We start from the raw sequence: 113,964 nt of genomic DNA, 5'->3' as shown, positions 1-113,964 counted from the left end.
CTGATTTTCGACCGGGAGCTGACCCCTACCCAGATTCGCAACCTTGAGCAGGCGGTCGGTGTGCGCGTGGTGGATCGAACCATGCTGATTTTGGACATTTTTGCGGCGAATGCCCGGTCTAAAGAGGGAAAGCTGCAGGTGGAGCTGGCGCAGCTGCAATACCTGCTGCCTCGGCTTTCCGGACGCGGAACGGCGCTTTCGCGGTTGGGCGGCGGCATTGGCACACGAGGGCCGGGCGAAACCAAGTTGGAAACCGACCGCCGGCACATCCGCACGCGCATTCAAAGCCTGCAGGCGCAGCTTGACGAAGTGGAAAAACACCGGGCACAGATTGACCGCCGCCGCAAAAAAGATGGCGTGGTGACTGTGGCACTGGTCGGCTACACCAATGCGGGGAAAAGCACGCTGATGAACCGGCTGACGGATGCGGGCGTGCTGGCGGAAAACCGGCTGTTTGCCACACTGGACCCGACGGCGCGCGCCCTGAAACTGCCGAACGGTTTTTCGGTGATGCTGATTGACACCGTTGGTTTGGTTCGGCGGCTGCCACATCACCTGGTGCAGGCGTTTCGCTCTACATTGGAACAGGCAGCCAACGCGGATATTCTGCTGAATATCTGCGACGCTTCCAGTAAGGAAGCGCAGGTGCACTTGGACGTTACCCGCAAGCTGCTGGAGTCACTCGGCTGCACCGGAACGGTACTCTCGGTGCTGAACAAGTGCGACGAAGTGCCGGGGCTTGCGGATTTGCCGCTGATTGGCGGCGGCGTGCGCATCAGCGCAAAAACCGGGCAGGGGATTGACCGCCTGCTGACAGCGATTGAAGAGGCGCTGCCGGTATGCGTGCGGCGGGTGAAGCTGCTGCTGCCGTTTACCCAGACGGGGCTTACGGCGCGCATCCGGCGGGAGGGTACCGTGCTGAGCGAGGAGTACACCCTGAGCGGTGTGCAACTGGAAGCTTTTATCGGGCCGTCGCTGTTTGCCGTGTGCGCACCCTATCTGGAGGAACCGGAAACTCCGGCGGGCGGGGATTAAAAAAGGACTGCTGTGTGCAAAAAGCCACAGCGGTCCTTTTTTGTATTTAGGCTTCGTAAGCCTTGCATACTTCGCCGACAAACAGAATGTGGTAGTCGTGTTCCGCATAAAACTGGCTGTCCAGAGAAGCATCCGCAAAGCCCTTTGGGTCCAGCGGCTGGTGGTACAGCTTTCTGCACACCAGTGTTAGGGAAGCCTCCTGAAAAATCGGAACGTTCTGGTCGGGCACCAGCGTCAAACCGGCGGCGGCAATTTTTGCGTTTTCACCGCCGGAGTGACTGCCGCAATAATTCAGCGCGCCACGGTGCGCCTCGTCAAAAAAGCTAAGGGTGTAAGTGTCGTTCTGCTCCAGAAAACGCAAGGTATGGCGCTGTGGGCGAATGACGACTGCGGAAACAGGCTTTGCCCACATAATGCCCAGTCCGCCCCAGGAGGCGGTCATGGTGCTGCACTTTTCGGGGGAGCCGGCGCTGATGAGCATCCAGTCCTTCCCAATTTTTTCAAACGGTGCAAACGGCAGGGATTCTACTGTAAGTTCTTTCATAGCGTACCTCCATGAATAAAGATTCTGTTTTTTCTAGTATAGCACACAGCCACAAGAAAAAACAGGGCGTTTGCGCACCTGATACCGCGCAGGAAACGAACATAATGCCGCCTATTTCCGCTTTTGAATAAATAATTTTATGAAGTTCTCATAAATATGAATAAATATGCAAAATCGCTTGATTTTCTTCGTATATGCAGTATAATAAAAGCATCAACAATAAACGGAGGCTGTACAGATATGGATAAAAAGAATATTAAAAAAGTCGTGCTGGCTTATTCCGGCGGACTGGATACGTCCATCATTATCCCGTGGCTTAAGGAAAATTACAACAACTGTGAAGTCATTGCTGTGGCGGCCGACGTGGGTCAGGGCAGCGGTGAGCTGGAAGGCTTGGAGGAAAAGGCAAAGAAGACCGGCGCCAGCAAGCTTTACATTGCAGACCTCAAAAAGCAGTTTGTGGAGGACTACATCTGGGAAACGCTCAAAGCGGATGCGGTGTATGAAAACAAATACTTGCTCGGCACCAGCTTTGCGCGTCCGCTGATTGCCAAGCGCTTAGTCGAAATTGCACAGGCAGAGGGCGCGGATGCCATCTGTCACGGCTGCACCGGCAAGGGCAACGACCAGGTTCGTTTTGAACTGAGCATTAAAGCGTTTGCGCCGAATATGCCGATTATTGCCCCGTGGCGCGAGTGGAACATCCAGTCCCGCGATGAGGAAATTGACTATGCGGAAGCACACAACATTCCGCTGAAAATCACCCGTGAAACCAACTATAGCAAGGACAAAAACCTGTGGCATCTTTCCCATGAGGGTCTGGATTTGGAAGATCCGGCAAATGAGCCGCAGTACAACAAGCCCGGCTTTCTGGAACTCGGTGTTTCGCCGGAGCAAGCGCCCGACAAGCCGACTTACGTTACCATTCATTTTGAAAAGGGCGTGCCGGTATCTCTGGATGGGCAAAAGCTCTGTGCGGTTGACCTGCTCAGCCAGCTGAACAAGCTCGGCGGTGAAAATGGTGTCGGCCTTGCGGATATTGTGGAAAACCGTCTGGTCGGCATGAAGAGCCGCGGCGTGTATGAAACCCCCGGCGGCACCATTCTGTACCATGCGCACAATAAGCTTGAGGAAATCTGCTTGGATAAGGACACCTACCACTACAAGCAGGGAATTGGCGAAAAATTTGCGGAGTTGGTTTATGACGGCAAGTGGTTTACCCCCCTGCGCGAGGCGCTTTCCGCGTTTGTGGACAGCACACAGGGAACCGTGACCGGCGATGTAAAGTTGAAGCTTTATAAAGGCAATATTATTGATGCAGGCGTGACCAGCCCGTACAGCCTGTATGACGAGGAAATCGCCACGTTCAGCGCAGACGATGTATATGACCAGAGCGATGCGGACGGATTCATCAATCTGTTTGGTCTGCCACTGAAGGTACAGGCGCTCAAAAAGTTGAAGCTCGGTAAATAATTCGAAAACGGCGGACGGGAGTCCGCCTTTTTGAAATTTCAGGAAGGAAGGAAAAAACATGATCGTCAACGCAGGCGTTATCGGCGCAACCGGCTATGCCGGTGCGGAGCTGGTGCGAGTTCTTGCGGGGCATCCGCAGGCGCGGCTTGCAGCTGTCAGTTCTGTCAGCTTTGCGGGCAAACCGCTGAGCAGTGTGTACCCGGCGTATTACGGTCTTTGCGATTTGTGCTGCGGTACGGAAGAGGAAGTGCTGCAGAAAAGCGACGTGGTGTTTGCTGCGTTGCCACACGGTTTGTCGCAGGAGATTGCCAAAAAGTGTCATGACGCAGGCAAAGTCCTGATTGACCTTGGCGCGGATTTTCGGCTCAAGCGTCTGGATGAGTATGAGAAGTGGTATCAGGTTAAAGCCGTATATCCGGAACTGCATGAGGAGGCCGTTTACGGTTTGCCGGAGCTGTTCCGTGACGAAATCCGCGGCAAAAAGCTGATTGCCAACCCCGGCTGTTATACCACGGCGGTTCCACTGGCTTTGGTGCCGGCGCTGCAGGCAGGGCTGATTGAGAAGGACGGCATCATCGCCGACTGCAAGTCCGGCGTGACCGGCGCGGGGCGAAAGTCAACGCAGGATACGCATTATCCGGAGCTGAACGAGGGAATGCACGCCTACAAGGTGGGCGGCCACCGCCATACGCCGGAAATTGAGCAGACGCTGCGCCGCTTCTGCGGAGAAGAAGTGACGGTTGTGTTTACGCCGCACTTGCTGCCGGTGAACCGCGGGATTTTGGCAACCTGCTACGCACACTTGAAATCGGGCACCACCCTGGAGCAGCTGCAGCAAACCTATGAGGACTTTTATCGCAGAGAATACTTTGTGCGTGTTCTGCCGCAGGGGATGCGGGCGGATATTCACCACGTGCGGTACAGCAATTTCTGTGAAATCGAACTGCATATTGACCCGCGCACGCAAATGCTGATTGCGGTTTCCGCGATTGATAATATGGGAAAGGGCGCCGCGGGGCAGGCGGTGCAGAACATGAATTTGGCGCTCGGTTTGGAAGAAACCGCGGGCTTGACGGCATTACCGCCCGCGTTTTAAGCGGACGTAAGACAGTGTTTACAGGATACAGGAGGAATCTGCATGAAATGGATTGACGGCGGCGTTACGGCGCCGAAAGGATTTCGGGCCGCAGGCATCTATGCCGGTGTCAAAGCCTGTGCACACATGACCGCGGCGGAGGCGGCGAATTATGCGCAGGATATGCGCACCGGAAAAAAGCCGGTTGGAAGCAAGAATGACCTGGCACTCATTTGTGCGGACGCTCCCTGTACGGCGGCGGGTGTTTTTACCAGCAATCTGGTGAAGGGCGCGCCCATTGCAGTCTGTCAAAAGCACCTGCAGGACGGCAGGGCGCAGGCGGTGATTGCCAACAGCGGCAATGCCAATACCTGCAACGCGGACGGCAGACAAAAGGCAGAAGCCATGGCCGCCGCCGTTGCGGAAGAGCTCAATCTCCGCGACGAGGATGTTCTGGTGGGCAGCACCGGCGTCATCGGGCAGCCACTGCCGCTGGAGCCGATTCTTTCCGCAGTGCCTAAGCTGACCCAAAAACTTTCTACGCACGGCAGCTTGGATGCTGCCACGGCCATTATGACCACGGATACGGTGCCGAAAAACGTTGCCGTGGAAGTGGAACTGGACGGCAGGCCGGTGCGAATCGGTGGTATTTCCAAAGGCTCCGGCATGATTCATCCCAATATGTGCACCATGCTCTGCTTTTTGACCACCGATGCCGCCATCAGTGCAAAAGCACTGGACAGCGCCCTGCGCTTTGCCGTGCGCGACAGCTTCAATATGCTGAGTGTGGATGAGGATATGAGCACCAATGACACCTGTGTGATTCTGGCGGACGGCAAAGCAGGCAATGCGGAAATCACCGAAGACAGCCCCGCTTTTTCCATTTTCGCGCAGGCGCTCAAGGCGCTTTGTGTGAAGCTGGCGCGTGCCATGGCGAAAGACGGCGAGGGCGCGAAGAAACTGCTGGTTTGTCAGGTGAGCGGTGCGGCAAGCGATGCGGATGCGCGGAAAATTGCCAAGGCGGTGATTTGCTCATCCCTGGTGAAAACCGCAATTTTCGGAGCGGATGCAAACTGGGGGCGCGTGCTGTGCGCCATCGGTTACGCCGGTGCAAAAGTGGATGTGCAGAAAGTGGACGTCGATTTCGTTTCTGCCGTGGGAACTCTGCCGGTGTGTCGCGGCGGCGCGGGCATTCCATTTGATGAGGAACTGGGCAAGCGGATTTTGCAGGAGGATGAAATTACCGTGCGGACGGTTCTGCACGACGGCAATGCCGCCGCGGAAGCTTATGGTTGCGATTTAACGTACGACTATGTTAAAATAAACGGAGATTACCGCACTTGATACGGAATCAAGAATGTATGAAGTTGGGATGAAAATGGAGATTGCAAACGAAGACCGGGCGCGGGTCCTGGTACAGGCGCTGCCGTATATTCAGAAATATGCCGGAAAAACCATCGTGGTCAAGTATGGCGGCAACGCCATGATTGACGAAAAACTCAAGGATGCCGTCATGAGCGACATTGTGCTGATGCAACTGGTGGGCATTCATGTGGTGTTGGTGCACGGCGGAGGGCCGGAAATTTCAGCGATGCTGAAAAAAATCGGCAAAGAGAGCCGCTTTGTGCACGGGATGCGCGTGACGGATGCGGAAACGGTGGATATTGTGCAGATGGTGCTTGCCGGAAAGGTCAACAAGGCGCTGGTGCAGCTTTTAGAGGCGCACAGCGGGCACGCCATCGGGCTGTGCGGACTGGACGGCAGTATGCTGCGCGCGGAAAAGCTGGTTTCTGCGGACGATTTGGGTTTTGTGGGGCAGATTACCGAGGTTCACCCCGAAATCATTCAGGATGCGGAAAACAACGGTTACGTGCCGGTGATTTCCACCGTTGCGGGCGGTTACGACGGCGAGGTGTACAACATCAACGCGGACGTTGCGGCGGCGCGGATTGCGGCCTGCCTGCACGCGGAAAAGCTGATTTTGATGACGGATGTGCGCGGCCTGCTGCGTGACAAGGAAGATGAACGCACGATTATTCCGGTGGTGCAGGTATCGGCGGTGCCGAAGCTAAAAAAGGAAGGCATTATTTCCGGCGGAATGCTGCCGAAAATCGACTGCTGTGTGGAGGCGGTACGGCGCGGTGTCAAACGAGCGCACATCATTGACGGCCGGATTTCCCATTCGATTTTGGTTGAGCTTTTCTCGGATGAGGGCATTGGCACCATGTTCTACTGAAGGCTGAGCCTGCACGCACTTGCTGAAGCTCACGCGGGGAGCCCCTGCAGGCAGTGTGCTGAAGCTCACGGGACGTTAAGTTTCCGTCTTTTACAGTCTGCGTTAGGGTGAAGTCAGCGCTTCGAGCAGGTTGCTTTCCGTCGCTTTCTTAGAAAGCGACTGGGGGTGTGGGGGCGAAGCCCGCCACGACCTGAGAATGTAAAGCAGGTTCGGGCTGCAAGCCCGAGTGAAACGTATGGTATCCTTCACCACGCCAATGCTCCGCCGGAGCGTTGGCGGCACAGAAGTTCTTTGACGGTCTGCGTTAAAATGAATATTATCAAATAAAGGAAAAGGGAGGCTGCTTTCCATGCAGTTTGCGGAAATACAGGAAGGCGACAGCAGGTATATCATGCACGCGTACGGCCGGTTTCCCGCGGCATTGGTCAAGGGGAAAAATGCCACAGCCTGGGACACCAAGGGAAAAAAATACATTGACTTTACTTCCGGCATTGGCGTAAACTGCTTGGGTTACAGTGACCCGCAGTGGGCAGCGGCGGTGGCGGCGCAGGCCGCACAGATTCAGCATCTTTCCAATCTGTACTACAGTCCGGTTACCGTCAAGGCGGCGAAAGCACTGTGCGAGGCTGCCGGAATGCAGCGCGTCTTTTTCGGGAACAGCGGTGCCGAAGCAAATGAGTGCGCGATTAAAATTGCCCGTAAGTACAGCGCAGACAAATACGGCGAGGGTCGCAGCCAAGTGGTTACCCTGCAGAATTCTTTTCACGGCCGTACCGTAACCACACTGGCGGCAACCGGACAGCGTGTGTTCCACGAAAAGTTTCTGCCGCTGACAGAGGGCTTTGCCTATGCGGAGCCGAAAATGGAAAGCGTGCGTGGCGCGGTGAATGCACATACCTGCGCGGTTTTAATTGAATTGATTCAGGGCGAGGGTGGCGTGCACCCTATGGAAAAACAGTTCGTGCAGGATTTGGCGGCTTTTTGTGCGCAAAAAGATCTCTTGCTGCTTATTGACGAGGTGCAGACCGGCATCGGCCGCACCGGCAGCTTTTTCTGCTATCAGCAGTACGGTATTACACCGGACGTTGTCAGTGCGGCAAAGGCGCTGGGCGGCGGACTGCCGATCGGCGCGTGTTTGGTTGGCTCCAAATGCGCGCAGGTGTTTGCGCCCGGCGACCACGGCAGCACGTTTGGCGGCAATCCGGTGGTTTGCGCCGGCGCGCTGGAAGTCCTTTCGCGGGTGGCACAGCCTGCGTTTTTGGAGGATGTGCGCAAAAAGGGCGCATACCTGCGCAGCGAACTGGAAAAGCTTCCGAATGTGGAAAGTGTGCGCGGATTGGGCATGATGCTGGGCGCCAAGCCCGCAGCCGGCGAACCGGGCAAAATCGCCGCTGCCTGCGTGGATGCCGGGCTGCTGGTGCTGACCGCCAAAGATGTGCTGCGCTTCCTGCCGCCGCTGACGATTTCCAAAGCGGAAATGGACGAGGGGCTGGCAATTCTGCGGCAGGTTCTGCAGGGATTTGCTGGCTGACGGCAGAACTGCTTCAAGCGGAAATGATGCGTGAAAACGGAAACTGTAAATAAGGAAAAGAGGTATCCCGATTTATGAAACACTTACTCAAAATGCTGGACCTTTCCACACAGGAAATTACGGAAACTTTGGATCTTGCCGATCAGCTCAAGTACGAGCTGAAACACAATATTCCCCACCCGCGCCTTGCGGGAAAGACCCTGGGGCTGATTTTTGAAAAGGCGAGCACCCGCACCCGCGTTTCTTTTGAAGTGGGTATGTACCAGCTGGGCGGACTGCCGATTTTTCTGTCTGCGCATGATATGCAGATTGGCCGCGGCGAGCCGGTGCAGGACACCGCGCGCGTGCTTTCGCGGTACCTCAACGGCATTATGATCCGTACCTTTAAGCAGAGCGAAGTGGAGGCCCTTGCGAAAAACGGCACCATTCCAATCATCAATGGACTGACGGACTTTTCTCATCCGTGCCAGATTCTTGCCGACCTCATGACCATCCGCGAGAAGCGCGGCGCGCTGGATGGGCTGAAAATGTGCTTTATTGGCGACGGCAACAACATGATGAACTCCTTAATCGTCGGCGGCCTGAAGATGAAGATGGAAGTTGCCGTGGCCTGCCCGGCGGACTACCGCCCGGCGGCAGAGGTGCTGGACTTCGCGCAGGCATATCCGGCATTCAGCATGACGACCGACCCGCTGGAGGCGGCAGTCGGTGCGGATGTGGTTATTACCGATGTCTGGGCGTCCATGGGGCAGGAAGAGGAAGCCGCGAAGCGCCGCAAAGCGTTTGCGGGCTACCAGATTAACGACAAAGTTATGGCGGCGGCAAAGCCGGATGCCATGGTGCTGCACTGCCTGCCCGCGCACCGCGGCGAGGAAATTACGGCGGAAGTGTTTGAAAAGCATTCCGAAGAAATTTTTGAAGAAGCAGAAAACCGTTTGCACGCACAGAAGGCAGTTTTGGTGAAGCTTCTGGGCTGAGTCTTTCTGTTTGCAAAGAAAAAACAAAAGCATCCCTTTTCGGCGTTTCTGCCTTTAAAGGGATGCTTTTTGTGCTTTTGGGATTTATTTCACCAGCGTGCCGGTGTCAGACGGCTGTACAATCATAATCTGCTGCTCCATGCCGGTTTGGCAGTTGATATAAACCAGAACCCGGTCGTTGCCGCTGCCGGTGCAGTTAAACTCCCAGCACAGCACTTCGTTGAGGCCCTCGGTTGGGATGAGCGCCAGCCGGCCGGAGTTGACCTTCAGGCGGGTGCTGACGTTTGCCTGTGCCTGCGCCTTGTCGTACTTCGGGGTGTCAAAATTGCGGGTGGTGTGATTCATTACATAGCCGTTGGCACCAAGGGATACGATTTCGCCGGTGTCCAGAGCAACGCCGACTTTGATGAGGTCGGGGTAGCAGCGCACATCGCCGTCCTGATAAGCAAAGTTAAAAAGGATGCGCCCATCGGTCTTAATCCAGTAAGAGGGCAGCATATTTTTGTAGCCCTGCTTGGCAAGATACGCTTCCGCTTTCTGTTGCGCGGCTTTTGCGTCGATTTTTTCGGAGGTAATTTCCCGGCTGTTTTCCATGGAAACCACCATGCCGCCTTTTTTCGTCACGGAAATGCGAATGGTGCCTGTGCTAAAGTTGTAGGTGGGCAGACCGCCGGCGGTGTCGGCAATATGCGTCAGTTTGTCTGTGGGAATTCCCAGACACTTTGCCGCGATGACCTTGGCATTGCCCTGTTCAATATCCTTTTTGTTCTGTAGGCAGCGGGGGCTTTTGCGCCCGATGTGGTCGGAAAACGGCCCGTCATAAATGAGGGACGGGAAGTCGGTAAAATCTTCCGCAGTCTGCTTAAATTGCTTGGCGACGTTGGGTGAGCTGTAATCCGGCTTCACAGAGGTCAGGCTTTGGGAAAGCTTTGTCGCGTAGGTGTGCAGCTGCTCGATGGTTTTGTATTCGGCATCAGTGATTTTTCCGCCCGCACTGACACGGCTGCTGAGCGTCATGGAAAAGTCGCCGACCTGGGTAATGTATTTGGATACGTTCGACATGGTGTCATCGGTAATCGGCAGGGTGGAAAGCGCCTCTTTGGCAAGGCTGGTTTCGCGCATCAGGCGCGCGGCCAGACCATTCTGCTGGGTGGCGGTATTTGCGTAAATGCTTTTGTCCAGTGTGGTGGAAATGTTGTCCACACAGTCACGCAGGTCACTGTAAGCGCGGTTGTAGGTGTACTGCAGGTCCCGCTTGGCGGCTTTTTCCGCAGCCATGCTGCGCACGGTGAAAGCCCCGGCGGTTATCACCGCGGCCACAGCGATGACGGCCATGACAATTTGCTTTTTTTTCATAAGATCACCTTGCCCGCAGTTGTATTTTTGCATGGAAACTTCCTGCAAATGAAAGCGAAGCGGGACGCTTCTATTTTTCGTCAGCAGGGGCAGAATATACACGCGATTTTTCCAACCGCAAAACAACCTTTGAATTGCACAAAATATGATGTATAATGATACAGCGGCTGCCCACTCTGCGCTTCGGTGCAGGCAGAGCGGCGCAGGAAACATACAAATAGAAATATTATTATAAATAATACAAATCGTATATATTTTTTTACGGGAGGAAAACAGGATGCCGATAGCAGATTTTTATAAAGCCATGCGGGAAAAGCAGGTCGCATTCTGCGGGCTGGGCGGCAGCAACCTGCCGCTTGTGCGCCGCTTTGCGAAGGAGGGCGCCCATGTCACCGCGCGGGACCGCCGCACCCGCGCACAGCTGGGCGTACTTGCCGAAGAACTGGAGGCACTTGGCGTGCAGTTGGTGCTGGGGGAGGGCTATCTGGAAAATCTGACGGAGGATGTGATTTTTCGCACACCCGGTATGCCGTATCACCTGCCGCAGCTGGACGCCGCGCGCGCGCGCGGCAGCGCTGTGACCAGCGAAATGGAGGTTTTTCTGGACTACTGTCCCTGCAGGGTGTTTGGCGTGACCGGTTCGGATGGCAAAACCACCACCACGACCATTTTGGCAAAAATTTTGCGCCATGCGGGCAAAACCGTGCACGTTGGCGGCAATATCGGTACGCCGCTGCTGCCGATTCTGGAGGAGATTCAGCCGGAAGATGTGGTGGTGGCGGAGCTTTCCAGCTTCCAGCTGATTTCTGTCGGGCACAGTCCGCAGGTTGCCGTTGTGACCAATATGAGCCCGAACCACCTGGATATTCACAAGGATATGCAGGAGTATGTGGACGCGAAAAAGAATATTTTCCTGCATCAAAACGCTTTCGGGCGCGCGGTGCTGAATTTAGATAACCCGATTACCGCAGGTTTCGTGCCACAGGTGCGGGGCGAGTGCCTGCTGTTCAGTCGGAAACAGCCAGTGCAGAACGGCTGCTGTCTGGACGAAAGCGGAACCCTCCTGTTTATGAAGAACGGTGCCGCAACACCAATTCTAAAGGAAACTGAAATTAAAATTCCGGGTGCGCACAATGTGGAGAATTACATGGCCGCCATCTGCGCGGTCTGGGGGTATGCTTCGCCGGCGGATATCCGTGCGGTGGCAACGACCTTTACCGGCGTGAAGCACCGCGCCGAGCTGGTGCGCGAGCTGGATGGCGTGCGCTGGTATAACGACAGCATTGCCACCACCCCAAGCCGGACGATGAAAGGAATGCTTTCGCTGTTCCCACAAAAGCTGATTTTGATTGCAGGCGGCTATGACAAAAAAATTCCGTTCGAGCCGATGGGCGTGCCGGTGTGCGAGCACGTCAAAACACTGGTGCTGCTGGGTGCGACCGCGCCGAAGATTGAAGCGGCGGTCACCGCGGCAGAAAATTACCGCCCCGGTGCGCCGAAAATTCTGCACGTCAGCAGTCTGGAGGAGGCGGTGCAGGTGTGCCGCAGAGAAGCGGTCAAGGGCGACATTGTCGCGATGAGCCCCGCCTGCGCCAGCTTCGATATGTTCCCGAATTATGAAACCCGCGGCGACTTGTTCCGCCAGATGGTGAATCAACTGTAAGGAGAGTTAGAACATGAAAGTAGAGAGGATTCTCAAAACACTTTGTGCCGCAGTCGGTACCAGCGGTGACGAAGCGGCACCAGTTCGCGAGGCACTGGGGCTGACCGGTCTGCCGGACGGCCAGGTGGACGCACTCGGAAACGGTAGTGTGACGCTGGGCGCGGCAGACGCGCGGCTGCATCTTTTACTGGAAGCACATATGGACCAGGTGGGCATGGTGGTCACTTCCGTAGAGGAACACGGGTTCCTGCACTTTGCAAACTGTGGCGGCGCGGACGCGCGCGTGATGCCGGGCTGCCCGGTGCGCGTGTTTGCATCCGAAGCGGCGCAGCCGCTGTTGGGTGTGGTGGGCAGTGTTCCGCCGCATCTGAACAAAGATGGTACGGACAAGGTGCCCAAGACAGAGGATATGACCATCGACCTGGGGCTGCCCGCCGCAAAGGTAAATGTTCAGGTGCGCCCCGGCGACCGCGTGGTGCCGGTGTATACGCCGAAAATGCTGCTGGGTACACGCATGGCATCTGCGGCGCTGGATGACCGCGCTGGTGCGGCTGCCTTGGTGCGCTGCGCGCAAATGCTGCAGAAGGTTGCCCTGCCCGGTGTGAAAGTGACGTTCCTGTTCAGTACGCGCGAGGAAGTCGGCGGGCAGGGTGCGCGCACAGCCGCTTATACAGCGGACGCGGAGCAGGCGATTTGCGTGGATGTCAGCTTTGCCGCGCAGCCCGGCGTTAAGCCGGAAGTCAGCTGGAAGCTGGGCGGCGGCGTGATGATTGGCGCCGCGCCAATTTTAAACCGCGCCATGGGCAGAAAACTGGCGGCGCTGGCACAACGGGAGTCGATTCCTTACAAGTGGGATGTTATGGGCGGTTCTACCGGAACCAACTGTGACGAAGTGGCGGTTGCGCGCGGCGGCGTACAGACAGCGCTGCTCAGCATTCCCGAGCGCTCCATGCACACTCCGGCGGAAGTGGTTGACCTGCAGGATGTGGAAGACACCGCCCGCCTGATGGCGGTGTATGTGTGCGATCTGTGCGGGGCAAAGCTGCCGGAGGAGCCGGAAGAAAAACCGGCGATGCAGGAAATCTTCAGCAGTACCGGCGCTGTATCAACGGATACCGACGCGCAGATCTGGAGCGGCTGCCTGCCCAAGCTGTGCACCGCACGCGGAATTTCCGGCGCGGAAGACGCCGTGCGGGAGCTAATCCTTTCATACATTCGTCCGTATGCGGAAAAAATTGAAATTACGCCGCTGGGCAGCGTTCTGGCTTACAAGAAAGGGCGCAGCCGGGCGCGTACGCGCCTGCTGCTGAATGCCCACATGGATGAAGTCGGTCTGATTGTGACACACATTACAGACGAGGGTTTGCTCAAATTTGCCGCAGTCGGCGGCATTGACCCGCGCATCCTGCCCGGCCGGAGCGTGACCGTCGGTTACGGCAGCGAAACCGTGCCCGGCGTGATTGGCTTAAAGCCGATTCACCTGACAGAAAAGGGCGAGCGCCAGAAGAGTATTCCGATGGACGATTTATATATTGACATCGGGGCAAAAGACAAAGCAGAAGCCGCCGCCGTGGTCACGCCGGGTGACATGGTCACCTTTGACAGTGTTTATGAGGAAAACGGCTGTTCTGTGAAAAGCCGCGCGCTGGACGACCGTGCCGGCTGTGCCTTGCTGATTCACCTGATGCAGCAGGAAGACTGGGCATACGATACCGTCTTTGAATTTGCCGTACAGGAGGAAGTGGGCCTGAACGGTTCGCGCACCGGTGCATTTTTGGCAGAGCCGCAGGCTGCCATTGTGGTGGAAAGTACGACCGCCGCGGATGTGCCCGGCACAGAAAAGGAGCGCCAGATGTGCCGCCTAGGCGAAGGCCCGGTCATCTCCTTTATGGATCGCCGTACAATTTATGATAAGGAATATACCCAGTGGGCGTTTGAAGAAGCGCAGAAGGCCGGCGTGCCCTGCCAGTGGAAAGAGGGCGTTGCAGGCGGAAACGACGCGGGTGCCATTCACGGCAGCCGCGGCGGCGTGCGCACAGTGGCAGTGTCTTTGGCATGCCGCTATCTGCACGCGCCGATGGGCGTGATCAGCAAGGAGGATTATGACGCGGCGGCGGTGCTGCTGCAGCGCCTTGCAGAGCGCATCGCGGGTTCCGAATGATTCGGCAGGCGGAACACCTTGCGCAGCTTCTGCCGTATGACGATGATGCGTTTGGATGTCTGGTCGTTTCCGGCGCACAGGCGTATGGGCTGAAAACCGCTGCCGTACGGTTTTGGGCAGGGGAGGGCTTTGCGGTGCGCCTGCAGGACGGCACCGTCACGCTGTGCGGCAAAGTGCTGCCGCAGGCTGCGGAAGAACTCCGTGCGTTTTTGCCCTGTGTTGGGATGCACACGTTGGTTTGCAGTGCGTCAAACGCGCGCTGTCTTGCCCTGCAAACGGCGGGAACCGGCGTGGAAATGCGGCTGACCGGAAAGATTCCTGCGCCGCAAATACCGCTGCGCTTTGCGGAACAGGTGCCGTGTGAAACGGCACTGCCCCTGTCGGGAATGCACCGCCTGCTTGCCGCTTGTGAAACACCGGGCTTTGTGCCTCCGCCGTTTGAGCCGTTTTACCTAGACTTAAGCCATCGGATTCGGCACGGTGCGGCGCTCGCTGCTGGCGCGTATAAAGGGGAAACGTTGTGTGCCTGCGCGGCGGCGGCGCTCTCCCCAAGGCAGCTGCTTCTCTTTTCCGGCGCGGCACTGCCGCAGGTGCGCGGAACCGGCATCTTTGCGGCGGTGCTGGCAGGACTTGTGGAACGGGCGGCGCAGGGGCGCACGGTTTCTCTGCTGTGCGGGGAAGCACTTTGCGCGCATTATGAAAAACTGGGATTTACAATTTGGAAGCGCGGAAATGGGGAGAACGATAATGGCGAAAATTGAATTTTTTGAGGAAATCGGGGACAAGCCGATTCGTTACGCCGTGATTGCCGCGCAGGAGCAGGGGAAGTGGCTGCTGGTGCGCCACCGCCTGCGCAAAACATGGGAGATTCCCGGTGGGCACGTGGAGCCGGGTGAAACACCGGCGCAGGCGGCGCGCCGCGAACTCTGGGAGGAAACCGGCAGTACGCAGTCAGAAATGCGGCAGGTGTGCGTATACTCCGCCAGCGGAAAAGATATCATCAAGGATGGGCTGACGCAATCGTACGGCGTTTTGTATTTTGCGCAGGTCACCGCGCGCGGCGCGCTGCCCGAAAGCGAGATCGGTCAGGTGACGTTGGCAGACACCCTGCCGCCGGATGCCGAACTGACCTATCCTCTGATTCAGCCTGCGCTGTTTTCGCGGGTGCAAAAATTCTTGGTACAGCAGCACAATGAAACCATAAAGGAGATTTCGGATTTGCAGATTTATCCGTATTTTAAAATTGACGAAAAAATTCAGTCGGCAGCAGAACAGGCACTGCAAAAAGCGCAGCCCGCGCTGGCACGAATCGATGAAGTAACCGATTATAATCAGCAGAAAATGCTTGCCGCATTTATCGAGTGCGGCGTCAGCGAGAGCCATTTTGTTGCCAGTACCGGTTACGGATATGGCGACCGCGGCCGCGAAACACTGGATGCCGTTTATGCAAAAGCGTTCGGCGCCGAAGATGCGCTGGTGCGCCATAATTTCGTTTCCGGCACCCATGCCCTGACGGTTGCGCTGTTCGGTGTGCTGCGTCCCGGTGATACCATGCTGTCTGTGACCGGTGTTCCGTATGATACCCTGCAAAGCGTGGTTGGCCTGACCGGCGACGGCAACGGTTCCCTGAAGGAGTACGATATCCATTACCAACAGGTTGACCTGAAAAAAGACGGTACGCCGGATTACGCGGCTATCGAGCAGGCGGTGCGTCCGGGGCTGAAAATGGTGTACGTCCAGCGCAGCCGCGGGTACAGCCTGCGTCCGTCGCTGTTTGTAGAGGATATTGAGAAAATCGCGGAGATTGCAAAGCGCAAAGCGCCCGACTGCGTGGTCATGGTAGATAACTGCTACGGCGAGTTTGTGCAGCGGGAGGAGCCGGTTGCGCACGGCGCAGACCTCATGGCGGGTTCGCTGATTAAGAACCCCGGCGGCGGTGTGGCGCCAACCGGCGGTTATATCGCCGGCCGTAAGGATTTGGTGGAAAGCTGCGCTTACCGCCTGACCACCCCCGGCACCGGTCGAGAAATTGGCTGTACGCTTGGCAACAACCGGGAGCTGTTTATGGGCGCTTTCCACGCACCGCACGTTACCGGAGAAGCGCTCAAGACCGCCGTGTTTACCGCGGCACTCTTTGAGGAACTTGGCTATGGCGTAACGCCGCGGTGGAATGAGCCGCGCGCTGATATCATTCAGGCAGTTTTGCTGCGGGAAAAGGAAGCGCTGATTGCATTTTGCCAGGGCGTGCAGAAAGGCGCACCGGTAGATTCTTTTGTGGTGCCGGAACCTTGGGATATGCCCGGCTATGACTGTCCGGTCATTATGGCTGCAGGTGCGTTTACGCTGGGCGCTTCCATTGAACTGTCTGCGGATGCGCCGCTGCGTGCGCCTTGGGCCGCGTGGATGCAGGGCGGATTGAACTTTCATAGCGGGCGTTTAGGTGCGATGCTTGCCGCACAGTCGATGCTGGAAAAGGGAATTTTATAAGAGTAATTTTTAAACTTTGTGAAAACAAATCTTATTTTCAATTGCTTTTTTTCGAAAGTTGACTTAAAATGTAGGAAAAGCCGAAAGGAAGCGGAAAGATGTATCAGTGGACAAAAGATTTGGAAACTGGAAACGCAACCATTGATTCCGAGCATAAAGAGCTGATTCAGGCGGTCAATACGCTTCTGGAAGCGTGCGCGAAGGGCAAAGGCCGTGCCGAAATTCAGGACACCCTGCGCTTTTTAAAAGATTACGTCAGCCGCCATTTCAGCCACGAAGAAAAGCTGCAGCTGGAGTCACAGTACCCGGACTATGCGAATCACAAGCGGTATCACGAAGGGTTTAAGAAGACGGTGCAGGAGATTGCCACAGAGTATGAGCAGGGCGGCGCAACGATCCCTCTGGTGGCGAAGGTAAACCAAAGCATCGCCGGATGGCTGCTCAATCATATCAAGCGAGAAGATGTCAAGGTGGCGGCACATATTCGCGCGCAGCAGAAGTAAAGCTTGCGTTTCTCTAAAAAGTTTCGTATAATAAAGCAGGCGCCTTTTGGGCGTTTTGTCATGCGGATGTGGTGGAATTGGCAGACACGCCAGATTTAGGTTCTGGTGCGCAAGCGTGCAGGTTCAAGTCCTGTCATCCGCACCAAGTCATTTGCCCAAAATAGATACATGGCCGAAAAAGCCAGTGTTTATGCGGGCTTCGGGGGTTTTGAATGGACAAATTCAAAACCCCCGATTTTCATAGATGCAGCCCTCTTTTTGAGGCTGCTAATGAAAAAGCGAATCAGAAGCCGCGCCTTAAAAAAGGTACGGCTTCTTTTTCATAGATTCAAAATTAAATAAAGACCCCATGCCGGGTAACATTCTGAGCGGTTGTGTTCTTCGTAACGGAAAACACAACCGCTTTTTTTGTTACCCATTTTTAAGTTGAAACGAAATGGAGGAACGCATATGAAACAGGATGATTTAAAAACGCTTCGCTTATTCAGTCCCCTCTACCCTCATATTTACAGGCAGGACGAATACGGCGATCTGGGAAATATGCCGGAGGACCTCACTGCGGAAGAAGCCTGCGATTACGAGGGAGAAATTCTCGCGCTCATCAACCGGGAGCGCCTTCCCGCTGAAGGCGACCGTGGGCTTGCCGTTTATCTGGGCGATGATGCGTTGAAACGCAAAGTTTACAGCATGAAGCCTACGGTCGAGGAATGGGATGGCAAACTGTGGGGTGTGCTGGAAGTGCAGACGCACGGAGAGCTATCCCCATCCGAATTGGAGGCGCTAAAATCCGAATGGTGTGGACAGGAGTCCGATGGGTGGGGTGAAGGCGCGGAGCAGAGGCCGATCCGCACATCGGAGGGCGAGCTGTATGTCAGCTTTTGGAGCAGCAACAGCGATTTCTTTATTAAGACCGAGGAAGAATTGAAAAGCGCCCCGGAACAGCGTTGGGGCCTGCGGATGGGAGGAATGTGAGATGCCGAATCATGTTGCCAACATTCTCATTGCTCACGGCGATGAGAAACAGGTCAGGGCCATGTTTGAAGCGGTCAAAAATGATAAGATCGGGATCGGCAGCTTGGACTTCAATAAGATCATCCCCATGCCGGAAAATATCTTCCGAGGAAATCTCGGCACGGAGGAATTCGCCCGGTACGGGAAAAACAACTGGTATGATTGGAGCGTCGCCCATTGGGGAACGAAATGGAACAGCTACGGCTACAGCGAGAATACGCCCAAGGGATTTGACGGCAGCCGGATCAAGTTCGACACCGCGTGGAGCAGCGCGGCTCCCGTTATTGAAAAGCTCTCTTCCTTGTATCCGGAACTTTCCTTCGAGTATCAATGGGCAGACGAAAACCTCGGGTACAATACCGGAAAAAAAGAATACGAACACGGAAAGGAAACCTTCTCCTTTGATCCGCAGGGCGGCTCTTCCGAAGCCTTGGAGCTTGCTGCGGAAACTCACGGGATCGATTTGCAGGACGAAGGGTATCTCTACAATGAAAAAACAGGCGAATACGAATATCAGGAGCCGCCCTCCATGCAACTGACATGACGCGCGGCCCCTGTTTTTCACAAAGGGGGTGATGATTTATCAACAGCTTCATCAGTTGGATCGGCGGCAAAAAAGCGCTGCGTAAAATTATCTACCGGTTTTTCCCCAAGGATTACGGCAGATACATTGAGGTGTTCGGCGGTGGCGGCTGGGTTTTGTTCGGCAGGAAACCGAAGCGCGGAACGATGGAAGTCTACAACGACTTCAATTCCAACCTGACCAATCTTTTCTGCTGCGTGAAAAACCGCACATGGGAATTTCTCCGATACCTTGGCTTCCTTCCCCTCAATTCAAGGGACGAGTTCCGCGTCCTGCGCAAATTCATCGAAAAGGAAGAATTCACGCAGGAGTATCTTTCGGAAGAATTGGAGCTGGCTCAGCATAATCTGTCCCCACCGGAGTTTGAGGATATGAGGGAGCTGATGCTGGAAAACGCGAAGAAAAGCGACGTGCGCCGCGCCGCCGCCTTTTACAAGCTCATCCGGTACAGCTACGGCAGCGGCTGCACATCCTACAGCTGTCAGCCGTGCGATGTCAGGAAAACCTTCTTTCTCATATGGGAGGCATCCCGCAGGCTTACGGACACGGTGGTGGAAAATAAAGACTTTGAGGCATTGATCCGGCAGTACGACCGGGACAATGCCTTTTTTTATTGCGATCCGCCCTATTACGAAACCGAGGGGCATTACGCGGTAGTGTTCCGCAAGTCCGACCATGTGCGGCTCCGGGATACGCTGAAAAGCTGCCGGGGCAAGTGGATGGTGTCCTACAACGACTGTGAGTACATCCGGAATCTCTACGCGGGATTCTATATTCTGTCCGTCACCCGCCTGAACAACCTTGCGCAGCGGTACGACGGCGGCTGCGAATATCCGGAAGTGATCATCACCAATTATGATCCCAAGGAGCGCCGGAATTCCGAGCCGATGCAGCTCAATCTTTTCAATTACGAGAATGGAGATGATGAGGACGAATGGTATCGAGCGGATGAGATGGGCCAAAGACCTGATCTTTGAAAAAACAAGCGGCCTGCAGGAATTGGCCGTCGGCAGTCTGCACGGCGAGCCGTATATCCGTACCTCGGACAAGGCAACGGTCGGGCTGTATCTTTCCGTACCGCCCAACCGCGAAACCGGGCGGTACGACTGCCTGTTCAAAGGCTACCTTCGCACCTGCGGCGGCTACAACACAGCCGAACAAATGCAGGCGCTTGCCGACGAGATGCAAAATATCGCCGATCTGTTGAAACAGCTTGAATCAGCAAAGATTTTGCTGACAGAGGATGAGCTGAACGTTTTCGTCGGAGAGCTGAAATCGATAGAAGAACAACAAATACCCGCCCCGCAAACGGAGCAAAAGGAGGATAAATCCATATGAAAATGAATGGTGCAAGTCCCTGTGAGCTTGACGATCTCGTTCTTCCGCGCTGCCTTTTGGAAGCGTCGGAGCTGAACGGAACCTGCGATCTGGAAATTCAGTGTGTTCCCGGCGCAATCATCATTGCCGCAGGCGATATGCCGGACGGCGTTCCCGAACCGCTGGCGGCTCTGTTCCGCGAGTTGGGAATCAGCGGCGCTGCCGTCCGGAGCGTTCTGACGGAGGGAGGGCTGCAAAATGAGTAACGGCAAACCCGTGTACAAGCTGATCGACGGAAAAGGCCGCGTCCTGATACCCAAAGAGCTGCGCTCCGCCGCAGGCATGGATTACGGCGACATCGTGCGCCTTGGCGTTACGAACGGCAGAGTCAGTATCCGAAAAATAGACATAATCGAAGTGGGAGATCAGTCTCCGGATGCGGTGAAAGCCTATGTCAGGGCGGCGTTTAAAACTATGCCGGACGATACCCGTCTCAGCCTGATTGCCGAACTTACGGAACTGTTGAAGCAGAAAAAGGAGGTGTGAGCTTTGGAAGAAAAAGAGCGGTATAACGAAAACGACTGTGTGGAAGCCGGTCTTTCCTGCTCGATCAAAGGTAAAGTCGTAATTTTGAACCGTGAGTCGCTGCCGCCGTGCAGCCAAAATCAACTGTATTACTGCCTCTGCGGAAACGGAGCCGGGGTCAATCCCACAGGCCGCGCTGTGTTTCTGGTATCTCTGCGTACCGGCGAGTTTTCCCTGAAAAACCGCAATGAGGTCGTTGGCGTGCTGAAGCCGGAGCTGCTGCCGGATCAGGCAAAACTTCAGCTTTCCCAAATCAGGCCGGTGGGAGCGCTGGATTTGCAGAACCACGAGCCGAAATACAGCGGCTACAGCTTTCTCCCAGATGGCCGGTACGCGGCGGGCGTCTGGCTGTGCAGCGAACAGGAAGTGCTAAGCTATGTGGAAATGCAGAAGTCCTATCAGCACCGCATCATGATCTGCGACCGGGAGGATTTCTGTGTGCTGGAAATGGAAAGCGGCAAGCTTCTGCACCCTTCTCAAAAAGAGCTGGACGCCTTCCGCTGCCCGCAGGACGGAGGGATAGAAATGATATAAGAAAGGGGGATTTTCCATGCGCGGGATTCGAATGGAGAAGGACACGATTCTGTATTATGGGAATGCCGCAGGATACATTTCAAATGACAAAGCCGTGGTCGATCCATTGTTTCAATCGAAAGAACTGCAAGATTTTCTCGACCGTCAGAAGGACGTGACCGAGGTGAAATGGGTAAACGGTACCTTCGACCGCCTCATGAACGGGCAGCGGGATAACCGGGAAATCACTCCGCTGAAAAATGTTCGCATTTGGCAGCTCAAACCGGATGTGGATATCCGGATGAAATTCATCGGCTACGACGAACTGTTGGAACGCTTCGGCGAGCCGATTCCCGAACATTATCAGGCGGCGTATGACGGGACTCTGGGCACCAATGATCTGGAAGAAATCTACGCCAAATTCAATGTTGAGCACCCGGAAGGCTTCACTGGGCATTCCCTCTCCATGTCGGATGTGGTGGAGCTTTATGACGAGGCCGGAAGCGAGTTTCACTATGTCGACCGCTTCGGCTTCAAACAGATCGGCTTCCAGCCTCCCTCCCAAACGCAGACCATGCAGCTATAACCTAAGGTTCACCGACAGCGCAGGCTGTCTTTTTTTGTACCCATTAAACAAAATTAACGGAGGTTAAACGAATATGAAAAAGAGATTTCAGAAGGCTCAAAAGGCCCTTGTTGTCAAAATAATGACTGCCAAAGCCGCCCTTGCGGACCGGTGCGGCGAAGGCTTCATTGATACGGCCATTAAAATTTTGATGGCCGTGGTTATCGGCGCGCTCATTCTCGCTGGCCTGTATGCCCTGTTCGGCGATACGATTCTGCCCACCCTGACGCAGCGCATCAAGGAAATGTTCAACTATGCTGGCTAATTGCATTCGCTTTGGTAATTTTCCGGTGCCGCCAGTCCATGTGCCGATTCTGCCGCCCGAAACCGTATTGCAAACGCTGCCGTATGTACAGGCGGCGCTTTTTATTGCCTTTCTCGCCGCAGCATCGGCAGAAGATATCAAAACCCGGCTGATTCCCGACTGGCTGTCCCTTTGCGTCGCCCTGACGTCACTGTTGGATTTTCATTTGATAAACCTGTGGGGCGTCCTTGTCGGCCTGCTGTTCCTCCTTGTCAGCGTGCTGCTCGGAGGAATCGGCGGCGGGGACGTAAAGCTGATGCTGGCCGTCGGTCTGGTGCTTGGACTGCCCGGTGCCGCCGCAGCCGCCGTCATGGGGCTTGCGGCGATGGTGCTGTACTATCTCGGCAGCAAAATGGCTGCCCGTCTACGCGGGAGGGAGGCTTCCAAGCGCCTTCCTCTCGCGCCTTTTTTGTCGGTCGGCTGCATCGCCGCCTATTTCATGATTAAGGGAGGACTGATTATATGAACTTTTTCAAAAACAGAACCGTCGTCGGTGTGATCTGCATTGTGCTTTCTCTGCTGATCTGCTTCGCGGTCACGCCGCTTTTTAACGCGGGAATATCGCAGAAAACCAGCATTGTACGCGTCACAAAGGACATCAAGGCCGGAGATCAAATTACCAAGGACATGGTGCAGAGCGTTGAGGTGGGTGGCTATAACCTGCCGGAAAACGTGCTGAAAAACAAAGACAGCGTCATTGGAAAATATGCCGCCGCAGACCTGTCCGTCGGGGACTATCTCCTTCCCTCCAAGCTGTCCGATACGACATCTGCCGAGAACGCCTATCTCTACAGTCTGACCGGGGAAAAACAGGCCATCTCCATCTCGGTAAAGACCTTTGCGGACGGGCTTTCCGGCAAACTGATGGCCGGGGATATCGTCTCGGTGATCGCCCCGGATTACAAAAAGCAGGGCGCGGCCGTCATCCCTCCGGAGCTGCAATATGTGGAGGTTATCGCCGTTACCGCCAGCACTGGCTATGACACGGATACGGAAAGCAACGATGAAAAATCGTCCGGGCAATCGTCGGATGAGGAAAAGAGTTTGCCAAGCACGGTCACTCTTCTGGCCACTCCGGAGCAGAGCAAAATTCTCGCCATGCTGGAAGCGGATGGCACGATGCACCTGTCCCTCGTTTATCGCGGCGATAAGGAAAATGCCGACGAGTTCCTCAAGGCGCAGGACGACGCGCTGGCCAAGCTGTACCCGGAAGAATCAACAGGAGAAAAAACGGAAAGCGAGGCTTCTTCGGATACCGGCTCTTCCACTGCGGGACAGGGGGCCGATTAAATGCTGAATTTCATCAAAACCGGCATTTTCAGCCGCCAGACTGAAGAACTCGCGCCGGAGCCGGAAAGTAAAAATCAGGTGCTGGCCGTGTGGGGCAGTCCCGGTTCCGGCAAAACAACCGTGTCGGTCAAGCTGGCAAAGCATCTGGCCGACCAAAAAAAGAATGTGGCGCTGTTGCTGTGCGACATGACCGCGCCCATGCTGCCCTGCATCTGCCCGCCCTCGGATCTGGAGTGTGAAAAATCTCTCGGCAGCATTCTGGCGGCAACCCATGTGACCGACTCTCTTATCCAAAACAACTGCGTCGTTCACAAAAAAATCAGCCATCTCACCCTCATCGGAATGCGGAAAGGCGAAAACGAGTATACCTACCCGCCGTACAGCGCGGCGCAGGCGTCGGAGCTGATCGACCATCTGCGGGACATTGCCCCGTATGTCGTCATCGACTGCGGCAGTTACATCGCAAACGATATTCTCTCGGCGGTATCCCTCATGGCAGCGGATTCCGTGCTGCGGCTGGTCAACTGCGATCTAAAATCCGTCAGCTACCTTTCCAGCCAGCTTCCCCTCCTGAAAGACAAGAAATGGGACGCGGACAAGCAGTACAAAGCGGCGAGCAATGTCAAAAGCAGCGAAGCCAGCGAGCATGTGGAACAGGTTCTGGGCAGCGTCGCGTTTCAGATTCCCCATTCCGACGAGCTTTTCAATCAGGCCCTCGCCGGGGATCTGTTTCAGGAGCTGTGCCTGAAGGACAGCCGGGGTTTCCGCAAAGAAATCAAGAAAATATCCATGGAGGTGTTTGGCGTATGACGCTGTTAGAACGCGGGCCGATAAGCCCGGATACGCTCATGGAAACTAAGGCTCTGCGCACCCATGACCTGTTTTTTTCACCGCAGGAGGACGCGCAGAATTTCGACTCTGTCCTGCGTCAGGTGCAGGAGTACATCTCCGGCAAATATTCCACGCTCATCGTGGAAGGCGGCACCGGCGAGGTGAAGGCGCAGGTGAAACGGTACATCGCCAAATATGTGCAGGATAACCGCATCGCGGTCAAGGGTATGACCGGGGAGCAGCTTGTGGATGCCCTGTATACGGAAATGGCCGAGTTTTCCTTCCTTACCAAATACATCTTCGGCACCGGAATTGAGGAAATTGACATCAACAGCTGGAGGGATATTGAAATCCAGTACAGCGGCGGCAGGGACGAAAAGCTCGCGGAACATTTCGACTCGCCGGAACACGCCATCAACGTAGTACGCCGGATGCTCCACGTGTCGGGCATGGTGCTGGACAACGCCAGTCCCGCTGTCCTCGGCCACCTCAGTAAAAATATCCGGATCGCCGCCATGAAGACCCCGCTGGTGGATGAGGACGTGGGCGTGGCGGCAAGCATTCGGATTGTCAATCCCCAAAACATGCGAAAAGAGGACTTCATCAAGGAAGGCACGGCGACGGCTGAAATGCTGGATTTTCTCACCGAATGCGTGCGCTACGGGATTTCCGTCTGCGTGGCCGGGGCCACCGGTTCCGGAAAAACCACCGTGGCGGGCTGGCTTCTGACCACCGTTCCGGATACGAAACGGATCTTCACCATTGAAAGCGGCAGCCGGGAGCTTTCCCTCGTCCGGGAGAAGAACGGCAAGGTCCAGAACCGCGTTATTCACACCATTACCCGTGACAGTGAAAACGAGCGCCAGAACATCGATCAGGATTCGCTCCTCGACATGGCGCTCCGCTTTAATCCGGAGGTCATCTGCGTTGGGGAGATGAGAAGCTCCGAAGCCTACGCCGCGCAGGAGGCCGCCCGCACCGGGCATACGGTGCTGACCACCATCCATTCCAATAGTTGCGAAGCCACCTACCGCCGCATGGCTACCCTTTGCAAGCGGAAGTACGACATGGCCGACAGCACTCTCATGGATTTGGTGACCGAGGCATTCCCCATTGTGGTGTTCACCAAGCAGCTTGAGAACAAGCAGAGAAAAATGATGGAGATCATGGAATGTGAAATTCTGCCGGACGGTACCCGCAGCTTTCATACTCTGTTTCATTACAATATCACGGAGAACCGGCTGGACGGGGATGAGTTTATCATCAACGGGTACCATGAGCCGGTCAGCCAGATTTCCGACAGTCTGTGCAGGCGGTTTCTGGAAAACGGTATGCCACAGGAAACTATCAATCAATTCAGGAAAGGAGGCGTTGCTTCATGACATGGATACAACTGATTGCCTGCGTCGGAATGATTACCGGCTTTTTTCTTTTATTGCGCATTTCCCCGATGGAGTTTACAAACGGGCTGTTCGGGTTTCTTCAGAACCGCCCCAAAAGCATCCGGGAGGAAATCAACGAGGCGGCCCATCGGAAAAAGCCGTCCCTTTTTCGCAGGGAACTGATTGAGGCGAAGGACATTCTCGCCATGACCGGCAGGAGCAACCGATTTCCAACTGCCTGCGCCTGTTCGCTGCTGCTGTTTGCCATTGGAGCGTCCATCGCCATTGTGATGGGCAACTTTTTTCTGGCTCCGGTGATGGCCGTGGGCTTTCTGTTTTTTCCCTTCTGGTACATCCGGCTGACGGCAAGCCATTTTAAAAAGGATGTCGCCGCCGAGTTGGAAACGGCGCTATCCGTCATCACCACAGCATACCTGAGAAACGAGGACATCCTGACAGCGGTGGAGGAAAACCTCCACTACCTGAATCCGCCCGTTCAAAACGTGTTTCGGGATTTTCTGCTGCAGGTCAAAATGGTGAACCCCGATGTGGATGCGGCGCTGAAAAAGCTCCGTACCAGAATCGACAACGATGTGTTCCGGGAATGGTGCGACGCTGTGGCGGACTGCCAGTACGACCGGAGTCTGAAAAGCACGCTCACGCCTATTGTTTCCAAGCTCAGCGACGTGAGGATTGTCAACGGTGAGCTGGACGCTCTCGCAGCGGAGCCGAGGAAGGAATTCATCGTCATGGTGGTGTTCGTGATCAGTAATATTCCGCTGATGTACGCTCTGAATAAGGACTGGTACGCCATCCTGATGCACACGGTGCCGGGGCAGATCATTCTGGCGGTGAGCGCCGCTCTGATCTTCCTGTCGACGGCTCGCGTGATCCGGCTGACCAAACCTATCGAGTACCGGAGGTGACGTTGAATGAAGGGATTGCTCTTTTTATTTGGCGCTTTTCTGGCAGCGGGCCTGTTCCTGATTCTTTCCGATGTTTTAAAACTGCCCTATCTGCGCACGGCGAAGGCCATGCTGAATACCGGCAGGCGGGAGAAAAAGGCGGCGAAAACGCTGGAGGCGTATCTGCTTTCCGTCTCGGTGAAGCTCGCCCGGTACGTCCGCATGGACGAGTACCGGAGAAACCGGATGCAAAGCGTCCTCAAGGCCGCCGGAATGAACCTGTCGCCGGAGGTGTACCAGACGTATGCCCTTGTCAAGGCCGGAGCGGTGCTTTTATTTGCGATCCCCTGCCTGTTTTTCTTCCCGCTGCTGGTTCCCGTGGTGCTGTTTTTATCCATTATGGTCTATTTCAAGGAAAGCAGGCGGGCCGAGGAAAAGCTCGCGGCGAAACGGGAGAGCATCGAAAGCGACCTTCCGAGATTCGTGGCCACCATCGAGCAGGAGCTGAAGAACAGCCGTGACGTGCTTTCCATTATTGAAAACTACAAGAAAAACGCAGGTGCGGAATTTGCCGATGAACTGGACGTTTTGGCTGCGGACATGCGCTCCTCCAGTTATGAGGCGGCGCTCACCCGTTTCGAGGCAAGGCTTAATTCTCCCATGCTGTCAGACGTGGTGCGCGGGCTGATCGGCGTCCTTCGCGGGGATGACAGCGCTATGTATTTTCAGATGCTCTCCCATGATTTCAAGCAGATGGAGTTGCAGCGGCTCAAAAAAGAGGCGCAGAAAATCCCGCCGAAAATCCGTGCGCTTTCGTTTGTGATGCTACTGTGTTTTCTGTTTACGTATCTCACTGTCATTGCCCTGCAGATCATGGATTCGCTTGGCAATCTGTTTTAATGAAGAAGGAGGTCGTCCGTCATGACGGAAAAAGAAATTCAAAAACAGCTCCAAGACTTCTATGCCTTGGAGGAAGAAACACAGGGCGGCGGCGAAGAGGAGGTACGGATGTGCTGAAGGTATGGAGAAGCAGGCGGGGCGAGGGTTATGTGGATATCTGCGTTTTCGTGCTGTGCGCCATGTTGGTGCTGGCTCTGGCGGTCAAGGTATTTCCGGTATTCATTGCCAAAAATCAGCTCGACACCTTTGCGACGGAGCTGTGCCGGGAAGCGGAAATCACGGGCTGCGTCGGCAGCGAAACCAGCCGCCGCGCCTCCGTTCTCCGGGAGCAGACCGGCCTTGATCCGAATATTTCATGGTCAAAGACCGGAAATATCCAGCTCAACGAGGAAATTACGGTCACCGTCACGCTGCGGGAAAACCTTGGTCTGTTTGACAGCTTCGGCTCCTTTCCCATCACCCTGCGGGCGCAGGCCAGCGGCAAAAGCGAGGTGTATCACAAATGAAGAACAGCGTGACGCTGTATCGAATTTGCACAAGGTTCCGTCAAGTTGTAAGGGATCGGCGCGGCACCGCCTTTCCTCTGGTGATTGCCCTTACGATGGCGCTGATGCTCATCCTGTGCGGCGTTACCGAGTATATGAGGCTGAACATTATCGCCTCCGGTGTTCGGGACGCGCTGGAATCCGGGATTATTACAACGGTCAACGACAACTACGCCAACGTCTATCACGGTGTCCGGGAAGGCTACGGCGGTGGGTATCAGCCGGACGGCTCCGGCTTTGAGGAAGCGCTCGACTACGGCGACATCTACCGCGATCTTGATAAAACACTCGGCACGGAAAGCAGCGGAGGCAAGCATGTGAAATATACCGGGGATGTTGTTGAGTACACACTCAGCGGCCTGTCCGTCAGCATTCGGAACGCGCCCCTCGCCCCGTCCAGTCCGGAAAACGCGCAGAAATTTGTCGCCGATGCCACAATTCGGCTGGAAGTGCCGGTTCGGTTCGGGGGCAAGGTTTTGCCGCCGATGTCCATTGATTTGAAAGTACAGGCGGGATATACGGAGGTATTCTGAGATTGTCTCAAATATCTCTGGACTTGTAAAAAAATGTAGAGTATGTTGAAAATCAGAAGGAATAAAACCTATCGGACAAGGAGGTTTTTACGATGAAAGACAAAAAGAAAAGACTGCTGATTGTGGCGGGCGGCGGCATCCTCGCACTGGCGCTAATTCTTGCTATCGCGGGGCAGTTTCATACAGATACCCCGGCAGAGGACGTCCTGTCCTCCTCCGGCGCGACCAATTCGGGGATTTCCTCGGCACCGGAAGTGAATGTGCCGGAACAGAACGAAAGCGCCGCTTCCGTCAAGTCAGAGGATACGGACTCCGAAGCGTCGGCGGACTCAATGCCGCCGCAGACGGATCAGTCGGAACAGAGCATCCAGCCGGATGTGTCCAAGCCCGCAGCGCCGGAAAAACCGAAAGTGGATAACGATGCCGATATAACGAATCCGAAGCAGCCGCCGACCTACAGTCCGGAAAATACGGAAAAGGAAACGGAGACGGAATCTTCGAAAAGCACTCCGCAGGGCGGCCTTCCCGGATTTAGCAGTGTCCCGGATGGCGGCGCAAATCAAGTGACAACCGCCGACGACATGTATGAAAACGGCAATAAAATCGGGGAAATGAATTAAACCCGTAATATTTCAGGGGACGCACGGTAAAAACACCGTGCGTTTTCTTTTGCAAAGGAGGCGACCCAATGAAACGGTTATTCAGTGTTCTGCTGGCGCTTATCCTGCTGTGCTGCCCACTGTCGGCGATTCCGGCCTACGCCATCGGCGACGGAAATGTAGATGGAGGTGGCGGCGGCATGGGAGATGGAACAAGCACCAACTCATGGACTCCCGGCAACGAGGGTGTGCGGGTCACGGTGATTCGGGCCTCCGATCACGCGGTGGTCACCACGCCGATTGATTTGACAAACAAAGCACCCTCTTCTTCCATCTATAATTTCGGGAAAGTCAGCAAGTTACAATACAATAATGGTCAAGCATTATCACCTGTTAAAGGCGGATATTCATGCGTGAAACCAGTTGAATCCCTGCCAAAAATCATCAGTACCAACGGCACCAACAACATTGCTGCAATCAAAAGCTATTTTACCGACGAACAGGTGATCCGCAGCATTGCGAACCTCACCGGCATGGATTTTGATGTATTGACAGACGGAGACTACCGATTGCTGCTCGAACCCATCGCCTATTACAAATTTGAGGGCGTGATGATCGCCACCACCGCCACGGAAGCCGCGCTGTATGATAAGCAGGTCGGTGGCCTGCTCAGAAGCAGGATGGTGTCCCTGTCTCATAAGAACCTGCCGCTGGCCATGTTTTTGGAGGTGGCGGATCTCGGCTACCCCGCATGGTCGGGCAGCACAAGCACGGCGGCTTCCGACGCGGACATTATTTCTTCTCTCGGTCTCGGCATCGTCCGGTTTAAGGACGCGGCGACGGAACCGCCAAACGTTTCCGCTTACAATTATGAGTACCGGGTCAACACCGAGGTCATCACATCGGTCATGGTCAGCGGCGGTCAAAGCGATCCGGATCATCCGGTAACGGTCACGTTCAACGTCGGCGGCAAAAGCATGCGGGTCAGCAACGTGTATTATCCGGAAGGCGACAGTCAGATTGCGTGGATACGCTGGACAACGCCTTCCACGCCGCAGACCATGACCATCCCCGTGACCGTTTCAGGAGGCGGCAGTACCAGAAGCGCAACCATTACCGCCAAAATAGTGGATCTGTCCGGCAACGATCCGCCGAATCCCATAGCCGACGACCGAAACGATTCCTACTCCACACCGTCTGTTCCGAGTAAGGCGCAGAAAACCTCCGCTTCATGGAGTGTATGGCGGCCTTGGTGGAAGGCGTATTGGGTTTGGCACAGCGACTGGAACTGGTACGGCGACGGCAATGGCGGCGGTCATTGGGAGGATGACGGCGAATGGGTCGATGAGGGCTGGTGGGAATTTGACCTCGATCAGTACCGCGCAAGCCTTTCCGCTTCTATGAAAATACAGCCGGACGAAAAATCCCCGACCGCTTCGGGGAAAACCATGAAGTCCGGCTACGGAATCAACCAGACCGTGAACACAAATGTCAGCACCAATCAGTCCTCGGCGGTGACCGGCGCGCAAAATGCTGTGACCTATTTTCCGGAATTCGGGTATCAGACTTACTGGCGGCTGCTGGAGCGTATGGGTTCCAGTTACAATTCCCAATTCGAGTTTCAAAAGAATCCGTACAGCACTTATGACCGCAGGACACATTTCACGCCGCTGTGGTTTCCTGATGGGAGCTACACGCCGTATACATGGTTGATCGATTGCTGGACACCGGACGGGATGCTCTCCATGAATCTCACCGATTCGGTAACCATCCGGGGAAATCTATGGTCGGACTGGCACATCGCGGTGCAGAATCCGGATTAACAACAGAAACGAATAAGGGCCGCATACTTCAAAAAGCAAGAAGCATGCGGCCTTTTCTTCTCTAAACATTTAAAAGGAAAGGTGGAAAAAATGATGAAAATGAAGCGAATCCTAACCGCGCTTTGCGTCGTTATACTGCTGGTCTGTATGTTCAGCGTCACCGCTTATGCCGCTGGCAGCGGTGATGTCGCCGGAGCTGTGGAAAGCACATGGAAAACGGCATCGCAGCAGATTAAGACTGTTGTTAACAGCGTTGTCTTCCCCGCAATTGACCTGATCCTTGCCGTGTTTTTCTTCGCCAAACTCGGTACGGCTTATTTCGACTATAGAAAGCACGGGCAATTTGAGTGGGCCGCGCCAGCTATTCTTTTCGCTTGTTTAGTGTTCACGTTAACGGCTCCGCTTTATATCTGGAGCGTCGTAGGAATATAGCAAAGCAGCACAGAGCAGATATAGGGCTGCCCTGTGCTTGATATGCAGTTACAGGAAAATTGATAGAAAAGCGCCAATTATTTTTCCAGTTTCCAAATGTTTTGGTCTGCCCGAAACGGCAGACAGGATAACAATCCAAAGATTCCAATGGCAAAAAACAGCAGTGCTGCCCCGGAGCCTTTTCCCGCTCCGAATAACGTAACCCATAGGCTGTCCGTCGGCTGCGCCGCCATAAAAGGCTCGAAAACCCTGTCTACCAAAATGCCGCCGCATAAATATCCCAAAGGGATGGTAAAAAACTGTAAGGTATTTCTTGCCGAATAGACGCGTCCCTGCATCTCAATGGGGATTTTGGTACGGAAAAGGACATCCATGTTAGCGCTCATCACCGGGATGAATATCCATCCAAGTACTGCGCCAAAGCACCATACCGGTGTGCTTCTGCCAAAGGCCAAAATAAAATTCTCTGTACTCATGGAAAACAGCAGGGAGTTAAGAATCACTCGGACTCGGCTCTTTGGCGCGGGAAATCCCGTTACCAGAATACTTCCTAACATGGTTGCTATTCCTGTAACCGTATTAATCATGCCCAAAGCCATCTCTCCTGCGCCGGTCCGTGACAGCATCATAGCGGGCAGGGCGGCATTGAAAATGGATGCGGTAAAATTAATGACAGCTAAAAGCAGAATCAGGTCTAGAATACCCCGGTTGCTTTTTAGGTACTGCAGGCCGCTTCTGGCGGACTGCAGTACCGATTCACTTTCCGTGTCGCTCTTGTTTATGGCCTGCGGGATTCTGATAAAAAACAGCAGCGCTACAAAGGCAGTGGCAAAAGTCAGTAGATCAAACAGGATGACGACCTGAAGACTGGTAAAGGAAAGCAGTGCTGTGGCAAGTACAGGCGTCAGTATGGTAACCAACGAATTGGAGAACGACCGCAGCCCACCGACCTTCTGATAATGCTTTTGTGGAGCCAGCAGGCTAATGGCCACATCGGATGCCGGTTGCTGGACGGTGTTCATTAGTCCGTTCAGGGTATTGATCACATATAGATGCCAAATCTGAAGATGACCCGTTGTCAGCAGTACCAGCACCGAAACAGAGCAGAGCGCCGCAAAACTGTCGCTGACCAGCATGGTGAGTTTTTTATTCCAACGGTCACTCAAGGCACCCGCAAAGATGCTCAAAAGGACATACGGCGCATAGGAACAAATGGCTAAAAGCGAGGTGGTGAGCGCAGAACCCTGCTGTTGATAAGACCAGATAACCAAGGCAAAATTGGTCATAGCGCTGCCCAGCTCCGAAAATGACTGGGTAATCCATAAAATCAGGAAGGTACGAAGTTCCCTGATAGATGCTTTAATATTTTTGAACATGACTTTGCTCCTCTTTCAATAAAATCTTAAGATTTGATGAAAGTGCAAAGTCGAACGGACGAATTCAATCCGCTCCGTGCAGTCTCGTCCGGTTCAGACCTTGCACGGAGCATTATCAATGCAGAGTTGCATGTTTATTCTCCTTATTAATCTTGGCGCGTCACGCGTCATTTATAATAATTATTTTACCATAACTGAAACTGAAAAGCCAATACACATATGTTCCTCATCAGAAAGGGGTGATGACTTTCAATGTTCATATGGGACTTCGTCGCCGACACGGTCCTCGGTCAGATTGTGGATTGGATCTACAGCCAGATCGTGGGCTTTCTCGGCGATTTCTTCATGCAGATGGGTGACATGGGAGCCGATCTGTTCGAACTGCCGTGGGTGCAATCCATCGTGCTGTTTTTCTCTTATCTCGCGTGGGCGCTGTACGGCGTCGGCCTTGTGGTGGCCTGCTTTGAATGCGCCATCGAATATCAGTCCGGCAGAGGCAGCATCCGGGACACGGCGCTCAACGCCATCAAGGGCTTTATGGCCGTGGGCCTGTTCACGACAGTGCCGGTGGAGCTGTACAAGCTGTCCGTGTCCCTGCAGGGAAGTTTTACGGCTGGCATTACCGGGCTTGGCACCGACTTCGGGACGGTTGCCGCCAATATCATTGATACGCTGAAAAACGCGGGCGACGTGAATCAGGCCATGAGCAGCAACGTGTTCGGCGGCCTTACCGCTATCACGAGTCCGATTATGATGATCTTTATTCTGATCCTCATGGGTTATGCGGTCATTAAAGTTTTCTTTGCCAACCTGAAACGCGGCGGCATCCTGCTCATTCAGATTGCCGTGGGGAGCCTGTATATGTTCTCTGTTCCGAGAGGATATATCGACGGTTTCGTGGGCTGGTGCAAGCAAGTCATCGGACTGTGCCTTACGGCCTTTTTGCAATCAACCATCCTCATCGCGGGCCTTATGGTGGTCAAAGATCACGCCCTGCTCGGCCTGGGACTGATGCTGGCAGCGGGCGAAATTCCCCGGATCGCCGGACAGTTTGGGCTGGACACCAGCACCAAGTCAAACCTCATGGGAACCGTTTATGCGGCTCAGACCGCTGTGAACATGACGCGCACCATTGTACAGGCGGTGGCGAAATGAGTGAAAACAAGCTGGTCTATATCTGTTCGCCATACGCCGGTGACGTGGCGAACAATGTCAAATTTGCAAAGGCGGCCTGCCGGTATGCGATTCGGCAAAATTGCACGCCGGTGGCTGTTCACCTGTTATATCCACAGATTCTGGATGATGCTGTCCCTGCTGAGAGGGAAACCGGCATCCGGATGGGACTTCGGATCTTAGAGGCCGCCGACGAGCTGTGGCTGTGTTCCAGCCGAATCTCCGAAGGCATGCGCGCGGAACTTGCCGCCGCCAAGCGGCTCGGAATCCCTGTAAAAGAGATATCGGAAGCAGAAATTAAAGGAGGACTTTCTATGAATCAATATGGCGTATGGGCGGTTCGCAGCGCAAATTCCGTGTGCGGCGCGGCGCAAAGTTGGTGCAAGCACAATGGCGAGCCAGTCAAATTCGATACCTATGAGCAGGCGGCGGCACACGCGAAATCGTTGAACGATAACGCCTACAGTCCGAATGTTCATTATTACCCGAAAGAGATCGAACCGGAGCTGCGGCAATACCCCGGCATGAGCCTGAAACTCTGAAGGAGGCCGAAACATGTATATTTATCCTGACAACCTGAAGGCGAAGGCTACTCTGTGGCTGTGGCAGCTTCGGGATATCGGCGTGATCGGTGTGGGAGCGCTGCTTTCCATTCTCGCCCTGACGCAGATAAGATTTATACCGCCCATCGTCCTGACCGCCGTATACGCCTTCCTGACCATCCGTTTTGAGGACACAAGCATTCTGGATTTTCTCCGGTATGCTTGTGCTTTTTTTATCGGCAAGCAGCAAATCTATGAATGGGCAGGCTGATCCTGAACGCTAATCACGCAATCATTTATTGCGGAAGTCGCGGCGCAATCCCCGCGCCCCGGATTTCGCGGAAAGGAGAGCTATGAGCAGAAAGAAAAAAGAGGCCAAGCGGAAAGCCTCCACAAGGCAGCTTATGAATACCAAAGCGATCACCGACTACAGTTTGCAGACCTATGGTCACGGAGAACTGGTGTATTTTCAGATCAAGCCGAGCAACATTTCCGTTTTGTCGGAGGAAAGCATCAGCGCCCGGATTTATGCCCTGATGACCGTGCTGAAAGGGATCGCTGAAATTGAGATGCTGTGCCTCAACAGCCGGGAAAATTTTGAGGACAACAAGCACTTTCTTCGCAGCCGGATGGAGCAGGAGCAGAATCCCGTGATGCGGAAACTGCTGGAAAAGGACCTGTCCTTCCTTGACCGGATACAGGTGCAGATGGCCACAGCCCGTGAGTTCCTCATCATCATCCGTCTGCGCGACGAGAAGCAAAGCGAAGTATTCCCCTATCTGTCCCGGATCGAAAAATCCCTCAAGGAACAGGGCTTCATCGCAAGCCGCGCCGGGAATGAGGACATCAAGCGGCTGCTGGCCGTTTATTTTGAGCAGAACATGACCACGGAAAAGTTTGAGGATTTCGACGGGGAAAGGTGGGTCATATTGAATGAGTAAGAATGGGCCTACATTCTCGGCTTCCGATTTTGCTCATAATATGCCCAAAGTAATTGGGACGTTCTAATAAATCGTATCTGCATCGGGTGGTAATGCTCTGATATGTTTAAGATACCCTTTGCTATTATCAGCTTCGATTAAGTCATATGAAAAGTTTAATTTTTTACTCACTTGAATAGCAATTTCCTCAAATAAATCACACATGGTAAAAACAGCATCCCAGATGGCGTCTACTTGAGCTGCTGAATATGTTTGGAGATACCTCTGATAAATCTTTTTTGAAACATACTTGTTCATATATTTTGCGGATTTCCCCACGCTTACAGAAAATTTGTTTTCCATACCGATTTTCCATTTCAACAGTCGGCCAAGCATGGGCCTTATCTGAAAATCTATCATATCCATAACATACGGAATCTCTTCACGCCATAATCCTTTAGCAACATTATTTAAGCACCACCAGAATTCGTTACATGTACAGTGAAATTGTTCCGATGTTGGTTTTTTAACCCAATATCTTTCATCTGATAGCATCTGCTTCTCTGGCATGATGCTATCCTTATCCACCAAAGTTGTATATAATTCAAGATTACTTAACGCATTTTTCAATGTGCGCACATGTAAATCCAGTCTATTACCATCTAAAAACTGAATTAACCACCCATAACAATTATTAACATCGGACTGGTAATATACACTTTTTTCCGGATATTGCATATATAAGCGTGCGCCAAAACGGTTAATCCAATTTTTATCTTCTCTGAATGATTTTGTTTCCGTTACAACATACACTACATCATAATCTTGAAAAATATCCTGCGGTACATTTGGATTAGAACGTGAGCCTTCCAGATATGCCGCGCGAATACGGGAATCAGCGGTTGCAGTATCTATTATTAAATCAAGCATTTCTTCTCTCGAACGCATAGCAATACCTCTTTTCAGTTATCCACTTTATCTACGTGTTATATAAACAATGCGAATTTATATACGACCATTATACCATGTTTTTCCTCAGATTTGTCCAAAGCCGTCACAGAAATGTGGCGGCTTTTCTATGTTCAGAAAAATCAGAAAGGAAGTATGCCTCATGGCAAAACAGCCGAAAACCAAAGCTTCTCCGCAGGAGGATATTCATGTACAGGAATTTCTCGATATGATCGCGCCTTCCATCATCAAATTCAATACCGACCATTTCATCTGCGGCAATACATTCCGGTGTGTGTGGGCGCTTCGGGAATATCCGACATCCACCGATGAGCAGGCAATCCTCCGGCACCTCGGTGAAAAAGACGGCATCACGCTGCGGATCTATACCCGCCATGTCACGCCTGTTGAGGAAAAAAAGATCATCAGCAATGCCGCAAATAAAAACCGCATGAACAAGAGCAACACCAACGATCTGCAGCAGACCGTGCTTGCCGAAAGCAATCTGCAGGATGTGGCGACCATTGTGGCGCAGATGCACCGTAACCGTGAGCCGCTGCTCCACGCCGCCGTATATATTGAGCTGTCCGCTCACGATATGGATCAGCTCAAGTTGCTGCAGACCGAGGTGCTGACGGAGCTGATCCGCAGTAAGCTCAATGTCGACCGGCTGATGCTCCGCCAGCAGCAGGGATTTCTCTGCGTCATGCCGAGCGGCTGGAACGTGTTCGGCGACCAGTTTGAACGCGTTCTTCCCGCGTCGTCGGTTGCCAATCTCTATCCCTTTAACTACTCCGGCAAGACCGATCCCCACGGTTTCTACATTGGGCGGGACAAATTCGGCAGTAACGTGCTGGTGGATTTCAACCGCAGGGCCGATGATAAAACCAACGCCAACATCCTTATTCTCGGCAATTCCGGTCAGGGCAAGAGCTATCTGCTCAAGCTCATCCTGTGCAATCTGAGGGAATCCGGCATGAATGTAATCTGCCTCGATCCCGAAATGGAGTACGAGGATCTCACCAACAATCTCGGCGGCTGCTTTATCGATCTGATGTCCGGGGAACATATCATCAATGTTCTGGAACCAAAAACATGGGACGAGCAGGATTGCGCGGATGCCTGCGAGGACGGCGAGTATGTGCCGGAAGCCTTCCGGAAAACCAGCAAGCTCAGTCAGCATATCAGCTTCCTCAAGGATTTTTTCCGGACATACAAGGATTTCACCGACCGGCAGATCGACGTGATCGAAATCATGCTCCAGAAGCTCTATGAGAAATGGGGTCTTACCGATCACAGTAACTTCGACCGGCTGAAACCTGCGGATTATCCGATTCTGTCCGACCTTTACGCGCTGATTGAGGACGAGTATAAAAATTATGATACGGGCAGCCGCCAGCTCTACACCGCCGAGCTTCTGCAGGAAATCCTCCTTGGCCTCCACTCCCTGTGCAAAGGGTCGGAGGCCAAATTCTTTGACGGGCATACCAATATCACGGACGGCAGTTTCATTACTTTCGGAGTGAAAGGTTTGCTGCAGGCCAGCAAAAGCATCCGTAACGCCATGCTGTTTAATGTTCTTTCCTACATGAGCAACGAACTGCTGACCACCGGAAACACCGCCGCCAGTATTGATGAGTTCTATTTGTTCCTGACCAATCTCACCGCCGTGGAGTATGTCCGCAACTTCATGAAACGTGTCCGCAAAAAGGACAGCGCAGTGATCCTTGCCAGCCAAAACCTTGAGGACTTCAACATCGAGGGTATCCGGGAATACACCAAGCCTCTGTTTTCCATACCGACACATCAGTTTCTGTTTAACGCCGGGAATATCGACGCGAAGTTCTACATCGATACGCTCCAGCTTGAACAGAGCGAATACAATCTGATCCGCTACCCGCAGCGGGGCGTGTGCCTTTATAAATGCGGAAACGAGCGGTACAACCTGATGGTGAACGCGCCGGAGCATAAAGCGGCTCTGTTCGGAAAAGCGGGCGGGCGCTGATGGGAGGAAGTGAAAAAATTGTATGGACATGAAGCAGCAGCGATTCGGCATTGAAATCGAGCTGACCGGAATTACCCGCAAGGCCGCCGCTGAAATTGCCGCCGAGCATTTTGGCACTGCCGCCAATTTTGACGGCACCTATTACAACACCTACAGCGCACTGGACGATCAGGGACGCAAGTGGAATTTCATGAGCGATTCCAGCATTTCGGCGCAGAAAAAGTCCGGCGGGCAGGTCATATCAGCCTCCGACGAGTACAAAACCGAGATGGTCAGCCCCATCTGCCGGTGGGAGGACATCGAAACCGTACAAGAGCTGGTACGTAAACTCCGGAAGGCAGGGGCCATCGCCAACGAGAGCTGCGGCATTCATGTTCACGTGGATGCCTCTCCTTTTAATGCCAACACCCTTCGGAATATCACCAATATCATGGCCAGCAAAGAGGATCTGATTTACAAGGCGCTGCAGGTTACCGTGGCAAGGCAGCACCGCTGGTGCAAGCCGGTAGATGCCCGTTTCTTGGAGGAACTGAACCGAAAAAAGCCGAAAACGCTGAACGAGGTCAGCCGGATCTGGTACAACGGCGGCGACCGCAGCAATATCCACTACGATGACAGCCGCTATCACTGCCTCAATCTGCACAGCGTATTCCAAAAAGGCACGGTGGAATTCAGGTCGTTCAACTCCACCACTCATGCCGGAAAAATCAAGGCGTATATCCAATTCTGCCTCGCTATTTCCGCACAGGCGCTGAACCAGCGGTGCGCCAGCCGACAGAAAACGCTGACCACCAACGAGAAATACACCTTCCGCACCTGGCTTCTGCGGCTTGGTCTGATCGGCGATGAATTCAAAACCGCCCGCACTCATCTTTTGGAGCATCTGGACGGCTGCATTGCGTGGCGCGATCCGGCGCAGGCCGAGAAGCAGAAGGAACGGATGCGGCAGAAAAAAGAACAGGAGCAGACGCAATCCGCGCCCGCAGAAACAATCGAAAGCGGACAGGAACAGGCCGGGGATCAGGAAGAATCCCCGGCCTTTGTCATGCGCATGTGAGAAAAAGGAGACGGATCATGAGTACGAAAAACACGTTGTATATCGCCTACGGCAGCAACCTCAGTTTGCCGCAGATGGCGTTCCGCTGCCCGACTGCCAAGGTGGTCGGCGCAAGCGAAATCAAGGGATACGAGCTGCTGTTCCGGGGAGGCCGGAAAGGAGCCGTGGCAACTGTAGAACCTTTTGAGGGCGGCTCGGTGCCTGTGCTTTTGTGGAAGATCAGGTCCGGTGACGAGCAGGCCCTTGACCGTTACGAAGGGTATCCTCACTTTTACCGCAAAGAAATGATGGAGGTGGAGCTGAAAGGAAAAGCTGTTCCGGGCATGGTCTATGTGATGAACGGAGGCCATGAGTTTGGCGCTCCCTCTGATTTTTACCTCAACACTATTATGGAAGGATACAAAACAGCCGGGTTTGACACGGATTTTTTGGATCAGGCTGTTGAAAAATCCATCCGTTTGGCAGCGGAACAGCAGGAAGCGGAAGCTGTGCAGGGCAGCCTGTTCGGCCCGAAATGGTGGTGATGCCCCATGGCTGATCCGGCAACCATTGCCCTTGCGGTAAAAACAGCCATTGCCGCCGCGTCGGACAAGCGGACGTGGAAAGCCGTCGGTGTGCTGATTGCCGCCGTTCTGACTCCCTTCATTTTAATCATCGTAATGATCATGAGTTTGTTGTCCGGAACGGCGCAGCACAACGACTCCGCTGTGGATCTGGTTTTCAACGGCGGCTCCATCTCGGCACAGGTACCCGCTGAATACAGGCAGTACATCGAAGATATGCGGAGCAGCTTCTCTGTCTTGGACGGGGCTGTGTCGGAGATCACGCCTCAGATTGAAAGCGGTGGCATTGACGCCACCCGTGTGAAATCTATTTTTTATTCTCTGTATTTCGGCGCTGAAAATCTCCGAATGGACAAAAATGACTACCGAAAATTTACCGATGCTTTCATCCGGTACGAAAAGCGAACTCGTACTGTTACCGACAAGGACGGCAATAAGACGCAGGAAGCCTACACCGTGGCTGTTCCGATTTCCGACCTGAATGAAATTTACGCCAACCTTGAAAGCGCGCTTGGCAGAACGATCACCAACGAAAACAAAGTCAACGCCGCTCAGATTTACAGCCGTGTGCTTTATGGCCACAGTCTGCCGGAGAATGAAAACATCGGCGAGGATGAATGGAAAAAAGGTGTTGGAACAGATGGACCCTACACGGGCGGCGGTAATTTTGCCAGTCCTCTCGGGGCGAACTGGCGCGGCATGGTCACTTCGGAATTCGGCTGGAGGCCAAATCCGTTCGGCGGCAGCGGCGGCGAAGGACACTCCGGTCTTGACCTCGGTGCACCAAAAGGTACACCAATTCATGCCGCCCGCGACGGTGTGGTGAGCAGCGTAATAGACTCCGGCAGCAGCGGCTACGGATATCATGTGGTCATCGATCACGGAGACGGAATGGTTACGCTGTACGGTCACTGCTCCAAGGTATATGTCCGTTCCGGCCAAGCTGTGAAGCAGGGCGACGTTATCGCAGCGGTGGGCAGCACGGGGCGCAGTACCGGAAACCATCTTCATTTTGAAATTCGCATTAATGGAAAAGCGGTCAATCCGAGAAATTACTTACCTTAAGGGAGGAACGAATCATGTTAAAGACCAAGGCTGTATTTGAAAGAAAGCTGGATTGCTTCCAGCCGCAGGAATGTGTGATCGAGGCAATCGAAGAACTGTCGGCAACGGAATTCAAAGACTTTTGTGAAAATATGCTGGCCGACAGGGACTTTATTGCCGACCGTATCGGTGATATGTATGTGGACGGGAATGGAGTGCAGCACGGGCTGCTGGTACTCGGTGAAGATACGGACGATGCTGTTCTGGTGGACAGTTCCGGCTATTCCTACGGCAGGTATACCGCTTTTCTTCCAAACTTCAGGCCCTATGTGAACCGCCAGATTTCACTGCTGGCTGATGAGATCATCAGGGACGGCACTCAAAAAACCGAAAATGGCGATTGGGAGATTTCCTTTGATGAGATCGAGGAACGGTACGGTGTTCACGTTACACCGAACAACGGCATCGGTACCATGCTGCTGAATGCGTTGTCCGCCAGTGATGAGGTAACGGAAATTGAACCGATGGAGGACAATTTTGACATCACCTATTATCTTGATTACTGCCCCAAGTGCGACGGGCAGCAGGAAAAAGGTTCCGAAAAAGCAACAGAGCAAATTGCCCCGGCTGCCAAGCTCCATGATCTGCTTCACACCAAATGGGAGGACATCCATCTCATCCACCACGAGATTGAAAACGAGCCGTCCACCATTGTGGAGCTGGATGAATCTACGCTGACCGAAGCCGGAAAGGAAGCGTGGGCCGATGTTCTGAACGCGGATGTCCTGCGTGTTTATACCGGCTATTACGGTTTGCAGATGGAGCTTGCCGGTGTGAAGGCCAGCCGACTGGATGCGTTCTCTTCCATGCTGGCTGGCTTCTGCTCCGTTCAGGACTATGAAAAATGGGTGAACGAACCGGAGGATCAGCCGTCGCATACCCCGGAAATGAAATTATGAAATGGAGGAAACCAACATGAAAAACACAAATTTAACCGTTTCTTTTGATACGGAAAAGCTAGACGCCCTGACCTATCACATGGACAAAAAGGACGCGGATCTGCAGACGGAACTGCAGGATACCGTTCAGAAGCTCTATGAAAAGTACGTTCCGCAGGCTACCCGAGAGTACATTGACGACAAGCTTTCCCGCGAATCTGCTGAAAAACAGAAGCCAAAACATCCGGTACACCCTGCTGCATCAAACAGCACTGTGGACAGTCTGGCGTAATGATCAAAAGCGTTGACGCGTGTTGGCGGCTGTGTTGCCCCGTGTGGCTTTTTATGAGGCCGAGTAGCATCCGTATACCTGTTGGCAGCAACTGCCCCACGTTGCGCCCATTTGACGGAAATGTGAGAAATGTCCTGATTGCCTTGGAATGGCTGCATCCCTGAGGCAGACTGGCAGGGTCGAAAGTGGTGCTGGTTAAAGGCTTTATGCTGCTTTCGCAGCCTAAAGCCGGAAAACACCGACCGGCAAAGCCGTTCGGGGATTGCGAAGTGGCATAACTTTCTGCCCGATAGCTCAATTTGTTATGCTGGATTTGGCAAAAGGCAAACTGTTCCGGGCATTCAGGGCGTTTTCTTTGCATACCAACCTTATCGTCAGAAGGAAAGGAGAAATCATGGCAAACGAACTGGAAAAAGTACGCACCGGCTTTTATATTGAAAAGGAAATGCTGGATCAATGTGATGAACTGCTACCTGTGGCAAACGTGAAATCCAGAAATGAGTTTGTCACCGAGGCGCTCAAATTTTACTGCGGCTACCTGACTTCTCAGAAGGCAGAAAACTATTTGCTGCAGACTTTGTCCTCCGTGCTGACTGCTACCGTTCATGACAGTGAAAACCGCATCGCACGAATGGATTTCAAAATGGCCGTGGAGCTTTCCGAGCTGGCGCATGTGATTGCCTGCTCGCACAACATCGACGAAACGGCTCTGCACAAGCTACATCTGAAATGCCTGGACGAGGTGAAACGAATCAACGGTGCGGTGGATTTTGAAAGCGCGTATAAATATCAGAAACGGGAAATCTAAAAAAGAAAACTCGATCTGTTGATTTTGGGTATGGACTTCGCCCCGAAGTCTGTTTATGTTGTAGTCAAAAAGGAGTGATTTCAGAATGGACAAACAGGAAATCGCGGAAATGGCAATCCGTGAGCTGACGGAGCATGCGTTGTCGCAGCGGAGAGAAAATCTATGTGAGGAAGAACAGAAACTCCATAACGAGGTACGAAATTTAAGTACGCAGGCCCACGACATTGTCGCGGAGCTGTCGCCGGAGCAATGCAAAATCCTCACCGACTACTTTGAGAAAACCAATCTCATCGCGGATCACGAGTGCTCGTTCCTTTATGTGCAGGGCGCGAAGGACTGCGTGGAGCTTCTCAAGAAGTTAGGTGCGCTATAAGGAAACATATGGTAGACGGCCTCTGCGAAAGCAGAGGCTGTTTTACATAGTTCGGTGAAGCTTTTTGAAAAATGTGATATAATTAATGCTTAAATAGGTGTATTCAAATTCGATTACAAGAGAGGCTACACTGATAGAGTACAATAAAGTTCGCAATTTCGTGAAGGTTATAGAAAAGCCATTGGGACTCCGGTAAAATGAATGGTGTCTAGACATTCAAAGAAGGAGTTGGCCCCAATGGCTCAAAGAAAGAATAACACAGATCTTACGGAATTGCTACTGAAATGTATGGCGGAGCCCGACCCAATGCTCAGCATGCTGGAATGGCTCTGCGCTCAACTCATGGAGGCGGAGGTTTCTGGAATCGTAGGCGCGGAAAAGAATGCACACAGTTCGTCCCGCAGTGACTACCGCTGCGGATACCGGCCCCGGCGGCTGGACACTCGCGTAGGAACAATGTATCTCATGGTGCCAAAGCTGCGCAGTCATGGATACATCCCGTTCTTTGTCACGGAACGCAAGCGCGGCGAGGCGGCGCTGATACAGGTGATTCAGGAGGCGTTCGTGCAGGGTGTGTCTACCCGGAAGATGGAAAAGCTGGCTCACAGTCTGGGAATAGAGAACCTTTCCCGCAGTCAGGTCAGCGAGATGACAAAGGGTTTGAACGAGCAGGTACAGGAATTTCGCGGCCGTTCTCTCGCGGATTCCCATTATCCGGTGCTCTGGACGGACGCCCTGTACGAAAAAGTCCGTATGGATGGCCGTGTCGTCAGCATGGCGGTAATGGTTGTCTGCGGCGTCAACGAGCAAGGGCACAGGGACATTCTCGCCGTGGAACCGATGTTGGATGAATCCAAAGAGAGCTATTCCCAGTTGTTTCAAAACCTTTTGGATCGCGGCCTGAAAACGCCGCTTCTGGTGGTTTCCGATGCGAACAAAGGGTTGATTGCCGCCATCCGACAAAGTTTTCCCGGCGCTTCCTGGCAGCGCTGCAAAGTGCATTTCATGCGAAATATCCTGGCGCACGTACCGCAGAAGGAAAAGGAAGCCTTCGCGGCCCAGCTGAAAGAAATCTGGCTGGCGCCTTCCGTCCAATTAGCGCGGCAGCGCGCAAAACAGTTGTCGGAGCAATACGGGAAGAGATTTCCCGGAGCGATTGAGCTTCTGGAAAATGGGTTGGAAGATTCGTTGGCTTTTTATGCATTCTCCGATCTTGACGCACGTAAAATCTCATCCACCAATATGCTCGAACGGCTGAACAAGGAAATCCGGCGCAGAACCAGCGTCGTCGGAATATTCCCAAACAACGATTCCTATCTGCGGCTGGTAACGACATATCTCATGGAATATGCCGAGGACTGGTCTGTTTCCAGAGCATATTTGAATCCCAAATCCATTCAGACACTTTTGCTAAACGCAGCTTAATTCATTTTCCGGAATCCCTAAATTGCGAACTTCTCTTGACACTAGCGCTACACTGAAATGTTATCAGCAATAAAAAGCAGAAGAAGCATACGAAAATATAAAAACATAGATGTGCCAAAACAAATGATAAAAGAAATTCTGCAATCAGGGATACTGGCACCATCTTCGAAAAATCGTCAGCCTTGGAAATTCATTGTGGTGACGGGCAATGCAAAGAATGACATGATCGCGGTCATGCGTAAAGGGTTAATAAGAGAGAAAACAAAACCACTTCTTTCAGAAAGTGTGCAATATCTCAGTGGCGCGGAATATACTCTGAAAATCATGGAACAGGCGTCCGTTGTTATTTTTATTGCTAATTCACTTGGAATGGATCTTCATACTTCTTTGAATCCCGAAGAACGCATTTACGAAATTTGTAATGCTCAGTCGATAGGGGCAGCTATTGAAAATATGACGCTCACAGCCACGGAACTTGGGTTAGGTAGCTTATGGATTTGCGATACATTTTTCGCATATAAGGAATTGTGTGATTGGTTAAACGTTGATGGAGAACTATTTGCGGCAATGACAGTTGGATATGCCGACGAAAATCCTTCTGCTAGACCCAGAAAAAATCTGGATGATGTTGTTGAGTGGCGTGATTAAATTTCAGCTTGTCGATTAACCAGCTTTATACTTAGGGCGATCCACAGAGGTCGCTCTTTTTCTTTGCCCAAAACACAGAAAGGAGGCCGCCATGCCCAAAATTATTTTTACCTCCCGTTATATGCGGGATGCCCCACCGGAGCAGCTACAAAACTACGTCAAATACATTGGCACCCGTGAAGGTGTAGAAAAAATTGACGAAAGCAAACCGCAACTCCCGGCGACGGAAAATCAGCAAAAGCTGATCCGCCAGCTTCTTCGGGACATTCCATCCGCAAAAGATATGCTGGAATACAGCGATTACCTTCTGTGCCCCACAAGGGAGAACGCTTCCGAGTTGATCTCCTGCGCTTTGGAACAGAACCTCGATCTGGTCGGCAAGCGCGAAAATTATGTGGATTATATTGCAAACCGCCCCCGCGTGGAACGTATCGGTGAGCACGGCTTGTTCACCGATGCCGGAACCCCGGTGATCCTGTCTCAGGTGCAGGATGATGTGGTCAATCACAAAGGGCCGGTCTGGACACATGTGATTTCCCTCCGGCGTGAGGACGCTGCCCGTCTCGGATATGACAGCGGCAAACAGTGGCGGGAACTGATCCGCAGCAAACGGGCCATGCTGTGCAAGCACATGAAGATCGACAGCGAAAACCTTCGCTGGTACTGTGCGTTTCATAATGAAGGCCATCATCCGCATGTGCATCTCATGATCTATTCTGCGAAGGACAATGACGGTTTTCTCACTGAGCCTGCCATCGAAGCCATGCGCTCCGAATTGGCGCACGATATCTTCCGTCAGGACTTCGCTCAGATTTATGATCAGCAGAATCAGGCGCGGAGCGACCTCAAGCAAGGTACTGCGGATATAATAGACGAACTGCTGCGGCAGATTTCCTCCGGTGTCTGCGAAAACAAGGCAATCGAAGAAAACGTTTTGCTGCTCTCCGAACGTCTTCAAAATACAGGAGGAAAAAAGATATACGGGTATCTCAAGGCCGATGTAAAGGCTATCGTCGACCGGATCGTGGATGAGTTGGCCAAAGACGAACGCGTTGCAAAGCTCTATGCCGCATGGGGCGGCTGGCAAGATGAAATCTATCGAACGTATACCAATCAGCCTCCACCCATGCCGCCGTTATCCCAACAAAAGCAATTCAAAAGTATCAAAAACATGGTGATCGCCGAAGCAATGAAAATCGGCGGTTGCCATTTTTCGTTTGAGGATGAGTCCATGCCGGAGCCGGTGATGCCGCCGGAAGGTCTTCCCGATACTTCCGGGCCGGAAAACGAGCTGCCCGATGAGCCTGTCGAAATCGCATTCCATGCCGCATGGAGTGAGCGATACAAACAGGCCCGCGCGTATCTCTACAGCAGCGATACAGTAAAACAGAACTTTGACGAAGCATTTCGATTGTTCCTGCTAGAAGCGGAATCCGGCAATGCCCTCGCCATGCACGATCTCGGCAGAATGTTCGCAGATGGCCTCGGCAGGGAAACTGATCCGGCAGCCGCTCATGCGTGGTATGAAAAGGCGCTCTCCGCTTTTCTCAATGTGGAAGCGGAAAAGCATAAGCCTTATCTGCAATACCGTATCGGGAAAATGTACGCTGCAGTATTGGGTACTCCACAGGATTATGAGCAGGCCGCCTTATGGTTTCAGAAAGCGGTTTATAAAAATCACAAGTACGCTCAATATTCTCTGGCCGGTCTGTATCATCGCGGTCAGGGTGTTGCGCAGGATTATGAAACAGCCTTCGAGTTATACCGACGATCTGCTGATCAAGGCAACCCCTATGCGGATTATGAGATTGCAAAAATGTTCCGGGACGGAATCGGAACACAAGAGAATACGGACAAAGCCGGTGAACACTTCAAACGTGCCTTCACCGGCTTTTCTTCTTTGGAGGCTGAAAGCCATGACGATAAACTCCAATACCGTCTCGGCCAGATGCTCTATACCGGAACCGGCACGCAGAAAGACATTCTTGCGTCATTATTCTATTTTGAGAAGGCCGCCAAGGTTGGAAACGGTAACGCGCAGTACATGCTCGGAAAGCTGCGGCTTGAAACCGATACCGGTGATCCGGAGCAGGCAATCGAATGGCTAACCAAGGCTGCTGACAGTGGAAACGCGGCGGCACAATATGTGCTTGCCAAGTGCTACCGTGATGGTACCCATGTGCAGAAGGATATACAAAAAGCCGTGGAGCTTTTCACTTTATCGGCAGAACAGAAAAACGAGTACGCCGCCTATCAGCTCGGCAGGCTTTATCTCTCCGGCGAGGACATCCCAAAAGACGCAGTGGCTGCGGTCAAGTGGCTCACGCTTTCTTCCGACCTCGGCAATCAGTATGCTCAATACACCTTGGCGAAGCTGTATCTTGTCGGAGAAGATGTTCCAAACGCAATCCGGCTATTCACTCTATCGGCAGAACAAAAAAATGAGTACGCGGCATATCAGTTCGGTAAGCTCTACTTCGCCGGTGAAGATGTTCCGAAGAATGTGGAGGCCGCTATCCGCTGGCTGACCGCATCCGCCGAACAAGGAAATCAGTATGCCCAATATGCTCTCGGAAAGCTGTATTTCTATGATGGCGATGTTCCCCGCGATAAGGAGAAAAGCCTGTACTGGCTTTCGCTGTCTGCACAGCAGGGAAACGTTTATGCGCAATTTCTTATTGACCGTATCAACGAATACCGCAATCCGTCTGTACTGCTGGCGGCGACGAGACTGATGCACCGGCTGGAGAATCTGTTCCGTGAGGATTATCACAAGGCAACTGGCAGCGCTGCTTTCCGTATCGACCGGAAACGCCTTCGCAAGCTGAAGGAGAAAAAGCAGGCACAGGGCCATGCCCGTGACGATCACGAGCAGCAACATCAAATCACGTTATGATTGGAGGTTTTGCCATGTCAGGCTATGTGCATTTTACAGAAGGAGAAAAACAAAGGGCCAATTCGGTGGATCTGGTTGACTTTCTGCAGCGGCAGGGAGAGAAGCTCCTGCCCTCCGGTCGGGACAAACGGCTGGCGTCGGATCACAGCATCACAATCCGGGGCAATCAGTGGTTCGACCATGCTTCGGAGGAAGGCAGCCATGCCATTGATTTGGTGCGCAGACTTTATCACCTGTCCTTTCCGAAAGCTGTTACGCTTCTTCTCGGCGGTGAACAAAAAATTGAATACCGGCAGAGCGGCGGGAATAGAGAGCCGGAGCCAAAAAAGCCGTTCAGCTTACCGCCGCCCAATCCCAATATGCGCCGCGTGTTTGCTTATCTCATAAAGCAGCGGTTTATTGACCGGAATGTGGTAGCCTGTTTTGCAAAAGCAAAGCTGCTTTATGAGGACAAGGAATATCACAATGCCGTGTTTGTCGGGGTGGATGGAAATGGTATTCCCCGCCATGCCCATAAACGCGGTACCTACACCGGAGGCAAAAGCTACAAGGGCAATGTGGAGGGCTGTGATCCCCGGTTCAGCTTTCATTACACCGGAACCGGCGACAGTATCTATGTGTTTGAAGCGCCCATTGATCTGCTTTCTTTTCTTACGCTCTATCCGCAGGACTGGAAGCGGCAGAGTTATGTTTCTCTCTGCGGCGTCGCGGAACACGCTCTTCTGGAGCAGCTGCAAGAAAATTTGAATATCCGGAGGGTGTTCCTTTGCCTGGATCACGACGAGGCGGGGATCAAGGCGACGGAGCGCCTCGAAGAGATTTTACAGGAACACAGATATTCCGATGTATCCGTGCTGCAATCGCAATACAAGGATTGGAACGAGGATCTTAAGGCGCGGCATGGTGTGAATCCGCTTCCCGCCGAGGAACTGGAGGCCGAAAAACAGCACTGCGGAATGAAAATGACGATGTAAAAATGGAGGTGGAAATTATGCAGTCATCGCAAATTATTACATTGCTTGTGGTTGGGATTGGGATGTTCGCCGTCATTGGGTTCATCTCTCTACTGGCGCACTACTATACCCTCAACGGAATCAAATCCAAAACGGTTGGCGACGGTCAGCACGGAACGGCGCGGTTCGCCACCGAAAAGGAAATCCGGCAGACCTATACCCGCGTCCCATTTGAGCCGGAAAAATGGCGGCAGCATGATGCTGGACCCAATTCGTCTGCGGAGCAGCTTCCGCAGGGACTGATTGTCGGTTACAAAAAGAAAGGCGGCTCCGTCACCGCGCTGGTGGATATCGGGGACATCCACTGCTTGATGATCGGGGCCGCCGGTGTCGGTAAAACCGCGCATTTTCTCTATCCGAATATCGAATACGCCTGCGCGTCCGGGATGAGTTTTCTCTGCACCGATACCAAGGGCGACCTGTTTCGGAACTATGGGGGCATCGCCAAAGAATGCTACGGTTACAATATTTCCGTATTGGATCTCCGCAATCCGACACGCTCGGACGGTGACAACATTCTGCATCTTGTCAACAAATATATGGATGCTTACAAAGAGAATCCGGAAAATCTGTCCTTTAAGGCCAAGGCTGAAAAATACGCCAAGATCACAGCCAAGACCATCATCACCAGCAGCGGCGAGGACTCGGCGAACTACGGGCAGAACGCCTTCTTTTACGATGCCGCCGAGGGCCTTCTGACTTCGGTGATTTTATTGATCGCGGAATACTGCTCCCCGGAAAAGCGCCATATCATTTCGGTGTTCAAGCTGATACAGGATCTGCTGGCACCCTCGCCGGTGAAGAACAAAAGCCTGTTTCAATTGCTGATGGATAAGCTGCCGCCCGACCACAAGGCTAAATGGTTCGCGGGGGCTGCGCTGAACACGGCAGACCAAGCGATGGCCTCTGTGCTTTCCACCGCCATGTCACGGCTCAACGCCTTTCTGGATTCCGAAATGGAGCAAATTCTGTGTTTTGACAGCACATTGGACACGGAAACCTTTTGCCGGGAGAAGTCGGCAATCTTCATCGTCCTTCCGGAGGAAGATAACACAAAATATTTTATGGTGTCGCTATTTTTACAGCAGCTTTACCGCGAGATGCTGACCGTTGCCGATGAATGCGGCGGTAAGCTGCCGAATCGCGTGATGATTTTCGCCGACGAGATCGGCACCATCCCCAAAATCCAGTCAATGGAAATGATGTTCTCCGCAGGCCGTTCCCGCCGTATCAGCATGGTACCGATTATCCAGTCCTTCGCGCAACTTGAAAAGAATTACGGCAGAGAAGGTTCCGCCATCATTTCTGATAACTGTCAGGATATTCTGTTCGGCGGCTTTGCGCCCAACTCCGAAAGCGCGGAGATACTCTCCAAGGCCCTCGGCAACCAGACTGTCATGTCTGGCTCCATCAGCCGGGGGAAAAACGATCCGAGCCAGAGTTTGCAGATGATCCAAAGGCCGCTCATGACACCGGACGAACTGAAAACGCTTCCCAAGGGAAACTTTATTCTTGCAAAGACTGGCTGCTGCCCCATGCGCACCAAACTGCCGCTGTTTCTCAAATGGGGCATTACATTTGACAAAACATATGAAGTAGATGAACGGGCCACCCGCAAGGTGTCCTACGCCGACCGCTTCGAGCTGGAGCAGGAAATCCTAAGGCAGAATTGTGCCTACGAAGACGACTATGACGAATCCCCCGAACCTCCTGACGCCGCGACCGGAGGAATTGCTCATACGCCCGCGCCGGAACCGCCAGAGCAGATGCCTGCGCTGCGGACGGATTAGGGGGCGGCGCTGTGGGTTATTTTACATCTATCTATGCGGAAGATCTGCCGCACCGGGCCAAAACCGTTTATATGTACCTTCGGGATCGGGCAGACCGGGATGGGAGATGCTACCCGGCCATCGGCACCATCGCCAAAGAACTGAAGCTCTCACGCAGTACCGTCAAACGCGCTATCGCCGACCTTGAAAAGACCGGCCATCTTTTCAAGGAGCAGCGGTGGCGTGAAAACGGCGGCAAAAGCAGCCTGCTCTACACGCTGAAGCTGTGAAAAAAGAAATCGGGCCGCCAAGGGGCAAGTGTGTGTTTCCCTTGGTCTATGGCATGGCTCATGATGAACCATGCAGGGAAGGACTCACTCTATCAGAAATTTATCAACAGAGAAAAAACAAGCTGATACTTTCAGAAAAAAAGCCAACCTCCGAAAAAAAAAGTATCTCCCAGTTATCTGGAATCCAGCAGCGCGCGGATGGTCGCGGTTGCTACATTGGTTTCCCGTTCGTCGCACAACTGGATCATGTGGATAAGGTGTTCTTTTTTCTTGTCTGTATGTTGGATTTCCGGATAAAAGATTGTATCCGCAGAAATTTTTAAAGCCCGGATCAGTTTAAACAGCACCTTCATGCTCGGCTGTCTGTTTTCGTTTTCAATGGCCATGATGTACCGGGTTGTAATTCCCGACTGTTCCGCAAGCTCGTCCTGTGTCAGTCCTGCGGATTGCCGCGCGTCTTTGACGATCTGGCCTAATATGTTCATTGATTTCTCCACTGTCAGTTCACCTCCACCGATTATTGTACAGGATGGATATAGGAGTGAGAACGTACTGACAGTGGCTGTTGCAGCGAACAAAATTTTTGCTAGAGCTATTTTGCTGAGTGAGGATAAGGTATCCTTATATTCTTTTAAACAAGGTCAGACCATCGGTTAAAACTGCACTTTTTGCTTAATTGCTTCGTTGCTTAACTGAATAAATTTATGTGCTTTGTGATTTTCAGGATTCTTATGCAAACATCTTCTTACATATAGCCGACCCACTTTTAGTCCGAAAAATGTGATTTAAGGCCGACTCGCACGCAGCCTTTGACTCATTGCCTTCGAAAAGGTTGACCAAAAAATCCGACTCAACAAGGATTTGGTAATCCATGCTGTCAATATTGGAATAAGTGTGATGATGCCCAACCAAATAGCATACCCGCTCGATTACTGCAGCGTCATAGCCAAGGCGTTCGAGCATATCTTTCGCAATTGCAGGACCCTCAGTTTCCTGCAGCTTACCATTACAGTCGCCGTATTTCTCCTCACACAGCTTAATGCCGATGTCGTGGACAATAGCGGCGGTTTCAAGAATAAATAAGGTGTTTTCATCCAGCTTTTCAAGCGTACCGATAAGTTTTGCAAAGCTGTGGACTTTGATGAAATGCTGGATGCGTTTTGGATCGCCGGTATAGTAATCGATCATATCCATAATTAGTCTATTCGTTTCTTTCATAACCATTCTCCTTATAGCAATTTAAATTGATTTTTGCGGAATGACAACATTCCATCATCCCGAAGCTTGCAAAGCTCGTTCGACATAGCGCTGCGATCAACGCAGAGATAATCGGCCAACTCCTGCCGGTTAAATGGAATCGCAAATGCACTGCTCTTTGCCGCGATCGCCTGAGCAGACAAATAGGACAGCAGCTTTTCCCGCGTTGTACGGTTTGCTGTATACTCCATCTTTTGTGTGAGCAAGATATTTCTGTTTGCCAATATCCGCATCATATTATTGATCAATGCAGTATGAAAAACGCAGGCCGATGTGCAGGTGGTTATAATACGCTTGTAATCAATAAATAAAACCTCCGTCTTCTCGGAAGTCACGACACTTACAGGCAGCTTATCCGTATCAGAGCATGAAAATGATTCGGCAAACAACTCGCCGCCGGATATCTTTGAAATGATTGTCCGGTTGCCCCAATAATCCTCATTGATAATATTTACACTACCGCTCAAAACGATGCCTACTTCTGTCGGAACGTCTCCTGCCGACAGAATAAAGGCGTCTTTTTTGTATTCAGCCTCCCGCGCGGATAGGCACTTCAGCATGGATTCTATATTCTTTTCTTCAATTCCGCAAAAGAGTGCGGATCGTTTTAGAATTTCAAATTTATTTTCCATGTGCCCTCCATTCGTTGTAAATACAACGGACTTATTGTCTTCATCATAGTACAATGGCATCACAAAGTCAAGGAGGCGTCTAAAATGGTAAGAAAAATCATTCACATAGATTCGGAAAAATGTAACGGCTGCGGTATGTGTGCCGCCGCTTGCCATGAGGGAGCCATCGGTATGGTCGAAGGCAAGGCAAAGTTGTTACGTGAAGATTACTGCGACGGGCTTGGAGACTGCCTTCCCGTCTGTCCCACTGGGGCTATTTCTTTTGAAGAGCGCGAGGCGAATGCGTTTAACGAAAAAGAGGTGCAATTACAAATGAACGAGAATAGAACCCCTGTCTTCAGCGGCTGTCCGGGAAGCATGGCAAAAGCGATCCAACGTCCTGAAGCTTCTCACGTGGAAGAACAGAAAACACAACCGTCTGAAAGTGAACTGACGCAGTGGCCGGTACAGATCAAGCTTGTGCCGGTAAACGCCCCCTATTTCGACGGCGCCAATCTTTTGGTGGCAGCGGACTGCACGGCGTTTGCCTATGGAGGTTTTCACCGGGAATTTATCAAAAACCATATTACCTTGATCGGCTGCCCCAAGCTGGACGAGGGTGATTATTCGCAGAAGCTTACCGAAATCATCAACAGCAATAATATTAAGAGCGTCAAAGTAGTCCGGATGGAAGTCCCATGCTGCGGTGGAATTGAAAATGCTGTGAAGCAGGCACTTGTGAACAGCGGAAAAATGATTCCGTGGCAGGTTGTTATTATTTCAACAGACGGCAAAATAATTGAAGAATAGGAGATGGATTTATGTCGGAAATATTTATCAAAAACATGGAACACGAAACCGTACTGAATCTGGCGGAACAGGTAAAAACATTGCCGGGGCAGGTGGTCAGCAAGACGCTGGCGCAGAATGACGCGATCAGCATCACGCTTTTCGCGTTTGACAAAGGGGAGGAAATCAGCACCCATGACTCTGACGGCGACGCCATGGTGACGGTGTTGGAAGGAACAGGCCGTTTTACCGTCGACGGCAAAGAGCATATCGTGAGCGCCGGTGAAGTGCTCATTATGCCGGCAAAAAAGCCGCACGCGGTCTATGCACAGGAAGCCTTCAAAATGCTTCTTGTGGTCGTATTCCCCAATGACCGGCAGAAAGGATGACGAATATGAAAGTAACAATCGACCGTTCTGGCTGCATAGGCTGCGGGCTTTGTGCCGAAACCTGCCCGGAGGTTTTCAGAATGAACGAAGACGGCAAGGCCGAGGTCTATGCCCAGCCGGATAAAGACTGCGAAAATACTGCTGCGGAGGCCGCTGAGAATTGTCCGGTTGCCGTAATAAAGGCGAAAGAATAAATTTAAAGGAGAATACGATTATGGAGAATATGTTTTGTTTCCAGTGTGAACAGACGGCAGGCGGCAAAGGCTGCGCCGCCGCTCAAGGAGTATGTGGAAAGAAACAGGATACTGCGCTTTTGCAGGATAAGCTGACCGGCGCATTAATCGGGCTTGCCCGCACCGCGAACAACAATGTTCCGGACGCAGCGGCAACCCGTGCAATCATTGAAGGGCTTTTTGCCACGGTCACCAACGTCAGTTTTGACAGTACGGCCATACGGCGTCAGATCGACGAAGTGCACGCGGAAAAGGCAAAGCTTCCTGGGTGCGCCTGCTGTTCGTCGGGCTGCGGCAATGATTACGATATGAAGGAATTATGGAACGACAATGAAGACATCCGATCGCTCAAATCTCTGATTTTATTCGGAATGCGCGGCATGGCCGCCTATGCGTTCCATGCGCTGATGCTCGGCTACACCGACGATAAGGTAAACAGCTTTTTCTATAAAGGCCTTTTGGCTGTCGGCTCCAATTTGGACATGAATGATTTACTGCCGCTGGTCATGGAAACAGGCAAGGCCAATCTGAAATGTATGGAGCTGCTCGACCGCGCCAACACCGAAACCTATGGTACGCCTGTGCCCACAACGGTTCCGCTAACAATAGAAAAGGGCCCGTTCATCGTGATTTCCGGACATGATCTGCACGACCTGTACCTGCTGCTCGAGCAAACAAAAGGCAAAGGCGTCAATATTTATACCCATGGGGAAATGCTTCCTACCCACGCTTATCCTAAGCTGAAGGCATACCCGCAGCTGAAGGGCAACTTCGGCACCGCCTGGCAGAACCAACAGAAGGAATTTGCGGATATTCCGGCCCCGGTGCTGTTCACCACAAACTGCCTGATGCCCGTCAAAGACAGCTACCGTGACCGCATCTTTACCACCGAAGTTGTTGCCTACCCAGACATGGTACATATCGGAGACGACAAAGATTTTGCTCCGGTGATCAACAAGGCTCTGGAGCTCGGTGGCTATCCGGAGGATAAAATCATGACCGGCATCAACGGCGGAACTCAGGTGACAACCGGGTTCAGCCATGGAACGGTGCTCTCCGTGGCTGACAAAGTGGTCAACGCGGTTAAATCCGGAGCAATCAAACACTTTTTCCTCGTTGGCGGCTGCGACGGTGCAAAACCGGGCCGCAATTACTACACCGAGTTTGTAAAGAAATCGCCGAAAGATAGTATTATTCTTACGCTCGGCTGCGGCAAATACCGCTTTAACGATATTGATCTCGGTACCATCGGCGGGCTGCCCCGCATCATGGATATGGGGCAGTGCAACGACGCTTACAGCGCCATCCGCGTCGCTCTCGCCATGGCGGAAGCTTTCCAGTGTGGCGTCAACGAGCTGCCGCTGACAATAGTGCTTTCCTGGTACGAGCAAAAAGCCGTGGCGGTCCTGCTTACGCTGCTTTCTCTCGGCATCAAAAACATTTATCTGGGCCCAACGCTTCCCGCTTTCGTCTCGCCGAACGTTCTGAATTATCTGGTTGAGAACTTCCAGATCACGCCTACAAGCGACCCGGAAACCGATCTCAAAAAGATATTGAACCAATAAAAACGCAGGGCGAGGCAAGCCGATTTTCTTCAACTTGCCTCGTCCTTTCAGTAGAGAGGAAGCATATACATGAATATATCGGACTTAAAAAGACAGCACACAGAAATTTTGTCGCTGATCGCGAGTATTGAAACTTTAAGCGCCGAAAACATTGATTCGGCGGCAAAAGATATTGTTTACAACATAAACACATTATCCGGAAAAATGAAGATGCACCTGCTGTCGGAAGATCAATTCTTGTATCCGAGCCTGATGAACAGCAGTGATAAACGGATAAAAGAAACGGCCTGCAAATTTTCTGAGGAAATGGGAGGTCTTGCGGGCGCTTTTCAGCCTTTTGTCAAGCAATATAACGTGCCGTCCGGAATAACACAGCAGAAGGACAACTTTTCAGCGGAAAGCAAAAAAGTTTTCGGACTAATCAAAGAGAGAATTGAAAACGAAGATAGAAAGTTGTACCCGCTGATTGAAAAATTGTGAGTTGATATGAATTCAGGGACTACTGTTTACCGACAGTCATTTGCTACAGCACGATATTGATTGGTTGATCCAGCCATATTTCATCCGGGGAAGCACAGCAATCGAAAGCCAGCAGGGTTACGCCGTATTTCCGGGCATCCTCCATGGCCGTTCCGAATGCCGGATGGGTCCGCCGCTTTTGGGACAGATACCGGACATTTTTCATCTGGATTACAAAAACAAGAAAAGCAAGATAGCTGTCCTCTGTGGCACGGCAAAGCCCGTGAATGTGTTTGACGCCCCGTTTCGTAGGCGCGTCTGGAAAGAGCACCGCGCCATTTTCCTCAAGCGTGACGCCTTTCACTTCGGCAAACGCCTTTTGCAAACCGTTTTTCATGTAAAAATCGAACCATTAATCGCTGTAGCGCGTTTCCGGTTTTAAAACTTGTGCAAGGCCCGACAGTTCAATTTGTCCTTGTTCTATCGCTTCGTGAAAAGCCTTATTTGGGGCAATAGAATCGATATTAACGATACTGCCAAACTTTTTAACACTGATAAGAGTATAGTTGGTTTTACGGGCAGAGTTTAGATTTTCTTCAAGGTAAGCGGTACAGCCCGGTACCAGCAGTTCCAGGCACCGGCCCGTATTGTGAACATGAGCCTTTACTTGTTCGCCCTCAAGTTCACATTTGGCAATAAACCGGTTTGGCCGGAGTCTGAATACCGCTTTATGTATGTTTCCGTATTTCATAACACCTGTTTTCACTCGTTTCACGTATTTATTTGCATCAGGAGTCTATATGCAGTTTGTTCAGCAAATCGACATCCATGATTGTGATCTGTTTTGGATCATAGGTGATAAGGCCGTCTTTTCTCATTTTATTCAGCTCTCTTGACAGAGATGGCCTTTGGACCCCTATTTTTTCAGCCAGTTCTTTTTTGGTCATATTCAATTTAATAGTAGTTGATTTTTGTATGTGGCATTCATAAAGCAAAAACTCAATGATACATTGTCTGATTGTCTTTAACGTTAATATTTTAATCTTGCCTGTTAAAATAAGCGTTTTATCGGATACAGACTGGAGAAAGCCCTTCAGAAATTTACTGTTATCTTGGCACAGCTTCAAAATCAATTCTTTCTTGATCTGGAGAATTTTCGCATCACACTTTGCGGTGATTGTCATGGGATAAAAGTTTCTGTGTGAAAACAGGAGATTTTCTCCCATAACCTCACCGGCCGAAAAACTGCAAATCGTGAGCATATCCCCATTCGAATCAATTTTTTGTACCGAAACAGTCCCACTCAAAATGATGTCGAGGTTTTCACATTTTTCGTTCTGAAGATGTACCACGGAATCTTTGGTATAAGTTCTGATATGGTAAAGATTATTTTGAAACAATTTATCTAACTCATCAGAAGAGAAGCAGTTAAATAGATCAACCGTTTCAAGTATCGAAAATAAATTATCCAAAATAGCACACCTTTCTTGAAAGGAGTAACCATGGTTACTCCTTTCACTTTTTTTTTTGATTATAATACAAAAGTATCAAAGATGAAAGGGGCCCTAAATGTTTTGGATAAAAAATATGAGGATCAAATCCTGAAATCGATGGATGCCGTGCGCGAAAAAGCACCAGATATCCCTCTTGATTATTTTTTCGATATCTGGAAGGGATTCTGGTTTGGTGAACAAAAGACAGAAATGCCGTCCATAGCGGTATTGGGGACTGGTATTCCCGAATTATATATCCGGGCTACCGGCGCGAAACCGTTATTTTTGCTTGGCGGTAATTACTTTACGGATCAATACGCAGAACAGGTGTTTCCGCAGATTTCGGACCCTGTGTTGAAATCTGCAAGCAGCATTCTCTTTTCCGAACAGCTTGCCTGCATGAGGGATATTACCGCGATGGTTGTTCCGGTGAGCAACGCAGATACGCGTAAAGTTCTGCCTTATTTCAAGGATCTGGGGCATCCGGTAATCGTGATGGAGGAGGAGCCGTTTCTGGATTCAAAAGCCACATCACGGTTTCGGTCGTCACAGATGGATTTAGTTATGGAGCTGCAAAAGCTCACACACCGACCGATCACCGCCAAGAGCATCCGAACTGCCGCGAAGCAAATCACCAGCGCACATGATGCCATCCGGCGCCTTAAGACTATGGATATTCCGCAAATCGCAAAGGATTTTATCAAGCAGACCTATTATCTTGCTCCTGACATTCAGGAATGGACCGACCGCGTGAATGGATTCGCCGAGGAAAACCTGAAGCCGATGCCCGAAAACCGGTCCCATCTGCTGCTGATCGGGTCACCGATCTTTTTCCCGAATGTCAAAATCCCGACTGTATTACATAATGTCGGCATCCGAAATTATGAGAATCACTGTGGAGTCCCTGATCCGGAGGATTACACAGAGCTTATGGAGCATGATCCTTCCTCGCTAAATTCCATGTTCAGGGATCTGAATGAACTTCATTACAGATCGGCACAAAACGATATTGCTCGCGCACTGTGTTCTGATACTTCTTTCCTGCAAAACGCCAGCGGCGTCATCTACCATCTGCTCAAGGGGCAACTCATGTATGCTTATGAAGCGAATCGGATTGAAAAGGCCGCCATCAGGGCGGGGATTCCGTTCGTCTGCATTGAAACGGATTATACGAATGCCGATATCGAACAGATCAGAATTCGCCTGGAAGCTTTTTCTGAACTGCTGATGCAGACCGGAAGACTGTCCGCAGCAATATGAAAATGAATACTCACCAGTTTATAAACTCAAAGCGATTAAGGAGGAACTTATGTCATTCAGCTTTCTTTTACAAGAACTGCATCGAAAAGTTATGGAAAAAACAAAAGCGGCAAAAGCACACCGCGGAATAATAACCATCGTGATTGCCGCCATTCTTGTTACAATCGTTTTTTTCGCTGTCAAAGCAAATCTTGCGCAGAATCCAGCAGGCCGGACATTAACTCCCGTTAGCAGCACTACTCAAAGCGACGAAAGCACGACAATTCCAAACGGCGGTAATCAAAACGAAACCGCTATGCAGGCTAAGACGCTCAAGCGTATCGAAAATGTTGCCTCTATTTTGGGTATTGCCGTGTTGACATCGGGAGGCATGACAGTCTATTACAGAAAAAAGAAAAACCGCGTTAAACCGCTTCCGGTACTGCGGAGTGAGGAGGAAACACATTGAAGCAGCGTAAAATTACAGCTTTTCGTATCACATGTCTTCTGATTGCCGCTGCCGTGCTCGCTTTCCTTGGAAGCAGATACCGGATTATTATTTTATTGCTCAGCATCTTCAGTGCTCTAGTTTTTGGGCGTCTCTGGTGCGGCTATGTTTGTCCGCTGGGATTTTATCAGGAACTACTTTCAATGCTTCGGAAAAAACTGCATATTCCGACGTTCCACGTGTCATTAAAGGTGAAATCCTATTTGCGTCCGCTGAAATGGATCATACTTGTATATTTTCTGGCCAGCGTTTTGTTTTTTGGGCTGCGCCCAGTTATGTATATACGGCCCGACCTTTCCTTCAGCAGCGCAGATATGAGTATCTATAAAATCATTATTGTCGGTATTGTAACGGGAATTTGTTTTCTGAAAGAAAGGGCGTTCTGTAAATACTGCCCGCTAGGGACACTCCGGGGCTTTGTCAATAAAATCAGCTTCGGAAAAATTAAAAAGGACGGCACCGCGTGTACACACTGCCGCGCTTGTCTTGAATGCTGCCCAATGGATATCCGTTCTATTTATGAGGAGCGCAACAAATCCGATATCACTCACTCGGATTGTATCTACTGTATGAAATGCATTGAGGCATGCCCGGAGCAGGATGTGCTTTCCTTTACCCTGTTTGGGAAAAAGGTATTGTCCTCCAAACGTAATAGTAAGCAGGTGAAATAATGGAAGAGCGTACATTAGAACGTTATAAGCGAAATATTTCGCGTGTTTCGGCTGGTTCACTGAAACAGTTGACGTCCGCGCGGGATATTCCCGATGGGCTTGAATATTTTACGGATGTTCTTAATAGAACATTTGTCGATTTTAAGAAGGATGACAACGAGTACATAGGCAGCTACTGCGTGATGGTGCCAGATGAAATGATATACGCATTCGGCTACAGGCCACTTCGTTTATGCGCTGGGCACAGCGTTGCGGCAATGATCGGAGACGAGATCGTCCCGCGCGACGCTTGCCCGGTCTTGAAAGCAACCGCGGGATTTCATGCGATGCGCGTCATGCCAATCTATCAGCAGTGCAGGCTGGCGGTGCTGCCGATGACCTGCGACGGCAAACGGAAGAGCGCGGCGCTTTTGTCGCAGTATCTTCCGGTTATTCCCTTGCCGATTGAAATGGATAAGTCGGAGGAACGCTTTGCGCAGAACCTGCAAAACATGCATGCTCTCATGAAAAGTATTTCCAAAGAAACGGGCCGCAGGTTCTCCAACCGGAAACTGATTGAATCCTGCAAAAGCATTAATGCGGCACAGCAGGAAGCATATAAACTATACGGCTTGCTCTCATCCGACAATCCGCCTGTCACGGGTTCACAGGTTATGGCTGTGCTGAACAGCTATTGCTATGATACGCCGGAAAGCTGGGCGCAGCACGCGAAAATACTAAATGCCGGACTTTCCCAAAAAGCAGCTGCCATGCAGCCTTTGAAAAGGAAAAAGCCGCGTATCTTTATCGCAGGCTCTCCCATTACATTTCCAAACTATAAACTGCCGTTTTTGATGGAAGGTCTGGGGGCACAGATTGTCGGAGACGAGACGTGTATGGCGGGGAGGCTTTTATATGACCCCGTTGTTCCTGATGAGTACAGTACAGACGGCATCTTACGTGCGCTTACGGCGCGATATGTCTGCGCATGTACGTGTCCGGTATTCGAGCAGACGGACGATCGCCTCAGCAGTCTCACAGAAAAACTGCGTCAGACGAAAGCGGAGGGCGTTATTTATCATATCCTGCGCGGCTGCACGCCTTACGACTTCGAATTGTCCATGGTGGAACAGCTGGCAGATAAGCTTGATATTCCGGTTCTGCGTGTGGAAACAGATTTCTCCGCCGAGGATGCAGAACAGGTAAAAATCCGTCTGGAAGCGTTTGTTGAATTGATAGAACAAAGGAGATAAATACATGGGAAACTATTATGTGGGGCTGGATGCCGGTTCGACATACCTGAAAGCGGCATTGATAAAGGATAACTGTGTTTTAGGCGCTGAACTTCTTCCAACAGGCATCGACTGTGAGGAAACTGCGGGCAAATTGCTGGAAAAGATCTATGCAAGCCAAAGTATCACACGCAATGATATCGCCGTGATCACCGCAACCGGATACAGCAGGCGCAGTATCGGCCTCGCAGATGCCACAATTTCAGAAATCACCGCTCATGCCTGCGGTGTACAATTGACAGCCCCTGAAAACGTGCATCCGCGCTTGATCATTGATATCGGAGGCCAAGACAGCAAGATCATCAGCCTTGGCCCCGATGGACATATCGTTAATTTTACAATGAACGATAAATGCGCCGCTGGAACAGGAAAGTTCTTGGAGGTCGTGGCTGATCTTCTGGAAACTACCATTGATCAGATTGCTTCGCTTGCGAAAGAGAGTACAGACCCCTGTCAAATCAACAGCACCTGCGCCGTTTTCGCCCAGACGGAAGTGATCTCTCTTCTTGCTCAAAAGAAAAGCCGAAGTGATATCCTTGCAGGTATGCATATAGCCATGGCAAACCGTATCGCCAAAATGGCGCGTAAATATAAGTCGGATGGCGATGTGATGATGACCGGAGGCGGCGCAAAAAATGATGCGCTGCGCCTGGCACTGGAGGATGAGTTGATGTGTGATATTTATAAAGCCAATTATCCGCAGTACAACGGTGCAATTGGAGCTGCTTTAATTGGTATGCGGAATGCTGAAAAAGAATTTAAAAAGTCATGAAAGTCATGAGGGAACTGAAAACCACAAGGCACTATCCGGTAGTTCACTGGAAGGTAATGTGAAGATGGTGTTCCCTATACTTTAGGTGGCTTACAGTTGCAAATCGAACGTATCGGCCCCAGTCGGTGGTATTCAGTAACAAAATAATGCTAAGGGCAAACTTGCTGAAAGGCAAGGACGCAAAGCCGAGGGTCTAAAGTGCAACCGCATGATGACAGCCTGGCCACCGTGAAGTGCGTATTAGACCTGCCCTTTTTGCGGCAGGTCTTTTCATAAATGGGTATAAAAGGAAACCGTTACCCGCCCAACAAAAAAAACGTAAGTTTGGCGGGTCAGTTTTTATGCCTGAATAAACCATTTTCTTTTTCCCTCCAAGCTTACGGGTTTGGAGGGCTTTTCTATGCGTGTTCGATATGTTATGAGTTTCAGGCGACCGCTGTTTATCAGCGGTCGGGCGTGATGAAGCGGACATCTATCTGCTACATAGTTTCTTAATCGGTAACTCGTCAAAAAAAGTCTATGCTGCGCATGGGCGCAGAGCGGTTACAAACACGAACTGACAGAACGTGTTCAATACGAACATATCTACAAGAGTGTATCAACGGACGACTATGTCCGCTGGTGCGCTCTTTTTGCGTTTTTAAGGGATATTCCCCGCTGCAGATTGCCGCCTTCTTGTCCTTCGTTTTCAACCAAATTTTGAAAATCAGGAGGACAAGCATATGTCGGAAGATAAAAAATATACGATCCTTGTAAAACACCAGCGCGTCGAAGTCAGCAAAGCGGTCTATCACGCTTACCATAAAGCGCGGGAAGCGGAACGGTATCAGGATAAAGTTGCCCGTCAATTTGAGCTTTCTCTGGAACGCTTTCAGGAGGACGGCGTTCAAGTGGAGCTTCAACTTTCCATATATGAGCCTACCGTTGAGGACAGGCTCACCCAGCAAGAACAGTTGAAGAAATTGGGGCAAGCCCTTGCTGCCTTGAATTCTGAAGAAAAGCTGTTAATCCATGAGCTGTTTTTTAACGGACTGAGCGAACGCAATCTCTCCGCAAAAATCAACGTACCGCAGAAAACTATTAATGACAGGAAAAGAAAAATCCTGCTGAAGTTAAGAAATCTCATGGAAAATTAAAAACAATCCGCTCAACCCCCTCACTTTTTCCTTTATAGAAGTGAGGGGGATTTTTATCTCTCCCGTGTTCCTTGAAAAACACCGAAATCATTCGGTTATATCCAGCAGTTCAGATACATTAGCTGTTTCGCGTGATGAGCGAAAGCGGCGTCGGGAAACACGCCAAGACCACCTGCAGGCAAGTCAGAGCTGCCTGTCAAAACGATTGCATCAAAGGTGCCGAGCGGGAAATGTTTGACCGGAAAACGATCCGTGGTGGATCGTACCGCCAAGACCGGAACAGCCTATAATGATACTTCCGTCCAGCCACAGACATCGCAATGGGGGCGGTCGCCGGAGATCCCGGCGAGGGTGAGAGTCCCATGGCAGCCATTCGTCACGCTTGCGTGACGTTAACCACTGGCTGGTCTGAATTGACTGCCCCGGCTCCGGGAAGTAGTGTCGAATAGGAGCAGCCGAAAACGAAGAACAAGTCTGGCGGTTTCATGCCAGATACCATGAGGGTAGGCGTTTTGATACGTCTGCCCTTATGCATGTGCCATGAAGCCAATAATTGCGAAGGAGGATATCGATATGGATACAAAACGAAAAGCGTGGCTTTACTGCCGTATCGACGCGCCGGAGGATACCCACGGCGCTTTAAAAAAACAGAAGGAAAAACTGGACGGATATGCACGTCAAATGGACTTCGAGGTTGTCGGGGCTTCCGAAGACTTGAGCAGCGGTCTGGATTATAACCGCGCCGGCCTAAAAGACGCGATGGCCGCCGCCAAAGCGGGTGAAGTGGAGGCTTTGATTGTTCATTCCGCCATCCGTATCGATCGCGACACAGCGAAAACCGTTGACTTTCTCCGACAGCTCAACGACTGCGGCGTGAAGGTGTACTCTCCGCTGGAAGGAGAAATCTCCGTGGAGCGGCAGGCCAAACTTTCGTCTCCATTACTCGGTTAGGAGGCGTTCAACCATGACACAGAAACAGGTAACGAATGAAATCAAATATCGGATGGCTCGAAATTTTCTAGTATCCCTTTTAAAACAGGGAAAAATCACCTCGCGGGAATACGAAAAGGCTGAGGAATACGTAGTCAAAAAGTATCGCCCGGTGCTCCGGTCGATTTAGTGGATATTGTGATAGCTATTCCCGCGTCCATGTGGTAGTGTATGTGCTAATACCAAAAAGGTATCGAACCCACAAGAAAGGAGACAGTGAAAATGAATAGCGCATACGCTCAAACCGCTGCGGGAGCGGGCAGAAACGAGATGCCGGTTGCGTGTCGAAGCCTTCAACCGCCGCAAATTCAGGTGATTGAACCCGTTCGCCCGGTTTTGGGTTATCAGCCGGAAAAGCTGCGTGTCTGTGCCTATGCCAGAGTCAGCAGCGATTCGGACGATCAACTCAATTCCTTTGCCGCGCAGGTGGATTACTATACCGAGCGTATCACCGGCAACGACGAATGGGAGCTGGTCGATATTTACGCCGACGAGGGCATCACCGGAACCCGGACGGATAAACGAGAGGATTTCCTGCGGATGATGAACGACTGCCGCAAAGGGAAAATTGATCTGATTCTGGTCAAATCCGTTTCCCGATTTTCCCGAAACATTCGGGACTGCCTTTCCGCTCTCCGGGAGCTGAGAGCGCTCGGCGTGAACGTTAATTTTGAAAAGGAAGGTATCAAGACTGACGAAATGCGGGACGAGCTGGTCATGGAAATGTTCAGCACCGTCGCGCAGGAGGAATCTTCCTCCATCTCCAATAACATGCGCTGGAGCTATCTTCACCGGATGCAAAGCGGTAACTTCATCACCTGCAAGGCCCCCTTCGGATACCGGCTGGTCGACAATATTCTGATTCCGGATAAAAAGGAAGCCCCGGTCGTCCGGGACATCTTTGCAAGCTACCTCGCCGGAAAAAGTATGGATGTCATTGCCGACCGCCTGACGAAAGACGGTGTCCCGCGCAAGGACGGTGAATCCAACTGGCACCACACGGGTATCCGGTACATTCTGACCAATGAGAAATATATCGGTGACTCTTTGCTGCAGAAGTCCTTCACCACCGATACCCTGCCGTTTCGAAAAGTAATGAACACCGGACAGAAAGATCGCTACTATGTGACGGGTTCTCACGAGCCGATCATCAGTAAAGCCGAATTCGAGCGGGTCAAGGAACTGATTGACTTAAGGCGGCGCCAATGTCCCGGCAGAGGGGAACGAAAGCAGTACAATCTAAGCCGGAAAATTTACTGCGGAAAATGCGGGGCGTCGTTTCGCAGACGATATACTAACGGGAAAGCCTATTGGATCTGCAGAACCCACGACAGAGGAAAAGATCTCTGCGAAATCCGGCAAATTCGTGAAGATGCCATCTATCAGGCGTTTATCCGCTTGTACAATAAGTTAAAACAGAACAGCCGCTATCTTTTGAATCCGGTTCTCGATCAGCTTCTGGCGTTACAGTCCATTTTTACCATGAGCAACGCCAAGGTCGGAGAACTGAATAAGGAAATCGCGGAACTCACCAAGCAGAATCTGGTACTGAATCGGCTCCGGTCGAAAGGGTACATGGATTCTGCTCTTTTTATGCAAAAAACGAATGAGGTAAACCAGAATATCGGCTTTCTGCGCGCAAAACGCCGCCGCCTGCTGGAAAGAGACGAGGACGACAAAATAATCGCCGATTGCAGGCTGCTGATCGAAATGATTGAAAAAGGAGCGCCCTGCCTTTCCGGATTCAATGAGGTGCTGTTTCACAGCATCGTGGACAAAATTATCGTGACTGAGCAGTATAAGCTGAAATTTCGGCTGATCGGCGGCTTTGAATTTACCGAGAGGCTGCCCAAGGAGGTGTTCGGGTGATGAAGCAGAACCGATATCTCCCTTTCGGATACCGCATTGTAGACGGGACGCTGACAACCGAGAAAAACGAGGCCGAAGCGGTCAGGCGGATATACGCCGATTACTTATCCGGAATGTCCTATCAATCCATCGCCGTAAAAATGTCCGCAGGAGCCGTTCCCTACAAGGCTGACAGCACGGCATGGAATAAGCACATGGTAAAACGGATACTGGAAAATCCGAGATACACCGGAGAGAAAGGCTTCCCGCCTCTGATCAATCCGAACACCTACAGGGCCATATCCGAACTCATTCGGAAGAAAAATATTCGACAGCCGCTCTCCGAGGAATTAAGCCTCATTCGCAAAAAGCTGTACTGCTACAACTGCGGAAGCCGATACGAGCGGGATGGACGCAATCCCCAGTATGAGAGCTGGTGCTGCAAAGCCGAGGGACACACAGGGCGGCGCGTTTCGGACGAAATCCTGCTGAAAGGCATTGTTGCCGCCCTGAACGCCATTATCGCGCAGCCGGAGCAATTAAAATTACGTGAGCGCCGCCCTTACGAGCCGTCGCTGGACGTCACCAAGTTGAATAATCAGATCAACCGGGAATTGGAAAAGGCCGAGGTAAACAGCGACTACGTAAAACTGCTTATCTTCAACTGCGCCGCAGAAAAATACGCGTCCTGCGCCGATTGTGGAAACGAATATTTAACGGAACGGCTTCGGAAACGCTTTCAAAATTATTTACCGCTTACTGCGTTTGATCCGGTCCTGTTTGAGAAAACCGTCAAGTGGGTACTGATGGAGCCGGACGGCACAGTGCACTTGAAGTTAATGAACGATCAGATTATCGATCCCGATACTACGGAAAGGAGTACGCCAATATGCTGACACAAACCATATCACCGGTTCAGAAAACCGTATCCGTCATTCCCGCCAATCCGAAAACGCTGCGGGAAGGTGTTCGAAAAAAGAAGCTGCGGGTGGCCGCCTACTGTCGTGTCAGCACCGATCAGGAGGAACAACAGTCCAGCTATCAGGCGCAGATCGAATATTACACGGCAAAAATCAAGGCCAACAAGGACTGGACTATGGCCGGGATTTTCGCGGACGAGGGCATAACCGGGACGTCGGCGAGAAAGCGCACCGAGTTTTTGAAACTGATGAAGCTGTGCGAAAGAGGCAAGGTAGATATGGTGTTGACCAAATCCATTTCCCGGTTTTCCAGAAATACGCTGGACTGCCTCGGTTATATCCGCAAGCTCAAGGAAAAAGGCATCCCAATCATTTTTGAAAAAGAGGGTATCAACACCATGCGGATGGCCAGCGAAATGACCATCAGTCTGCTCGGCAGCTTCGCACAGGCCGAAAGCGAATCCATCAGTAAAAACGTCACGTGGGGCAAGCGCCAAAGTTTCAAAAACGGCAAGGTTACGTTTCAGTATTCCCGCTTCCTCGGTTATGAAAAGGGCGAGGACGGCAAACCGAAGATTGTCCCGGAGGAAGCCACCATCGTCAAGCGGATTTATCAAAGCTATCTGTCCGGGTACAGCATTGCCCGAATCAAACGCGGGCTGGAAGCCGAAGGTATCCCCTCCGGCACCGGCAAAAAAGTCTGGTCAACGAACGCCATACGGTATATGCTTCAAAATGAAAAATACATTGGGGACGCTCTGCTGCAAAAAACCTACGTGACGGATTTCCTCACCAAGAAAAGCAAGAAGAATCAGGGGGAAGTTCCTCAGTATTATGTCACCGGCAACCATGAGGGAATCATCTCGAAGGAGCTGTTCAACCTTGTGCAGGAGGAAATCGCCCGGAGAGCCAGCAAGCGGAAAGTGTCGCAGAAAGCCACCAAAACCGAGCAGGGCAAATACAGCAGCAAATATGCACTGTCGGAACTGCTTGTCTGCGGTTGCTGCGGGGCGCGGTATCGGCGGGTCACCTGGGCCAGAAACGGGAAAAAGAAAATCGTGTGGCGGTGTATCAACCGCTTGGAATACGGAACGAAATACTGCAAAGTGTCCCCTACCATAGAGGAATACAAGTTGCAGGATGCCATTATGAAGGCTATTTGTGGATTTGTCGAAGATAAGGACGAGCTGATCGATACCTTGGAGCACAGCCTCCGTATGGCGCTAAACGCGGAAGATGACACCATTGATACCGCCGCCATTCAAACCCGGATTGAAGAACTGAACAAAGTCATGCTGGATTTGGTGGAATTAAACTCCCGTTCCTCCGCCAGCGCGGATTATTTTGACCAGAAATTCAAGGAAATTTCCGATGAGCGCACGGCGCTTCAAAACAGACTGCGGGATCACGAACAGCGGCAGGTTATCGCCCAAAACAGCAACGCCCGGATGAATGAGCTGTTTGAGATACTGGAGAAGGCCAATTTCAGTCTCGACGAATACGACGAGGCTCTGGTGAAACAGCTTATCTCCAAGGTGACGGTGGTTTCCGCTGAAAAAATACAGATCGCCTTCAAAGGCGGGCTTGAGGTGGAACAGACAATTTGAATACAACATGCGTAAAATTTACGACTTCCATTTTGTCCGACATAAAAACCGACCATTATAGCAGTGACTTCTTTATTTCGCACTTGTAATTCACTATAGCAGATGCTATAATCATTATGAGGTGATATGCCTATGAGACTCGACGAAATACTCAGGAAAATTCGTAAAGAACTGAATATATCTCAAGAACAATTTGCCAGAGATTTGAACGTCAGTTTTACTACGCTAAACCGCTGGGAAAACAGCCGCACCACGCCAAGTCGTCTGGCGAAAATGCGAATTATTGATTACTGTAATGAAAAAGGCATATCTAAAGAAATTATAGCGGCACTGGAGCAGGCCTGATTTCCAGAGGGGAGGCTAACCATGTTTTATAAGATGTTAAATATGGCAAGGGACAGATGGTACAGATCTTCCGATTGCACCGTTAATCCTTTGATTGACTATATGATTCATAAAGGACAAATGCGAGACGCACAGATAGAAGCGATTAAAACATATCTTTATTTAAAAATTGCCTGTGAAAATAAACCCCTTGCGGTTTTGTTTAAACAGGGAACATTTAATTCGTTAGATTTAGATGGCATAGAGCTCTCAGCATCAGCACGGGATTTCCTCGACAATTACCCTGCCGCTGCTGCTTTGTTGGAATATGCCCAGCTTAAAAATGATTTGGGCGAGCAGGTCTCAGAGAAAATTGAAAAGCAAATCAAGAAATCCCCCGATTCCATTGATTATAACAAATTCTTTAACGAGGCCTTTTATGGAGTTACTTATACCGACTATCTTTTCAGTCTGCCGATGGGTGCAGGTAAAACCTATCTGATGGCGGCGTTTATCTATCTTGATTTGTACTTTGCTATGAATGAGCCGCAAAATCCGGTTTTTGCCCATAACTTTATTATTTTTGCGCCGTCAGGACTAAAATCCTCCGTCATACCAAGTCTTAAGACAATACAGAAATTTGATCCATCTTGGGTTATACCGGAGCCTTCCGCAAGCAACATCAAGCGTAAAATGATGTTTGAGGTGCTTGATCAAAGCAAGACCGCGAACAAATCAAATAAAACAAAAAACCCGAATGTGCAGAAAATCGCTAACCACCAGCCGCTTTCAGAACTGTTTGGACTTGTCGCCGTGACCAATGCGGAAAAAGTAATTCTCGACCGTATTCAAGAAAAAAACGGACAGGTTACTCTATTTGAAGAGAGCGATGATGAAAAAGATCGTCAGGCAAACGAATTGCGTAACCTTATCGGCAAACTTCCGTCACTGTCCATTTTTATAGATGAAGTTCATCATGCGGTAAGCGACGAAATTAAGCTTCGCGCCGTTGTAAATAAATGGTCGGAAAGCAAAACGGTTAATTCCGTCATTGGATTTTCCGGTACACCGTACCTTGAAAAAGCTGAAAAGTTTGAAGTGACGGATAAGCTTTCAATTGCCTCGGCGGAAATTTCCAATATCGTTTACTATTATCCGCTGATAAACGGAGTGGGGAATTTTCTCAAGAAACCGATTGTTAAGATATCCGATGAAGCAGACAGCGCGAAAATTGTTGAAGCGGGTGTTCGCGAATTTCTGGATACCTACATAGATACTGTATATGATGGAGGGCTTGTGGCAAAGCTCGGTATTTATTGTGGAACCATCGAAAAACTGGAACAGATGGTTTTTCCGCTCGTTGCACGAATTATAGCTGAATACGGATTGACAGCCGACTCCATTCTGAAATTTCACAAGGGAAACAAGGAATATCCACAGCCATCTGACAGCCAGCTTCAGTTTGATACTTTGGATAAAGCAATATCAAACATCCGTATCGTCTTGCTTGTACAAATCGGCAAAGAGGGCTGGGATTGCCGCAGCTTGACAGGAATAATCCTCTCGCAGGAGGGTGACTGCCCCAAAAACATGGTATTGCAAACATCCTGCCGCTGCCTGCGCCAAGTTATGAAAAACGTGCCTGAAACTGCGCTGATTTATTTAAATGAAAGCAACGCAGAAAAATTGAATGCTCAGTTGGAACAGCAGCACCATATCTCGCTAAAAGAGTTTTCATCCGCGAATAACCCAAAGGCAGATATCAAGCGCTACGACCGTACCGCATATCTGAAGCTTCCGCCGGTTCAGTTCTATCAGCTGAAAATTCATTATGAAACCCTGACGCTTGAACAGGCAAGGCCTGACGATGAAATTCCCATTGCCGCCGCAAACGCGGAAATCTCTCATACGGTCAAAACGCAGGACTTTGCCCAGCATGTCACCAATATCGACGTTGACGACGAAGAACGCGGTGATGAACCCGCAGCCTTTACCGCATGGCTTTATACCATCGCAAAATCAAGCCTTGGTTTTGTGACGATGGAACAGTTGAACGCGCATTCCGGTGTTTTGTTAGATGTGTTCCATACAATTACATATGTCCGCAATGGCAGCAGATTTTTCAGTTCAAAATATAACAGGGCGCTGATCGAATCGAATATCCGCAAGGCTTTTTATGAAAAGCGCGGGTATACAACAAAGGAAGAATTAATTCCGCAGGAAGCGAAACTATTAAATATTGACAATTTTGCAACCTGTGTCAATACAGATAAGCCGGATGATTACTATCCCGAGCAATCAGTAGTTGAAAATATCATTCTTGACGATAACGGGAAGCTCAAAATTGACAGGAAAACAGAACAGCTGATTCAACTCGCGGAAGAGACAGGCAACACCGCCTTTGCGGAGCAAACAAGAAAAAAATATTCCGCCCATCCGGCGAAAAACCGTTCGTTCCATTACCTGCCCTATAAAACCGACAGCAACTTTGAGCAGACCTTTCTATCAGAAGTGCTTGTATTTGATGATGTGGAGAAGCTGGGACTGGAAGTTTACTACAACGGCGACCGCGCCTTGACTGAATTTAAAATTCGCTGTTTTAAGCAGAATGGCGGTCGCTGGCAGTACATCGGAAAATACACGCCTGACTTCCTGATTATTCAGCGCAAGGCCGGACAAATCCACAAGGCAGTCATTGTAGAGACAAAGGGTAAAATATACGCAAATGACCCCACATTCCTTGATAAGCGTAAATTTATGGAAACCCAGTTTTTAAAACAAAATAACGACGCGTTCGGCTATAACCGGTTTGAGTATCTTTATTTAGAGGATACCTTGCCGGAAAAAGAGCGAATTGTGCAGACACACAAAGCAATCACCAGTTTCTTTAAGGAGGATGCCGCCAATGCCTAAGAAATATATACCGTTTATCCCCGAACCGGTTGAGGGGCAGGCCGTTCTTGCAAACTTCAACCGTGTTCTCAAATACAAAGGCGCAAACGACGTTTCCATGGTCTTGGAACGCGGGATGCCGCTGTATGAGATGGAAAAAGTCGAAACCGTAGGCAAAAACGAAAATGGTAACATGGTGATTCGCGGCGAATGTGTTTCCGCCTGCGCTTATTTAAAAGAGCGGGGCATCGAGGTTGACCTTGTCTACATTGACCCGCCTTTTGCCAGCGGTGCGGATTATGCCAAAAACGTCTATATCCGCCGCAATCCCAAGGTCGCGGAGGCAATAGTCACAGCCGAGCAGGAACTCGACATTGAGGAACTCAAAGCCTTTGAGGAAAAAATGTACGGCGATGTGTGGGACAAAGAAAAATATTTGAACTGGATGTATGAAAATCTTATGGCAATTAAGTCTGTGATGAGCCAAACGGCAAGCATCTATGTGCATTTGGATTGGCATATTGTTCACTACGTGAAAATTCTTATGGATGAAATATTTGGAGAAGATAATTTTCAACGCGAGATTATTTGGGATATTTCAGTTCTATCTGGCTTTAAGACCTTGGCTCCCAACTGGGTCAGAGGACATGATACTATTCTTTATTATTCAAAATCAGACAATCGAATATTTAATAAATTAAGGCAACCACATACTCAAGAATATTTAAACTCGTTTAATCGTGTTGATGAAAATGGAAGACATTATATGGTTGCTCATGGTACCACTCGCTATCGTGATCAAGTCGAACAAAAAGGAAAACCATTTGGAGATGTATGGAATGATATTATGTCGTTTCAACAACAGCCAACTTCAGAAGAAAAAGTTGACTATGCAACTCAGAAACCAACTTCTTTACTGGAACGTATTATTAAAGCATCCTCAAACGAGGGCATGCTTGTCGCCGACTTTTTCGGCGGAAGCGGCGTTACGGCGGCTGTCGCTAATAAACTCGGCAGGCGTTTTATTCATTGCGACATCGGCATTAACTCCATCCAGACCACCCGTGACAGATTGGTTGCCGACGGCGCGGCGTTTGACATACTGGAAATCAAGGACGGCGTATCGCTCTACCGCAACCCGGTTCAGACGATGGACAAAATTAAATCCCTTATTCCGGGGCTGCGAAATGAGGATTCACTTGATTCTTTCTGGGAGGGCGCTGTCTCCGACAGCAAGCTCGGCACCATCCCGGTCTATGTGCCGAACCTGATGGACAGCGGTTCAAAACTGCTTGATGTGGTGCTGATGAACCGCATCATTCATCAAGCTATTCCCGACCTTGATCCCAATATTAAAAAAGTTATTGTTTATTATGTGGATATTACAAGCGAAGAAGAAATCCGAAAATTCATCGCGGAGGATGACAGTACGGATGTTGAAATTGAGCTTCGCGACCTAAAAGCGATTCTTGACGACGTGGTTGTTGAAGATTACGCCGAAGTAAAACTGGAAGAATCCCATGAGGACTTGTTCGGCGGGTTTGAAGTAATAATTGAAAAGTTCGCTAGCGATCGTGTGATGCAGAAAATCAGCGATTTCAACCAAAAGGCGTTTTTAAACTCAAGCGCGAAAAAGCCTTATAAGCCGATTGAAATCAGCGAAGACGGACTTGAGCTGATTGAATTTCTCAGCGTCGATTGCACATCCGATAGCGGCGAGTGGCACTCCGACAGTGAAATCAAGATTGATAAGCTCGGCTATGTTATCAAAAACGGTGAAAAGACAAAGGAATTCTGGGATGGAAAGATCCGCAGTCAAAAGAAGCCTCTGCGACTGAAAATTCGAAATATCTGCGGGGATGAAACAGTCTGGGCTGTTAGTTAAATGTAGCGGGGTTATCATAATTTAATAACACAAATAGTAATCAATTATAGACACAGATTAACTTTGATGGTGGTGAGCCTCTTGAGTAAGCACTTAGATAAAATTATCGAACGTTTAGGGTATGCTAATTCCCCATGCCTAATATATGGACATAACAATTTTGACGATACACAACTGACCACACATACAATTAAGGTATTAAAAGAATTGGCTCCCTACGCTGTCTACATGGTCGAAAACGAACCATTCGTATTATTCTTTGATGAATTCCACAATCAGGATGACAGGAAAGCAATAAACAAAAAGATCTGGAATGCACAAATACCTGTTGCCATTTTTTGTGGCACTGATACTGTAACAATTTACAATGGATGTACAATTGATCAAAAGACATTGCTATTGACTCAGATTGAACATCTCTCTGTGGATTCGATTGATGATAATTCTCCATTTTCATTTTTTGAAATAACAAGTCAAAATTTCTGGAAACGATACACAAATCAGTTTAGCAGCGAAAAGCTCAACGATGTTTTGCTGAGTAATCTGGTTTATTTGACAGATAAATTACGAAACACATACCATCTGTCATATGCAACTAAATTGGTTTTGCGTCTAATTTTTATTCGTTATCTTATTGACAGAGGCGTTGACTTGGATTATCCTGGTTTTTCGTCCAATGTAGCCGCATCGCGTTCAGCGTTACTTAAATTGCTTGAAAATAAGGACTCTATATATTCTTTGTTCACGCACTTGAAGAAAAAATTTAACGGAAACCTATTTGAACTGGGAGACGAAATTAATGATAAAGCATTTACTCCCATTGCGTTATTAGAAATCAAGGATTTTCTGGCAGCCAATATTAATTCTTCATGCGGTCAGTTATCTCTATTTGATCTGTACGACTTCAATATCATTCCTGTTGAATTGATCAGTAATATTTATGAAATCTTACTTGGTAAAGAAGCACGGGATAAGGATAACGCTTTTTATACACCAAAGTATTTAGTGGATTACATCCTTGACGGAACAATTGACAAGCACATTAAAGAAAAAGGAACATGCAAATTACTCGATCCTTCCTGTGGCTCTGGCGTTTTTTTAGTTGACAGTTATCGCCGTATGATCGAAAAAGAATTGAACGGAGCCTTCTTTACTGAAAACGATAAACTACTGTGTGATACTTTGACAGATAATATATACGGCATAGATCTGAATGAAGACGCCATTGATGTTGCTATTTTTTCTTTATATTTGGCAATGTTGGATTATAAGAACCCGAAAACACTGCACAGTTTTCGTTTGCCAAATTTAAAAGGGCATAATCTGTTTGTATGCGATTTCTTTGATGAGGAAAATTTGTCCTCACTCCAAAAAATACCGTTTGATTTTATCATTGGAAATCCGCCATGGTCAAACAAACCGGGGCTTCATGTCGAATATTGTAAAAAGCATGGATATGTACAATATTTGCAAAACAATGATACTTGTCGCTCTTTTGTTTTACGTTCGAAGGATTTTTGTAATTCAGAAACGCAATGCTGCTTTATACTCCATTCGACAATACTTTATATGCAAAAAAATCCATCAAAGTTATTTAGAAAGTTTTTACTAACTCAAGCAGAGATCGTTCGTATTATTGAATTATCATCTGTTAGAAAACTTGTGTTTAAAAACGCAGATGCCCCTGCGGTTATATTGTCTTACAGATTTTCAGGCAAAAATGAACTCCAGAATCTTGAAAATCGTTTTGAGTATATTTCAATGAAACGCAATATATTTTTTGAGCTATTTAACATAGTGGTTGTGGAGAAGACTGATGTCAAACATGTTCAACAAAAGTTGCTTAAAGAAAACGATTGGGCATGGAAGACGTTGGTTTATGGTTTAACAGGTGATATTGATCTAATCCTTTTTCTGAAGAAAAATTTCCCTACTCTTCGTGAATATATAAAATCGCAAACTCCAGTCCTTATATACGGAACTGGTGTACAATACAATGACGGTGAAAAAATGGATGCGTCTCATCTTTATGGACAGCCGTTATTAGAATCAAAAAATGCAATTGATCATTTTTCAATTGCACTTAGTAATATTTCTACATTCTCAAAGACTAAAATTCACAGAACGCGAGATGCCACCTTGTTTCAGGCACCATATTGTTTGATGTTGCGTGGTATTGATATGTCAGATTATACCATGAAGGCAGTATATGAAGAAAATAGTTTTGTATTTAAAGAAGCAGTATTTGCAGTTAAGGGCTCTTTTGAACAGAAATCCCAGTTGTTAAATATTGTTGGATTACTAAATTCTAAGGTATATGCGTATTTCAATTTAATGTTGGGATCTTCTTTAGGTGTTGAGCGTGAACAACGTCAAGTGGAGGAAATCCTTGAATTTCCATTTGTGTACAGCCTTGAAATTGCTAACAAAGTAAAACTAATTCAAGACTTAATAAAGCAGGATTTTTTCGTTGTAGGTGATGATCCAACTGCTCAAATAAACCAACTCAATTTGATGATTCTTAAGGCATTTAATTTGTCTGATAATGAATTTGTTGATTATGCACTGCGCATTCAAATTCCACAATTAACTGGGAAAAATGATCATGACGTTTATCGCAATGTAGAGGAAAAGGATTTTAACGAGTACAGTAAATATTATTACAAGTATTTGTCAGATGTTTTTGAAGGTACAGGAAAGTATATTCAAATCAATGTGTATCCAAAAATTGCGAAGCACTATAGCGCATTTGAAGTCATGATTGTTGATTCTAAACCCGAGGAATGGTTGCAATTTATTAACAATACTACTCTCGAGAAATCAATGTTTGCAAAATTTTCTGCGCACAGAACTAATGAAATGTTTTATTCTCTCAAAGACGTAATTTATTTTGAGGAGAATTCTTTCTACATTATTAAGCCGAACTACTATAAAAATTGGCATCCGGCAATCGCTAGGCTCGATTTGATGGACATAACAAATCAAATACTCTCCAGAAATGGAGGAAAGCACTAATGGGAGGTTTTAAAAATGAATCTATTAATGCCTTGTTTGCTGCAGGAAGTCTCAAGAGAATAATCGCTCATCTAATACAATGTAGCTCACAGATGAAAGCGAATTGCCGTAGCACTGAAAACATGTTGAAAAATGATGAAGATAAAATTACAAATCATTTGATTGAATGTTACCTTAACAACGGTGTGTCAGAGTTTCGTTATGTACTCCAAGCCCCTGAAAATTTTGACCCTCAAACAGATCAGTACATTGGACGATCAGATATAAAGGTGATTTCCTCTGATTGGTTCAGTAATTCAAAATGCTATTTTCTGATTGAGTGCAAACGAATTGATGGCACTCAGCACTTAAATAAAGAATACATCATTAATGGTGTCAGCCGTTTTGTTTCTACTCCTCCCAAGTATTCCTCTTATCATAAAAAGAATATTATGTTTGCATATGTCGTCAAAGCCATTAATATTTCGGATGCTGCGACCAAAATCAGCCAGTTACAGAAGACCTTGTTGACAGATGTTGTTGCTACTCCATTTTCGCTGGCACAGTGCGACACTGAGTATGGAGAATATTATAGTGAATACACATCCGATAGTATTGGAGTGATCGAGTTGCGTCACCTTTTTTATGATTTTGCAGAAGTAATTAGTTGAAATTAACCTTTTTGTATATAGTTGTAAAGTTATCATAGTGTATAAACTCCCGGCTTTTGTGTTATGGTCAAATCGGCATGCAGAGAGTAAATAAATGAAATTGCTGGAATGGCTCTTTTCCTTTTCTCAATGAAAACTTGCGTCGAAAGCCTGCATCTAAATTGAGCAAATGACACAAATAATCCGAAATTATTTGCGCTAAAAAATTGTTTCGGAATTGTGTTTGTATTGCCAGAGCTATGCAAACAACGATAAAGCAAGCAGGTCCGGGCTTTTACGCCTGGACCTGCTTGCTTTATCTGTTAATATTCAGCTGCGTTTTCAACGCGTCTTGCAGCGTCTGTGAAAGGAAATTCATGTATCAGGGCGTCAATTTGCACATGAATTTTTTGCTTTTTGTTGGGATGCTTTTGTGCTATACTTAATTCAATCTAAGCGCAAGGATTGGTTAGTGCTCGTGCGACTTTTTTGAACAAGGGGCTGCGGTGCGATAAGCCGGCGTCATCGCCACAGCAGAGTTCATGACCGACTCAGCCGGCATACAGAAGACCATGAAAATACCGTTTATGATTAGGAGAAAATGGGATGTACATAAAAAATCGCTTCCTGTCTGTTGTTTATAAATTCTGTATTTCCCTTTGCGGAATCGTTGGGATTCAGATGCAGCTTTCCTTGTTCAGCGGGACTGCTGCAAACTGGGGGATGTTTCGCTTTTTCACCAATTTGAGCAATTTGGCTTGTGTTCTCTATTTTTTAGCCGACGCTTTTTATCTCCTCATTCAAAAGAAGGAGGAAGGTATCACTTTCTGCCCGGTACTGAAAATGATTGTCATGATGAGTGTGACGGTTACCATGTTGATTGCACAGTTCCTGCTGGGTAATTTTCATATGAATGGCGCAGGGAGCATCGCTTTAATTTTATTGCATCGTGTTGTTCCGCCGATGGCCATTTTGGATTGGCTGCTGTTCGACAAAAAAGGATGGATGACGAAGCTTTCCCCTGTGTGGGGAGTCACTGCGCCGCTGGTCTATTTCGCTTATGCGGTCATAGCCGCGCAAACGGAGAGTTCGGTGCAAAACGGAAGCCGGTATCCGTATCCGTTTATGGACATCGACAAACTGGGCGTGCCCACAGTGGCTGTTACGGTTGCTGCGCTTGCAGCAGGGTTTATCGTACTGGGTTATCTGTTTTATGCGGTGGACCATACTCTTGCTAAAAAAGCAGAGCACAAGCGCGCCGCACGCAAAAGTGGCAGTTCCCAAAAATCGGAGAGTTGACAAAGCTTCGCTTTGTGTAATATTTTTTAATAAAGGAGAGATTCTGTATGAAGGACACACAGACGGTTCGCCGGATGCAGGAGAAACGCGACCGCGTGATTGTAAAAACCAGCATTGTGGGAATCCTAACCAATGTGCTGCTGGCTGTTTTTAAGGCTGTGGTCGGCATTGTGTCCAATTCGATTGCAGTGGTGCTGGATGCGGTGAATAACCTGACAGATGCGGTTTCTTCGGTCATCACCATAGTCGGGGTCAAGCTTGCCGGGAAGAAGCCGGACAAGGCACACCCCTTTGGTTACGGCCGGATGGAATATCTGTCTGCCATGATGATTGCCGCGCTGGTTCTGTATGCGGGGGTTACCTCCGCGGTGGAGTCTGTAAAAAAAATCGTGGTTCCGGAAAAGCCGGCGTACGGTGCGGTTGCCATGCTGATTATCGCGGCGGCTGTCGGCGTGAAGTTTGTGCTGGGAAGATATGTGAGGCGGACGGGTGAGCGTGTCCACTCCGGTTCCTTGGTTGCCTCTGGAAAGGATGCGTCCTTTGACGCAGTTGTTTCGGCATCGGTTTTCCTGAGCGCGGTGCTTTATCAGCTGACCGGCATTTCACTGGAAGCTTGGGTCGGCGCGGTGATTGCGGGTATCATCATCAAGTCCGGCATTGAAATGATTTTGGAGACGGTCGGGCAGATGCTCGGCAGCCGCGCAGACCGGGACTTGACCGGAAAAATCAAAAAGGCAGTCTGCGAGGTGCCGTAAGTAAATGGCGCTTATGACTTGGTGCTGCACAATTACGGCCCAGAGCGGTTTGTCGGTTCGGTGCATATCGGCGTGCTGGACACCATGACTGCAGAGGAACTGGACAATTTGGAACGCGAAATCAGCAGAAAAATTTTTTGCGAATTTAATGTTTTGCTAACCGGAATCAGCATTTATTCCATCAATACGAAGAATGATCAGGCAAAAGAGATGCGCACCCGCGTGACAGACCTTGTCATGAAGCATGACGATGTTCTGGAAGTGCACGGCTTCTATGTGAATTTGCAGACGAAAGCCCTGCACTTCGACATTGTGGTTGACTTTGCGGCGGAAAACCGGCAGGCGCTGGCAGAGCAGATCCGGCAGGAGGCGCAGAGCGCCTACCCGGATTTTCAGGTGGAAATGACTGCGGACACCGATGTGTAACCGCTGGCTTTCACTGCGGATTTCAACAAATTATTACTGGGCAGGAGGAGAAGTATGCCTCGTTTTTTCATTGATTTTGTTCCTACCGGTGACGCCGTGCTGACCGGAGAAAATGCCCGCCATATTGCCAAAAGTCTGCGGATGCAGCCCGGCGAGGCGGTGACGCTGTGCGATGGACACGAACATGACTACTTTGGTGAAATTGCGGAAATCAGCGGCGAAACCGTCCGTGTCCGCATTCAAGAAACGCGGGTCAGCTGCGCGGAGCCGCGCATCAGGGTGACGCTGTGCCAAGGTGTTCCGAAAAGCGACAAAATGGACTGGATTGTGCAGAAAGCCGTGGAACTGGGAGTTTGGCGGATTGTGCCGACTGTAACGGCACGCTGCATTTCCCGACCGGACGAAAAGGCCGCACATAAAAAGGTGCTGCGCTGGCAGAAAATCGCACACGAAGCAGCCAAGCAGAGCGGACGCGGCATCATACCGGAGGTTGCAGACTTTATGACGCTGAAGCAAACCTGCGCACTGCCCGGCGAAAAGCGTGTGCTGTTCTATGAGGGCGGCGGCGAGCGGATTCCTGTGCTTGTCGGTGAGCAGGACGCCGCTTTGACCGTTTATGTTGGCCCGGAGGGCGGCTTTGCGCCGGAAGAAGTGCAGCTGATACAAGAGGCAGGCGGCTGCGCGGCAACGCTTGGGCCGCGTATTCTGCGCACAGAAACCGCGCCGCTGGCGGCTTTAGCCGCCATTATGCTTGTGACCAATAACTTGTAAGGGAGTCTTTGAGAGATGCGCACAGCGCTTGTTACCGGCGGCAGCCGCGGAATCGGTGCCGCCGTTTGCCGTCGGCTTGCGGCAGACGGGTTTCATGTCATCATCAATTATCGGACGCACGCGGAGGAAGCGGAAACGCTTGCCGCACAGCTTGGCGCCGAGGCGGTTTGTGCGGATGTTTCCAGTCGTGCGGCGTGCGAGCAGCTTTTTGCAAGAGCAGGAAACGTGGACGTTCTGGTCAACAATGCAGGCATTGCCCAGCAGAAGCTGTTTACGGATATTACCGAGGTGGAGTGGCGGCGGATGTTCGCCGTAGATATAGACGGCGTGTTTCACTGCTGCCAGCTGGCACTGCCGTACATGATTCATGTCAAACGCGGAAGCATTATCAATCTTTCCTCCATGTGGGGACAGGTGGGCGCTTCCTGCGAGGTGCATTACTCGGCGGCCAAGGCCGCAGTCATCGGGTTGACTAAAGCACTGGCGCAAGAACTGGGGCCAAGTAACATTCGTGTGAACTGCATCGCCCCCGGCGTGATTGATACGGAAATGAACGCTGCACACGGGCCGGAGGTTTTGCGGGAGCTGGCGGAAGAAACCCCGCTGCAGCGGTTGGGCACACCGGCAGAGGTTGCCGCGGTGGTTTCATTTCTGGCAGGAGAGGACTCTGCCTTTGTGACCGGCCAGGTTTTGGGGGTTAACGGCGGTATGATTCTTTAAAAAGGGGCATAAATTAAAAGGAACGGCTGTGTGCGGCGGTGCGCCGTGTGCAGTCGTTTTTTTGGAACGGAGAAGCCACCGGAATTGTTACAAAATTGAAAGGAATCCAACAGAAAAAGCTACAGTTTTGAATAATTCGTAAAAATTATGTAAACCTCGTTGAAGCACATTATAAAGAATGTTAAAATAAAAGAAAGTGAAAGAAAACAGGGGGCAGATTTGTGAAGCGGGCACTCGCCATTTTGTGCAGTATTGTACTGCTGGTCGTATCTATGTCGGGTTGCGGGGAACCCGGAAATGCAAACAAAACCATTCGTGTCAAGCTTTCGGCAGAGCCGGCAACGCTGGACCCGCAGGTTGCGCAGGGAACCGATGCCGCAACCGTGATTACGTCCCTTTATGAAGGACTGTGCCGCTTGGACGATTCCGAAAGGGCAGTGCCGGGTGTGGCATCATCGTGGGAGGCAAACAGCGACAGCACGGAGTTTACCTTCCATTTGCGCACGGATGCTGTTTGGAACGGCAGTGTCAGCAAGCTGAGCGGGGAGGACGAAACGGATACCAAGCCGACGCCGGTCACCGCGCAGGACTTTGTTTTTGCGTGGCGGCGGGCGCTGGATCCGACAACGGCCTCACCAGTCTGCGCCGCGATGATGTGCATCGAAAATGCGGTGCAGGTGCACGCGGGTACGCTTTCAACGGACAAACTCGGCGTTACAGCAAAGGACAGCCACACTCTGGTTGTCAAACTGCGCTACAGTTCCCCAGACTTTCCGTCGCTGACCGCGCAGAGTGTGTTTATGCCCTGCAACGAAGCCTTTTTCAAATTTGCCGCCGGTCGCTATGGCATGGAACGCGCCTCCATTTTGGGAAACGGTGCGTTCAGTATTCCGAACTACGGCTGGGAGCATGATCAGAGCTTGACCGTGAAGCGGACGGACACCTACGTCGGCGAAACTACGGCACTCCCGTCTGAAATTGTTTTCAGCATCGGGGACGTTTCCTCGACCAGCTCCACAGATACCGCCTCTGTGGCTTCAATTGCAGACAGTACGGTTTCCGCACAGGCGCTGGATGCGGTGCAGGCCATGACCGCCGGGAAAATCGACGTGGCTTCTTTGGACGTTTCCATGACAGCGCAGGCGAAAAAAGCGGGGCTGACAGTCACATCCTTTCAAGACACGACCGGCGGGCTGTGTTTTAACACGCAGGGAACCTTCCGGTCAGCTGCGCTGCGCCGCGCCTTTGTGCAGGTGCTGAACCGCAGTGCGCTGCTGAAGCTGCTGCCGTCCGGCACAAAGCAGGCGGACGATATCCTGCCGCCTGCCGTACAGTTCGGCGGAAAGGCTTACCGCAGCCAGGCGGGCAGCGGCCTGTATCTCAAGCAGTCCGCTGCGGCAGCGACACAGGGAAGCAGCCTGTGGCCGAAAGGAAAGACCGTCACGCTTCTGTGCACCAAAGATACCAAGCCTTTGGCAAGTGAAATGCTGGCAAACTGGAACCAGGCGTTCAAGACCTATTTCAGCCTAAATGCGGTGGATGAGAGCACGCTGCTTTCGCGGGTCAGCACTGGAAACTATGACCTTGCCATCTACCCGTACACACCGGCTTCTGCGGATGCGTATACGGCGCTGGCGTGTTTTCAAAGCGGGCAGAGCGGTAACTTTACACAGCTCAAGGACACGGATTATGACCGCCTGCTCAATGGAGCAACGGTAAACAGCAGCAGTCTGGCGCAGGCGGAGAAGTATTTGAATAACAATGCGGTGTTTTACCCGCTGTACTATACCAAGCACGCCTACGCGGCGCAGTCCACCTTGACCGGTGTGCTGTATCGCCCATTCGGCGGCGGGTTGGATCTGCACAATGCGGGCATAGAGGATTAAAAAAACGCTGTCGGGAAAATTTCCTGACAGCGTTTTTTTATGGGAAGGGGTCCGGTCTGCGCTTTTCCATACCGGGCGTTTAGCAGGTTTCCTTACAGCTCCAGGTTATCGAGCACGCGGTGCGCCGCGTACAGCAGGATAATCACGGCGCACACAGCCCAAATCGGGGCGGTGAAAAGCACACCGCGCCCAAACCACGTGACCAGCAGACAGACCGCCATCCATCCGGCGCCGAGCAGAAACGCTTTCCGGCGGAATTGACGGCCGTGGTTTTCGGGCTGCAGAGATTTTTTGCAAATCCACATGACCAGTGCAGGAGCAATGACAAGAATCATTCCGGTCAGGGCAACAGTCGATAGCGTGATCGAGATTTCCGGATGCAGGGGCTGCCGCGCAAACAGAGCCTGCAGAAGTGCCAGGGTTCCGTCTGCGAACAGCAGGCTGACGGCGCCTAAAATGGACAGGGACAAGCAGAGCGTATCCAAAAAGGCAAGAACTTTTTGACTGCGAGTGCGTGCAGGCAGGCTTGCGATGATGTCATCGCAGAATGCCTTGTAATCTTCTCCGATAACCGAGCGGATGCCTTCGCCGCGCTGCTGTGCGGCAAGCACCATTTCGGTTAAGTCCCGCCGCACAAACTCCTGGTCGTATTCAGATAGTTCCGCAACGCGCAGGTAGCAGATGAGGTTTGTTAAGTCCTCCTGATTTTCGGGCAGGATCGCTTTGTCCAGTGCGTTATTGATTCGGTTCAGTGCTTTGGCTTTTCGATTCATGGGTTTGGTTTCCCTCCATTCCGAAAACACGGTTAACTGCTTTTTCTAAAGCAGACCAGTTTTCATAAAATTGGTTCAGTGCTGTTTCGCCGGACGCGGAAAGGCGAAAATACTTGCGCTTTGGGCCGACTGCCGATGCTTGGAACTGTGCGGTGACCAGGTCACTTCGCTCCAATCGCAGCAGAATCGGGTAGATGGTGCCTTCTGAAACCTCAGAAAAGCCGAAGGAGCGCAGCCTTTCGGAAATTTCGTATCCGTAGGTTTCATTTTCCTGAATGATTTTTAGAATGCAGCCTTCCAGCGTGCCTTTGCGCAGTTGTGCAGCTTGCAATGTTTTCACCACCTATCTTGCAATACCATGTAGAGTGACTATATTGTATCGCATACTAGTGCGTTGTGTCAAGTTCGGCGAGGAAATTTCCAATGCGTTTATTATAATTAAAGAAATTCGAGTACTTGACTTTAATATTATTTATGTTATAATCAATTATGTTAAACAGTGAAAGGAGGATACACGATGGAAATTGATGAAATTCCGCATTGGCTCCTTGCTTTAGAGCAGGAGGATGTTTCGTTTTTGCGCAATTTTGTTTTGCACTCCGGCTCGCTGAAAGAAATTGCAAAGCTGTACGGTGTTTCTTACCCGACGGTGCGCCTGCGTCTGGATAAATTGATTCAAAAAATCGAACTGAATGACCGGCAGGAGGAACCGTTCCCCGCATTTATCAAGGAACTGGCGGTAGACTCGAAGATTGATTTGGAAACCGCAAAGCTGATTTTAAAAAAATTTGAAAGTACAAAGGAGCAAACCGTATGAAGTATGTTGGAATTACGCTTATCGCTGTCGTTTTGTTACTGCTGCAGAACGCGCTGTGCAAAAAGCGGAGCGCCGCATTTTTGTTCCTGCTGCCGGTGCTGAGCATAGCCGGCGGACTGGTGTATCAGGCGGTCACACTGCACGCGGTGCAGCTTGCCGGGCTGACACCATTTTTGCTTGCTGCAGGCTGTCTGCTGCTGTTTGGCGCCATCCGCCGCGCAGAGCACCGCACAGCAGAGATGGAGCATATGAAAAGCCAGGATTTGTAAGTTGCGTGCAAGCAGAAGATGCAAAAAGCACTCCGGTCAGCAAATGACCGGAGTGCTTTTTTTAAAATCTGGAATCCGGCGCAAACCTCGCCGGTAAAAAGTCAGATAACAGCCTGTACCACAAAATTCAGAACAAACAGAGCCGTGACAACCCACAGAACCGGGCTGACTTCCTTTGCCTTGCCTTTAACGGTTTTGACAATACAGTACATGATGAAGCCCATAGCGATGCCGCAGGAGATGCTGTAGGAGAGCGCCATGAAAACGCCGGCGAAGAAACCGGGAATGGCTTCTTCCAAGTCAGTCCACTCGATTTCCTTAAAGGACGACAGCATCATAATGCCCACGGCAATCAGTGCCGGCGCGGTTGCGCAGGCAGGTACCGCGCTGATGAGCGGTGCGGCAAATGCACTGAGGATGAACAGCAGTGAAGTAAAAACACTGGTCAGACCGGTGCGGCCGCCCACACCGATGCCCGCGCTGGATTCGACAAACGTAGTGACATTGGAGGTGCCGATGACAGCGCCGGAAGTGGTTGCAACCATGTCTGCAAACAGTGCGCGGTCCATCTTGGTGCTGACGCCTTTGCCCTGGGAAAGGGTGCCTTCGTCAGAAATGTCGAAAATGCCGCTTTTGGAGCCGGTACCAATCAACGTGCCGACGGTGTCAAACATATCGGTCATGCTGAATGCAAAAACAGTCATGAAAACGGTTGGCAGTGTCGCCGGATTGGAGAACAGGTGCCCCATGCCTTCCGCCCCGAACGCCGCGCCAAAGGTCTGCGGCAGCTGGCTGATGGCTTCGCCGAAGCTGATGGTCGTGCCGCCGCCCAACTGCGTAACACCAAATGGAATGCCCAGGATTGTAACAGCCGCAATACTGATGAGGATGGCACCTGGCACTTTTTTCACCAACAGGATAAAGGTGAGGATGATGCCGACCACTGCCAGTAAAACGAAGGGGGTGTTCAGCTTTACCAGTTCCGGTACTGCACCGGCAGTGGCCGTAACAGCGGTTTTGGTAATGTCAATCGTGTTTTTGCCGTCTGCGCTCACATAGTTGCCGGGGTCAACTGCAAACTGCAGCAGACCGGCATTTTTAATGCCGATGTAGGCAATAAAGATGCCAATGCCGCCGCTGATTGCAAAACGGAGGCTTTTGGGGATGGATGTGATAATCAGGCGCCGCAGTTTGGTGACGGTGATGACCATGTTTACAATGCCGCAGATGAAAACCATGGCCAGCGCTTCCTGCCACTTAAAACCGAGCGCAAAGCAGACCGTGTAGGTAAAAAATGCGTTCAGCCCCATGCCCGGCGCCTGCGCGTAAGGCACGTTGGCAAACAGCCCCATCATCAGCGTGCCGATGACGGATGCAATGATGGTGGCGATGAAAACCGCACCCCAGGGCATACCTGTCTGCGAAAGCACAGACGGGTTGACCATGATGATGTAAGCCATGGCGAAAAATGTGGTAACGCCGGCCATTGCCTCTGTGGCCACCGTGGTGTGGTTTCCCTTCAGGTCAAAAAAGTCGCCTTTGGGGTGAATCGGACGAGTGGAATGTTCCTCCATAATGCAGTGTACCCTCCTGTATTGAAGAATAAAAATGAATAACTTCATTATAAATTATTCGTAAAGGTTTTGCAACATTTCGGACAAAGAATCCTCTTGAAAAATTAACATATTATTCATATATTGCAGCGGTACAGCAGACAGCAAGCAAACAGCCGCAGAGAAACTCTGCGGCTGTTTGCGGATTCTAGGAAATTTATGAAAAAGAAAAGGAAAAACAAAAGTTATTGCAGGCGGGCTTTCAGGCCGTCAAGCTCTGCGGCGAGTTCTTTGGGCAGCTTGCTGCCGAACTTTTTGTAGAACTCCTCGATACCCTGTGCCTCTTTCTGCCATTGGGTTTTGTCGATGGTCAGGATTTCTTTCAGCGTATCCTGGCTGACTTCGTCCTCGATGCCCTCCAGATTGATATCCTCGGGCTTCGGCACATAACCAATCGGGGTTTCGACCGCATCGGCTTTGTTGTCGCAGCGGTCCAAAATCCAGTCCAGTACACGCAGGTTGTCGCCAAAGCCGGGCCACTGGAAGTGCCCGTCTTTGTCCAGACGGAACCAGTTGACGTTGAAGATTTTCGGAGCTTTGTCACCAAGCTTTTGCCCCATTTCAATCCAGTGATTGAAGTAATCGCCCATGTTGTAGCCGCAGAATGGCAGCATGGCCATCGGGTCGCGGCGGATAACGCCCACGGCGCCGGTAGCGGCAGCGGTGGTTTCGGATGCCATAATGGAGCCTACAAACACGCCGTTGTTCCAGTCGCGGGACTGATAAACCAGCGGAGTGGTCTGAGCGCGGCGGCCGCCGAAGATAATGGCGGAAATCGGAACGCCGGCGCCCTTGTCAAATTCAGGGCTGATGCACGGGCAGTTTTGGGCAGGAGCTGTAAAGCGGCTGTTCGGATGCGCGCCCTTTTCGCTGCTGGTTTTGCCGTTCCAGGGGTTGCCCTTCCAGTCGACTGCGTTTTCCGGCGGGTTCTTGTCCAGACCCTCCCACCAAACGGTGTTGTCGTCCAAGTTCAGTGCAACGTTGGTGAAAATGGTGTTTTTCTTTGTGGAGGCCAGGGCGTTCGGATTGGACTTCGCGTTTGTGCCCGGCGCCACGCCGAAGAAACCGTTTTCCGGGTTAATTGCCCACAGGCGGCCGTCCGGCCCAATGCGCATCCAGGCGATATCGTCGCCGACAGTGAAAATCTTGTAGCCTTTCTTTTTGTAGCCCTCCGGCGGAATCAGCATGGCAAGGTTGGTTTTGCCGCACGCAGACGGGAACGCCGCAGTGACGTACTTAATTTCCCCCTTGGGGTTCTGGATGCCGAGAATCAACATATGCTCTGCCATCCATCCCTCTGTTTTGCCCTGATAGGAGGCAATGCGCAGTGCAAAGCATTTTTTGCCAAGCAGGACATTGCCGCCGTAAGCGGAGTTGACGGAGATGATGGTGTTATCTTCGGGGAACTGGCAGATGTAGCGCTTTTCGGGGTCAACGTTGCACTTGCAGTGCAGGCCGCGCACCCAGTCATTGCTGTCACCTAAAACGTCCCAGATCTTGTTGCCAACGCGGGTCATAATGGACATATTGAGCACCACATAAATGGAATCGGTGACTTCGACGCCGATTTTCGCGAAAGGCGAGCCGACCGGCCCCATGGAGAACGGGATGACGTACATAGTGCGGCCCTTATAGCTGCCGCGTGCGATGTCATACAGCATTTTGTAGCACTGCTGCGGATCCATCCAGTGGTTGGTGGGGCCTGCATCCTCTTCTTTTCTGGAGCAGATAAAGGTACGGTTTTCTACACGTGCAACATCATTTTCAGCGGTGCGGTGCAGCAGGCAGCCGGGCAGCTTTTCATCGTTGAGCTTAATCATCTCACCGGTCTGAATTGCTTCCTTGCGCAGGGTTTCCAGCTGCTGTTCGGAACCGTCAATCCACAGCACGGTGTCCGGTGTGACCAAAGCCTTCATTTCATCAACCCAGCTCAGCACAGATTTATTCGTAGTCATACGACGCTCTCCTTTCGGCCCAAATGGCCCTTGACGATATTGATAGGTGACCCATCACTTTTCATTATAGTACAAATTGCGACAGGAAACAAGACAAAAATGAATTTTTGCGAAACTTTACTTTCATCAATTCGCTTCCATGGGCATTTCGGGGCGCGCATTTAAATCATTTTCGGCGGTGTGACCTGCTAAAAATTCATAGTAAGCCTGCGCACCGACCATGGCGGCGTTGTCGCCGCACAGCGAAAGCGCCGGCCGGAAAAACTGCCAGCCGCGCTCAGCACAGGCTGCTTCCAGCCGACGGCGCAGCAGGCGGTTCGCACTGACACCGCCGGCAATCACCAGCTTGGTGGAGCCGGTTGCTTCGGCGGCTTTTAAGAAGTTGCGCTCCAGGCAGTCCACCACCGCGCAGCGGTAGGAGGCGGCAAGGTCTTTAGTCGGCAGCTCCTCGCCGCGCTGTTCGGCGTTGTGAATCAGATTGATGACCGCGGTTTTCAGCCCCGAAAAACTGAAATCATACGGTGCGCCGTCCACCCGCGGGTGCGGTAGGGAAAAGGCGTGTTCGTCCCCGCCCTCCGCGGTTTTGTCCAGTTCAATGCCGCCGGGGTAGGGCATTCCCATGGCGCGGGCGGCTTTGTCAAAGGCTTCGCCGGCTGCGTCGTCGCGCGTTTGTCCCAGTACGCGGATCTCGGTATAGTCTTTCACGTGGACAATGTGTGTATGCCCGCCAGAAACGACTAAGCACAAAAAAGGTGGCTTCAGCTCCGGGCTGGTGATGTAGTTTGCGGCGACATGACTGCGCAGATGATGTACGGGAATCAGCGGCTTGTCTGCAGCCATGGCAAGGCCTTTGGCAAAGTTGACGCCCACCAGCAGCGCGCCAATCAGCCCCGGTGCATAGGTCACCGCGACGGCATCCACATCGGAAAGCTGCAGCCCTGCGTCAGCCAGAGCCTTCTTGGTAACGGGTACCACGGCTTCGCAGTGGCGGCGGCTGGCGATTTCCGGAACCACGCCGCCGTACAGCTTGTGCTCCTCCACCTGAGAAGCAACTACGCTAGACAAAACCGTGCGTCCGTTTTCCACAATCGCTGCGGCGGTTTCGTCACAGGAACTTTCCAATGCAAGTATTTTCATAAACTGACTCCTATATTGAAAGATTGATTTTACAGCAGCGCATAAAAAATCGGGATGGTCAGATACAGAATCCATCTGGGGTGCCACTTGTTAAAAAGGAAACCCACCAGCAGATAAAGGATGGTGATAAACACCGGAAATGCGCTGACGATGCCGGAAAAGAAGATCGGTATCATCAAAAAAATCAGCCAGCCGGGGTGCCACTGCTGAAAGCAGAAGCCGAGCGCAAGGTAAAGGAATGTTGTCAGCAGCGTGAACACAGGCAAGGCAAGGCTGTGCAAACTCGGAATCACCGTGAAAAGCAGCTGCAGCACGAGCACCGACAGAATCGGCGCGGTTTCAGCGATGGTTTGTGCGGCGCGCATACCCGCAGGCGGCTGGACCGCATGACAAAACGGTTGCGCATACTGCGGCGGATTGGTGTAAGCGCGGGGACCGGCGTTTTCGTTCGGTGCACCGCCACCGGTAGGTACGGCGTGCTCCGTGGCGGAAGCTGTGCCGGTGCCTGCCGAATCAAAGGGCTCTGCGCGGTACACGGGAGCATCGGCATCCGGCAAAGGTTCCGGCGGTTCGACCGGCCCGTCGGTTTTCAGCAGTTCGTCAAGGGATACCCGGTACAGACGCGCGAGCAAAATGAGGTTGTCGGTGTCCGGCGAGGATTCGGCGCGCTCCCATTTGGAAACCGCCTGCCTGCTGATGCCCAGTTTTGCGGCAAGCTCTTCTTGAGAAAGGTTGTTTTTCTTGCGCAACTGTACTAAGCGGTTTGCAATTTCAATATTCATGTGTGAAATCTCCTTTACCTGTTTTCTGGTAAAAGCATACCAGAGAAAGCGGGCTGCGAACCACCGTTTCTGCTTTTCATCCGCGCAACTATTGGTTGCAGGGGGCTGAAATCCGCGAAAAATCGCTGCCTTAGCGGAAATGACCGGCGCTGGGTGCGGGCGCTGCTTCGGCAAAAATGCGTGTTAAAATCAGGGCATCCTCCGTGGGCTTGGAGTAGAAACCCCGTCTGCGTCCGGCTTTGGAAAATCCCAGCCTGGCGTACAGGGCAAGCGCCGGAGCATTGCTTTCGCGCACTTCCAGCGAAACGAACTGCCCGCCGTGCTGCCGGGCATAGTCGAGCAGCGCGCACACCACTGCCTCACCGACGCCGCGCCGCCGCAGGGCGGGAAAAACAGCAATGTTGTCCACGTAACCTTCGCCGCACACAAAGTGCATTCCGCCGTAGCCTGCCGGCACGCCGTCCAGCAGGGCGACCCGGAATACGGCGGTGTTACTCGAAAGCTCCGCCCGCAGTCCGGCTTCTGTCCAAGGGGCGGAAAAACACGCCTGCTCCATCTGTGCAACGGCGGCGAGGTGCGCTTCCGCCATGGGAACCAGAATCAAGCTCATGTTGCGTCCCTCTCATACACCAGAAAATCAAAGCCGATTTCCGTGGTCAGCTCCGAAACGTGCTGTAGATTGTCGCGTCCCGCCTTCGGTGTTTTCCACGAGTACGGCGTCATGGCAAACAAATCCTGCACCGCCTGACCGGTGAGGTGCAGGCTGCCGCGCACCGGCACGCGGCGCACGAACCGGAAGCCGGGATATGCGGTGTCCTTTTCCGCATTTTCATACGGTGCGTCATACAGAATTTCTTTCAGCGCAAATAAGTGCCGCGCACTGGGAACTGCCAGAAGGAAGTACCCGCCCGGTTTGACCACACGGCGAAATTCTTCCGGAACCACCGGCGCGAACACATCGGTGAGCAGGTCGGCGCAGCGCTCCGGCAGTGGCAGGGAAAAACTGCTTGCCACAGCAAAGGAAATGTCCGGAGCGGCCTTGGCGGCAAGCCGCACGGCAGCCTTGGAAATGTCGCAACCGAAAGTTTGCGGCGCTTTTCCGGCGGCGCGCAGGGCTGCCGTCAGCCGCTCGGTGTAAGCGCCCTCTCCGCACCCGGCGTCGATGACAACCGGACTTTGGCTCTGCAGCAGACCGCACGCCAGCTTGTTCAGGGCGTCGCTGAAAATGCGGTAGTGTCCGGCAGAAAGGAACCGCCGCCGCGCCGCAACCATTGCCCGGTCATCACCAGGGGCTTTGCTGTGCTTTTTGTTGGGCGGCAGCAGATACAGGTACCCCTCTTTGGCATAATCAAAGCTGTGGCCGTTTTCACAAGCGACAGAATGATTCCTATTTGTATTATATAACGGTTTATTACAAATTGGACAAGTAAAATACATAGCGGATAAAATACTCCAAGTATTAAAATATAAAAGCAAACGGGTTGTATAAACCGAAAAATCAGGCTTTCGCCTCATACCAGGTTTTTCCGGACTTTGCATCGGCGGTCAGCGGCACTGCCAGCGCAACGGCGTGCTCCATTTCCTCCTGCAGCAGGACTGCGGCAGTTTCGGCTTCTGCTTCGGGCGCTTCGACAATCAATTCATCGTGCACCTGCAGAATCAGCCGGGCGGCAAGCCCCTCTTTCTGCAGGCGGTCTTCCACATGAATCATGGCAATTTTAATGATGTCTGCGGCGGCGCCCTGAATCGGCATATTGCGCGCCACGCGCTCGCCAAAAGAGCGCAGGTTAAAGTTGCTGCTGGAAAGTTCCGGCAGGTACCGCCGCCTGCCAAACATGGTCTCAGCATAGCCTTTTTCCTTTGCCTCGGCAACCACACGCTGCATATAGTCGTTAATGCCGCTGTAATGCTGCAGGTAATCCTTGATATAGGAATCCGCTTCCTGCCGTGCGATGTGCAGCTGCTTGGAAAGCGAAAAAGCGCCAATGCCGTATACAATGCCGAAGTTGACGGCTTTGGCACGGCTGCGCATCAGCGGCGTGACCATTTCCTCTGGCATATGAAACACCTGTGCTGCGGTCGTGCGGTGAATGTCCGCGCCGCTTTGGAACGCAGCAATCATGTTTTGGTCGTTTGCAACGTGTGCCAGCACGCGCAGTTCAATCTGCGAATAATCCGCGTCAATCAGTACGCAGCCCGGTTTGGCAACAAAGAACCGACGCAGCTCACGGCCAAGGTCGGTGCGTACCGGAATGTTCTGCAGGTTCGGCTCAGTGGAGCTGATGCGCCCGGTGCGCGTTTCCGTTTGGTTAAAGCTGGAGTGGATGCGCCCATCCGGCGCAATGACCTTGAGCAGACCGTCGCAGTAGGTAGATTTCAGCTTGCTGACTGTGCGGTACTGCAGAATCATTTCTACAACCGGATGGTCGTACCGCAGATTTTCCAGCACAGCGGCGCTGGTGGACCAGCCGCTTTTTGTCTTTTTGCCGTGCGGCAGCCCCAGTTTGTCAAACAGCGCTTCGCCCAGCTGCTTGGGACTGTTCAGGTTAAATTCATACCCGGTCTGTTCCCAGATTTCTTTCTGAAAGGCTTGCACCTGCTGCTCCAGCTTCGTGCCGTAGGCGGCAATGCCGGCGCGGTCCACGGCAAAGCCGGTTTGTTCCATGTGCGAGAGAACGCGTGCCAGTGGCTGCTCGATGTCCCGCAGAAGCGGGGTTTCACCCGAATCTTCGATTTTTGCCGCCAGGGTTTTGCAGAGCTGCGGCAGTGCGCAGACGCGGGCGCAGCCGCTCAGGGTGTCAGCACGCAGCAGATCTTCCGGTTGGACGTTTTCCATGGAAACATCCTCTGCCAAGGGCACCCCATATTCTTGACATAGGCGTGCGTAGTCGTAGCCGCTGGCGGTTGCGTTCAGCAGGTACGCTGCCAGCAGCGCATCCTGTGCAAGGTTCAGCTGTGCGCCGGCTGCCGCAGCGGCGGCAAACAGCGGCTTGCTGTCGTAGGTAAAGCAGGGCAGCGAAAGCGCGAAAACGCGTTTCCATGCGGCAGGGTCTTCTAGCAGATAGGCGTTTCCGCCCTGCGCAACGGAAAGGCGCTGCAGCTCGCGTCCTGAAAAATCTCCCAGCAGGCAGATGCTGCCATCCTTTTGCAGCGCGGCGCACAGCGCGTCGATGTCCGGATGCAGATACAGGTGCACAGCGGCGGGCGTTTCTTCGGCAGTTTCAGCGGCAGGTGCGGGTACACTGCCCCAGTCCATCTTTTCCAGCAGTTTAAAGAATTCCAAGCGGCGCATCAGCGCGGCGGCCTCCGCCTGCTTCGCGGGTGCCTTTACATAATGCGCAGGGTCGTCATCAATCGGTGCGGTGGTGCAGATGGTGCCGAGCTCCTGCGAAAGGTAAGCGCTTTCTTTGCCGTCGCGCAGCTTCTGCCGCAGGTTTTCGCGGATGTCCAGTTCGTCCAGGTGCGCATACAGATAATCAATCGAGTGATATTTCTGAATCAGATCTCCCGCGCCTTTGGGGCCGATGCCGCGCACGCCGGGAATACAGTCGGAGGAGTCGCCCTGCAGGGCCTTGATTTCAATCATTTCCCTTGGTGTGACACCATAGTCCTCACGAATGCGCGTTTCATCATACAGCGTGACCTGCGGCTGCCCGTATTTGGTGGTTGCCAGACGCACGGAAACGTAAGGCCCGACCAGTTGCAGGCTGTCGCGGTCCCCAGTGGCAATGACACAGGTGTCGCGATGCTCCGTACAGGCGCGCCCAAGCGTGCCGAGAATGTCGTCTGCTTCGTACCCCTCGCAGGTGACCAGCCGGTATCCGAGCAGCGTTAGCAGCTCCTTGAGATTGGGCAGCTGCTGGGCTAGTTCCTCCGGCATACCGTGACGGTTGGATTTGTAGCCGGCGTAGCGCTTGTGGCGGAAGGTGGGTGCCTTCAGGTCAAACGCGATGGCGACCGCATCGGGCTGCACTTCGCCCTCCAGCTTCTGCAGCATGGTCAGAAAGCCGTAAATGCCGTTGGTGTACAGACCGTCCTTGGTTGTAAGGAGCTTAATGCCGTAAAAGGCACGGTTCAGAATGCTGTTGCCGTCCAGGACGAGTAATTTCATGGAAACCTCCCGGTAAATCCAGTTAGATGTTCGTGTGGTTTTCCGCGCTCACGTCCTTGACGGTCACACCCAGCAGGGTGGCCAGCTCTGCAGCCTGCGTCAGGTTCACTGTGCAGCCCTTGAGCTCAGTCGGCGGCGCAGACAGGGTCAGCGCCGAAAGTGTGTTTTCCGAAAAGTCAATGCCGGTCAGCGGCGTTTTGAAAAAACAAGTGTGTACAAACTGGCAGTCCCGAGCAGAGAAGTTTTTCAACTTGGTTTCCTCAATAGATGCATCGGTGAAGTTGCAGCCGGTAAACTCAATGTTTGTCATTTTGGCGCGGTCAAAGCAGGCATACTGGAAGGTCGTTTGATCCGCGTCGACCCGGCGGAACACAGAACCGTCAAAATCAGCGCCGACACAGCGGCAGTTGACAAACCGGCACCGCTCAAAGGAAGTGTCCGTAAACACACTGTTGGACAAATCGCAGTTTTTAAACAGCACGTCCACAAAGGTAGCGTTTGCAAAGGAGCAGTTGGTAAATGTGCAGCGGGAGAATATCCCCTGGTACAGGTTGAATCCGTCCAGATCCTCCTGTAACAGGGCTTCTTTGCGGACCAGCAGGTCGTCCATCTGCATTTCCTCCTGCAGGTAAGGGCGTACATATCTTAAAAAGTTTTCCGGCGCAAAAAGCGAATCCGGAGTTGGCAAGGTTGATTGCTGCAAGTGGGGCACCTCCGTTCATTTTTTCAAACATTTATTATACCACGATTCCGCGGCGCGGAAAAGGTGGGAAATGCCTTACCGGAAAGAAAATGTACCGAATACTTTTGTCTGCGTAAAAAAGCGTGTATAATAGACGTACAAAGCCGGCCGCGCGCTTCTCTGCGGTTTGGACGAACTGCTCCGGCGCTGCCGGTACGGAAAGGACTTTCTGAAGTTGAAAATCGGACAAGTGGAACTGACAGGACAGGCGCTGCTGGCGCCCATGGCGGGCGTGACAGACCGCGCTTTCCGCGAACTTTGCGTGCGCTTTGGCGCGGGGTACTGCGTTACGGAAATGGTCAGCGCGAAGGCGCTGGAATATGAGGATAAGAAGACAGCCGCGCTCATGGATATTGGCTCGCGGGAGCACCCCTGCGGCATTCAGCTTTTCGGCAGCGAGCCTGCCGTGATGGCGCTTGCAGCCAAGCGAACGCTGGCATTCGGCCCGGATATTCTGGACATCAATATGGGCTGCCCCGTACCGAAAATCAATGCCTCCGGCAGCGGCGCGGCGCTGATGAAGAATCCGCAGCTGTGCGGGGAAATTGTGCGCGCGGTAAAAGAAGCGGTGGATGTGCCGGTAACGGTCAAAATCCGCACCGGATGGGACAGCAGCCATATCAATGCGGTCGAAGTGGCAAAAACCTGCGTGCAGGCTGGCGCAGACGCGATTGCGGTGCACGCCCGCACCAAAACGCAGATGTACAAGCCCGGCGTGGATTGGCGTGTTATCCGCGCGGTGAAGGAAGCGGTCAGCGTGCCGGTCATCGGAAACGGTGATGTGACCGGGCCGGCTGCTGCGGCGCATTTGCTGGAGCAGACCGGGTGTGATGCGGTGATGATCGGCCGCAGCGCCATGGGCAACCCGTGGATTTTTCAACAAATTAACGCGGCCCTGCGTGAGCAGGTGGCAATGGTGCCGGAACCGGGCATTTATCAGCGTATGACCGTGATGCTGCAGCATATTGCGGACATGGTAGCATATAAAGGCGAGCACCGCGCCATGCGGGAGGCGCGCAAGCACGTTTCCTGGTACCTGCATGGTCTGCGCGGCGCCGCGGAGTTCCGCAGAAGGGCCGGCGCGCTGGAAACATACCGCGATCTGGAACTGCTGGCGCGGGATATTCTGCAGGAAAACCATGAGGCGGAGCAGTGTCTGTAAATGCGGGAAATCCGCGCTTTTGGCGCTTCGACGGGGAAAAAGCGGAAGAACCCCTGCCGTACGGCAGAAAACAAAGGTTTATAAGCGAACTGCGTCACACGATAACGCTTGTATTTGCGCCCCGGTTTGTGTTAAAATAAGAAACACTGAAAAGTGGAAGACATACCATGCGGGCGCTGCCGTCCCCCGCTTTGTACTGGAGGTACAATATAGTGAAAAAAAAGACAGTTCGTGCGCTGCTTTTGCTCTTCATATGCGTTTTTACAGTTGCGTCAATCAGCCTGACTTCATGGGCGGAAAGCGGCGGCGGAGCCATCACCGCAACACCGGCGGCTTCGGATACACCGGCATCCGCGCCGGCAAGTGAAACTGACACGCCGTCTAAGGAGGAAATTCAGTCTGAAGCGCCGACGCAGTCAGAGGAAGCACCGACTTCGCGGGAAGAATCCACTGCGGAGGAATCAACGCATTCGGAGCGGGCGGAGTCAGAAAAAACCGTGTCGCGCGAAGCTTCCCGCAGTGAAAATCGGCCGGCTTCCCGTACCAGCAGCAAAAAGGAATATGTTGATCCTGACGATGTGGTCAGCAGCGGCAAAGCCTCCATTGCGGAGCGCCCGAATACTTACGAAAGTCATATCAATCAGAATGCAGAGGCCGTTGCCAGTGCCTCTCCCAATGCCAATTCGGAAAACTGGGACGACTTGCTTTCCGGTGTGTCCAGTACGGCTTCTGTGGTTTCCTCGACGACCGTGAGCATGGCGACCGGCGGCGCCGGTACCCTGACAAGCGGAAAAAGCGGCGGCACGTCTTCTTTGTTTTTAATTGGCGTGGGCTTAATTGCCGCTGCTGTGTGCGGCATTGGCGCATTTATTTATCTGCAGTTTTTCTCGCGCAAGCACCGCGGCGGCGGTGCCAGCCCGCGCGATGATGATACATTTGAGGACGGTGAAGGTTTTGCATATACCACCACCGAACTGGATCGTATGGCCTCGGACAGCCGCGGGCAGACAGGCGGCAATCCTGCGGCACATGCTGCGACGGCGACGGTCATTCCCCACCGGATGCCGGAGGTAATGCAGGACGATACCATTGATACATTTACCGATATCAACTCCAGCAGCGATGGGATTCAGCACCGCGAAGAATACGAGGAATTTGTGGAGCGTACGAAACCGCCGATTGTTCCGAAACCGGCAACACGCACCGCACCGCCTGTTTATAAACCGGCAAAGCCGGATGCGGAAACGCTGACACTGCCGGAGCTGGCTCCGGACGAGGCAGCGCAGAGAGCGCGGCAGTCGCAGGCGGCACGGGTGCAGTCCCGCCGCCGCCAGCCGCCGCTGACTTCTAACGCTGTTCCGCGCAACCTGCGTGGACGCCCCACAGCGGCACAGACGCCTGCGGAACGCACGCCGGCTTCCCGACCAGCCCGACCGGTGGTGCCGCGTCAGGCCACTGCACCGCAGCCGGAACATCCGGTGCAGAAGCCGGCGCAGTCTGCCGCGTCGCACAAGTCCCTGCGCGGGGATAACTTCGACTGGGATAAATTTTTGAATGATAACCGCCATGATTGAGTGCGGCTGTACAGTGAAAAAGCAGAGCTTCGGCCGTCTTGCGGGAAGGTCAAAGCTCTGCTTTTTGCCGTATTTCTTAGAAAGCGCAGAAACACGGAAGATGCGGAACCGGAGAAAAGGCTCTTGCGCTCCTACAAAATTTCGCGTATCATAAAAGCAAATAATCCGGGAGCGAATGGGATTGCACCTGAAACCCATTTCATCATAAAGCGGCGAACGGCACAGGCGAGGGGGATTCGGATGGATAAAAAAGAAATCACTATTTACGATATTGCACAGGAAGCGGGTGTGTCGCCCGCCACGGTTTCCCGCGTGCTGACAAAGAACGCGGCCGTCAGTCCGGCAAAGCGCGAAGCGGTGGAAGGGCTGATTCGCAAGTATAAATTCCGTCCGAATGCGATGGCCAGAAGCCTGAGCGATACAAAGACAAAAATTCTGGGGCTGTTGGTGGCAGACATTCGCAATCCGTACTATGCGGCGCTGTCTGTTGCCTGCGAGGAGGCGGCGAACCAGCAGGGCTACACCGTGATGCTGTGCAACGCCTTGAGTGACAACCGCTTGGAGGACAGCAACCTGGAGAAAATGTATGAGCAGCGGGTGGATGCGGTCATTCAGATTGGCTGTCGTGCCGATGATCTGGTTTCGGACTCCGCTTATGCCGCACATGTGAACCGAATCAGCCGAACAATCCCGTTTATCACAACAGGAAAACTGGACGGAACAGACTGCTACCGGCTGAACATTGACGACGTTGCCAGTATGCGTATGATTTTTGAATATCTGACTTCGCTGGGACACCGCCGGATCGCCTTGCTTGGCGGACAAAAGAAGATTCAGTCCACCTATGACAAATGGCAGCAGTATATTTACCTGATGGGCAAATATGAGCTGACATTTCATGAAGCGTATCTGCAGGAGGGGGACTACTCAGAAAAGGCGGGATACCGCTGTATGTTGGAACTGTTGGAGCTAAAAAAGCCGCCTACGGCGGTCATCGCGGTGAATGATTTTACCGCGGTAGGTGCGCTGAAAGCCGCTGCGGAAAAAGGCGTGCAGGTGCCCCGCGATATTTCAATTATCAGCTTTGACAACACGTTTTTGTCTGAGATCTCCACCCCCAAGTTGACCAGTGTGGACTACAATTATGCGGCGTTTGGGCAGCGGTTGATTGAGATTGCGGTCAAAGCGATTCAGAACCAAAAAATCCCCAAGGAACAGCTGGTTACGCCGACGTTGGTCATTCGCGATTCCTGCACGCAGGCGCAGGAGCGCTGACGGGACGAACCTGTGCGGGAAAAACAAAGCTGCCCGCTTGCTGCTTAAAGGGGAAACCATCCACTATGTGAAATCGGTTTCTAAAAATATACTACAAGAATGTGCTGCGCAGAATTCGACTTTTTCTGTTGTAACTTGCTTTTTAAAAGAATCCGGCCGGAATATTATTCAGAGAGCAGATTGTGAAAAGTTTACGTGTGGGTCGCACTGGCAAGCCCGGTTTCAAAGGAGATGGTCTTGCCGTCTGTCTGCGCGCAAATGGTCTTTTGTTCGTCTGTGCGGTAAATTTTTACACCGGCGCTTTTCAAGTGTGAAAGCGTCTGCGGTGCCGGGAATCCATAGTCGTTGCCGCGTCCGCAGGAAATGACTGCCGCAGTTGGGGAAACAGCTTTTAGAAAAGCGGTCGTCGTGCTGGTCTTGCTGCCGTGGTGACCGCATTTGAGGACATCCGCGTGCAGGCTGACGCCGCTTTTTACCATTTCCTGCTCACTTTCTTTTTCGGCATCGCCGGTAAACAGAAATTTTTTCGCCCCGATGGTGACCATTGCCACAGCGGAGTAGTTGTTGAGTTTGGTGTACTGGGCCTTTTTCGGTGCCAGAAGCGTGATGCTGCATCCGGATTCGTTCAGCAGCGTCAGACCTGCCTTTGCCTGGGTTGCAGTGATTTTTTTCTTCTTCATTTCTTTGAGCAGGTTGGTGTACAGTTTGGTGGTGGGCACGTCGTCGTCAGCAACGCGCGGCATCACGTACTGTCCGATTTCAAAGTTTCGCAAAACCTGCAGCATACCGCCGATGTGGTCCGCGTGCGGGTGGGTGGCAATCACAATGTCTAGCTTGGAAATGTTCAGCCCCTTGAGAAGCTTAACCAACCCTTTGGCGCTTTCAGAAGTGCCGGAATCAATCAGAACGGTTTTGCCGTCCGGCAGCTGCAAAAGCTCGCTGTCACCCTGCCCCACATCGAAGTACCAGATGCTCGCTTTTTTCTGCAGAGCCGCAGCGGACGCTGTGGCTTCGGATGCGGTGCTGCTGTTTGTGCGCGGATTTAGGGCGGCGGCATCCTCCGGCAGCTGGCAGCCGCTGAGCAGAAGTACTGGCGCAAGCACCGCCGCAAGCAAACGTAAAATTTTTTTCATAAGTCCTCCTTGTCAAAAAAAGACCGCCCGTTTGGGGCGGTCTCATTTGTTCAGCCAATTATTTTGTGTTGTCGTCGCCTTTGCTGCCAAACAAATTAAAGCGGAAAAGCATGGACTCATCCTCCGGATTGTCGCAGGAAATGTAGCAGGAAGCAATTTTTCCGCCTTCAATCAGGCTGGTCAGCCCGACAAGCTGGCACAGCTTGCTTTTCAAGTTCAGTTTGTCGCCTTCATCAGATACCAGATAAACATTGCCTTGGCACCGGTCAAGCAGTTCTAAAAACTTTGGGACATTCACATCATGTAGTTCCAGTAAAGAATCTGCCATATCCGCATCCCCCTTCATGTGTTCAGAAATCTTCGAAAGAATTCTTTGCAAGTATGACTAGTTTTATTATAACAGGCGTTTCCTTTTTGTCAACCAATATTCCGGCAAAACAGACGCCAAATTTCGACTATTCCTATAAAAATGCTTATTTTAATAAAATATTTTTATTTGTTTTGTGCATTCCGCCTAAGCACTTGGTTTTACAAATCGACCGCGCTGCGGTATAATAGAAAAAATCCGCGTACCTGCGGAACTCAGGGAGGAATGATCATATGCTGAATGCAGACTGGAAACATTTTAAAAGCGGAACGGATATTCGCGGCGTTGCCAGCGCAGGCGCGCCGGACGGCCAGCCGATTGATTTGACTGATGAAACGATTGAAAAGATGACCGCGGGGTTTGTGCTCTGGCTTGCCGCCAAGACCGGCACCGCACCGCAGAACCAGACGGTTTCGGTGGGGCATGATTCCCGGATTTCCGCCGCACGCATAGAAGCAGCGGTGCTGCGCGCGCTGACCGGCGCGGGCTGCCGCGTGCTTCGCTGCGGGCTTGCTTCTACGCCCAGTATGTTTATGACGACCGTTGATCTGGGCTGTACCGGCGCTGTGCAGATTACGGCGAGCCACCATCCGTTTTTCCGCAATGGGTTAAAGTTTTTCACGCGTGAAGGCGGTCTGGAGGGCAGCGAAATTGAACAGATTCTGGAGCACGCACAGAATGGAGACACACCGCCCGCCCTGCAGGGAACCAGCGAAACGGTGGACTACATGGCACAGTACAGTGCACGTCTGCGCAAAATGATTCAGGACGGGGTCAAGGCAGCGGATTATGCGCATCCGCTGACCGGTTTCCACATTGTGGTGGATGCCGGAAACGGCGCGGGCGGTTTTTACGCGAAGGATGTTCTGGAGCCGCTGGGCGCGGATGTTACCGGCAGCCAGTTTCTGGAGCCGGATGGTATGTTTCCAAACCACATTCCAAATCCGGAAAATGAAGAAGCTATGAAATCCGTCTGTGCGGCAGTTATGCAAAGCCATGCGGATCTTGGCGTGATTTTTGATACAGATGTAGACCGCGGCGGTGCGGTGGACCACCGTGGCAGGGAGATTAATCGCAACCGTTTAGTCGCGCTTGCAAGCGCGATTGCCCTGGAAAATGCGCCCGGCGGAACCGTCGTGACCGATTCCGTGACCAGTGACGGGCTGAAAACTTATATTGAAGACGTTCTCGGCGGAAAACAGCGCCGGTTTAAGCGCGGATACAAAAACGTCATTGATGAGGCGCTGCGGCTGAATAAAGCCGGGGTGGACTGTCCGCTTGCCATTGAAACCAGCGGCCACGCCGCCATGCGCGAAAACTATTTTTTGGACGATGGTGCGTATCTGGTCACCAAAATCATTATCAAGACCGCCGTCCTGCGGCGGCAGGGCAAAGCACTGGAAGACCTGTTTGCTGCCCTGCCGGAGCCGGAAGAAGCCGCAGAAGTGCGCCTGCCGATTTTGGCGGAAGATTTTCGCACGGCAGGTGAAGCAGTGCTGGAAAGCCTGCGCAACTGCGCAGCCCATCAGCCGCACTGGCACTTGGTGCCGGACAACTGTGAGGGCGTGCGCATTTCCTTTGATGAGCGCGCGGGCGATGGCTGGGCACTGCTGCGCCTGAGCGTGCATGACCCAATTCTGCCATTAAACATGGAAAGCAACATTGCGGGCGGTGCTGCGATGATTGCAAGCCAGTTGTATGTGAATCTGCGCACACATACGGACATTGACGCTTCGCCGTTGGAAACGTTTATTGCCAATGACTGACGCGGTGTTTGGCAAAATTCAGGTTTCGCGGTGCAGGTGAATCGCGTGTGCAATGCCGACGATGCTTTCACCCTGCTGTAGCGCTGTGGGAGACATCAGCGCACCTGTGGCGGCAAACAGCACATCGTTGAGGGCGCCTGCCTCCATCTGCTTAAACACATAACCGCAGACTACCGAACCGCTGCAGCCGCAGCCGGAGCCGCCCGCGTGGACATCCTGCTTTTTGCGGTCGTAAAGCATCAGGCCGCAGTCGTTATGGTTTGTTTCCAGATTCCAGCCCGCTTTCCGCATGATTTCGCGCAGCAGGCTGCTGCCGACATAACCCAGGTCGCCGGTCAAAACCAAATCAAAATCCTGCGGCTTGGTGCCGGTGTCGGTAAAGTAATCGGTTAAAGTCCGCACGGCGGCAGGCGCCATGGCGGCGCCCATGTTGTTGGCGTCGGAAACGCCAAGGTCGGTCATGCGGCCAAACGTGACTTCCCGCACGGAAATGGCGCTTGGGCGGTGTCCCAGCACCGCTGCGCCCGCGGCGGTGGCGGTCCACTGCGCTGTTGGGGTTCTCTGCCCACCATATTCCAGCGGAAAGCGGAACTGCCGCTCCGCAGAGCAAAAGTGGCTGCTGGTCACGGCAACCGCATTTTCCGCTGCACCGCTGCTGACGAAAACAGAGGCCATGCCAAGCCCCTGCGCCATGGTGGAACAGGCGCCGTACTGCCCCAAAAACGGAATGCCCAGACCGCGCAGACCGTAAGTGGAGGAAATGCATTGGTTGAGCAGGTCGCCGGCAAAAATGTACTGGATGTCGGCTGATTTCAGATGTGCTTTTTGAATGGCGGTTTTCACCGCCTCTGTTTGCAGCTTGCTTTCCGCTTTTTCCCAGCTGTCCTCACCCAGTGTGGTGTCATCGTGGGTGGCATCAAAGTACGCTTTCAGCGGGCCTTCACCTTCCTTTTTGCCGGCAAAGGAACCACTGCCGAGAACATAGGCGGGCGGGTCAAGCTGCAGCGTGTAGCTTCCTATGCGCTGCATAGTTCATCAGCTCCTTTCGCTGCGCTTTCAGTAGAGATGGAAAAGGTACAGAATCAATCCGTAAATTACGCTGGCGGTGGTGCCGTAAACCAGCACCGGCCCGGCCACAGTGAACATTTTCGCGCCGACGCCGAGCACCAGCCCCTCGCTTTTAAACTCCATGGCAGGAGAAACAATGCTGTTTGCAAATCCGGTGATGGGCACAATGGTGCCGGCACCGGCGTGTTTGGCCAGGTTATCGTACACCTTGCAGGCGGTCAGCAGGGCGGCAAGTCCCACCAGTGTGACAGAAACCCAGGTGCGGGCCACCAGCAGGTCCTTTACAAGCAGCAGGTACAGATTGCACAGCACCTGCCCCAGCGCGCAGATGGCACCGCCAACGCAGAAAGCCCAAAGACAGTCGACAAACAGATTGCTGTTTGGCGAAGTTTTTTCATACATGGTTTGATACTGCTGCTGTGATAGCTGCATAACAAAACCCCCTTTGGAAGTAGCTTTTCCAAAGGGGGTTTTGTTATGCAGGACAGGAGCGTTCTTCGTCGTGGCGCGGATTGCTGCGAACCAGCATGGCGCCCTTTGCAATCTCGGTGGCAATATCCATTTCGTGCTGTTTCTCCATCGTAAAGGTTTTGGCATACAGCGCGCCGGATCGGCTGACAACGTAGTGGGGCGGCAGGCGATTCAGCGCATAAGCAACGATGTCGTTATGGCAGCGTTCGCACTGGCAGCAGCCCAGACTGTCCTTCATTTTTTCATACATTTCCTCGACCATGTTTTCCATGATGTTTTTGTAGGTTATCATTCTGCGCACGTCCTCCCATCCAAGACCGATGAACAAGAAGAGGGAATTTCCTCTAATTCCACAAGTATAACATTAAAATCTCAAAAAATCAAGGAATTATACTTAAAAAGTAAATATATTACCGAAATGCTTTGTTTGAAACCTGCAGCGCCTCCAACTCATCCATCCAAAGCCTTGCACTGGCATCGCTGGGCATCCGCCAGTCGCCACGCGGAGAAAGCGTGACGCTGCCGACTTTTGGGCTGTCGGGCAGGCAGCTGCGCTTGAACTGCTGGCGGAAAAAGCGATGATAAAAATTTTTCAGCCAGTGGTAAAGTTCTGCAGACGGATAAATGCCGGCGAACGTGTCCTGTGCCATACGGAAAATTTTGGACGGAGAAAATCCGAAGCGCAGAACATAGTACAGGAAATAGTCGTGCAGTTCGTAGGGACCGACCACTTCTTCGGTTTTCTGTGCGATTTCCCCGTCTTTTGGGGGCAGCAATTCAGGGCTGACGGGTGTGTCCAGCACATCCAGCAGGATGCGGCCAATCTCTCCGCCGAAGGACTGCGCGGCGTATCGCACCAAGTGCCGCACCAGGGTTTTCGGAATGGAGGCGTTGACACCGTACATACTCATGTGGTCGCCGTTGTAGGTTGCCCAGCCAAGTGCCAGTTCCGAAAGGTCGCCTGTGCCGATTACCAGACCGGCTTGCTGGTTGGCGATGTCCATAAGAATCTGTGTGCGCTCGCGCGCCTGGCTGTTTTCGTAGGTGACGTCCTGCACTGCCTCGTCGTGACCGATATCTGCAAAATGCTGGTGCACTGCGGCGCTGATGGAAATTTCGCGGAAGGTTACGCCCAATGCGCGGGAAAGCCCCTCCGCATTGTTTTTGGTTCTGCCGGTGGTGCCGAAGCCGGGCATGGAAACGGCGGTAATGCCGCTTCGCGGCAAACCAAGCAGGTCAAAAGCGCGCGCGGTTACCAGCAGGGCAAGCGTGGAGTCCAGTCCGCCGGAAATGCCGAGCACTGCCGCGTGAATGCCGGTGTGCTTCAGGCGGGTTTTCAAACCGTTTGCCTGCAGGGACAGGATGCGTTCGCAGCGCTCCGCGAGGTCTGCTGTGTCCTGTGGCACGAAAGGCGTGCGTGCAAACCGCCGCTGCAGGCGGCTGCGGTCAAACGCATAGGAGTAGGAAAAGGGAACAGTGGGCGCCGGCGTGCTGCTGTCCATCCAGGAGGAAGCCCGTCGGCGCTCCTGCAGCAGGCGCTCCAAGTCGGTGTCGGCGGTCAGAATGCCGGTTTCAAATAATTGAGACGCGGCGAGCACGGTGCCATTTTCCGCAATCAGGTCGTGTCCGGCAAAAACCAGGTCGGTGGTTGACTCTCCTTCACCGGCGTCTGCGTATACATAGGTGCAGAACAGGCGGGCACTTTGCGTGCGAACCAGTTCCTGCCGGTACTCTGCTTTGCCGATGATTTCATCGCTGGCGGAGGGATTTAACAGCAGCGTTGCGCCCGTCTGCGCCAGTTCTGTGCTGGGCGGCGCAGGTACCCACAGGTCTTCGCAGATTTCCACACCGATTTTCAGGTCGGGACGCTCCGCACAGGCGTACAGAATGCCGCTGCCCAGCAGCGCAGTCTGCCCCGCAAATTGTACGGTCAGCGGTTGGGCTGGTGCGGGTGTGAACCAACGGCGTTCATAAAACTCGCTGTAATTCGGCAGGAAACGTTTTGCAGTCAGCCCCAAAAGGGTTCCCGCACAGCAGACCGCCGCGCAGTTGTACAGGGCGGCACCGTGCGGCACCGGAACGCCAATGACAGCCACCAGTGGCAGGTCCGCAGTTTGAGCGAGGATGCTTTTCAGCGCATCTTCCGCTGCCTGCAGCAGGGTGCGGTCATGGAACAGGTCGCCGCAGGTGTAGCCGGTCAGGCACAACTCCGGAAAAACGACCGCACCCACATTCTGCGCGGCACAGGCGCGCATTTGTTTCAGTACGGCCTGTCCGTTCGTTTTGCAGTCTGCCACCCGGATGCATGGAGTGGCGGCGGCGGTACGAAAAAAACCGTCGCATGGCACAGCGTCGTCCTGCTTTTTTGTTTGCGGTTCTTTCATCAAACAAACCTCCTTCAGCGTAAAAGAAAAAGGCGCTGCAGCCTGCGGAGAACCGCTCGGCGGCAGCTGCCTTCTGTTTTTGAAAAAGTCATTTTCGAGTGTAAATCCACGTCACCGTGCCAGCCGTTTATGCCGCTCCGAACGTCCGCTCATGGAAGGGAGTGCCTGCAGCACAGCGCTGCTGCTGAAAGGTTCTGCGCAGCAGCAGTCAATCGCCTGCTTGACCTGCCGCAGGTCAGGCAGAAGTCCACGCAGCGTTTTGGATTCAGAGTGCAGCTTCAGCACGAAGTAATTGCAGTTATTCAGCGTCTTTTTGGCTAGCGCATGATAACTTTCGCGGTAGTGACTGTACTGCCCGCTTTTTTCCAGAGCCGCGCGAACCATGGCGATGGCACGAACGTAATCGTTCACTTTTCCGGGGTTCATTTTTCCCAGGGTGCTGTCGCAGTGCATATTATAAAAGTACAGTGGTTCGTCAATCACCGCAACGCGGTTTGCCACGGCAAAGACCTCGTGCAGAACAGCCAGATCCTCGAAGCACATATGCGGAAACTTGACGCCGGAGCGCGTAAACAGCTCCTTACGATACATTTTGCACCAAAGAAACGATTGTATGAGCACATCGCGCAAAAGAATATTTAAGGCTTCTTCCGTGGTGTAAATGCCGCGGCAGCGGAAAGGATATTCAAACAGAATATCGTTGGAAACCAGGTGCCAGTAGTAGTAGCAGCAGGCGATGTCCGCATCGTTCAGCGTGCAGGCGCGGTAAAGGCGCTCCAGATAATTCGGCGCGACGTAGTCGTCGCCGTCAATAAAGCAGAGGTACTCGCCGCGGGCGGCCTCCATGCCGGCAGTGCGCGCTGCGGAAACACCGGCGTTCGGCTGGTCAATGATTCGAATGCGGCTGCTGGCGGCCGCATACTGATGCAGCACCTCCAGGGAATTGTCGGTGGAGCCGTCGTTTACGGCCAGAATTTCATAAGGAACAGAAATTGTTTGGTGTGTAAGCGTGCGCATACACTGCCCAACATACTTTCCGACGTTGTAAACCGGCACAATGATGCTGATTTTCGGATTTTCCATCAGAACCGACACATCTCCCCATCCTTTCTTTTTCACAAAATAAAAGCAAAAAGCATATACATTTAATATTACGGATTTTGCGAAAAAAGTCAAGACCTTTACAGGAAATGCGCCGGAAAATTCTTCACCAGTGTCGGTTTCTAAGGTCACGCCGCCGGCTTACTGGAGGCGGTGGAGGACGTGGAGGAAGTGGTGGGTTTGGAGGACGAGGCCGGTTTGGAAGATGTCGTGGAAGAAGCGGCGGCAGCAGACGGCCCAACTACATAAACGGCTGCACGCGGCGGATAATAGGATTTGAAAAGGGTTTCGGTGCGCACAACGCTGCCGTTTTTGTAAAAGGTGCGGCTGCTGGTGGCATAGTGTCCAGATAGAGGTTTTACCGTTTCTTCCCGATAGCCAACCGGCTTGGTTTTGTCAACTTTTACAACGTCTGCCGGTGGTGCAACCGTGCCGGTTTCTTTGGAGTTGACCTCAATTTTATCCCAGCTGTCATCTTTATAACCGTAAACGGTGCAGTACATGGTGCGTCCGTCCGCGCCGCTTTGAATGTACATGGGGTAGTCTGTCGGGTTGCGGAACTTAAAGTCCAGATAGGGGTAAGCCACCGTGGCATCCAGGCCGATGGGCACATAGACCGATGGGCTGGAGTGCGGGCTGCGCTCGGTGATTTCGCCGTTGGAGCGCAGCACGGCACCGTAGATGGTGGAGCTGGCCTGGCAGATACCGCCGCCGTAAGCTTGCACACCGACCCCGTTTTCCAAAGCGCCGGCCATTTTGTAGCCATTGTCTTTGTCTGCGTTGCCGACAATGCCGAGAAATGAGAAGACACCGCCCGGAGCTACCACGGTACCGTTGACAGTTTTCAAAGCCCGGCTCATATTGTAAGTGCCGTTTTCCGTATTGACCGACTGGGTGGTAAAGCTGCCGAGCTTTTGAATTTTTCCTTTTAAATCCGCTGCGGTGTATTTGCAGGGCGTTTCTGTGGTCGGAATGGCGATTTCACCGGAGTCGGCCGCCGTGACCGCTTTGACCGTATCGGCCAGCAGCGCGGTCAAGTCAACCTGAACACCCGGCGTTCCGTCCGTAAAGGTAAAACTGCTGCCGTCAAAGGATTTGATAGTCGGTTCCTTCGCCTCTTGATTCACGGGCTGTGTCAGTTCTTCCAGACGGGTTTTCAGGGTGGTCTGGTCCACCACGGGGGTCAGCGAATAGTCCTTGGTGTCAGTCGGGTCCGCTGCGCTTTCGTTCAGCGCCTTCTGCAGGGTGGCATTGATATTATAAGTAATGTGCAAATCCTTTCCACTGAGCGTGTAGGACTTTTCGCTGCCAGTCAGCGTGTAGCTGCGGCCAGTGTCTTTGCTTTCCACATGGCTAATCACAGCGGCGCGTGCCTTTGCCAGAGTCATCCCCTGCAGGGACACGCCCTCTACTTTGACAGAACCAAAAACCGGCTGTGCAGACTGACTGGAGGCAGTGCTTTCCGGCTTTGCCGCAGAACGATTAAAAAGCAAAGCGCCGATGCCGCTGCCTGCCGCAACAATGGAAACGGCCAGGATGACAGCAAGCAGCCCTTTGCGCGGTTTCGCTTTTTTTGATGGTGGGTAACGATGTTCGGATGTACGCATTTTGGATTCCTCCATGCTTCTGCCGCATTTTCTTTGGCGGCAAAATATGTTTCCATAAATCCATTATATAATTTGCGGGCAAGGAAGTAAAGTTACAGCTTTGCATTCGTTTTTTCCGCGGCGGCGCAGTGCCCCGCGTAAACAATACAAATCTCCCAGATTGTGCATAGAAAAAACGACGGCGGTATGGTATACTGTGTGTGGCGGAGGACAGGCCGCCAGTACACGCAGAAAAGGAGTGATTGGGTGAAAATCCTGATTTTAACCGCAGCTACGGGCGGCGGTCATATGCGTGCGGCGCACGCGGTCGAGTCGTATATCCAAACCCATTCCAGCGGCAATCAGGTGGTGGTTCTGGACGCACTGAAATGCGTTGGTCCTCTGCTGAACCACACCTGCTGTGACGGGTACCGCTTTTTGTGCAAGCGCGTACCAAAAGCTTTTGGTACGCTGTACCGCGCGACCAATAAAGAATCTCCCATGCGCGGCATGATGTTCCGCATCAACTATCAGCAAAGCGGCAAGCTGGCGCCAACCATTCAAAATGAGCATCCCGACGTCATTTTGAGTACGCATCCGTTTGCAACGGAAATGGTTTCCGAAATGAAGGAGCGCGGCTACCGGGTGCCACTTGTGTGCCTGATGACCGACTACGGCCCGCACCAGGCGTGGATTGCGCCGCACGTGGACGCATATGTGGTCAGTAATGAAGACATGGTGCCGCAGATGGAAAAGATGGGCGTGCCTTCGGAAATCGTCTATCCCTACGGGATTCCGGTGACGGATGTTTTCTTTCAAAAGAAGGACAAGGCTGCTCTGCGCGAAAAAATGGGGCTGGCTCCCCACAAGCGCACAGTGCTTTTTATGGCCGGTTCCTTCGGCGTGACCAATATTATTCATATTTATGAGGACTTATGCACGCTTAATCTCGACTTTCAGGTGATTGTAATCACCGGAAAAAATGAGCGGCTGTATCAGGAATTTGAAACCGCGGTGCAGGACAGCGGCAAAAAAACAAGGCTGATTTACTTTACGCACGAAGTGGAAAATTTTATGCACGCGAGCGATCTGCTGATTACCAAGCCCGGCGGGCTGACCGTCAGCGAAGCGCTGGCGTGCAACCTGCCGCTTGCCGTGTTTGACGCGATTCCCGGACAGGAAGAGGACAACGCCGCATTCCTGCGCAGCCACCACATGGCGGTGAAGCTGGACGAATGCACAGATGTGGCGCAGGTGATTGCGCGGCTTTTGGAAAATCCGGAGGAGCTGGACGCCATGCAGCGCGCCTGCGAGGCGTTTGACAAAAGCAAGGCGGCACAAAATATCTTTATGCTGATGCAGACGCTGTATGACCGGGCACATCCGGAAAAAACGGAAAAGTGAGGTTTTCTTTTTGCAGCAGATCTATCTGGACAATTCTTCCACCACGCGTGTCTGCCCGGAAGCGGCGGACGCGGTGCTCAAGGCGATGACGGAAACATTCGGAAACCCTTCGTCCCTGCACGCGCTCGGCTTTGCTGCACAGCAGGCTCTGACTACGGCGCGGGCGCAGGTAGCAGCGGCGCTTTCCGCCAAACCGGAGGAGATTACGTTTACCTCCGGCGGTACGGAAAGCAACAATCTGGCGGTGTTCGGCGCGGCAGAGGCGCGCCGCAAACGCGGCAGCCGCATTGTTACCACTGCGATGGAGCACCCAAGCGTGCTGCTGCCCATGCAGGAACTGGAAAAGCAGGGATTTGAGGTCGTTTACCTGAAGCCGGACCAGACGGGAAACATTTCGACACAGCAGCTGTTTGAGGCGGTGAATCAGGACACGATTCTGGTCAGTATGATGGCGGTTAACAACGAAGTGGGCAGCATCCTGCCGATTGACGATGCGCGTGCGGCGATTGACCGCGCCAAGGCGCCCGCCCTGCTGCACGTGGATGCGGTGCAGGCGTTTGGCAAGCTGAATCTGCGTCCCGGCCGACGCGGGGTGGATCTGATGACGGTCAGCTCTCACAAAATCCACGGTCCCAAGGGCGCTGGTGCCCTGTTTGTGCGCAAGGGCGTGCACATTGCTGCCCGCACCTTTGGTGGTGGGCAGGAGCGGAACCTGCGCCCGGGCACCGAGGCCATGCCGGCACTCTGCGGGTTTGGCGCGGCCTGCGCGGCGCTGCCGGATACAGAGGCGGAACTGCAAGCGATTGCGCGGCTGAACCGTTGCCTGCGTGAAAAACTGGCTGCCCTGCCGGAAGTTATGGTAAATAGCGGCGATGATGCGCTGCCCTATGTGCTGAACCTTTCGGCAGGGCGGGTGAAGGCGCAGACCATGCTGAATTTCCTTTCAACGCGCGGCATTTACGTATCCTCCGGCTCAGCCTGCGCCAAGGGTGCCAGAAGCCATGTACTTACAGCGCTGGGACTTCCGCACGAGCGGATTGACACCGCGCTGCGTGTCAGTTTCTGCCGGTACAACACCGAGGAGGACTGTGCGGCATTTGCCCAGGTACTGCAGGAGGGGCTGCGTACGCTGCAGAAAGCGGACTGAGCCGCCGGCGGTTTGGCGGCTTTTCGAAATACAGAATGAGATGGGATATAGAACATGAAAGAAATTATTTTAATTAAATTAGGCGAACTGGTTCTCAAGGGGCTGAACCGCCGTGTGTTTGAAGATCAGCTTCTGCGCAACCTGCGCCGCAAGCTGGAGCCGCTCGGTTCGTTTGACGTACGCTCCCGCCAGTCCACCATTACGGTGACACCGCAGGGAAATGTGGACTTTGATGAAGCGGTAGACCGTGTCGGTCGTGTGTTTGGCATTGCCACCTACACGCGCGCGGGTGTAGCGTCGAAGGATATGGAAGCCATCAAATCTGCTGCGGCAGACTACCTGCGGCGCGACCTGTTGGCGGCAAAGACCTTTAAAGTGGAAGCGAAGCGCTCAGACAAACGCTTTCCGATGAATTCTCCCGCCATTTGTGCCGAGATGGGCGGGTATCTGTTAGAGCAGTTCCCGAACCTTTCGGTGGATGTGCATGAGCCGGACATTACCGTGTATGTAGAGGTGCGCGATTTTGGCGCTTACATCCACAGCAATCCGGTGCGTGGCGCGGGCGGTATTCCGGTGGGCACCGGCGGCAAGGCAGCTGTGCTTATCAGCGGCGGCATTGACAGTCCGGTGGCGTCCTGGCAGATGGCGCGGCGCGGACTGGAACTGACCGCGGTGCATTTTGCAAGCCCGCCGTATACCAGTGACCGCGCGGAGCAGAAGGTGGTTGACCTGCTGACACAGGTGGCAGCCTATGCGGGACGCATTCCGATGTTTACGGTACAGTTTGCGCACGTACAGGAAGAAATCCGGGACAAATGCCCGGAAGACCTGTTCACCCTGCTGATGCGCCGCTTTATGATGCGTGTTTCCGAGCGGATTGCGCAGAAAGAGGCGTGCCTTGCGCTGATTACCGGCGAAAGTTTGGGGCAGGTTGCCAGCCAGACGCTGCAGGCCATCTGTTGCACGGATGCGTGCGTTTCCATGCCGGTTTTCCGTCCGCTCATCGGTTCTGATAAAATCGACATTGTAGACACTGCGCGGAAAATCGGTACGTTTGACATTTCTATTGAGCCGTACGAGGACTGCTGCACGGTCTTTACACCGAAGCATCCGCGTACCCGCCCACAGCTGGACGCGCTGGTTCGTGCGGAGCAGCTGCTGGATGTGGAGTCGCTGGTGGAGGAGTGCGTGCAGACCGCGTCTGTGCGCATTATCCACGCAAAATAAGAATCTGGAAAAGGGGCATACGCATGAAAGCGGAAATCATCAGTGTGGGAACGGAACTTCTGCTGGGGCAGGTGGTCAATTCTGACACCGCTTATGTGGCGCGCGAACTGGCGGCGCTGGGATTTGACATCCGTTACACCTGTACCGTTGGCGACAACGCACAGCGGTTGGCGGAAACGCTGAAAAATGCGTTTGCGCACAGTGACATTGTGGTGACCACCGGCGGTTTAGGCCCCACGGACGATGACCTGACCAAGCAGACCTGCGCCGCCGCGGCGGGCAAAAAGCTTTGTTGCCACGAAGAAACCCGCAGGCGGCTGGAAGCGTACTTCGAGGGCAGGGTCTGCGGCCCCAGTCAGCTGAATCAGGCGATGCTGCCGCAGGGCTGCACCGTGTTTCCAAACGACCACGGTACCGCCCCCGGCTGCGGGCTGACTACCG

At 52.0% G+C, this 113,964-nt stretch carries 115 protein-coding genes, 1 tRNA gene, 1 pseudogene and 1 riboswitch (2 of these 118 running past the window's edge); of the genes and pseudogenes, 89 read left to right on the top strand and 28 right to left on the bottom strand.

Translation table 11 applies throughout. The annotated features are described in order from the left end of the window. A protein-coding gene (hflX, locus tag PXC00_RS13285; protein WP_275844294.1) for a GTPase HflX crosses the window boundary here: on the top strand, nt 1–1,035 show its 3' portion. Its footprint begins 231 nt before the window's first position; the window shows 1,035 of its 1,266 coding nt (coding positions 232–1,266); its start codon lies beyond the left edge, outside the window; it ends in the stop codon at nt 1,033–1,035. Between the two features lie 46 nt (nt 1,036–1,081). Here hflX and PXC00_RS13280 read toward each other — a convergent pair whose 3' ends face one another. Beyond that, nucleotides 1,082–1,579: a flavin reductase family protein gene (locus PXC00_RS13280; RefSeq protein WP_275844202.1), complete on the bottom strand. Its 498-nt coding sequence runs from the start codon at nt 1,577–1,579 to the stop codon at nt 1,082–1,084. Nucleotides 1,580–1,819: 240 nt separating this feature from the next. Here PXC00_RS13280 and PXC00_RS13275 point away from each other — a divergent pair, with 240 nt between their 5' ends. From PXC00_RS13275 to argF, 6 genes are all read left to right on the top strand, one after another. Then, nucleotides 1,820–3,052, top strand: coding sequence for an argininosuccinate synthase (locus PXC00_RS13275; protein ID WP_275844201.1), 1,233 nt, complete (start codon nt 1,820–1,822; stop codon nt 3,050–3,052). 61 nt (nt 3,053–3,113) lie between these two features. Continuing rightward, nucleotides 3,114–4,148, top strand: coding sequence for an N-acetyl-gamma-glutamyl-phosphate reductase (gene argC, locus PXC00_RS13270; protein WP_275844293.1), 1,035 nt, complete (start codon nt 3,114–3,116; stop codon nt 4,146–4,148). Between the two features lie 42 nt (nt 4,149–4,190). Then, nucleotides 4,191–5,471 (top strand): bifunctional glutamate N-acetyltransferase/amino-acid acetyltransferase ArgJ, encoded by a 1,281-nt coding sequence (gene argJ, locus PXC00_RS13265; RefSeq protein ID WP_316935008.1) that lies wholly within the window; start codon nt 4,191–4,193, stop codon nt 5,469–5,471. Nucleotides 5,472–5,505: 34 nt separating this feature from the next. Continuing rightward, nucleotides 5,506–6,363 (top strand): acetylglutamate kinase, encoded by an 858-nt coding sequence (gene argB / locus PXC00_RS13260; RefSeq protein WP_275844200.1) that lies wholly within the window; start codon nt 5,506–5,508, stop codon nt 6,361–6,363. 349 nt (nt 6,364–6,712) lie between these two features. Then, nucleotides 6,713–7,894: an aspartate aminotransferase family protein gene (locus PXC00_RS13255; RefSeq protein ID WP_275844199.1), complete on the top strand. Its 1,182-nt coding sequence runs from the start codon at nt 6,713–6,715 to the stop codon at nt 7,892–7,894. A gap of 74 nt (nt 7,895–7,968) precedes the next feature. After that, nucleotides 7,969–8,871 carry an ornithine carbamoyltransferase gene (gene argF / locus PXC00_RS13250; protein ID WP_275844198.1) on the top strand — a complete coding sequence of 301 codons (903 nt, stop codon included), beginning with the start codon at nt 7,969–7,971 and terminating at the stop codon, nt 8,869–8,871. An 84-nt stretch (nt 8,872–8,955) separates the two neighbouring features. Here the strand turns inward: argF and ypeB are convergent, their stop codons facing one another. Further along, a complete protein-coding gene (gene ypeB / locus PXC00_RS13245) occupies nt 8,956–10,227 on the bottom strand; it encodes a germination protein YpeB (protein ID WP_275844197.1) in 1,272 nt (423 codons plus the stop codon). Nucleotides 10,228–10,504: 277 nt separating this feature from the next. Here ypeB and murD point away from each other — a divergent pair, with 277 nt between their 5' ends. The 27 genes and pseudogenes from murD (at nt 10,505) to PXC00_RS13110 (ending at nt 31,219) form a co-directional block, all read left to right on the top strand. Further along, nucleotides 10,505–11,890: a UDP-N-acetylmuramoyl-L-alanine--D-glutamate ligase gene (gene murD / locus PXC00_RS13240; protein WP_275844196.1), complete on the top strand. Its 1,386-nt coding sequence runs from the start codon at nt 10,505–10,507 to the stop codon at nt 11,888–11,890. A 13-nt stretch (nt 11,891–11,903) separates the two neighbouring features. Next, the gene (locus tag PXC00_RS13235; RefSeq protein ID WP_275844195.1) at nt 11,904–14,051 is read left to right on the top strand and encodes a zinc-binding metallopeptidase family protein; all 2,148 of its coding nucleotides are present in this window, start codon (nt 11,904–11,906) and stop codon (nt 14,049–14,051) included. Further along, nucleotides 14,048–14,812: a hypothetical protein gene (locus tag PXC00_RS13230; protein ID WP_275844194.1), complete on the top strand. Its 765-nt coding sequence runs from the start codon at nt 14,048–14,050 to the stop codon at nt 14,810–14,812. The genes PXC00_RS13235 and PXC00_RS13230 overlap by 4 nt, the downstream gene beginning before the upstream one ends. Beyond that, nucleotides 14,748–15,131: pseudogene (locus PXC00_RS13225) on the top strand (NUDIX hydrolase); the annotation flags it as partial. The gene PXC00_RS13230 and the pseudogene PXC00_RS13225, both read left to right, overlap by 65 nt. A gap of 144 nt (nt 15,132–15,275) precedes the next feature. Then, the gene (locus tag PXC00_RS13220; RefSeq protein ID WP_407654340.1) at nt 15,276–16,538 is read left to right on the top strand and encodes a methionine gamma-lyase family protein; all 1,263 of its coding nucleotides are present in this window, start codon (nt 15,276–15,278) and stop codon (nt 16,536–16,538) included. 98 nt (nt 16,539–16,636) lie between these two features. Then, the gene (locus PXC00_RS13215; protein ID WP_275844193.1) at nt 16,637–17,041 is read left to right on the top strand and encodes a bacteriohemerythrin; all 405 of its coding nucleotides are present in this window, start codon (nt 16,637–16,639) and stop codon (nt 17,039–17,041) included. A 62-nt stretch (nt 17,042–17,103) separates the two neighbouring features. Continuing rightward, nucleotides 17,104–17,186 (top strand) — tRNA-Leu (locus PXC00_RS13210). Nucleotides 17,187–17,491: 305 nt separating this feature from the next. Then, nucleotides 17,492–18,013 carry a hypothetical protein gene (locus tag PXC00_RS13205; RefSeq protein ID WP_275844192.1) on the top strand — a complete coding sequence of 174 codons (522 nt, stop codon included), beginning with the start codon at nt 17,492–17,494 and terminating at the stop codon, nt 18,011–18,013. A gap of 1 nt (nt 18,014) precedes the next feature. After that, entirely contained in the window at nt 18,015–18,596 is a 582-nt protein-coding gene (locus PXC00_RS13200) for a DUF1281 family ferredoxin-like fold protein (RefSeq protein WP_275844191.1), read from the top strand. Nucleotides 18,597–18,634: 38 nt separating this feature from the next. Further along, complete coding sequence (locus PXC00_RS13195; protein ID WP_275844290.1) at nt 18,635–19,612, top strand: DNA adenine methylase; 978 nt, start codon at nt 18,635–18,637, stop codon at nt 19,610–19,612. Further along, nucleotides 19,557–19,973: a hypothetical protein gene (locus tag PXC00_RS13190; protein ID WP_316935007.1), complete on the top strand. Its 417-nt coding sequence runs from the start codon at nt 19,557–19,559 to the stop codon at nt 19,971–19,973. The genes PXC00_RS13195 and PXC00_RS13190 overlap by 56 nt, the downstream gene beginning before the upstream one ends. After that, nucleotides 19,970–20,218 (top strand): hypothetical protein, encoded by a 249-nt coding sequence (locus PXC00_RS13185; protein WP_275844189.1) that lies wholly within the window; start codon nt 19,970–19,972, stop codon nt 20,216–20,218. Before PXC00_RS13190 ends, PXC00_RS13185 begins: the two co-directional genes overlap by 4 nt. Then, complete coding sequence (locus PXC00_RS13180; protein WP_275844188.1) at nt 20,211–20,498, top strand: AbrB/MazE/SpoVT family DNA-binding domain-containing protein; 288 nt, start codon at nt 20,211–20,213, stop codon at nt 20,496–20,498. Before PXC00_RS13185 ends, PXC00_RS13180 begins: the two co-directional genes overlap by 8 nt. Before the next feature lie 3 nt (nt 20,499–20,501). After that, complete coding sequence (locus PXC00_RS13175) at nt 20,502–21,071, top strand: hypothetical protein (protein ID WP_275844187.1); 570 nt, start codon at nt 20,502–20,504, stop codon at nt 21,069–21,071. A gap of 16 nt (nt 21,072–21,087) precedes the next feature. Beyond that, nucleotides 21,088–21,636, top strand: a complete 549-nt coding sequence (locus PXC00_RS13170) for a YodL domain-containing protein (protein WP_275844186.1) — start codon at nt 21,088–21,090, stop codon at nt 21,634–21,636. 121 nt (nt 21,637–21,757) lie between these two features. Next, nucleotides 21,758–21,940 (top strand): DUF6133 family protein, encoded by a 183-nt coding sequence (locus tag PXC00_RS13165; RefSeq protein ID WP_407654339.1) that lies wholly within the window; start codon nt 21,758–21,760, stop codon nt 21,938–21,940. Further along, a complete protein-coding gene (locus PXC00_RS13160) occupies nt 21,930–22,445 on the top strand; it encodes a prepilin peptidase (RefSeq protein ID WP_275844184.1) in 516 nt (171 codons plus the stop codon). The genes PXC00_RS13165 and PXC00_RS13160 overlap by 11 nt, the downstream gene beginning before the upstream one ends. After that, nucleotides 22,442–23,269 (top strand): Flp pilus assembly protein CpaB, encoded by an 828-nt coding sequence (gene cpaB, locus PXC00_RS13155; protein WP_275844183.1) that lies wholly within the window; start codon nt 22,442–22,444, stop codon nt 23,267–23,269. Before PXC00_RS13160 ends, cpaB begins: the two co-directional genes overlap by 4 nt. Then, a complete protein-coding gene (locus PXC00_RS13150; protein ID WP_275844182.1) occupies nt 23,270–24,079 on the top strand; it encodes an AAA family ATPase in 810 nt (269 codons plus the stop codon). Nucleotides 24,080–24,117: 38 nt separating this feature from the next. Next, nucleotides 24,118–25,482: a type II/IV secretion system ATPase subunit gene (locus PXC00_RS13145; protein WP_275844289.1), complete on the top strand. Its 1,365-nt coding sequence runs from the start codon at nt 24,118–24,120 to the stop codon at nt 25,480–25,482. After that, on the top strand, nt 25,479–26,408 hold the full coding sequence (locus tag PXC00_RS13140; RefSeq protein WP_275844181.1) for a type II secretion system F family protein: 930 nt from the start codon (nt 25,479–25,481) through the stop codon (nt 26,406–26,408). Before PXC00_RS13145 ends, PXC00_RS13140 begins: the two co-directional genes overlap by 4 nt. Nucleotides 26,409–26,414: 6 nt before the next feature. After that, nucleotides 26,415–27,287: a secretion protein F gene (locus tag PXC00_RS13135; RefSeq protein WP_275844180.1), complete on the top strand. Its 873-nt coding sequence runs from the start codon at nt 26,415–26,417 to the stop codon at nt 27,285–27,287. A 110-nt stretch (nt 27,288–27,397) separates the two neighbouring features. Beyond that, nucleotides 27,398–27,793 carry a DUF4320 family protein gene (locus tag PXC00_RS13130; protein WP_275844179.1) on the top strand — a complete coding sequence of 132 codons (396 nt, stop codon included), beginning with the start codon at nt 27,398–27,400 and terminating at the stop codon, nt 27,791–27,793. Further along, nucleotides 27,790–28,365 carry a hypothetical protein gene (locus PXC00_RS13125; protein WP_275844178.1) on the top strand — a complete coding sequence of 192 codons (576 nt, stop codon included), beginning with the start codon at nt 27,790–27,792 and terminating at the stop codon, nt 28,363–28,365. Before PXC00_RS13130 ends, PXC00_RS13125 begins: the two co-directional genes overlap by 4 nt. 92 nt (nt 28,366–28,457) lie before the next feature. Then, a complete protein-coding gene (locus tag PXC00_RS13120; protein ID WP_275844177.1) occupies nt 28,458–28,985 on the top strand; it encodes a DUF6550 family protein in 528 nt (175 codons plus the stop codon). A gap of 68 nt (nt 28,986–29,053) precedes the next feature. Continuing rightward, complete coding sequence (locus PXC00_RS13115; protein WP_275844176.1) at nt 29,054–30,787, top strand: hypothetical protein; 1,734 nt, start codon at nt 29,054–29,056, stop codon at nt 30,785–30,787. A 93-nt stretch (nt 30,788–30,880) separates the two neighbouring features. Continuing rightward, nucleotides 30,881–31,219, top strand: a complete 339-nt coding sequence (locus PXC00_RS13110) for a DUF3852 domain-containing protein (protein WP_275844288.1) — start codon at nt 30,881–30,883, stop codon at nt 31,217–31,219. 77 nt (nt 31,220–31,296) lie between these two features. Here PXC00_RS13110 and PXC00_RS13105 read toward each other — a convergent pair whose 3' ends face one another. Then, a complete protein-coding gene (locus tag PXC00_RS13105; RefSeq protein WP_275844175.1) occupies nt 31,297–32,595 on the bottom strand; it encodes an MFS transporter in 1,299 nt (432 codons plus the stop codon). Nucleotides 32,596–32,847: 252 nt separating this feature from the next. On the opposite strand from PXC00_RS13105, the gene PXC00_RS13100 reads away from it, so the two are divergent. The 4 genes from PXC00_RS13100 to PXC00_RS13085 all read left to right on the top strand — a co-directional run bounded on the left by PXC00_RS13100 (nt 32,848) and on the right by PXC00_RS13085 (nt 35,251). Continuing rightward, nucleotides 32,848–33,750: a conjugal transfer protein TrbL family protein gene (locus PXC00_RS13100; RefSeq protein ID WP_275844174.1), complete on the top strand. Its 903-nt coding sequence runs from the start codon at nt 32,848–32,850 to the stop codon at nt 33,748–33,750. Continuing rightward, nucleotides 33,747–34,310 (top strand): DUF7768 domain-containing protein, encoded by a 564-nt coding sequence (locus PXC00_RS13095; RefSeq protein WP_275844173.1) that lies wholly within the window; start codon nt 33,747–33,749, stop codon nt 34,308–34,310. The genes PXC00_RS13100 and PXC00_RS13095 overlap by 4 nt, the downstream gene beginning before the upstream one ends. A 13-nt stretch (nt 34,311–34,323) precedes the next feature. Further along, on the top strand, nt 34,324–34,581 hold the full coding sequence (locus PXC00_RS13090) for a hypothetical protein (protein WP_275844172.1): 258 nt from the start codon (nt 34,324–34,326) through the stop codon (nt 34,579–34,581). An 82-nt stretch (nt 34,582–34,663) separates the two neighbouring features. After that, on the top strand, nt 34,664–35,251 hold the full coding sequence (locus tag PXC00_RS13085; protein ID WP_275844171.1) for a hypothetical protein: 588 nt from the start codon (nt 34,664–34,666) through the stop codon (nt 35,249–35,251). Nucleotides 35,252–35,314: 63 nt separating this feature from the next. Here the strand turns inward: PXC00_RS13085 and PXC00_RS13080 are convergent, their stop codons facing one another. Continuing rightward, nucleotides 35,315–36,178, bottom strand: a complete 864-nt coding sequence (locus PXC00_RS13080) for an aminoglycoside 6-adenylyltransferase (protein WP_275844170.1) — start codon at nt 36,176–36,178, stop codon at nt 35,315–35,317. A gap of 163 nt (nt 36,179–36,341) precedes the next feature. Between PXC00_RS13080 and PXC00_RS13075 the strand changes: the two genes are divergently transcribed. The 14 genes from PXC00_RS13075 (at nt 36,342) to PXC00_RS13010 (ending at nt 51,299) form a co-directional block, all read left to right on the top strand. Beyond that, nucleotides 36,342–38,183 (top strand): VirB4 family type IV secretion system protein, encoded by a 1,842-nt coding sequence (locus PXC00_RS13075; RefSeq protein WP_275844169.1) that lies wholly within the window; start codon nt 36,342–36,344, stop codon nt 38,181–38,183. A 22-nt stretch (nt 38,184–38,205) separates the two neighbouring features. Further along, on the top strand, nt 38,206–39,240 hold the full coding sequence (locus tag PXC00_RS13070; RefSeq protein WP_275844168.1) for an amidoligase family protein: 1,035 nt from the start codon (nt 38,206–38,208) through the stop codon (nt 39,238–39,240). A gap of 17 nt (nt 39,241–39,257) precedes the next feature. Then, a complete protein-coding gene (locus tag PXC00_RS13065) occupies nt 39,258–39,764 on the top strand; it encodes a gamma-glutamylcyclotransferase family protein (protein ID WP_275844167.1) in 507 nt (168 codons plus the stop codon). Nucleotides 39,765–39,770: 6 nt separating this feature from the next. Then, a complete protein-coding gene (locus PXC00_RS13060; RefSeq protein ID WP_275844166.1) occupies nt 39,771–40,868 on the top strand; it encodes a M23 family metallopeptidase in 1,098 nt (365 codons plus the stop codon). A 14-nt stretch (nt 40,869–40,882) separates the two neighbouring features. Next, nucleotides 40,883–41,806 carry a DUF6329 domain-containing protein gene (locus PXC00_RS13055; protein ID WP_275844165.1) on the top strand — a complete coding sequence of 308 codons (924 nt, stop codon included), beginning with the start codon at nt 40,883–40,885 and terminating at the stop codon, nt 41,804–41,806. Nucleotides 41,807–41,822: 16 nt separating this feature from the next. Beyond that, entirely contained in the window at nt 41,823–42,077 is a 255-nt protein-coding gene (locus PXC00_RS13050) for a DUF6103 family protein (RefSeq protein ID WP_275844164.1), read from the top strand. 394 nt (nt 42,078–42,471) lie between these two features. Next, nucleotides 42,472–42,885 carry a hypothetical protein gene (locus tag PXC00_RS13045; RefSeq protein WP_275844163.1) on the top strand — a complete coding sequence of 138 codons (414 nt, stop codon included), beginning with the start codon at nt 42,472–42,474 and terminating at the stop codon, nt 42,883–42,885. Nucleotides 42,886–42,970: 85 nt separating this feature from the next. Then, nucleotides 42,971–43,258 (top strand): hypothetical protein, encoded by a 288-nt coding sequence (locus PXC00_RS13040; protein WP_275844162.1) that lies wholly within the window; start codon nt 42,971–42,973, stop codon nt 43,256–43,258. Nucleotides 43,259–43,495: 237 nt separating this feature from the next. Beyond that, the gene (locus PXC00_RS13035) at nt 43,496–44,683 is read left to right on the top strand and encodes an IS256 family transposase (protein WP_275844161.1); all 1,188 of its coding nucleotides are present in this window, start codon (nt 43,496–43,498) and stop codon (nt 44,681–44,683) included. A 57-nt stretch (nt 44,684–44,740) separates the two neighbouring features. Next, the gene (locus tag PXC00_RS13030; protein WP_275844160.1) at nt 44,741–45,331 is read left to right on the top strand and encodes a nitroreductase family protein; all 591 of its coding nucleotides are present in this window, start codon (nt 44,741–44,743) and stop codon (nt 45,329–45,331) included. Between the two features lie 91 nt (nt 45,332–45,422). Further along, nucleotides 45,423–48,227 (top strand): MobP3 family relaxase, encoded by a 2,805-nt coding sequence (gene mobP3, locus PXC00_RS13025; RefSeq protein ID WP_275844159.1) that lies wholly within the window; start codon nt 45,423–45,425, stop codon nt 48,225–48,227. 14 nt (nt 48,228–48,241) lie between these two features. Then, a complete protein-coding gene (locus PXC00_RS13020) occupies nt 48,242–49,201 on the top strand; it encodes a DUF3991 and toprim domain-containing protein (RefSeq protein WP_275844158.1) in 960 nt (319 codons plus the stop codon). Nucleotides 49,202–49,218: 17 nt separating this feature from the next. Next, entirely contained in the window at nt 49,219–51,030 is a 1,812-nt protein-coding gene (locus PXC00_RS13015; RefSeq protein WP_275844157.1) for a VirD4-like conjugal transfer protein, CD1115 family, read from the top strand. An 11-nt stretch (nt 51,031–51,041) separates the two neighbouring features. Then, nucleotides 51,042–51,299 (top strand): helix-turn-helix domain-containing protein, encoded by a 258-nt coding sequence (locus PXC00_RS13010; protein WP_275844156.1) that lies wholly within the window; start codon nt 51,042–51,044, stop codon nt 51,297–51,299. Between the two features lie 173 nt (nt 51,300–51,472). Here PXC00_RS13010 and PXC00_RS13005 read toward each other — a convergent pair whose 3' ends face one another. The 3 genes from PXC00_RS13005 to PXC00_RS12995 form a co-directional block, all read right to left on the bottom strand. Beyond that, the gene (locus PXC00_RS13005; RefSeq protein ID WP_275844155.1) at nt 51,473–51,784 is read right to left on the bottom strand and encodes a helix-turn-helix transcriptional regulator; all 312 of its coding nucleotides are present in this window, start codon (nt 51,782–51,784) and stop codon (nt 51,473–51,475) included. A gap of 244 nt (nt 51,785–52,028) precedes the next feature. Continuing rightward, nucleotides 52,029–52,517, bottom strand: coding sequence for an HD domain-containing protein (locus PXC00_RS13000; protein ID WP_275844154.1), 489 nt, complete (start codon nt 52,515–52,517; stop codon nt 52,029–52,031). Nucleotides 52,518–52,528: 11 nt separating this feature from the next. After that, entirely contained in the window at nt 52,529–53,344 is an 816-nt protein-coding gene (locus PXC00_RS12995) for a Crp/Fnr family transcriptional regulator (protein WP_316935004.1), read from the bottom strand. On the opposite strand from PXC00_RS12995, the gene PXC00_RS12990 reads away from it, so the two are divergent. From PXC00_RS12990 to PXC00_RS12970, 5 genes are all read left to right on the top strand, one after another. Further along, entirely contained in the window at nt 53,273–53,977 is a 705-nt protein-coding gene (locus PXC00_RS12990; RefSeq protein WP_275844152.1) for a 4Fe-4S binding protein, read from the top strand. The two genes, PXC00_RS12995 and PXC00_RS12990, sit on opposite strands and share 72 nt — an antisense overlap. Nucleotides 53,978–53,988: 11 nt before the next feature. Beyond that, complete coding sequence (locus PXC00_RS12985) at nt 53,989–54,345, top strand: cupin domain-containing protein (protein WP_275844151.1); 357 nt, start codon at nt 53,989–53,991, stop codon at nt 54,343–54,345. After that, complete coding sequence (locus PXC00_RS12980) at nt 54,342–54,539, top strand: ferredoxin (protein ID WP_316935003.1); 198 nt, start codon at nt 54,342–54,344, stop codon at nt 54,537–54,539. The genes PXC00_RS12985 and PXC00_RS12980 overlap by 4 nt, the downstream gene beginning before the upstream one ends. Nucleotides 54,540–54,559: 20 nt before the next feature. Next, nucleotides 54,560–56,143, top strand: a complete 1,584-nt coding sequence (gene hcp / locus PXC00_RS12975; RefSeq protein WP_275844149.1) for a hydroxylamine reductase — start codon at nt 54,560–54,562, stop codon at nt 56,141–56,143. Nucleotides 56,144–56,212: 69 nt separating this feature from the next. Next, nucleotides 56,213–56,623 carry a hemerythrin domain-containing protein gene (locus PXC00_RS12970; RefSeq protein WP_275844148.1) on the top strand — a complete coding sequence of 137 codons (411 nt, stop codon included), beginning with the start codon at nt 56,213–56,215 and terminating at the stop codon, nt 56,621–56,623. 43 nt (nt 56,624–56,666) lie between these two features. Here PXC00_RS12970 and PXC00_RS12965 read toward each other — a convergent pair whose 3' ends face one another. From PXC00_RS12965 to PXC00_RS12955, 3 genes are read right to left on the bottom strand one after another with little or no spacing between them, the layout of a single operon-like run. After that, nucleotides 56,667–56,999 carry a DNA/RNA nuclease SfsA gene (locus PXC00_RS12965; protein ID WP_275844147.1) on the bottom strand — a complete coding sequence of 111 codons (333 nt, stop codon included), beginning with the start codon at nt 56,997–56,999 and terminating at the stop codon, nt 56,667–56,669. A gap of 15 nt (nt 57,000–57,014) precedes the next feature. Next, nucleotides 57,015–57,377 carry a PDDEXK family nuclease gene (locus PXC00_RS12960; protein WP_275844146.1) on the bottom strand — a complete coding sequence of 121 codons (363 nt, stop codon included), beginning with the start codon at nt 57,375–57,377 and terminating at the stop codon, nt 57,015–57,017. A gap of 13 nt (nt 57,378–57,390) precedes the next feature. Next, nucleotides 57,391–58,074, bottom strand: a complete 684-nt coding sequence (locus PXC00_RS12955) for a Crp/Fnr family transcriptional regulator (protein WP_195377295.1) — start codon at nt 58,072–58,074, stop codon at nt 57,391–57,393. A gap of 102 nt (nt 58,075–58,176) precedes the next feature. Here PXC00_RS12955 and PXC00_RS12950 point away from each other — a divergent pair, with 102 nt between their 5' ends. The 22 genes from PXC00_RS12950 (at nt 58,177) to PXC00_RS12845 (ending at nt 83,659) form a co-directional block, all read left to right on the top strand. Then, nucleotides 58,177–59,355, top strand: coding sequence for a 2-hydroxyacyl-CoA dehydratase family protein (locus PXC00_RS12950; RefSeq protein ID WP_316935002.1), 1,179 nt, complete (start codon nt 58,177–58,179; stop codon nt 59,353–59,355). Nucleotides 59,356–59,404: 49 nt separating this feature from the next. Beyond that, nucleotides 59,405–59,803, top strand: coding sequence for a hypothetical protein (locus PXC00_RS12945; protein WP_187035388.1), 399 nt, complete (start codon nt 59,405–59,407; stop codon nt 59,801–59,803). After that, a complete protein-coding gene (locus tag PXC00_RS12940; RefSeq protein ID WP_187035387.1) occupies nt 59,800–60,513 on the top strand; it encodes a 4Fe-4S binding protein in 714 nt (237 codons plus the stop codon). The genes PXC00_RS12945 and PXC00_RS12940 overlap by 4 nt, the downstream gene beginning before the upstream one ends. Then, nucleotides 60,513–61,745 carry a 2-hydroxyacyl-CoA dehydratase subunit D gene (locus PXC00_RS12935; RefSeq protein WP_275844144.1) on the top strand — a complete coding sequence of 411 codons (1,233 nt, stop codon included), beginning with the start codon at nt 60,513–60,515 and terminating at the stop codon, nt 61,743–61,745. The genes PXC00_RS12940 and PXC00_RS12935 overlap by 1 nt, the downstream gene beginning before the upstream one ends. A 4-nt stretch (nt 61,746–61,749) precedes the next feature. Next, complete coding sequence (locus PXC00_RS12930; RefSeq protein ID WP_275844143.1) at nt 61,750–62,556, top strand: acyl-CoA dehydratase activase; 807 nt, start codon at nt 61,750–61,752, stop codon at nt 62,554–62,556. 144 nt (nt 62,557–62,700) lie between these two features. Further along, a riboswitch (cyclic di-GMP riboswitch) is annotated at nt 62,701–62,787 on the top strand. Between the two features lie 491 nt (nt 62,788–63,278). Then, nucleotides 63,279–63,692, top strand: a complete 414-nt coding sequence (locus PXC00_RS12925) for a sigma-70 family RNA polymerase sigma factor (RefSeq protein WP_275844142.1) — start codon at nt 63,279–63,281, stop codon at nt 63,690–63,692. Nucleotides 63,693–64,265: 573 nt separating this feature from the next. Further along, the gene (locus PXC00_RS12920; protein WP_275844141.1) at nt 64,266–64,643 is read left to right on the top strand and encodes a recombinase family protein; all 378 of its coding nucleotides are present in this window, start codon (nt 64,266–64,268) and stop codon (nt 64,641–64,643) included. Nucleotides 64,644–64,656: 13 nt separating this feature from the next. Next, nucleotides 64,657–64,812, top strand: coding sequence for an SHOCT domain-containing protein (locus PXC00_RS12915; protein WP_275844140.1), 156 nt, complete (start codon nt 64,657–64,659; stop codon nt 64,810–64,812). Nucleotides 64,813–64,904: 92 nt separating this feature from the next. Then, nucleotides 64,905–66,551: a recombinase family protein gene (locus tag PXC00_RS12910; protein ID WP_275844139.1), complete on the top strand. Its 1,647-nt coding sequence runs from the start codon at nt 64,905–64,907 to the stop codon at nt 66,549–66,551. Continuing rightward, nucleotides 66,551–67,426 carry a recombinase family protein gene (locus tag PXC00_RS12905; RefSeq protein WP_275844138.1) on the top strand — a complete coding sequence of 292 codons (876 nt, stop codon included), beginning with the start codon at nt 66,551–66,553 and terminating at the stop codon, nt 67,424–67,426. The genes PXC00_RS12910 and PXC00_RS12905 overlap by 1 nt, the downstream gene beginning before the upstream one ends. Further along, entirely contained in the window at nt 67,420–69,057 is a 1,638-nt protein-coding gene (locus PXC00_RS12900; RefSeq protein WP_275844137.1) for a recombinase family protein, read from the top strand. Before PXC00_RS12905 ends, PXC00_RS12900 begins: the two co-directional genes overlap by 7 nt. Before the next feature lie 132 nt (nt 69,058–69,189). Continuing rightward, nucleotides 69,190–69,402, top strand: a complete 213-nt coding sequence (locus tag PXC00_RS12895) for a helix-turn-helix domain-containing protein (RefSeq protein ID WP_275844136.1) — start codon at nt 69,190–69,192, stop codon at nt 69,400–69,402. 21 nt (nt 69,403–69,423) lie between these two features. Beyond that, on the top strand, nt 69,424–72,294 hold the full coding sequence (locus PXC00_RS12890; RefSeq protein ID WP_275844135.1) for a DEAD/DEAH box helicase family protein: 2,871 nt from the start codon (nt 69,424–69,426) through the stop codon (nt 72,292–72,294). Continuing rightward, nucleotides 72,287–74,158 (top strand): DNA methyltransferase, encoded by a 1,872-nt coding sequence (locus PXC00_RS12885; RefSeq protein WP_275844134.1) that lies wholly within the window; start codon nt 72,287–72,289, stop codon nt 74,156–74,158. Before PXC00_RS12890 ends, PXC00_RS12885 begins: the two co-directional genes overlap by 8 nt. A gap of 81 nt (nt 74,159–74,239) precedes the next feature. Continuing rightward, nucleotides 74,240–77,173, top strand: coding sequence for an HsdM family class I SAM-dependent methyltransferase (locus PXC00_RS12880; protein ID WP_275844133.1), 2,934 nt, complete (start codon nt 74,240–74,242; stop codon nt 77,171–77,173). Continuing rightward, nucleotides 77,173–77,823 (top strand): hypothetical protein, encoded by a 651-nt coding sequence (locus tag PXC00_RS12875; RefSeq protein ID WP_275844132.1) that lies wholly within the window; start codon nt 77,173–77,175, stop codon nt 77,821–77,823. The genes PXC00_RS12880 and PXC00_RS12875 overlap by 1 nt, the downstream gene beginning before the upstream one ends. A gap of 702 nt (nt 77,824–78,525) precedes the next feature. Next, entirely contained in the window at nt 78,526–79,101 is a 576-nt protein-coding gene (locus PXC00_RS12870; RefSeq protein WP_316935001.1) for a Pr6Pr family membrane protein, read from the top strand. A gap of 47 nt (nt 79,102–79,148) precedes the next feature. Further along, nucleotides 79,149–79,856, top strand: coding sequence for a cation diffusion facilitator family transporter (locus PXC00_RS12865; RefSeq protein WP_316935000.1), 708 nt, complete (start codon nt 79,149–79,151; stop codon nt 79,854–79,856). An 18-nt stretch (nt 79,857–79,874) separates the two neighbouring features. Beyond that, complete coding sequence (locus PXC00_RS12860) at nt 79,875–80,282, top strand: hypothetical protein (RefSeq protein ID WP_316934999.1); 408 nt, start codon at nt 79,875–79,877, stop codon at nt 80,280–80,282. Nucleotides 80,283–80,336: 54 nt separating this feature from the next. Further along, nucleotides 80,337–81,053 (top strand): 16S rRNA (uracil(1498)-N(3))-methyltransferase, encoded by a 717-nt coding sequence (locus PXC00_RS12855; RefSeq protein ID WP_275844130.1) that lies wholly within the window; start codon nt 80,337–80,339, stop codon nt 81,051–81,053. 15 nt (nt 81,054–81,068) lie between these two features. Continuing rightward, nucleotides 81,069–81,773, top strand: coding sequence for an elongation factor P 5-aminopentanone reductase (gene ymfI, locus PXC00_RS12850; protein WP_275844129.1), 705 nt, complete (start codon nt 81,069–81,071; stop codon nt 81,771–81,773). A 221-nt stretch (nt 81,774–81,994) separates the two neighbouring features. Continuing rightward, nucleotides 81,995–83,659 carry a peptide ABC transporter substrate-binding protein gene (locus PXC00_RS12845; protein WP_275844128.1) on the top strand — a complete coding sequence of 555 codons (1,665 nt, stop codon included), beginning with the start codon at nt 81,995–81,997 and terminating at the stop codon, nt 83,657–83,659. A 92-nt stretch (nt 83,660–83,751) separates the two neighbouring features. Here the strand turns inward: PXC00_RS12845 and PXC00_RS12840 are convergent, their stop codons facing one another. Beyond that, the gene (locus tag PXC00_RS12840) at nt 83,752–84,432 is read right to left on the bottom strand and encodes a DUF1129 domain-containing protein (RefSeq protein ID WP_275844127.1); all 681 of its coding nucleotides are present in this window, start codon (nt 84,430–84,432) and stop codon (nt 83,752–83,754) included. After that, on the bottom strand, nt 84,395–84,763 hold the full coding sequence (locus tag PXC00_RS12835; protein WP_275844126.1) for a PadR family transcriptional regulator: 369 nt from the start codon (nt 84,761–84,763) through the stop codon (nt 84,395–84,397). The genes PXC00_RS12840 and PXC00_RS12835 overlap by 38 nt, the downstream gene beginning before the upstream one ends. A 186-nt stretch (nt 84,764–84,949) precedes the next feature. Here PXC00_RS12835 and PXC00_RS12830 point away from each other — a divergent pair, with 186 nt between their 5' ends. Together PXC00_RS12830 and PXC00_RS12825 are read left to right on the top strand one after the other, a co-directional pair. Further along, nucleotides 84,950–85,249 (top strand): DUF2089 family protein, encoded by a 300-nt coding sequence (locus PXC00_RS12830; protein WP_275844125.1) that lies wholly within the window; start codon nt 84,950–84,952, stop codon nt 85,247–85,249. Then, on the top strand, nt 85,246–85,518 hold the full coding sequence (locus tag PXC00_RS12825; protein ID WP_275844124.1) for a hypothetical protein: 273 nt from the start codon (nt 85,246–85,248) through the stop codon (nt 85,516–85,518). Before PXC00_RS12830 ends, PXC00_RS12825 begins: the two co-directional genes overlap by 4 nt. 101 nt (nt 85,519–85,619) lie before the next feature. On the opposite strand, the gene PXC00_RS12820 is transcribed toward PXC00_RS12825, so the two are convergent. From PXC00_RS12820 to PXC00_RS12785, 8 genes are all read right to left on the bottom strand, one after another. Beyond that, a complete protein-coding gene (locus tag PXC00_RS12820) occupies nt 85,620–87,092 on the bottom strand; it encodes an NCS2 family permease (protein ID WP_275844123.1) in 1,473 nt (490 codons plus the stop codon). A gap of 224 nt (nt 87,093–87,316) precedes the next feature. After that, complete coding sequence (locus PXC00_RS12815) at nt 87,317–89,086, bottom strand: phosphoenolpyruvate carboxykinase (GTP) (RefSeq protein WP_275844122.1); 1,770 nt, start codon at nt 89,084–89,086, stop codon at nt 87,317–87,319. Between the two features lie 126 nt (nt 89,087–89,212). Then, nucleotides 89,213–90,223 (bottom strand): tRNA (adenosine(37)-N6)-threonylcarbamoyltransferase complex transferase subunit TsaD, encoded by a 1,011-nt coding sequence (tsaD, locus tag PXC00_RS12810; RefSeq protein ID WP_275844121.1) that lies wholly within the window; start codon nt 90,221–90,223, stop codon nt 89,213–89,215. 29 nt (nt 90,224–90,252) lie between these two features. After that, nucleotides 90,253–91,005 carry a helix-turn-helix domain-containing protein gene (locus PXC00_RS12805; protein ID WP_275844120.1) on the bottom strand — a complete coding sequence of 251 codons (753 nt, stop codon included), beginning with the start codon at nt 91,003–91,005 and terminating at the stop codon, nt 90,253–90,255. Nucleotides 91,006–91,135: 130 nt separating this feature from the next. After that, nucleotides 91,136–91,615, bottom strand: a complete 480-nt coding sequence (rimI, locus tag PXC00_RS12800; protein WP_275844119.1) for a ribosomal protein S18-alanine N-acetyltransferase — start codon at nt 91,613–91,615, stop codon at nt 91,136–91,138. Further along, entirely contained in the window at nt 91,612–92,442 is an 831-nt protein-coding gene (locus PXC00_RS12795; protein WP_316934997.1) for a putative RNA methyltransferase, read from the bottom strand. The genes rimI and PXC00_RS12795 overlap by 4 nt, the downstream gene beginning before the upstream one ends. A gap of 61 nt (nt 92,443–92,503) precedes the next feature. Further along, the gene (gene polA, locus PXC00_RS12790; RefSeq protein WP_275844117.1) at nt 92,504–95,116 is read right to left on the bottom strand and encodes a DNA polymerase I; all 2,613 of its coding nucleotides are present in this window, start codon (nt 95,114–95,116) and stop codon (nt 92,504–92,506) included. Nucleotides 95,117–95,138: 22 nt separating this feature from the next. After that, nucleotides 95,139–95,819 carry a pentapeptide repeat-containing protein gene (locus PXC00_RS12785; protein WP_275844116.1) on the bottom strand — a complete coding sequence of 227 codons (681 nt, stop codon included), beginning with the start codon at nt 95,817–95,819 and terminating at the stop codon, nt 95,139–95,141. 214 nt (nt 95,820–96,033) lie between these two features. Between PXC00_RS12785 and dusB the strand changes: the two genes are divergently transcribed. From dusB to PXC00_RS12770, 3 genes are all read left to right on the top strand, one after another. Beyond that, nucleotides 96,034–97,020, top strand: coding sequence for a tRNA dihydrouridine synthase DusB (gene dusB, locus PXC00_RS12780; protein ID WP_316934996.1), 987 nt, complete (start codon nt 96,034–96,036; stop codon nt 97,018–97,020). A 212-nt stretch (nt 97,021–97,232) separates the two neighbouring features. Then, nucleotides 97,233–98,594 (top strand): hypothetical protein, encoded by a 1,362-nt coding sequence (locus PXC00_RS12775; protein WP_275844114.1) that lies wholly within the window; start codon nt 97,233–97,235, stop codon nt 98,592–98,594. Between the two features lie 240 nt (nt 98,595–98,834). After that, the gene (locus PXC00_RS12770; RefSeq protein ID WP_275844113.1) at nt 98,835–99,869 is read left to right on the top strand and encodes a LacI family DNA-binding transcriptional regulator; all 1,035 of its coding nucleotides are present in this window, start codon (nt 98,835–98,837) and stop codon (nt 99,867–99,869) included. Between the two features lie 191 nt (nt 99,870–100,060). Here PXC00_RS12770 and PXC00_RS12765 read toward each other — a convergent pair whose 3' ends face one another. Beyond that, a complete protein-coding gene (locus PXC00_RS12765) occupies nt 100,061–101,002 on the bottom strand; it encodes a ComEC/Rec2 family competence protein (RefSeq protein WP_275844112.1) in 942 nt (313 codons plus the stop codon). Nucleotides 101,003–101,060: 58 nt separating this feature from the next. After that, nucleotides 101,061–101,330, bottom strand: a complete 270-nt coding sequence (locus tag PXC00_RS12760) for a hypothetical protein (RefSeq protein WP_275844111.1) — start codon at nt 101,328–101,330, stop codon at nt 101,061–101,063. Between the two features lie 272 nt (nt 101,331–101,602). On the opposite strand from PXC00_RS12760, the gene PXC00_RS12755 reads away from it, so the two are divergent. Then, nucleotides 101,603–103,135, top strand: a complete 1,533-nt coding sequence (locus PXC00_RS12755; protein ID WP_275844110.1) for a phosphohexomutase domain-containing protein — start codon at nt 101,603–101,605, stop codon at nt 103,133–103,135. An 18-nt stretch (nt 103,136–103,153) separates the two neighbouring features. On the opposite strand, the gene spoVAD is transcribed toward PXC00_RS12755, so the two are convergent. The 6 genes from spoVAD to PXC00_RS12725 form a co-directional block, all read right to left on the bottom strand. Further along, nucleotides 103,154–104,164: a stage V sporulation protein AD gene (spoVAD, locus tag PXC00_RS12750; protein WP_275844109.1), complete on the bottom strand. Its 1,011-nt coding sequence runs from the start codon at nt 104,162–104,164 to the stop codon at nt 103,154–103,156. Nucleotides 104,165–104,191: 27 nt separating this feature from the next. Further along, nucleotides 104,192–104,635 (bottom strand): stage V sporulation protein AC, encoded by a 444-nt coding sequence (gene spoVAC, locus PXC00_RS12745; protein ID WP_275844108.1) that lies wholly within the window; start codon nt 104,633–104,635, stop codon nt 104,192–104,194. Nucleotides 104,636–104,678: 43 nt separating this feature from the next. Continuing rightward, nucleotides 104,679–104,966 carry a late competence development ComFB family protein gene (locus PXC00_RS12740; protein ID WP_275844107.1) on the bottom strand — a complete coding sequence of 96 codons (288 nt, stop codon included), beginning with the start codon at nt 104,964–104,966 and terminating at the stop codon, nt 104,679–104,681. A gap of 118 nt (nt 104,967–105,084) precedes the next feature. Then, on the bottom strand, nt 105,085–107,058 hold the full coding sequence (locus PXC00_RS12735) for an NAD(+) synthase (protein WP_275844106.1): 1,974 nt from the start codon (nt 107,056–107,058) through the stop codon (nt 105,085–105,087). Nucleotides 107,059–107,169: 111 nt separating this feature from the next. After that, complete coding sequence (locus PXC00_RS12730) at nt 107,170–108,153, bottom strand: glycosyltransferase (protein ID WP_275844105.1); 984 nt, start codon at nt 108,151–108,153, stop codon at nt 107,170–107,172. A gap of 134 nt (nt 108,154–108,287) precedes the next feature. After that, nucleotides 108,288–109,766 carry a VanW family protein gene (locus PXC00_RS12725; RefSeq protein ID WP_275844104.1) on the bottom strand — a complete coding sequence of 493 codons (1,479 nt, stop codon included), beginning with the start codon at nt 109,764–109,766 and terminating at the stop codon, nt 108,288–108,290. A 246-nt stretch (nt 109,767–110,012) separates the two neighbouring features. Here PXC00_RS12725 and PXC00_RS12720 point away from each other — a divergent pair, with 246 nt between their 5' ends. The 4 genes in view from PXC00_RS12720 to PXC00_RS12705 are tightly spaced (at most 54 nt apart) and all read left to right on the top strand, a layout consistent with a single transcriptional unit that may run on beyond the window. After that, on the top strand, nt 110,013–111,149 hold the full coding sequence (locus tag PXC00_RS12720) for an MGDG synthase family glycosyltransferase (RefSeq protein WP_275844103.1): 1,137 nt from the start codon (nt 110,013–110,015) through the stop codon (nt 111,147–111,149). Nucleotides 111,150–111,159: 10 nt separating this feature from the next. After that, complete coding sequence (locus tag PXC00_RS12715) at nt 111,160–112,296, top strand: cysteine desulfurase family protein (RefSeq protein ID WP_275844102.1); 1,137 nt, start codon at nt 111,160–111,162, stop codon at nt 112,294–112,296. 54 nt (nt 112,297–112,350) lie between these two features. Next, on the top strand, nt 112,351–113,523 hold the full coding sequence (gene thiI / locus PXC00_RS12710; RefSeq protein ID WP_275844101.1) for a tRNA uracil 4-sulfurtransferase ThiI: 1,173 nt from the start codon (nt 112,351–112,353) through the stop codon (nt 113,521–113,523). A gap of 23 nt (nt 113,524–113,546) precedes the next feature. Then, nucleotides 113,547–113,964: the 5' portion of a competence/damage-inducible protein A gene (locus PXC00_RS12705; RefSeq protein WP_275844100.1), read on the top strand. Its footprint extends 851 nt past the window's final position; 418 of the gene's 1,269 nt are visible here — the first part of the coding sequence; the start codon lies at nt 113,547–113,549; its stop codon lies beyond the right edge, outside the window.

Origin of the sequence: Caproicibacterium argilliputei, from assembly GCF_029211325.2 — a bacterium.
Taxonomy (GTDB): Bacteria; Bacillota; Clostridia; order Oscillospirales; family Acutalibacteraceae; genus Caproicibacterium; species Caproicibacterium argilliputei.
Note: the sequence above shows the minus strand (reverse complement) of the source record. Positions and strands in the feature narration are given on the sequence as shown.

Excerpts from the sequence above, each read along its gene's own strand:
- PXC00_RS13280 (WP_275844202.1), bottom strand. The coding sequence starts at position 1,579 with ATGAAAGAACTTACAGTAGAATCCCTGCCGTTTGCACCGTTTGAAAAA.
- PXC00_RS13275 (WP_275844201.1), top strand. The coding sequence starts at position 1,820 with ATGGATAAAAAGAATATTAAAAAAGTCGTGCTGGCTTATTCCGGCGGA.
- argJ (WP_316935008.1), top strand. The coding sequence starts at position 4,191 with ATGAAATGGATTGACGGCGGCGTTACGGCGCCGAAAGGATTTCGGGCC.
- argB (WP_275844200.1), top strand. The coding sequence starts at position 5,506 with ATGGAGATTGCAAACGAAGACCGGGCGCGGGTCCTGGTACAGGCGCTG.
- PXC00_RS13255 (WP_275844199.1), top strand. The coding sequence starts at position 6,713 with ATGCAGTTTGCGGAAATACAGGAAGGCGACAGCAGGTATATCATGCAC.
- argF (WP_275844198.1), top strand. The coding sequence starts at position 7,969 with ATGAAACACTTACTCAAAATGCTGGACCTTTCCACACAGGAAATTACG.
- ypeB (WP_275844197.1), bottom strand. The coding sequence starts at position 10,227 with ATGAAAAAAAAGCAAATTGTCATGGCCGTCATCGCTGTGGCCGCGGTG.
- murD (WP_275844196.1), top strand. The coding sequence starts at position 10,505 with ATGCCGATAGCAGATTTTTATAAAGCCATGCGGGAAAAGCAGGTCGCA.
- PXC00_RS13235 (WP_275844195.1), top strand. The coding sequence starts at position 11,904 with ATGAAAGTAGAGAGGATTCTCAAAACACTTTGTGCCGCAGTCGGTACC.
- PXC00_RS13230 (WP_275844194.1), top strand. The coding sequence starts at position 14,048 with ATGATTCGGCAGGCGGAACACCTTGCGCAGCTTCTGCCGTATGACGAT.
- PXC00_RS13215 (WP_275844193.1), top strand. The coding sequence starts at position 16,637 with ATGTATCAGTGGACAAAAGATTTGGAAACTGGAAACGCAACCATTGAT.
- PXC00_RS13205 (WP_275844192.1), top strand. The coding sequence starts at position 17,492 with ATGAAACAGGATGATTTAAAAACGCTTCGCTTATTCAGTCCCCTCTAC.
- PXC00_RS13200 (WP_275844191.1), top strand. The coding sequence starts at position 18,015 with ATGCCGAATCATGTTGCCAACATTCTCATTGCTCACGGCGATGAGAAA.
- PXC00_RS13190 (WP_316935007.1), top strand. The coding sequence starts at position 19,557 with ATGATGAGGACGAATGGTATCGAGCGGATGAGATGGGCCAAAGACCTG.
- PXC00_RS13185 (WP_275844189.1), top strand. The coding sequence starts at position 19,970 with ATGAAAATGAATGGTGCAAGTCCCTGTGAGCTTGACGATCTCGTTCTT.
- PXC00_RS13180 (WP_275844188.1), top strand. The coding sequence starts at position 20,211 with ATGAGTAACGGCAAACCCGTGTACAAGCTGATCGACGGAAAAGGCCGC.
- PXC00_RS13170 (WP_275844186.1), top strand. The coding sequence starts at position 21,088 with ATGCGCGGGATTCGAATGGAGAAGGACACGATTCTGTATTATGGGAAT.
- PXC00_RS13165 (WP_407654339.1), top strand. The coding sequence starts at position 21,758 with ATGACTGCCAAAGCCGCCCTTGCGGACCGGTGCGGCGAAGGCTTCATT.
- PXC00_RS13160 (WP_275844184.1), top strand. The coding sequence starts at position 21,930 with ATGCTGGCTAATTGCATTCGCTTTGGTAATTTTCCGGTGCCGCCAGTC.
- cpaB (WP_275844183.1), top strand. The coding sequence starts at position 22,442 with ATGAACTTTTTCAAAAACAGAACCGTCGTCGGTGTGATCTGCATTGTG.
- PXC00_RS13150 (WP_275844182.1), top strand. The coding sequence starts at position 23,270 with ATGCTGAATTTCATCAAAACCGGCATTTTCAGCCGCCAGACTGAAGAA.
- PXC00_RS13145 (WP_275844289.1), top strand. The coding sequence starts at position 24,118 with ATGGAAACTAAGGCTCTGCGCACCCATGACCTGTTTTTTTCACCGCAG.
- PXC00_RS13140 (WP_275844181.1), top strand. The coding sequence starts at position 25,479 with ATGACATGGATACAACTGATTGCCTGCGTCGGAATGATTACCGGCTTT.
- PXC00_RS13135 (WP_275844180.1), top strand. The coding sequence starts at position 26,415 with ATGAAGGGATTGCTCTTTTTATTTGGCGCTTTTCTGGCAGCGGGCCTG.
- PXC00_RS13125 (WP_275844178.1), top strand. The coding sequence starts at position 27,790 with ATGAAGAACAGCGTGACGCTGTATCGAATTTGCACAAGGTTCCGTCAA.
- PXC00_RS13120 (WP_275844177.1), top strand. The coding sequence starts at position 28,458 with ATGAAAGACAAAAAGAAAAGACTGCTGATTGTGGCGGGCGGCGGCATC.
- PXC00_RS13115 (WP_275844176.1), top strand. The coding sequence starts at position 29,054 with ATGAAACGGTTATTCAGTGTTCTGCTGGCGCTTATCCTGCTGTGCTGC.
- PXC00_RS13110 (WP_275844288.1), top strand. The coding sequence starts at position 30,881 with ATGAAAATGAAGCGAATCCTAACCGCGCTTTGCGTCGTTATACTGCTG.
- PXC00_RS13105 (WP_275844175.1), bottom strand. The coding sequence starts at position 32,595 with ATGTTCAAAAATATTAAAGCATCTATCAGGGAACTTCGTACCTTCCTG.
- PXC00_RS13100 (WP_275844174.1), top strand. The coding sequence starts at position 32,848 with ATGTTCATATGGGACTTCGTCGCCGACACGGTCCTCGGTCAGATTGTG.
- PXC00_RS13095 (WP_275844173.1), top strand. The coding sequence starts at position 33,747 with ATGAGTGAAAACAAGCTGGTCTATATCTGTTCGCCATACGCCGGTGAC.
- PXC00_RS13090 (WP_275844172.1), top strand. The coding sequence starts at position 34,324 with ATGTATATTTATCCTGACAACCTGAAGGCGAAGGCTACTCTGTGGCTG.
- PXC00_RS13085 (WP_275844171.1), top strand. The coding sequence starts at position 34,664 with ATGAGCAGAAAGAAAAAAGAGGCCAAGCGGAAAGCCTCCACAAGGCAG.
- PXC00_RS13080 (WP_275844170.1), bottom strand. The coding sequence starts at position 36,178 with ATGCGTTCGAGAGAAGAAATGCTTGATTTAATAATAGATACTGCAACC.
- PXC00_RS13075 (WP_275844169.1), top strand. The coding sequence starts at position 36,342 with ATGGCAAAACAGCCGAAAACCAAAGCTTCTCCGCAGGAGGATATTCAT.
- PXC00_RS13070 (WP_275844168.1), top strand. The coding sequence starts at position 38,206 with ATGGACATGAAGCAGCAGCGATTCGGCATTGAAATCGAGCTGACCGGA.
- PXC00_RS13065 (WP_275844167.1), top strand. The coding sequence starts at position 39,258 with ATGAGTACGAAAAACACGTTGTATATCGCCTACGGCAGCAACCTCAGT.
- PXC00_RS13060 (WP_275844166.1), top strand. The coding sequence starts at position 39,771 with ATGGCTGATCCGGCAACCATTGCCCTTGCGGTAAAAACAGCCATTGCC.
- PXC00_RS13055 (WP_275844165.1), top strand. The coding sequence starts at position 40,883 with ATGTTAAAGACCAAGGCTGTATTTGAAAGAAAGCTGGATTGCTTCCAG.
- PXC00_RS13050 (WP_275844164.1), top strand. The coding sequence starts at position 41,823 with ATGAAAAACACAAATTTAACCGTTTCTTTTGATACGGAAAAGCTAGAC.
- PXC00_RS13045 (WP_275844163.1), top strand. The coding sequence starts at position 42,472 with ATGGCAAACGAACTGGAAAAAGTACGCACCGGCTTTTATATTGAAAAG.
- PXC00_RS13040 (WP_275844162.1), top strand. The coding sequence starts at position 42,971 with ATGGACAAACAGGAAATCGCGGAAATGGCAATCCGTGAGCTGACGGAG.
- PXC00_RS13035 (WP_275844161.1), top strand. The coding sequence starts at position 43,496 with ATGGCTCAAAGAAAGAATAACACAGATCTTACGGAATTGCTACTGAAA.
- PXC00_RS13030 (WP_275844160.1), top strand. The coding sequence starts at position 44,741 with ATGTTATCAGCAATAAAAAGCAGAAGAAGCATACGAAAATATAAAAAC.
- mobP3 (WP_275844159.1), top strand. The coding sequence starts at position 45,423 with ATGCCCAAAATTATTTTTACCTCCCGTTATATGCGGGATGCCCCACCG.
- PXC00_RS13020 (WP_275844158.1), top strand. The coding sequence starts at position 48,242 with ATGTCAGGCTATGTGCATTTTACAGAAGGAGAAAAACAAAGGGCCAAT.
- PXC00_RS13015 (WP_275844157.1), top strand. The coding sequence starts at position 49,219 with ATGCAGTCATCGCAAATTATTACATTGCTTGTGGTTGGGATTGGGATG.
- PXC00_RS13005 (WP_275844155.1), bottom strand. The coding sequence starts at position 51,784 with ATGAACATATTAGGCCAGATCGTCAAAGACGCGCGGCAATCCGCAGGA.
- PXC00_RS13000 (WP_275844154.1), bottom strand. The coding sequence starts at position 52,517 with ATGAAAGAAACGAATAGACTAATTATGGATATGATCGATTACTATACC.
- PXC00_RS12990 (WP_275844152.1), top strand. The coding sequence starts at position 53,273 with ATGGTAAGAAAAATCATTCACATAGATTCGGAAAAATGTAACGGCTGC.
- PXC00_RS12995 (WP_316935004.1), bottom strand. The coding sequence starts at position 53,344 with ATGGCAAGCGGCGGCACACATACCGCAGCCGTTACATTTTTCCGAATC.
- PXC00_RS12985 (WP_275844151.1), top strand. The coding sequence starts at position 53,989 with ATGTCGGAAATATTTATCAAAAACATGGAACACGAAACCGTACTGAAT.
- PXC00_RS12980 (WP_316935003.1), top strand. The coding sequence starts at position 54,342 with ATGACGAATATGAAAGTAACAATCGACCGTTCTGGCTGCATAGGCTGC.
- hcp (WP_275844149.1), top strand. The coding sequence starts at position 54,560 with ATGGAGAATATGTTTTGTTTCCAGTGTGAACAGACGGCAGGCGGCAAA.
- PXC00_RS12970 (WP_275844148.1), top strand. The coding sequence starts at position 56,213 with ATGAATATATCGGACTTAAAAAGACAGCACACAGAAATTTTGTCGCTG.
- PXC00_RS12965 (WP_275844147.1), bottom strand. The coding sequence starts at position 56,999 with ATGAAAAACGGTTTGCAAAAGGCGTTTGCCGAAGTGAAAGGCGTCACG.
- PXC00_RS12945 (WP_187035388.1), top strand. The coding sequence starts at position 59,405 with ATGTCATTCAGCTTTCTTTTACAAGAACTGCATCGAAAAGTTATGGAA.
- PXC00_RS12935 (WP_275844144.1), top strand. The coding sequence starts at position 60,513 with ATGGAAGAGCGTACATTAGAACGTTATAAGCGAAATATTTCGCGTGTT.
- PXC00_RS12930 (WP_275844143.1), top strand. The coding sequence starts at position 61,750 with ATGGGAAACTATTATGTGGGGCTGGATGCCGGTTCGACATACCTGAAA.
- PXC00_RS12925 (WP_275844142.1), top strand. The coding sequence starts at position 63,279 with ATGTCGGAAGATAAAAAATATACGATCCTTGTAAAACACCAGCGCGTC.
- PXC00_RS12920 (WP_275844141.1), top strand. The coding sequence starts at position 64,266 with ATGGATACAAAACGAAAAGCGTGGCTTTACTGCCGTATCGACGCGCCG.
- PXC00_RS12915 (WP_275844140.1), top strand. The coding sequence starts at position 64,657 with ATGACACAGAAACAGGTAACGAATGAAATCAAATATCGGATGGCTCGA.
- PXC00_RS12910 (WP_275844139.1), top strand. The coding sequence starts at position 64,905 with ATGAATAGCGCATACGCTCAAACCGCTGCGGGAGCGGGCAGAAACGAG.
- PXC00_RS12905 (WP_275844138.1), top strand. The coding sequence starts at position 66,551 with ATGAAGCAGAACCGATATCTCCCTTTCGGATACCGCATTGTAGACGGG.
- PXC00_RS12900 (WP_275844137.1), top strand. The coding sequence starts at position 67,420 with ATGCTGACACAAACCATATCACCGGTTCAGAAAACCGTATCCGTCATT.
- PXC00_RS12895 (WP_275844136.1), top strand. The coding sequence starts at position 69,190 with ATGAGACTCGACGAAATACTCAGGAAAATTCGTAAAGAACTGAATATA.
- PXC00_RS12890 (WP_275844135.1), top strand. The coding sequence starts at position 69,424 with ATGTTTTATAAGATGTTAAATATGGCAAGGGACAGATGGTACAGATCT.
- PXC00_RS12885 (WP_275844134.1), top strand. The coding sequence starts at position 72,287 with ATGCCTAAGAAATATATACCGTTTATCCCCGAACCGGTTGAGGGGCAG.
- PXC00_RS12875 (WP_275844132.1), top strand. The coding sequence starts at position 77,173 with ATGGGAGGTTTTAAAAATGAATCTATTAATGCCTTGTTTGCTGCAGGA.
- PXC00_RS12870 (WP_316935001.1), top strand. The coding sequence starts at position 78,526 with ATGTTTCGCTTTTTCACCAATTTGAGCAATTTGGCTTGTGTTCTCTAT.
- PXC00_RS12865 (WP_316935000.1), top strand. The coding sequence starts at position 79,149 with ATGAAGGACACACAGACGGTTCGCCGGATGCAGGAGAAACGCGACCGC.
- PXC00_RS12855 (WP_275844130.1), top strand. The coding sequence starts at position 80,337 with ATGCCTCGTTTTTTCATTGATTTTGTTCCTACCGGTGACGCCGTGCTG.
- ymfI (WP_275844129.1), top strand. The coding sequence starts at position 81,069 with ATGCGCACAGCGCTTGTTACCGGCGGCAGCCGCGGAATCGGTGCCGCC.
- PXC00_RS12840 (WP_275844127.1), bottom strand. The coding sequence starts at position 84,432 with ATGAATCGAAAAGCCAAAGCACTGAACCGAATCAATAACGCACTGGAC.
- PXC00_RS12830 (WP_275844125.1), top strand. The coding sequence starts at position 84,950 with ATGGAAATTGATGAAATTCCGCATTGGCTCCTTGCTTTAGAGCAGGAG.
- PXC00_RS12825 (WP_275844124.1), top strand. The coding sequence starts at position 85,246 with ATGAAGTATGTTGGAATTACGCTTATCGCTGTCGTTTTGTTACTGCTG.
- PXC00_RS12820 (WP_275844123.1), bottom strand. The coding sequence starts at position 87,092 with ATGGAGGAACATTCCACTCGTCCGATTCACCCCAAAGGCGACTTTTTT.
- PXC00_RS12815 (WP_275844122.1), bottom strand. The coding sequence starts at position 89,086 with ATGACTACGAATAAATCTGTGCTGAGCTGGGTTGATGAAATGAAGGCT.
- tsaD (WP_275844121.1), bottom strand. The coding sequence starts at position 90,223 with ATGAAAATACTTGCATTGGAAAGTTCCTGTGACGAAACCGCCGCAGCG.
- PXC00_RS12805 (WP_275844120.1), bottom strand. The coding sequence starts at position 91,005 with ATGAATATTGAAATTGCAAACCGCTTAGTACAGTTGCGCAAGAAAAAC.
- rimI (WP_275844119.1), bottom strand. The coding sequence starts at position 91,615 with ATGAGCTTGATTCTGGTTCCCATGGCGGAAGCGCACCTCGCCGCCGTT.
- PXC00_RS12795 (WP_316934997.1), bottom strand. The coding sequence starts at position 92,442 with ATGTATTTTACTTGTCCAATTTGTAATAAACCGTTATATAATACAAAT.
- polA (WP_275844117.1), bottom strand. The coding sequence starts at position 95,116 with ATGAAATTACTCGTCCTGGACGGCAACAGCATTCTGAACCGTGCCTTT.
- PXC00_RS12770 (WP_275844113.1), top strand. The coding sequence starts at position 98,835 with ATGGATAAAAAAGAAATCACTATTTACGATATTGCACAGGAAGCGGGT.
- PXC00_RS12765 (WP_275844112.1), bottom strand. The coding sequence starts at position 101,002 with ATGAAAAAAATTTTACGTTTGCTTGCGGCGGTGCTTGCGCCAGTACTT.
- PXC00_RS12760 (WP_275844111.1), bottom strand. The coding sequence starts at position 101,330 with ATGGCAGATTCTTTACTGGAACTACATGATGTGAATGTCCCAAAGTTT.
- PXC00_RS12755 (WP_275844110.1), top strand. The coding sequence starts at position 101,603 with ATGCTGAATGCAGACTGGAAACATTTTAAAAGCGGAACGGATATTCGC.
- spoVAD (WP_275844109.1), bottom strand. The coding sequence starts at position 104,164 with ATGCAGCGCATAGGAAGCTACACGCTGCAGCTTGACCCGCCCGCCTAT.
- spoVAC (WP_275844108.1), bottom strand. The coding sequence starts at position 104,635 with ATGCAGCTATCACAGCAGCAGTATCAAACCATGTATGAAAAAACTTCG.
- PXC00_RS12740 (WP_275844107.1), bottom strand. The coding sequence starts at position 104,966 with ATGATAACCTACAAAAACATCATGGAAAACATGGTCGAGGAAATGTAT.
- PXC00_RS12735 (WP_275844106.1), bottom strand. The coding sequence starts at position 107,058 with ATGAAAGAACCGCAAACAAAAAAGCAGGACGACGCTGTGCCATGCGAC.
- PXC00_RS12725 (WP_275844104.1), bottom strand. The coding sequence starts at position 109,766 with ATGCGTACATCCGAACATCGTTACCCACCATCAAAAAAAGCGAAACCG.
- thiI (WP_275844101.1), top strand. The coding sequence starts at position 112,351 with ATGAAAGAAATTATTTTAATTAAATTAGGCGAACTGGTTCTCAAGGGG.